The sequence below is a fragment of the Acinetobacter sp. BIGb0196 genome, assembly GCF_011759595.1.
GTDB classification, from domain to species: Bacteria; Pseudomonadota; Gammaproteobacteria; order Pseudomonadales; family Moraxellaceae; genus Acinetobacter; species Acinetobacter guillouiae.
The window spans coordinates 807,399-922,741 of record NZ_JAAOZA010000002.1; the positions used below are offsets into that span (position 1 = coordinate 807,399).

Genomic DNA, 115,343 nt, shown 5'->3' on the forward strand with positions numbered 1-115,343 from the left:
AACTTACAGCAATTGTAGATGGAACCACAATTAAACAGACTTATACACTGAATATTAAAAAAACAAGTACAATTCAAAGTGAATATAACCTTAAAATCCAACAGGGAGTTGTGCTTAATCTACCAAAAGGCACAGCTTCTATAACTGCTCAAGTGACTGATAAAAATGGTGGCGTAAAGCAGAATCAAACAGTCTCTTTAGCCTTACCTGCTGAAATGCAAGGTAAATTCTCTATTTCAACAGGTTCAAGTTTAATTACTGATAGTTCTGGTAATGCTACTTTTACAATTGTTGCAAATAGCGATTTAACAGCAGATGATATTGCTAAATTGGCTTCAACTTCTGCAAATTTAGATTTTAAATTAGTAGATGAGTTTAAAGCTGAAAGCAAAGCTAACGCATCAATTACATTTAAAGATGTTACTCAAATTGTTCAAAAATTAGAAATAGTTACTGAAGATAACCCTATTGTTGCTCAAGGTGGAACAACGAAAGTAATCGTTGTTGCAAAGAATAGTGATGGAAAGCTTCTCACTAGTAGAAAAGTAAAATTATCTTTTACTGATAAGAGTGAGGCATATGGTGTAACGATTGATCAACCAGAAGTGATGACGGACGCCAAAGGTTACGCGACATTTACACTTAAATCTGCATCGTCTTATCCAATCGCATTATCTCAACAAGGTATTAATTTAAAAGCAGCATATAGTGAATCTGCTGATATCTTTGCGACATCAACGGTTAAAGTAACGACTGCAGATACTGGTGCATCCAACCAGCTTGGACTTCAACGTCTTGAAATCGATTCCTCATATCAAATTAATGCAAAAAACGATTCGGTTACGATTAGAGTTAAAGGAATTAATAATAAAGGTGAAGCAGCAACTCAAGGTAAAGTAAAGCTGGGTTTAAATTCAGAGGCTAATTCCAATGGTGTTTCGTTTATTGCAGGAGATGGTACGGCAAATGCAGAGCAAACATTTGATGCTAATGGTTATGTCCGATTCACTATAAAAACAAATGCGATGACTTCAGAAGCGATTGAAGCTTTAGTAAAGTCAGGAATTACAGCAACATTTACGGCGGATAATAGTGTAACGAACAGTATTAAAATAGCCGTAAAAGATGGAGCAAAGTCTGAGGAAGCGTTAAGTTATCTTTCAATAGATCCAATTAATGCAGCTTATGATTACACGAAGGATCAGACTATTGTTGTTAAAGTTAAAGCTATAGGTATAAAAGGTAGCCCATTAAAAGGAGAGACTATTAATCTAGGCTTTAGTAAAGCTTATTCAGTTCCAGAACTACAAAACTTAGGCTTGACCTTAACCAGCCCTGCAGAAGCACTTACAGATGGAACAGGCTATGCTACATTTACCTATCAATATAAAGCAGATATCGATAATCTAACTCAGCCAGAATTGGTGAAAAATGGGGTAGGACTAATTGCGAAATCAGTCAATGGTACTGCTGCAGCAAGTACAGTGAATCTCAATTTTAAACCGCCAGTAATACAAGGTGAAGTTGATTTAGATTATTTGAAAGTTGGTGTGCCTACAGGTAGTTTGGTTTTAGATACAAATCAAGAAAAACCTATTACTGTAACAGTAGATGCGATGGGTACCAATGGTGAAATTTTACCGAATCAAAAAGTGTCAATAGGACTTAATGAGGCCTCGATCAATAATGGTGTTAGTTTTGATACAAATACCACAACGACAATGGTGACTAATGCTCAAGGCAAAGTAACATTTAATCTAAAGGTAAAAGCGAGTAATAGTACAGAGTTAACAAATTTAATTGCAAATGGTATTACTGTTGCGATTAAGGGGCTACGTAAAGATGGTTCGGTTTATACAGTGACACGTAAGATTGAAATTGCTAAACCTGCGGTTTCAATTCCAAATTTAGATGCATTAAATCTCAGCTATGATGTCCAAACCGTTTCGGTCTTAGGCGGTGAAGTACGCGTTAAAGTAATTGCCAAAGATGAGAATGGAACAATTATTCCGAATACTCCAGTTGCGATTGCTTTATCAAGTCTAGCAGGTTCAAGAGTGTCTTTGTCAGATGCTACTGTTACGACGAATAGTAAAGGGGAAGCAGAGTTTACGATTAAAGTTTCAGAAGGTTTATATGATGCAAACTTAATTAAGAATGGTATTACTTTTGCTGTAGTTGGAACCAACCTTAACAATGGTGATCGTATCCAGCAGACGGGTACTATTCAAGTTGCTATTCCTCAAGATTCTGTAAACCTTCGTTTAACTGCTGATAAAAAAGAATTAGAATTTGGTAAGAGTTATCAAGTTCAAGTTGCAGTAAAAGATGAATTAGGTGCGAATACAGGCTATCCAGTTAACTTAGCTTTAAATAAAGAAGCTTATGATGCTGGAATTCGATTAAGTAATGATTCATTAGTAACTGCTGCAAATGGTCAGACGCCAATAACAATTGTGATTCCAAAAGACATTCCAAGTGCTGCTAAGCAAGCATTAATTGATTTGGGTTCTAAGGCAATTCAAATCAAAGGTACGATAAAAAATCCAAAAGGTGTTGATGTTGTATCTACGTTAGAGTTCAGTGTTTTTGAAGCTGTTAATCCAAATCATTTAACTATAGGCTCTTCTAAATCCAGTTTAAGTGTTTCTGGTGATAAAACAATTGTTACAGTGCAATTGCTGGATAATAATGGTTTGCCTGTTAAAGATGAAGAGGTAACTTTAGCTGCGAATAATTCTGCAACATTAATTATTGGTACACCTGGTGATGGACATCCAACAAATACAAGTAAACCACAGACAGTAAAAACAGATTCAACAGGAAATGCTTTCTTCTCTGTAGAAGTCGATGGTAATACTGCGGATGCAGATTTATTGTTGGCAAGTGGTATTGAACTCACAGCAAGTAATACCAATACAAATGGCGCCTTAACAACACAGATTTATCGTTTAACTGCATTTAAACCTTCACCAACAGCACCTCAACCTGCGCGTTATAACTTACGAATCGAATCAAATAAAGCTACTCTAAATGTACGCAATGATTTGGCTGATGTGAAAGTAACATTAGTAGATCAAAGTGGTGGTGGTGTTGCAAATAAATATGTAAACCTGAGCATTAATGATTTTCTTCAAAATGGTACAATTATTGTTGGTGCATCTGGACTTACTACAGACCAAAATGGACAAGCCATATTTAAAGTTAAGATTGATGAGAATGCTCGTAATGCGGCATATACTGCTGCGGCATTTGATAGTGACGATTTAAATTTAACAGCAACATTCAGTGAAGCTGGGTATTTAGACGCAACTCAAATCTCACGTATTGATGTTATACAATCAGCAGTACAGAATCCTATTGCATCTATTGTCATCGGTGTTAATCCTACAGAAACAGGTACTTCGACTGATGGTGTGTACTATACAAGAAACCTTTCGGTTAGCGTTGTGGACTTCGATGGTAAGCCATTAGCCAATCAAAAAGTGGAAATGGATATAAATCCAACAAGCTATTTAAAAGGTCGCTTTATCTGGGCCTTAGCACCTATTGCTGGATCTAATCCAAAAGCAAAATGGGTTGGACCTGGTGATAATTATTATTTAGATAATCCAAATAATTATATTGATTCCAATGGTGCAGTGATGAATAACAATGGAACGCCAGCAGATACAACAGATGATTATATTGTATCAACGATAGTGAATCCATTACGTGGATGTGCAGTAAGTTCACCATATAGCGCGATTACCAATAGTGAAGTCAACAATATCCCTGTTAAAGTACCAACATTCTTAGGTCAAGGGGCAACGGCAACATATACAACAGATGCTGAAGGGAAATTTGATTTTGTGATTCGTTATCCGAAGATTTATGCACAATGGCTTAACATTCAAATAGGTGCATCTTCACAAGTTGCAACCCTACCATTTAGAACGACGTATAATTTAGGATTATCTTCAGTAACTACTGATTACAGTACTGATGGGACATACGGACCAAATTTAAACAGTCCTTATGGTATTAATACGATTACATGCCCATAATTTTTATTGATCAAAAAACAGCGCTTCGGCGCTGTTTTTTTATTTAACAGATGTTCCCATACTTACCCCAACCGTAGGTCTTACATTCATTGAACTACATGCAGATAAAAGTAGACATGAGATCAAGATAAGGCCAATAACTTTCATAGAAATATCCAAACTTTAAGTTGTTGTTATTCTAATCCCATTGATAAGACGGCGTGTGTAGTAAAATTATTGTCTTTCATTGATTGAGTTAAAAATTTTTATTCGATTTCACTGTTGGTATTGGATTTTATAATTGGAGGGGTTTAAAAGCCTAAAATTTTAAGCTTTTAAACAGGAGTATACAAATAAGTGATTCGGTGATGTTATGGCGTTGTAAATTGCAAAACACGATTGCCATATTGATCTACTAACTTTAACGTTTTGTCATAGACTTGATAACCTTTCACCTTATTAAGTGCTTCAGTATAGTCAGCCGCAAGTTTCATAGTGTCCTGACAATACATACGAGTAGAGCCGAGTTGTCCTAAGGTTAAGTGTTGTCCTTTGATCGCATAGGCACCCATAATGCGATTACAACCATCTGCACCACTTACCCGTAAATCTGAACCAAATTGAATACTTGGTACGTTGTGAGCATTTGACGTTGCTTTATATTCTGTTGCACCAATATGCGTAAGTGTCCAATTTTTGTTTTGCAACAAACTTAAATTTTGGCTTTGTTGATCGGCACTTGGTGTAGATGCACATCCAGAAAACAAGAGCGTTGCTGTGATGAATGTGGTTGCGATTATGGATTTAAACATGCGTATTCTCCTAATTTTAATCATTATATAAACAAAATTGAGTTAAACCATAAAGACGGGCTGACTAAAGTTATACATTATTGAGTATGGTCTTCAGGTAAACCAAAACGAATCACTTTAGAAAAGTTATCGCTATTTTGATATTTAAACTGAGCATATTCAGCCGTTCTTGGATTGATATGTGCTTTTTTATACCATTCTTTGATTGACCATTGATGATTTAATGCACCCAAATCATAAAGATAATTGGGTAAATAACCTGAAGCCAATAAGCGATAATCTGTTGGTAATTTTTCAGGGGAAATCGCCTGAACCATATCAAAAACCAAAGTTGTACAGTTACTGGTTAGGGTGTTGTACCACTTTGGATGTTCTGCTAAAGCGGAAGATTTCAAAAGATATTCTTCAAATAATGCTTTGGTCTCTGCTTTCGGTAATTGAATCGGGAAAAAATAAACCTGTTCACCTCGAATATTACTTCGTGTATAAACAATATCTTTTTCATCTGCAGCGATTAGGCTTAGCTCAAACTGTCTAAAAAAACCACCAATTGCAGAAAAGTTTTCATTTTTTTCTTTCCGGATTTCGATGGAAAAAACAAGTGGACGTTGATTTAAAAAATCAAAGCTGACCAAGGTATGGGCAATCTGTGGTCCCATCCAATAAGAGGTGATGATATTGACGCCTGTAATCTCATCTAAGTTGTAGCTTCTGGTTTCCCAGCGTTCGTCATATTGATCAGGGGAGTGCCAATTAAAGTTGCGGACATTATGAATCGTGACAAGATTACCTTGTTGCTCGTAAGTAAAAATTCTGGAAACTTCTGGACTCCATTGACGATCTTGCTGCGCAGGAATATTAAAGTACCAAATTAAGCTGATAATAAAGGCGATGATATAGATCAGACTGTCAGTTTTTCGGCTAAATATATTTTTAGTAAAATAGATTCCAAGAATACTCAGTGCAAAAATAATCCAAATAGGGATGATGATATAACTAAAAACTTTTCCTAAGGGGTGTTGAATCCAAATCGCGAAACAAAACCACAGGCTGCTCAATATGACAAATAAGCTAAACAAGGAATGGATTATCCCCATTCCAAGTGTATGCAGTATTGATCTTGTTTTTAAGCTATCCATAAGCCACTATTTTTGTTCATAAAGTTCAGTGCTATTTTCGGTATGTTGCAAACTCAAAAGCAATAGCTGTTTTGTCATCAACATGTGACTCGCTCGCAACTTTTTTAAATTCCGTTGGAATTTCTGGATAATACGCATCACCTTGTACATCGAGCTCAATGTGGGTGAGCTCTAAACGATCGGCAATGTGCATGGTTTGTTTAAAAATTTCACCACCACCAATGATAAAGATACTGGCAGGTTTTTCTGATGCCAATACATCAGGAATCGCTTGCTCCAAAGCAGCATCTATACTATGGGCCGTTTTAACCCCAGCAAAGCTCCAATCCTGATCACGGGTAATTACCCAATTGACACGTTTAGGTAATGCACGTCCCATCGATTCAAGCGTTTTTCGTCCCATCACCACAACACCACCTTGGGTGATTTCTTTGAAGTGCTTAAGGTCTGCTGAAATATGCCATGGAAGATCGTTCGCTTTACCAATGCAGCGTTGTTGATCCATTGCAACGACATGCACAATTTCAAAGTTTTTAAATGTCATAATGAATTCGCTTATTATCCATTGGAAAATTTTCCCTCCTATTGCAAGGAGGGAATAAGGAAAGACTGAATTAAAATATTTAAACAGCTACAGGTGCTTTAATTGCAGGATGTGACTCATAACCTGTAATTTCAATATCTTCAAATTTAAAGTCAAAAATATCCTTAATTTGAGGATTTAACTTGAGTTGACACAATGGTAAGGGGTCACGTGTTAACTGAAGTTTTGCTTGTTCAAAATGGTTAACATATAAATGTGTATCACCGCCAGTCCAGACAAAATCACCTACGCCTAAACCACAAACTTGAGCAATCATATGAGTCAGTAGAGCATAGCTGGCAATATTAAATGGCACCCCTAGAAAAACATCTGCGCTACGTTGATAAAGTTGGCAAGACAACTTTCCATCCTGAACAAAAAATTGGAATAAAGTGTGGCATGGCGGTAAGGCAACTTTACCGGCTTCATTTGGATTCCAGCCAGACACAATCAAACGACGTGAGTTTGGATTGGTCTTGATTTCATTGACCAACCAACTGATTTGGTCAAAACCATCATTTTCAAACAAACCATTGTCTTTTTGCGTTGCGCCAAAGTTACGCCATTGATGACCATAGACTGGGCCCAATTCACCCTCAGGACGTCCAAAACGGGCAGTCTGCTCAGCGGTAGACCATTCGTCCCAGATTGAAACTTTATTGTCTTTTAAATATTGAACATTGGTGTCGCCTTTTAGGAACCACAGCAGTTCAATCACAATTGAGCGGAAATGAACTTTTTTAGTGGTCAGTAGAGGAAACCCTTTTGACAAGTCAAAACGCATTTGATGACCAAATACAGAACGAGTACCTGTACCAGTACGATCACCTTTGTCACCGCCATCGTCTAGGATATGTTGTAGAAGGTCTAAATACGCTTTCATATAGTTTCCAATTTGGGGAGTTTATACGACACAAATGACAGATTATGTCGCATGATTACCCATTCGTAATGTTTCTGAATAGCTTCAGAGTTTATACTAATCTCACTTTCTTTTTAAGCTAGATTATTTTCTGTTTTGCATCCATCTAACATCTAAAACTAAGAGTATTTGAAAATGAGTATAAATTTGAATGAGCTCCCAGCATGTTTACAGCCTTATAAAACGCAAATTATTGCGACAAAAAAAGACAGTATAGAAATATCATTATTGCCCGCTGAAGATTTACAGATTTGGCAAAGTAAAGTGGGTGGAAATCCTTATTTACCTGTAGGAAAGCAATATCCACAGAGCGCGGAGGGGGATGACTTACAATTATTGGCGCAGATCAATTTTGCAGAAGTGCCAGAAAATCAACATTATCCAAAGTCTGGAATTTTACAGTTTTTTATCAATCCGCATGATGATTTATATGGTCTCAATTTTGATGATCAAAAAAAGCAAGATGGCTTTCGCGTGGTTTTCTATGACAAGATTGAGCAAGATCTTGCACTTTTACAAAGCGATTTTCCAAGTTTTGCTGAGGACGATATTTATAGTCCTATCGCAGGGCAATCTGCGATTCAGTTTGAGAAGGCTGAAAGCTATATTGATATGAACAATTTTGATTTTGCCCAAAAAGTCACAGACCCTTATGAAAGAGACGATGAAGAAGAGTTTTGTGATGAATACAGTGAAGTTTTTTCAGCAAGCGGACATCGTTTAGGGGGATATCCATTTTTTACTCAATCTGATCCGCGTGAATACAATGAATCTATTCAAGATTATATTTTGCTGTTGCAGATTGATACAGGTGAAGCCGAAGGTATTGAGATCATGTGGGGCGACTCAGGTGTAGGGAACTTCTTTATTCATCCTGATGATCTTGAAAAAAGAGATTTCTCTAAAGTGGTGTATAACTGGGATTGTTATTAAGCACCGACGGCATAATTTCTAAAAAGCTGATGTTGATAACGTCAGCTTTTTATTGAAAAAATCTTTCTTTAGCATACGATTTTGCTGCATTTATAAAACAAAAGTGTGACTGAATTGACAGTTTAATGTGTTGATTAAATTAAGAAAATATTTTAATGATACGGCCGAGTAAACTTTTATTGATTAAATTTTAAACAAACAAACCTAAATGATGAATTGTGTAATGTCAGCAGTTTCAGTAGCTTGAGGCGTTACAAATGAGATTTATTAACACTTACATATTTTTTTACATGTTTTAAGTCTACATTTTAAGAATTGCTGATTACTATTCATGGCTTGTGAAAAGTTGTTATTGGTTTAAACAAGGTGGTTTGAATCAATTCAAAAGGGCAGTTTGAGGACAATGCATGATTTACGACCACAATGTTAATATGAATGAATACGTGAATCCCACGGTTCATATTCAGATTCGATCGGAAAATCAAAATAATAATTTTCGACCAGATGAATACTTAAAAAATAAAGCATTTGAAACTTTTAAAAATCAAACTGAAGCATTTAAGAAAGAAAGCTTAATCGATATTAGTAAATTTACTGAAAAACTTGTCAGTATGTCACGTAGTACTACTGCACATCGTTGTGCAAGATATGTGCGTATAGCGCTTGAATCAGCTGGTGCACGTTTTTCTGATCATCCTGTTGCGGCTTCAGATTGGGGTTCGACTTTAACTGAGATTGGTTATAAGCAAATCCGTCCTGACTTTGATAATCCTCAAGAAGGTGATATTTATATCATCAACAGTACCAGTCGCCATCGTTATGGCCATATTGCCGGATTTACAGGTTCTCAATGGGTTTCTGATTTTAGACAACGTAGTTACGATGTGTATAAAGACCCAAATGTAACCTATGAATATTATCGTCTAGCTGCTTAGTTTCACAGTCAAAAGCATTTAATCTATTACGGATTAAAAGATAAAAAAGGAAGCTTTTGGAATGAAAGGCTTCCTTTTTTATTACTATGCTTTTTTACTACAACACCTTTAGTCAAAACGTTTTGCGCGATTTTGATAAATTGACATGATAAATAGACCCAATGCAGCAAAGCCAACCGCTTGAATCGAGGTCAATATTTTATGTTGTGCGGGTAAAAAAGCCATTAAAAGCATAAGTGCAAGCAATGGGTAGATTGAAAATAAACTTTTAAAACCTTGAGCATAGACATTATGTTGAGCAATTTTTAGCCCCAGCATTCTTAACAAATGTGTAGAGATTCCAATTGCTAAACATGTCACGGTAAACGTTGGACTTAACTTCTCAATCGTGGCGCAATAATAAATTATCACACAGGTTAAGATTGAGATGATCACTTTCATTTCACGGCTACAGCGCGCTGAATACCAAAAATCTAACATTATTTAGATACTTGTTCAGATGAGTTTTTATTGAGTAGCGAGAGTGGTGAAAAAATACAAACCGCTAGGGCCATAAAGCCAATACCTTGAGCGCCTGGGATTAAAATTTCACCATTGTTCATGTTTTTAAAAACCAATGCCAAAACTAAAGCCAGTGGAATCCAGGTCAATAAACGATAAAGAAATCCTGTTGGACGTTGAGCTGCAAAATGAACCTTACAGTATCGACAAATCAGAAAAATAATACCTGTACCTGCAAAAAGTAAAATATTATCAGGGGTTAGAGGCTGGTACCAATATAGTCCAATACTGACTAGTGCCAATAAAATAAGAAAAATGAGCTTCTTTGCAACCGAGACTTTAGGATCAAACCAAAATTCAAGCATAGTGATTTCGTTTAAATTGGATAATGATAATTTAGCATAAAAAAGGTGAAGCTTAGCTTCACCTTTTTAAACTTAGCCCATAAGGCTTAAGTATTTTTTTGTGGACCCCAGTCAAAAATTTTCTTTTGGTAAGCGTACCAAATCAACCACAATCCAATCAGAATCATTGGGAATGAAAGGATTTGACCTTTGGTCATCCAGCCAAACAGGATATAACCTTGATCCGCATCAGGTTCACGGAAGAATTCCATAAAGAATCGAGCACAGCCATAACCCATTAGAAAGATTGCAGATACGGCATAACGTGGGCGTGGTTTAGCACTATAGAACCATAGAATAAGGAACAGCAGCAGTCCTTCACACAGCGCTTGATAGAGCTGAGATGGATGACGAACCAAATGTAGTGGATCAGTCGGGAAGATCATACCTAGCGCAAAGTTAGGGTCAGAAACTTGACGACCATATAATTCACCACCGATGAAGTTACCAATTCGACCAAACATCAAGCCCGTTGGTACACAGGGCGCAATGAAGTCCAGGGTTTCAAACCAAGTTTTCTTATATTTATGACACCACAAAAGCATGGCAATCATTACACCAAGGAAGCCCCCGTGGAAACTCATACCACCAGTCCAGACTTTAAATAGCCAGATAGGATCTGCTAAAAATTTGCCAAACTCGTAAAATAAGACATAGCCTACACGACCACCGAGCACAACTCCAAGTGCGCCAAAGAACACCAGATCTGAAACCATTTCAGAGTTCCAGTCAGCACGTTGTTTAGCGCGATAAGTAGCAAGTCCCCAAGCACATAAAAATGCCAAGAGATACATCAGTCCATACCAATGGACGTTGAGTGGACCCAGTGATATCGCAATTGGGTCAATATTCGGGTAGGTGAGCATTCCTAATCCTTGATTTTCTATTTTGCACAGATTTTAGCTGAAACATATTAAAAATGTTGTACATTCAATGTGTAAACTTCATGGAATGTATTTTATGTGTATTGTGGCATTGGCTTGGCAAGTTTTGGATGATTTACCTGTTTGTTTAATTTCAAATCGTGACGAATTCTACCATCGTCCAAGCACTCAATTACAGTCATGGTCGAACAGTCCGATTATTGCAGGGCAAGATTTGCAATCCGGCGGGACATGGATGGGGGTCACACCACAGGGACGTTGGGCAGTGATTACCAATTATCGTGATGGTGCTGATAAACAAACTTATCCGACTACACGAGGCTATTTGATTCAAGCTTTTTTAGAGTCAGATCAAACACCGATTCGTTTTGCACAAACACTGGAAAAGCGGCAAAGAGATTATGCAGGTTTTAACTTATTTGTGGGTGATCAACAGCAAGCCGTTTATATGAGTAATCGTGGTGAAGCCCCTCAAGTATTATCCCAAGGTGTATTTGTCGTTTCAAATGGCTTGATGTCAGACGATTGGGAAAAAACCAAGCATTTACGTAAACGCTTTACCCAAGAATTTTTACCCATGCTGCAAGTTCCTTCTATCTCTGAACAAGATCTACAATTCGCTGTTTGGGATATTTTAGAAGATGAACGTAAAATTATTCCTGATTTACTGCCCAATACTGGAATTAATCCTGAGATGGAAGCTTTGTTGTCTTCAACATTTATTCAAAGTCCAATTTATGGGACACGCTGTTCCAACTTCTTAACCATGAGTCACACTCAGATTGATTGGGTCGAAAAAACGCAACAAGGTGAACATATGGGCGAGTTAGTAGAGATTAAGCGCGCTATTGAAAAATAAAAAGCCATAGCAACTTTCATCACTATGGCTTTAAAACAATAAATTTAGTTGATTAGCCAGCAATTACACCGCCATCTTTACGAGTAATGACGACAGTTGCAGAGCGCGGGCGAGCGGTCTTATTGCTTGGATCTTTTTGTGAGGCAGGCCAGTTACTTGATGGCTTATCAAAGCTAGGTGAGTCTTCACCAGGATGCTGAACATTGATAAAAATGGCTTTGTAGTCGGGTGTCATGGTGACACCCGTGATTTCACATTGTTTTGGGCCTGTTAGGAAGCGACGCAGGTTTTCATCAGTGACTTGTTTACCCACGATCGTTTCTTGCCCAGCAGATGATATTGCTTTTGCGCCATCACCGACTTTACCAGGGAGTGCAGCAAGCATCATACAATTGGTGGTATCTGTATAAGCACCATCATCCGTTTGAATCCAAAGTACACCACGTGGATCGAACCACATACCATCTGGTGAAGATAAATCATTGTTATCATTTAACCCAGATAAGTTGATGTTACTGGCCATTTTTGCTTCAGCACCAAAGAGATAGATGTCCCAAGTAAAACTTTCAGCAGTGGTTTTATTATCTTTTTCATGGAAGCGGATAATGTGACCATTTACATTGCCTTTACCGCCTTCTGGGTCGCTATAGTTTCGTGGATTTGCAGCATCTAATGCATGTGCTGTACCACGGTTCGAGTTATTTGTCAGGGTGACATAGACTTCACCATTCTCTGGGTTCACCGCAACCCATTCTGGACGATCCATTTTGGTGGCTTTGACCGAATCACCGGCTAAACGTGCAAAAGTAGTGACATCGGCTTGAGATCTAAAAGGATAGACTGTATTGCTATCATTTAAACCATTTTTACCGTATGCCAATTCAATCCATTTACCTGTACCATCATTATTGAACTGCGCAACATATAACTTGCCACTGTTCATATATTTATCGCCAGCGCGATAGCCACCATTCACATCTTTTGCATCCCACTTCGCATCAGATACAAATTTGTAGATATATTCGCCACGTGAGTCATCGCCCATATAGAAGGCCAGATTTTCCCCTTCGATTAAGCGACTTGAACGACAGTCTTCATGTGCAAAGCGACCTAAAGATGTACGTTTAACGGGGTTTGAACGACTATCGAACGGATCGATTTCAACAATCCAACCAAAGGTATTTGCGCCGTTGCGATAATCTTTGTCTGCTGAGTCAGCGGTAATTGAAGAGTTCCAACGGTCATATAAGTCTTGGCTCTCGATTGCCCCAATCGCAGTTTCCCAGCCATAACGTGAGCTGGCACCATCTTTTAAACCATAGCGATTCAGTGCGATGATTTCAGCCGCACTACGTTTTGCATCGTCACCTTTATTACGCACAAAGTATCCAATAAAGTTTTCTTCTGTGGTGAGGTAAGTTCCCCAAGGCGTATAACCATTACCACAGTTATTATGTGTGCCACGTGTTTGCTTTGCTGAGCTTGAGTATTTGGTTTTTACCAAATCGGAACCTGCAACTGTGCCTGCAAAGTCCATGACCGTTGACGCTGTAATACGGCGATTAAATGGAGAGCTTTTTACAATCTCTACTTTTTGTGTGGTTGCATCTTTTTTTAATTCAATGACGGAGACACCATGTGCATTAACTTCACGAATCACTTCATCTTCTGGGCGACGGCCATTTACTTTTGTTGCACCTTTAGGATGTAAGAAGGTTTGATTAATGTATTCATGGTTCATGACCAATAAGCCACGGTTTGAGGCTTTCGCATCATATTTAGAGCTATTGGAATTTAAGCCAAAATAGCTCATACCATCATGACAATCGCCTGAACGTGCTGTAAAGCTGACCCCTGAAGGAACATTGTTATCATCCCAGTCAGGGATCGTTTGCGTTAATGGATCACCTAAAGCATAAAGCACATTTGCTTCATAACCAGCAGGAACAGTGACGATGTCATTGAGGTTTTTTGCAACAGGGTTAAAGGTGAATTTTTCTGGTTTTTTAACGGTCGTGGTTGGTGTTGAATTATTGTCATCGTCGTCATTACAGCCGACTAGGCTCGATGCTAAAGCGAGAGCAGCTGCACCACTTGCTGTTTTTGTAATTAAACTACGACGAGAAATCCGTTGTTCTAAAATGTCACGGAAATGTGTGTTATTCGAAGTATTGTTATCTAACTCTTGATTTTCATGATATGGCGTGAGGTCTGTCATACGATTCCCTTTGGCTTTAAGTCTTGATTAAATGTGATTTTGATTCAGCTTAAAAACATACAGAACAAATGTGTAAGATCTCTTACTCTTATATTTAATATTGGTTAAATTTAATCTTATTTTAAGAAAGTAATAGGATTGTCATATTTGTATTTAGATAATTACTGTGCTGTTCAATTTCTATAAACATTGAGATATGACTGATTTGAGCATGATATGTGCTTGGTGAATTGAATCAACAGGATTAACTTGTAGTTGTTTTTTAATAGAGATGTTTCATAAAGAGATTTTAATAATAGGCTTCTTTTCTAAGCGCTTATTAAAAGCATAGATCAACATAAAATCCCCTTCATCCTAACCTTCTCCCGAGGGGAGAAGGGACTTTTAATCACAATATAATTCACTCAACCTGATCACTTTCGACTTGTGAAATAGATCTAATGTATTTGAATAAAAGGGTAGAAGATTAAGCGATAGACTTGTTTTTATAATTGTTTTTAAAAAGAATTTAACATTCTTAAAATAAAAAATGACCTCAAAAGAAGTCATTTAAATATTAAAAAGCTTTTTTATTTTGATACTTAAGCATCTACAGTTTTACGTTTTTCAATTACTTTACCCAGCAATAAACCCAGCTCAAATAGCATCCACATTGGAATTGCGAGCATGATCATTGAAATTGCATCTGGTGGGGTAATAAACATAGATACGAAGAAACATCCCACCACGATAAAGCGGCGCTTTTCAGCCAATGTTTTAGTGGTGACGAAACCAACTAAAATTAACACTAAAGTAATGATCGGGATTTCAAAGGTTACGCCAAAGACCAAGAATAATTTTAGGCAGAAGCTTAAATAACTATTGATGTCCGTCATTGGCGCGACGGTTTCTGGTGAAACACTGATAAAGAAATGCAGGATGGATGGCAATGCAATAAAGTAAGCAAAAGCGATCCCTGAATAAAACAGCACAATACTGCCAAACAGCAACGGAAATGCTAGATTTTTTTCTTTTTCGTATAATGCAGGTTTAATAAAAGCCCAAAGTTGATAGATGATAAAGGGCATCGCCAACATCAGCGCAATAAAGAAGTTTAACTTAAACGGTGCCATGAATGTTGCTGTAACATCAGTTGCAATCATGGTTGAGGTTGCAGGTAATTGTTTTCTGAGTGGTTCTGATAATGCAATATAGGTCTTATTGGCAAATGGCAATAAACAAAAAAATATAACGATGAGTGCGCCAACAATTTTAAATAAATGCTTACGTAATACCATCAGGTGTTGAGTAATCGGCATTGCATCTAAAGCCGGCATCTCGGTAGACGAGGCATCATGTACTTGTGGTGCTAATGAGTCGCTCATACAGCCACCTTCAATTGCGGTACTTCTTTAACAAGAACAATTTGTGGTCGAGTTACAGTACAGTTTTGTTTATCTAACCAAGTCTTTGACATATAAATAGCGGGAACCGTAATATCGAGTTTATGATAAGTGGTGTGAGTTTTTTTATTGTCTGTTATTGCGAGATGACTTTCTTGTTCTACAGCAATTTTTTGTTGTTGTAACTCTTGCATTTGAGCCTGCATTTTTTGTTCAAGTTCTTGAATTTTTTGCATCTCTTGTTGCATTTGTTCTCTAAATTCAGAAAGACGTAATTCACGGTCGATGTCATTTTGGACACTACTAATTGCACGTTTAAATTTGCTATACCATTTGGCAGCAAAACGCGCAGCTTCAGGAAGTTTATCTGGTCCCAATACCAAGAGCGCAATGATCCCAAACACTAACAGTTCTGAAAATCCAACATCTAACATGATCTACGCCTCACCGATTAGTGTTTTACTGTAGAGTTCACATCAGTATTGCTAGTTTGATGTTCTAGTGTACGCGTTTCAGTCAGTGAAGCAGTTGTTGCCTCTTCTTCTTTAATTGATTTCTTAAAATCTTTTACGGCACCACCAACATCTTTACCTAAGTTTTTTAGCTTTGATGTACCAAATAGTAGAATCACAACGATTGCAAAAATAAGTACATGCCAAATCGATAATCCAGCCATAGTTTTAACTCCTATTTATTAACAGCTATAACAACAGTTATCCATGACAAAAAAGTGACACTAATATTTCAATTTAAAGACAGACAATATTTATAAATTATTTTGATATGTTAAACGTCATCTATATTTGGAAAATGCTAGTATGTTCATGATTTGAGAATAAGGTGTTGTATTGTGGCTTTGTTATTTCCAGTTTTATCATTTATCTGTGGGCTGATACTGGCAAATAGCAAATTTTCAGTAAACTTAAAATCATTCATGTCTTTGCTGCTGGCTCGCTTATTTATCCCGATTGTGATTATTTACAATATGGTATTTTATAAATCGGGCAGTATTGCTTTAATCTTATTTGCTTTTTTCTCGTGCTTTACGCTTTTCTTTATTTATCTCACGCTGTCTAAAGATCGTTTAGCTTCATTGTGTTTTAGCTATACCAATATGGCATGGCTCGGCTTTCCGATTGCCTTGGCTATATTTGGTCCAGACAATAGTATGCTGATGATACCGCTCTATATCGGGGTTTCAATTTTTGGAAACTCTTGGGCTGTGACTTCGGTAAGTTCAGCCCCGCAATCCAAACAATTGCTTATCAAAAAAGTACTGCAATCGCCACCTGTGATTGCCTTGATCATTGCAGGGCTTTTACGTTGTTTTGATGTGCAACAGTTTCAGACAAATGATTGGATTAATTGGATTTATACTCTGGCTAAATGGAGTATGAGTTTTACCGGTATGTGTGTATTGGGGATGTGGTTAAGAAAAACCAAAGTCCATATCGAGGATTTACTGTCCAGTACTAAGCTTGCAATATTAAAGTTAGTTTGTGGTGTTGTATTGTGCAGTCTGGCTTATTTCTTTTTACCTGTTCCACAGATCCATCAATATATTGGGGTGATGTTTTTACTGTTTTGTTTACCGCCAGCTGCCAATATTGTCGCATTGGAAACCCACTATCAAGGCACTGGGGTTTCAGCAAAATATATTGCTTCGGGAACGATAGTCAGTTGTGTGGTATGCGTCCTATATGGTGTGTTGATTCATTTTTTATAGTTTTATCGGTTTATTTTGCTTCGTTTTAGATAAGCTTTAGCGATATCCATCATATTCCTCCTTTGCTCAAAGGCGAGGAGGAATCTAACAAAATCGTATGATTTTAAACGGCTGGTTTTAACTGCTTATTTCAAGCTTGCTTTAAACAATTGCATCGCCTGGCCACGATGGCTAATTTTGTTCTTTTCTGCTTTACTCATTTCTGCGCTTGAAATATTTAGCTCAGGTAACCAGAACAGTGGGTCATAACCGAAGCCATTTTCACCTCGAGCTTGCTCTAGTACTTCACCTTGCCAGATCCCTTGGAAGATTTGTGGTAAAGGGTCATCTGCATGTTCAACCAATGCCAATACACATACGAACATTGCTTCAATCGCTTGATCGTCTTGGCGTAAAGGCTTAAGGTTTTCCAGCAATTTTGCATTATTGGCTGCATCATCGCCATGCTCACCTGCATAACGTGCAGAGTAAATTCCAGGTGCTCCATCTAATACGGGAACGCAAATCCCAGAATCATCTGCAATCGCAGGTTTACCTGAAATACGGCTCGCATGACGTGCTTTGATAATTGCATTTTCAATAAAGCTTAAGCCATCTTCAATCGCGTCTTCGATATTCAGTTGACCTTGAGGAATCACTTCAACGGGTAAAGTCAATTCAGCAAACAATTTTTCAAATTCAGCAATTTTGCCTTTGTTATTGCTTGCGAGTACCAGTGTTCCTTGTGATAACCAATCTTTTGATGACATGATGCAGACTCAAAATTTAAAATTGAGTTATTTTAACTTAATCTGTGTCATAAAATGCGGCTAAATTCTCTCGTCCTTTACGCTTTACTGGATATGTTTTGCTTTTGCGCTAATGCGTTTGTCTAACTGTTGTTTTAAATCGAGAACATCCTCATTTTTCATAAAACCTAGTCCAACATTGAGTTTCTGTTTGCTGTTATCTTTCATGATAAAAAGTAAATAGTATTGTCGATCAAGTAAGGTTTTTTTGAGCTCAACTTCATAGATCTCTGGTATTTTAATGTGTTTTTTAATTATCACTCTACCTTTAAAATCAATGCTTCTAATCATGTCTTGGGAGAGGGTTAAAATAGGACGTTGATTGCTAAACATCTGAATAGCTTTATTACTGAAAAAATAAGCAATGAGACCCAATGGCGTAACAAGAAATAGCGAAAAGAGACTTTTTAAGCCATTCTTCCATTCAGACATTTCCAAGATTAAAAGCACGGTCGCAGCCCAAAAGGGGCAGGCCAAAATTCCAGCAAAAATCGCCAAAGGAATCATTTGTTTGCGTGAAGCATAATATTTTTTCTTTTGCATATTTTTCCATACATAGAAGAACTCGATTTACTTCTCAAATGCACAAGTGGTGCCTTGATGGAAAATCATTTGCCATATACCGTGATCATTCATAACCCAAATTGAACTGCGTAAAGCCACATTGTATTGAGCTTGAGTTGCCACATTGATTTGATGGCTTTGATAGGTCAGTAAAACGCTATGATCAGATAACGACTGAACTTGAAAATCCTGTGCTTGAATGATGTCGGTATCTGTATCGTTTAAAAGTGCTTCAATCATTTGGGCTTTATGCACAACCCACCCTGATTTGGTAATTTCTTTAAAATCTGGATGTAACCGTTGATCAAGTATTTGAAAGTTTTGACGATCACGATGATGCAACCCGCATTCATATTGAATTAATTGTTTGAATAGGTCTTGCATTGTCAACAATCCCAGTTGAAATACTTAAATGGATAGCAGTAAAAAAAGCACCCGAAGGTGCTTTTATGATCGATGAAAATCAAATTATTGAGCTTGAATCCATTGATCTGCACGTTGTGTCGCAGTACGAATTTGGTCTTGAGTTAAGTTAGCAGCCAAAGCAGTTTTTTTGGTTTGCGACATGTTAATCACTTTATTGTCTAACATACCATCACGTGTAGAAAGCTCATACCACTGATAAGCGCCCATGTAGTTTTTCTTTTGCTCTTCCATCACCGCAAGATTAAAGCTTGCACGGTTATCGCCGTGGCTCGCTGCTTTTTCAAAGTATTGACGCGCAGATGTTTCGCTTTTAGAAACGCCTAAACCATCAGCATACATACGACCAACATTCAACTGAGCCGCAGAAATACCTTGGTCAGCCGCAGCTTTAAACCATGTAAATGCTTGTTTAAGGTCTTTAGATACACCGCCAGTACCAGCCTGGAAATGTGTTGCTAAATAAAATTGTGCAGCAGGTTGGCCAGCTTTCGCTGCTTTTTGCAAATCTGTCACATTCATATGTGCATATTGTGCTGCCATTGCTGATACAGATTGTTGTTGCTGCGGTACATAGTCCGCATGGGCTTGAATACTCACTAGCCCAAAAAATAACGTACTGCCTAATAATAATTTCTTCATAGAGCGCTCACTCGATAAATAGCGACTTCGCCGAACAAATTCGGTATGGCTTTACTTAAAAAGCTACCTTGTTGGTTCCCATTTACAGCGAGTCGATCAATAATTTGAATCTGATTTTCAGCACATAATGCTTCAAAATCACGAAAGGTGCATAAGTGGATATTAGGTGTATTGTACCACATATACGGTAAGGCATCAGAAACAGGCATCTTGCCTTTCAGTGCAAGGAAAGACCGTGTTTTCCAATACGCAAAGTTAGGAAACGTAATAATTGCTTGTTTCCCCACACGCACCATATCGCGCAGAAGCACATCAGGTGCATCTACAGCTTGCAAAGCTTGTGCCATAACCACATAGTCAAAAGACTGGTCGGCAAAGCGTCCCAAACCGAGGTTTAAGTCTTGTTGTATAATATTTAACCCTTTGCTGACGGCAATTGCAATCTTTTCTTGATCGATTTCTAGCCCGTAAGCATGAATTTGCTGTTTTTTGCTCATTTGTGACAATAATTCGCCATCACCACAACCTAAATCGAGCACACTTGCACCAGCATTGATCCATTTTTCTGCAAGCTGTTGGTCAATACGCATTACAAAGCCTCCTTAGGTGTTGAATTAAGGTGTTCAATACCACCTAAAAATGCACGTAAGGATTTGACGTACAAGGGGATAGGGAATAGGAATGAGTCATGGCCCTGCTCAGCATCAATATCCAAATAACTCACAGGTTTTTGATTGGTAATCAAGGCGTTGACAATCTCTTGCGAACGTTCTGGGCTAAAACGCCAGTCTGTTGTAAATGACACCACTAGAAAGCGGCATTTGGTATTAGATAATGCTTTAGTCAGTGACTGTTCATATTCACGTGATGGATCGAAATAATCCAAAGCTTTGGTCATGATCAGATAAGTATTGGCATCAAAGTTACGACTGAATTGTTCACCTTGATAACGCAGATAGCTTTCAACTTGGAACTCAACATCGAAACCATACATAAACTTGCCTGATTTTAAATCACGGCCAAATTTTTGTTTCATGGCTTCTTCAGAAAGGTAGGTAATATGACCCACCATACGTGCCAAAATTAAGCCACGTTTTGGATAACTATCGAGTTCTAAATAGCGGCCATTGTGAAAATCTGGATCAGACAAAATGGACTGACGTGCCACTTCGTTAAATGCAATATTTTGTGCGGAAAGCTTTGGTGCGCTGGCAATGATGACACATTTTTGTAAACGGTCAGGATAGTCCACAGACCATTGTAAAGCCTGCATGCCACCTAAAGAACCACCAATGATTGAATACCAAACATCTATCCCTAAGCGGTCAGAGAGGAGGGCTTGAGTTTTAACCCAATCACGTACAGTCACTAATGGAAAGTCGGGACCGTATGGGCGATTTTCATTTTCAGGGTTAGGTGAAGTGGGTCCTGTTGAGCCACTACACCCCCCGATATTGTTGAGTGCGACCACAAAAAACTTCGAGGTATCAATGGCTTTACCTGGCCCAATACATGCATCCCACCAGCCGGTTTTTTTATCGTCTTCATGGTGATAGCCAGCCGCATGATGATGTCCTGAAAGTGCATGGCAAATCAAAATTCCATTTGATTTATCTGCATTGAGCTCACCATAGGTTTCCACCATGATTTCATAGCGTGGCAATACTCGACCACACTCAAGCTCTAACGGTTCTTCAAATTCAAACTTTTGTGGAGTAACGAGCCCCACTGAATCAGCTGGAAAAGACACTGGAAATGTTCACCTTAAAATTTTAGAAGGTCGATAAATTACGGATATTAGAGATATCTAAGTCATCTGTATGGCTAATAAATTAATGATATTCCATGGTTTTCACAATAGCTTTTATCATTAAAGTTCACTTCAGGATGAGTGATGATGTCGAGTAGAGTCACAATGAATGTTTTGACTTTGCTGAGGCTCAACGTATTCTTCTTTCGAAAAAATGAAAAGCTAAGCTTTATCAGAGAGCGATCTTGTCAAACTTTGCTTCTCATCGCCAAACGTGTTCACTACTCGCCAACACCAGTCTGATCTCAAACAATCATGGATGAAATTTCCATGTATCTTTTTATCTTTAAATTATTTTTAAAAGATATAAAGCTGTTCGAAGAGATTGCTTGATAACATCAATAAATAAAAGAAAGGATACCACTAGGGGGCATCCTTTCTAAAGTCTTTTAACTGATATCGCTTATACAGCAGCAGCGATGACTTGTTCAGTACTTAAAACACCTTGGTCAATCAAACGATTGGTTGCCGCTATAATTGCTTCAATTGAAGAGGTAACAATATTGTCATGCACACCAGCACCGAATGCAGATTTACCTGTACCTTGGACTTGAAGTTCGATCAATGCCAATGCTTTTGCATGTGCACCAGAACTGATACTGCGTTCTTCGTAGTTTAAGACATCAATTGGTAATTGAAGTGCATTTAAAATCGCAGAAATTGGACCATTCCCTTCACCACGTAAGCGCTGAGTTTCACCATTGATGACCACATCAAGCTCAATCACTTGGCTACCATTTTCATCTGACAATCTATAATTTTTCGCTGAATAGTGTGCATCTTTTGCAGCAACATAGGTGTCTTTAAACAAGGTCCAAATTTGTTGAGCTGAAACTTCAACACCTTCTTCATCTGCAACTTGCTGAACAATTTGTGAGAATTCAATCTGTAAGCGACGAGGTAAAACCACGTTATAGTTAGACTCTAATAAGTACGCAATACCGCCTTTACCTGACTGTGAGTTGACACGGATCACAGCATCATAATCACGACCTAAATCTTTAGGGTCGATTGGTAAGTAAGGCATATCCCAAATTTCTTCGTCTTTTTGGAACTCAAAGCCTTTTTTAATTGCATCTTGGTGAGAACCAGAGAAAGCAGTAAAGACCAAATCACCAGCATATGGGTGACGTGGGTGTACAGGCAAGCCAGTACATTCTTCTATTGTGGCAATAATCTCATTAATGTTTGAGAAATCTAACTCACATGCCACACCTTGTGTGTACATGTTTAATGCAATTGCAGCAACGTCAACGTTACCAGTACGTTCACCATTCCCAAATACGCAACCTTCAACACGATCAGCACCAGCCATGATCGCTAACTCAGATGCTGCAATACCACAACCACGGTCATTGTGACAATGTACTGAAATAATCACACCATCACGACGTTGCAAATTACGATGCATCCATTCGATTTGGTCAGCATAGACATGCGGGCCAGATACCTCAACAGTTGCAGGTAAATTTAAAATAACTTTATTGTCAGGCGATGCTTCCCAAATTTCAGTTACTGCATCGCAAACATCTTTAGCAACTTCTAATTCTGTTGCTGTAAAACATTCTGGACTGTATTGAAAAATAAATTCAGTTTCAGGCTGTTTGGCTGCATATTCTTTTACTTTGCTTGCCGCATTCATTGCCAATTGTTTTGCACCATTGGCATCAACATTCAATACTTTTTTACGGAAAGTGGGTGAATTTGAGTTATAGATATGCACAATGGCACGTTTTGCACCTTGTAAAGCCTCAAAAGTACGTGCAATTAAATGATCACGCGCTTGCACCAAGACTTCGATATAAACGTCATCTGGAATATGACCTTCTTCAATCAACTTACGGGTGAAATCAAAATCAACTTGTGATGCTGAAGGAAAGCCAATTTCAATATGCTTAAAGCCAATTTTGACCAACATTTCGAACATTTTGAATTTTTGTTCGATGTTCATTGGCTCGAAAATCGCTTGGTTACCATCACGAAGGTCGGTACTCATCCAAATTGGCGCTTTATTGATTTCGTTATTTGGCCATTGACGGTCAGGCAAGTCTACACGTTGGTACATGCGACGATATTTTTTACTTGGATCAGCCAACATCATGAGGTAACTCCTTGTGTAGTTGTTGTTGCTCGTCTCTTGGGTAAAGGCAACTTACTACAAATATAGATTGTGTCTATCTGTTCAATTTACAAGTGTTTTTAAGATGAAAACACAGTAAATTTTCATAAATTTATACGTGGGTAACACGAGATAAATCTAAACACTGATAACTTACAAATGGTTTAACTTGAGATTAATTCTAAAACAATTATCTTGGAAATAATTTCCTTAATTTGCATAAAAAATATCAGTTGAGAGAAAAATTTTCTTTGAATGACTTAATCTTGAAAAATATATTCTTGATTGATTTCTTTTACGGTAGCAGTTCCCATTAATGCCATGGTAATTTCAAATTCTTCCTTTAAAATTTTAATCACATGGGCCACACCTAAAGCACCAGCAACAGTGAGCCCGTAGATCGCAGGACGGCCAATCAGCACTGCAGATGCGCCTAAAGCCAATGCTTTAAATATATCTGTACCACGACGGATTCCACCATCCAAAAGTAAAGGAAAATCATGAGGAACAACGGCCTTAATTTTTGCTAAGGCGGTCAGTGGGGAAATACTGCTATTGAGTACTCGCCCACCATGATTAGAAACGATTAAGCCTTTTACGCCGATTTCGACTGCTTTTTTTGCATCGAGTGGATGTAGCACACCCTTTAAAATTACAGGCAAATGGCTATGGGCAATTATAAATTCGATATCTGCCCATTTGGGTGCAATTTGCATTAAACCGTTGAATACAGGATGTTGATGCTCAGAAATTTCGGGCAGGGGAATGTGGGTAGGTGTATGGGGGTGTTGCATGCCTTCTGGCAATTGAAAATTCACCCGACGTTCACGATCACGAATCCCTGTATGCGGTGAATCTACTGTAATCACAAGCGCTTTAAAATTTTGTTGTTCTGCGAGTCGAACTAAGGCCAATGATTTTTCACGATCACCTTGCCAATACAGTTGGAACCATTTTAGCGGGTTTTCTTGTTTTAAACTTCGCATATCGGTATTGGTGAAAGTACTCAGTACGATATTACTTCCTAAAACTTCGGCTGCCAGTGCAGCCGCAGCTTCGCCCTCTGGGTGGAACAATTGTTGATGTCCAATCGGTGCAAGAAAAATTGGATGAGGAAATTTTTGCCCTAAAATTTCACACTCTGTCGAGCCTTGAGTTAAGTCATTGAGCAGTCTTGGAATCAGTTGAATATTTTTAAATTGTTGTAAGTTTTCTTGAACACTTTGCTCATCCATCGCCCCACCTTGCAAGTAGTGCCAAGTGTTTTCAGGCAGATGCTGTTCTGCTTGTTTCTCGTAATCCGCAATTGTCTGTAAATATGCTGGAATTTGAGTGAGTGGAGTAATAGGAGTATTTGCTGTTGTCGAAATCATAAATTGCCCCATTGACGAAGTAAGTTATGATAATGACTGGTTAAACTAACCACTTCTTCATTATCACCCAATTGCTGACGTAGTTTGATAATGGTGATATCTAAATTAAATAACATACTACGTTGCCAATCATCTTTAACCATGCTTTGCATCCATGTAAAAGCGGCAATTCGTTGTCCAGACGTTACTGGTTCGACACGGTGTAGGCTCGTAGCTGGATAGAGAATTGCATCGCCTGCATCAAGTTTCACTTCATGACTACCGTAGTTGTCTTCAACAATCAGTTCACCACCTTCATATTCATCTGGTTCGGATAAGAATATTGTCATCGAAACATCTGTACGGATCATTTGTCCTGTCAGTGACGAATATTGCACTGCATTATCAACATGGTTGCCGTAGTTTCCTGAATCCTGATAGCAATTTAGCATAGGCTGTAAAATATGTTTTGGTAATCCTGCAGATTGAACTAAAAGGTTTTGTTTTAGGATTTTTAAAATCTGTGTGGAAATCATTTGATAGACTTCATGTTGCACATCAACTTGTAAATTATTTTTAATTTGTTGTGCCTGAGCGCCTGCACTGTTTCTACCATTCACCCAAAGTTTTTCATCTTCCAATAATTTTCTAAACTCAGAAACTTGTTGTTTGCTTAAGACTTCGGGGATATGTAGCATCATTGAATTTAATCACTCCTTGAAACAATATTTTGTGCAAATAAAAAAGTAGTATATTCACAGAGAATGTACTACTTTTTGACATTCAACTAAATGTAAATTTAATTGAATTTTAGAATTTATAGTTCAGCGTTAATGCTGCTGAACGAAGTTGTCCAAGCACCACACGTCCACCACCATTATTTAATGTACTGATATAGTCTTTATCTGCAAGGTTGTAGACATTTAAATTTACAGATGTATTTTTATTGAATGTATAACCGACTAAAGCATCGAATACTACATAGCTTGGAATAGAAGGCATTGCAGCAAGTGAAGTACTGTCAGTGATGACACGTTTTTGATCATCTACATAACGTGCACCAACACCAACTTTAAAGCCTTTAATATCATAAGTTGACCATAAGCTTGCAGTCCATTCTGGCGACCAGCGGACATTATTCGTTTTGGTAATTGCACCAGTTGTTGCATTAATACTGAGTTGATTTTCTTGCTCAGTTTTCATGTGAGCAACACCAGCAGAAATATTCCATGCATCTGTAATTTTACCAACTGCACCGAGTTCTATACCTTTGACTATCGTTTTGCCTTCTTGAATGGATTCTTTAGTAATCACATCTTGAGTAAATTGGTTTTCATTTTCAGTATAATAAGCAGCAGCTGTTACAGCCAATTGGTCATTAAGCAAATCCCACTTTGTGCCTATTTCATAATTATTAGTTTCTTGTGGTTTAGCCGCAGCACTGTTAATCCCTTCTGCAGAAAGACTAAAGTTAGCACTTCCTGGAGGCGTTAACGATTTTGCATAAGCGGCATAAACACTACTTTTGCTTGTAGGCTTAAATAAGCCACCTAGTTTCCAGCTGACCAAAGTATCGTTTGCTGTTAAATTTGTTGGTGTTTTGGTGATAGCTAAAGTTGTTGCATTTGTAGCAACTGATAAACCTTTGAAATCAGTTTCATAATAATCAACACGGATACCACCACTGAGTTGGAAACGTTCTCCAAATTTCAATGTATCGAATGCATATAAAGCTGCTGTATCAGTCGTACCATTTGAATAGCCACCTGTATCAACTAAGTTTGGTAAAACTTGATATCGATCGGGGTGATATAAATTTGCATTTGGTGTGGTTGGTGCTTTAGTACCTGGTGTCTGCGTTGATAAGCTTTTTGTGTATTGTTGTTCTTTTAATAATTCTAGACCTAAAACAACATCATGTTCGATAGTGCCTGTTTTAACTCCCCAATTAATTGTACTTTGGTTTGCAATAATTTTATTCTCTTGGTCTACACCTTGGCGAGAGCGGGTTATGGTCCATTGCGATGGATCCGTGGAATTATTTCTGCTTAGTGTATTGATCCCTGTTAAAACACGATCCATTTCGGTTTTGCCAAAACGAGAGATATTTGTAAATTTTAAATTCTCAGTAAGGTCTGTCTCAACTTTTGCAGTTACTATATCTGCATCGACATCTTCATGGTCATCGATATGACCGTAATAGTTTTCGCGATCAACTTTAGGTGCTTTGGCTAAATCTGAATCTGTATTCCAAAAGCCTTTTAGACCAATGGTAGGAATACCTCCATCTGGAATATTACGCTGACGAACATGTTGTGAATATAAATAGAAACGAGTATCTGTATCTAAACCGAAAGCAATTGCAGGAGCAACGGCATAGCTGTTGTTTTCAATATAGTCACGGCCCTCGATACCACCATTTTGTCCCATAACATTTAAGCGAACAGCAGTGTTGTTATTGAGCGCTTGATTAATATCAGCAGACAGACGAGCATGTTCAGCAGTGTTATAGGTTGCTGAAATAGAACGACTATTTTGTAGATAAGGTAATTTACTTACAAGGTTAATATAGCCTGCCGCAGCTCCACGTCCTGCTTCTGAGCCAGAAGGTCCTTTGACGACTTCAATTTGCTCTAAGTTAAATACATCACGGCTTATAGCGCCTAGATCACGAATACCATCTACATAAGTTGATGTTTGGGTTGAAAAACCTCGCATTTGAAAGGCATCACCAGCACTGGTATTACCATTTTCACCAAGTTGTAATGTGATTCCTGGTGTATTACGCAAAGCCTCAACTAAAGATGTTGCCCCTTGTTCTTGTAATAATTCCTTTTTTATTACGGAAATTGTTTGAGGTGTATCAAGTAATGGTTGAGTATATTTTGGAGAGCTAATCTGATCTGCCTTATATGTCGTATTTTCCACTTCAGATTTTACAGTAATCAATGGAAGTTTTACTGGTTCACTCTCAGTCGTTGCAGCATGTGCAATAAAAGGAAGGGTAGCAGCTAAAGCAACAAGTGATTTCGCTTTGTTATGTTTACGGCTTTTGATATTGGCCATTGTAGGTATCCCTAAGAGTAACTTTAGAATTTCCATAACTGCACATTCATTTATGAGTGTGAGGAACGTACAGTAAATATGGAGGAAATGTTAAATCATGTAACAGAATTCTTTAGATGCGAATTCTAATGATAATTATTTTCATTAACAATGACTGTAAGTGATTATTCATACGGAAAAACTGTTTAATTTATTAAAGATAATTAAAGAAAACTATAGGGGATATGATTGATTGATTTTGATCATATTGCTGAAATTTAAAGTGTTTTTAATGAATGGTAAAAAATAACTATTGGAAATTATAGAGTTATTTTCTATATTTTTAAGTGAGAGTTAATAACGGTGAGATTTTCTTCAATCAAAGATTCAACGAACTAAATTATCAGTAAAAAATGGCCCCTATGAATAGGAGCCATTTCACTTTAATTTTTAAAGTATTAATTATTAATATTTAAAGTTAATTGATAAGACAGCATTACGACCTTCAGCTTCTGTTGCATAGTGAGATGCATAGGCTTTAGTAAAATAACGCTTGTCTGAAAGGTTGTTTACATTAAGCTGTAAATCAACATTTTTGTTGACGTTGTAACGAGCCATTGCATCATAACGTACATAGCCAGATACATACTTAGTATTGGCAGCATCACCATAAACTTTGTCCATGGCAATTGCACCAACACCTAAATTCAACTGAGGAAGCACTTGGTAAGTCGTCCAAAGTGTTGCGGAGTTTTTAGCAACGTTTTGAACTTGATTACCATTTGTTGAGCTAGGAGAGTAACTTCCATCACTGTTTTTTGTAAAACCAGCATCTACGATTTCACTATCTAGATAGGTATAGCCAGCACTGATTGCCCATTTGTTGGTAATATTACCATTAGCACCTAATTCTATACCATCAACACGAGTTTCACCGATATTGCGCGTAAAACCGTCTGTGTCTAAAGCACGTGTATTTTCTTTTTCAGTACGGAAAATAGCAGCAGTTAAGTTTAACTTATTACCCAAAAGATCCCATTTTGTTCCAATTTCATAGGTTTTAACTTCTTCTGGCTTTAAGTTATTAATTGCACGTGATTGTTCATCCGACGTATTACGACCAGGAACACTGATTCCTTCAGAACCATCACCTGCATCTACACCAACAGGATTCGCAGAAGTCGCATAGCTTAAGTAAATAGAACCATTATCAGCTGGCTTAAATGTCACACCCAATTGATAGTTAAAGAAATCATTGTCAGAGTTATAATGTGTACCAGCTTTAATTGCTGTAGCACCTGAACCTGAATCTTGATTATATTTCATGTCCGTTTCGAATTTATCCCAACGGATACCAAGATCAAGTAACCACTGAGGCGTGATTTCAATATTGTCTAAAGCATAGATTGATTGTGTTTTAGAGGTAATATTGGTGACATTCGGATTGGCTTTTACATTGCCTAACCATGCATCATGAGAATTAGGATTATTTAAGTCAGTACACCAGCCATTCGAATTTGTGAGTGAACATGCGTTATTTGCATTGTTATTACTTGAACTACCACCAATTTTTGATGTATTTGGATCAGTAACAATATTTGTTCCACGATCAGAATCTTGTTTAGAGTATTCTGCACCCACATTAAATTTATGTTTGAAAGCACCCGTATTCAATTTACCTGTTAAAGCCAATTGATCAGTAAAACTGTCTGTGCTGGTAAGATTGGTGTTTACACGGCGCCAAACCTTTCCATTGACAATATTTCCTTGGCTGTCATCAGGTTGAGTCCATAAATAATTATTTTTTGATTTACTATAAACGGCCGTATTACTTAAAGTGAGGCTATCAGTAAGGTCATGTTCTAACTTTAATGTACCGTTTTGATTTTCTTGTTTTTGGAAATCACGATCTAACCAACCATAATAAATACCTTGCTTAACATCTACAGGCTTACCTACGGTTGCTTTTTTAGTTGTATCATATTGATATGGAACACCCGAATCTGGTGTATCGTCTGACTTTAAATAGTAGTAACTTAACGTTGCACGAGTCGCAGTGTCTAAGCCAAAAGTAATACTTGGTGCAATACCTGCACGTTTATATTCAGTGCCATCGTCTTGACCAGCCTTTTCATTATGATGACCCATCACAGCGACACGAGCAGCAATCCCATTGCCAAAGTCTTTATTACCATCTAGGGTAATACGTTGGTAATCATCTGTACCACCAGCAACAGAACCTTCTAAAAAGTCTCCTTTTTTAGCGACTTTAGAAATCATATTGATGCTACCACCAGAAGTTCCAGCACCACCCATTGCTGAAGCAGAACCTTTAGTGACTTCTACTTGCTCGATAGCAAACATTTCACGGTTTTGAGAAGTTGAGTTACGAACCCCATCAATATACATCGAACTTTCAGAGTTATAACCACGAATAAATGGACGGTCGCCATTTGGGTTACCACCTTCACCAGCGCCAAGGGTAATTCCTGGAACTGTACGAAGTGCATCTGCAAGTGTTGTTACTTGAGTATCTTGAATCAGCTGTTTTGAAATAACAGATACAGATTTAGGTGTATCCAAAAGTGGCGCAACAAATTTTGTATTGGCAGACTGATCTACTTTTAAACCTTGTTCAGTCGTTGCTTGTGCTTTAATTGTTGGAAGCTTTGCAATTTCGTCTTGAGCGATGGCTGACGTTGCAATAACTGAAAGAGATGAAGCGATTGCTGTAGTAACAATCTTTTTGCGTGATTTGATAAAAGACATACTTAAACTCACTAAGAGTAGTGCAAATTTGTATGCGAATAATAATGATTCTTATTGTTTATTTCATCTGTTTGAAATTGAATTTGTCGATAGTTTTAAAAGTTTATGATGAGAAAATGAATTGAAAATATGTTGAATTTTCACTTAACTTTTTGAATTTTATTTATTTAGTTTTATTTCTAGATATTTCAAAATGTAAATAAATTTATTCTATTGTCACTAAAGCATTTGAATTTGGTAAATTTCTCAAAATATGCGGATTTCTGGCTTTTGATTACAAAGAAGGGGATTGGTTTAAAAAAGCGGCATAATGGGGAAATCCGTGACCGAAATAAAATGATTTACACAGGTGTTTTGTATATATTCAAATGTTGTCATATAATGTGGCACTTTTTGAAAAACTGTAATTATTAAATTCTATCGAGGAAGCCATGCAAGTAACTTCTGAAGCGGTTTCGGGCGTTGCCCGTCGTTTAAATGTATCTGTACCGACGAGCCGTATTAACGAGCAGTTTGAAGCTCGCTTGAAACGCACTGCCAAAACTGTGAAGATCAACGGCTTCCGTCAAGGTAAAGTGCCAGTAAACGTTGTACGTCGTGAATACGGCGCTGGTATTTACCAAGAAGTTGTAAACGACATCATTCGTGACACAGTATTTGAAGCAATTCAACAAGAAAAAATCAACGCTGTTGGTATGCCAAACATCGACAAAGTTGAAAACAAAGATGATGCTTTAGTTTATCAAGCTACAGTTGAAGTTTATCCTGAAGTTGAAGCTAAATTTGAAGGTCTTGAAGTATCACGTAAATCATCTGAAGTAACAGATAAAGACGTTGATGCAATGCTTGAAAACCTTCAAAAGCAACGCGCTGAATGGACTGAAACTAAAGGCATGGCTAAAAAAGACATGCAAGTAACTTTCGATTTTGAAGGTACTGTTGATGGTGAGAAGTTTGAAGGCGGTGCTGCTGAAGACTTTAAACTTGTTTTAGGTTCTGGTCGTATGATCCCTGGCTTCGAAGACGGTATCGTTGGTATGAAGAAAGGCGAAGAGAAAGTGATTGATGTAACTTTCCCTGAAGACTATCAAGCTGAAAACTTAGCAGGTAAAGCAGCTCAATTCAAAATCACAGTTAAACTTGTTGAAAAACAAAAACTTCCTGAAATTGATGCTGAATTCCTTAAAATCTTCGGTTTAACTGAAGAAGAAGGCGTAGAGAAATTAAAAGCTGACGTTCGCAAAAACATGGAACGTGAAGTTAAAAATGGCCTACGTAACCAAGTGAAAGGTGCAACTTTTGATGCACTTGTTGCTGCAAATGACGTAGAAGTTCCTGAATCTATGTTGGCTCAAGAAATTGACCGTCAACGTCAACAAATGATTCAACAATTTACTCAGCAGTTTGGTGCTCAAGGTGCTAAAGCATTTGACAGCAGCATGCTTCCTGATGAATTGTTCAAAGAACAAGCTGAAAAAGCAGTTAAACTTGGTGTATTGGTAAGCAAAGTATTGGCTGATGCTAAACTTGAAGTAGATCAATCACGTGTTGATGCTTATATCGAAGATATGGCTTCTTCTTATGAAGATCCGACTGAAGTGATTGAATATTTCAAAACTGATAAGCAACAACGTGCTCAAATCGAAGGCGTAGTGTTAGAAGATCAAGTTGTTGATCATATCTTAGCTGCTGCTAAAGTAACTGATGAAGTTGTTAGCTACCAAGATTTGTTAAAAGAGCAACAAGCGCGCCAACAAGGCTAAGTTGTTTGATCTAAAAAAAGGCGCTTTGGCGCCTTTTTTTATGAGCTTAAACATGGATTTAATCATTCCATTCACAATACTTATGCAAAAAATATCTGATATTAAGTTGGGAATATTTTGCATTTTCAGCAATTATCCCTCATATTGTGAACATGAGTGAAGTAACAAGAATTCAGGAATAAATAACGTATGTATGTTCCATCAATTGAAAGCGCTTTGGTGCCAGTAGTCGTAGAACAATCTTCACGTGGTGAGCGTTCTTTCGATATTTTTTCACGTCTTTTACGTGAACGTGTGATTTTTTTAACTGGTGAAGTTGAAGACAACATGGCGAATCTTATTGTCGCGCAAATGCTGTTTTTAGAAGCTGAAAATCCAGATAAAGATATCCATTTATATATCAATTCACCTGGTGGTTCAGTGACTGCGGGTATGGCAATTTACGATACTATGCAATTTATTAAGCCTGATGTAGTGACCTATTGTATGGGTCAAGCTGCATCTATGGGGGCTTTCTTATTAAATGCTGGTGCAAAAGGTAAGCGTTATTGCTTGGAAAATGCGCGTGTGATGATTCACCAACCATTGGGTGGTTTCCGTGGTCAAGCATCGGATATTGAAATTCACGCACGTGAAATTTTATTCATCAAAGAACGTTTAAATCGTTTAATGGCTGAACATAGTGGTCAAGATTACGAAACTGTCGCTAAAGATACAGATCGTGATAATTTTATGACTGCACAGCAAGCAAAAGAATATGGTTTAGTGGATCAGGTATTAAGTAAACGACCTCAAGACTAAACATTTATAGATAAGATTTAAGAATTTGGAGTGAAAATGTCCGATCTTCCTCAAGGACAAAAGCATTGTTCATTTTGCGGTAAAACGCAGTCTGAAGTCGGTAAGCTGATTGCAGGCGAGGACGCATATATTTGTAATGAATGCGTGGATGTGTGCTTAGACTTAGTGCAAACGAGTCAACAGGTGGAAACAGGCGATTGGGCAACACGTCCATTGCCAAAACCACATGAAATTCGTGCGGCTTTGGACCAATATGTAATTGGTCAAGACACTGCAAAGAAAACACTTTCAGTAGCAGTGTATAACCATTACAAACGTTTAAAAGTATCTCAAACAGGTCACAAGCCCAAAGATGCGGTTGAAATTGCTAAAAGTAATATTTTGCTGATTGGACCGACAGGTTCAGGTAAAACATTGCTTGCACAGACACTTGCGCGTTTGCTTGATGTACCTTTTGCAATGGCTGATGCAACAACATTGACTGAAGCTGGCTATGTTGGTGAAGATGTTGAAAACATTATTCAGAAACTTTTGCAAAAAGCGGATTACGATGTAGAAAAAGCACAAAAGGGCATTATCTATATTGATGAAATTGACAAGATTACCCGTAAATCTGAAAACCCTTCGATTACACGTGATGTGTCTGGTGAGGGCGTGCAACAAGCATTGTTGAAAATGATTGAAGGTACTGTTGCGTCAATTCCGCCTCAAGGTGGACGTAAACATCCACAGCAAGAGTTTATTCAAGTCGATACTGCAAATATCTTGTTTATCTGTGGTGGTGCGTTCTCTGGTCTTGAAAAAGTTGTGCAACAACGTCAAGAAAAAGGTGGCATTGGTTTCACCGCAGACGTAAAGAATAAAGACGATAGTAAGAAAGTATCTGAATTATTCCGTCAAGTTGAAGCCGCAGATTTGGTGAAATTTGGTTTAATTCCAGAGTTCATTGGTCGTTTACCTGTGATTGCAACCCTTGAAGAGCTTGATCAAGAAGCCTTGATGCAGATTTTAACTGAACCAAAAAATGCATTAACTCGTCAGTATCAATATCTCTTTGAGATGGAAAATGTAGACCTTCTTTTTGAAGACTCTGCTTTACGTGCGATCGCGAAAAAAGCGTTAGAGCGTAATACAGGTGCGCGTGGTCTGCGTTCTATTTTAGAAAATGTATTGCTTGAAACCATGTATGACTTACCAAGTCGTTCAGACATTGGTACTGTGATTATCAATGAAGCGGTGATTAATGATAAAGCTGCACCAGAGTTCAAGTCTGAACGTCAACCAAAGCATGAAAATACTGAAGTTGAAAAAGTAGATTTGAAGGTATTAGATTCAAAATCAGCTTAAAAGTCTGATTCTGATTCATCCTCAGTGCAATTCATCTGAAACGTGCAAGTAGCTTGACTATTTGCACGTTTTTTATTTTTAAATGGTCATTGAAATGTTAAGCTGGCTGTAGACAATAGGGTTTATTAAAAACGAAAATAAAAATACGCGGTGAGGGAAAATCATGCGTTACATCGGTCTAGTCGTTTTGATCAGTTGTGGGTTGGCAGCTTGTCAAAGTCATCAATCTGTTGAACAGCAACCTGCAAAAGTTGTTTCAACTTTAGATCCAATCGATTTCAAAAAAGAAGATTCGTTGGTTCATGAAAAGCTTGAACAATATAAAGTTGCATCCTTCTCTACGGGGTCTTGGGTCAATCAAAAACCGGGGCAATACTTTAAGCTGGTTAAACCACAGAATCCTCAAGCTGCAATTGTGTATTTTTATCGACCAGACAGTCGTTGGAATAGACAAGAAATTATTCCAAACAATTTTTTTCTGAATGGTAAGAAAATTCCAAGCTTGATCAGTAATCATTATTACTGGATTGAACTGGCTGAAGGTGACTATAAATTAAGTCTCAGTCGGCCATTAACGGTTTTTCATTTCCAGAAACCCAAAGTTGCTTACTTCTCAGTAGAAGCTGGCGGGCAATATTTTGTCAAATATGAAGAAGAAAAATTTCGCGGTGGGCCAAATGGTGAAGCTGGGTTATTACGTGTAGGGCCTTTAATGCAAATGCCTACCCGACAAGGCTTAAAAGAAATTGCAATGACTCAGCTAAAGACTCCTGGTCTTAATTTCGTGGCTGAAGTGACGGCGGATGGACGAGTGATCAAACCTAAAGAAAAAATCAAAGGTGAGCCGTACAAAGTGAGTGATGATGTGCACTTGGGGCAGCAGTTTAAACTTTGGAACCCAATGACTTGGTAATCTATCGCTAGATGATGTTTGATATAGAAAAGAGAGCGAGGCTCTCTTTTCTTATTTGTTTTATTGAGTATTTGCAGCCTTTTTTAAAGCATCTAATTTTTTAGTCACTTCTTTAAAGTCTTCAGATGCAGTTTGTACACTTTTTATCAGTTGGCTATTCATGACTTTCATGGTTTCTTGGGCAACTTGAGGTGTTTTTTTCAAAATCGACTGTCCAATTGCACTTGAATAAAAATCAATTTGAGCTTGAACTTCTTCAGCACTGTATATGTCTTTATAAATCTTAAGATAAATTGGTTTGATTTGATCCCACGCAACAGTTTTTTTACTTTGCTCATACATTTTGTCAGCAAGCTCATTGGCGACAATTTGTTCTTGTGGGTTGAGCTGATCTTTTTTTACTGTCATTTGAATGATCTGGTAAGCTTGTTGATCCAGCTGAGGACGAATCTGTTGTATGGTTTCTTGTAGCAGTTCATCAATATTCATAACTTTCAATAATTGTTGAACTTGTTGATCTGAAGCGGGTGCTGCAAAAGCAAAATTTGTGCTGATACATGCGCTTGCAAATAGTAAGTGTTGGAGTAATTTCATAAAATACCTATATAAGTTCTGGTTGTAATTCACATCATAAAATGGTTGAGTAAAAGCTTATTCAACTTGAAGAATTGGCTTTAAAATCGTTTCCATTTTTTCTTTCAGGGCTTTTTGATTTTCTACTTTTAGCATTTTTTCTTGAGAAAACTTTGCGGTTTCTTGCATGACTTCTGTCATAAGCGTGTTCATCTTTTGATTGATGGATTGTCCAATCGGTGTACTTAAAAAAGCGATATTGGCTTGAACTTCTTCTTCAGTAAAGGTCTTTTTAAATAATGATTTAAACATGTTGAGATATTCTGGGTCAGTCACCAGCTGCTGTTGAATATCACTATACAGCGCACTAATTTGTAGTGCTGCATTTTGCTGATCGATATTCAATGTTTGAGTACCCGTCACTTGGCGGACAAGTGCTTCTGCTTGATCGTCAAAGTAGGGTTGCATATCACGAGTACTTTGTTTGAATATCTCTGAGATATTGGAGAGTTGCATCAATTTGTCGACACTTTTATCTGTTGCTGGAGATGCAAAACTTGACACTGCGATACAGCATAAACTTAAACTTAAAACGAACTGCATAATTTTCATAGGTTTTCCTTTATTTATTTTCATCTAAATGATGCAATTGCTGAATAATTTCTCCAATTTTATTGCGATATTGTTGGATAAATTGAGGGTCATTGATTGCCTTATGAATAGCAGCATTGCTTTCTAGGAATATTTCTGTGTCAATATTGGCAAGTTTTGTGTACAGCTCTTGGCTTGACGTTGTGTCACGCTGAGAGAGCATTTCAATTTCTTGAGAACTTAACGATTCTAAAAGAATTTGTTTGGTTTGGGCGATAAATTGTGGATCTCGGAGAATATTTTCTGGTATTGCTTGATAAATCTCTACAATTTGAGGGATGATTTGTTTTTCTTTATCAGTGAGTTCTATTGTACTTAATCCGTTTTTGATTAAATTTTCTGCTTGATTTTGATAAATCCTTTTTGCACTTTCATTGTATTGTAGGCGCCATATTTGATTGGTAATGATACCTTGTGCTAGTCGGTCAACGGCATCACTATCAGTGTTTGAAGCAAAACTTTGAATAGAGATCAAGTATACAAATAACCCCGGAAAAATAATATATTTTATAAAGTTCATGATCTGACCCAAAATAAAAAGCACTCTAATCATAGAGTGCTTTTTAAGTGATGCTCAAGCTTAATCTAAGCTTTAGATCAGATTATTGCGCAACAGCATCAACCACTGGGATTTTACCAATTTTGGCTTGCCAGATTTTAGGTGCAGTCGCATGAATAGAAGTACCATTGACATCAACTGCAACAGATACAGGCATATCTTGTACTTTAAATTTATAAATAGCTTCCATACCTAAGTCAGCAAATGCAACAACTTCTGCTTCACGAATGGCTTTAGATACTAAATAAGCAGCACCACCAACAGCCATTAAATAAGTCGCTTTATTGTCTTTGATTGCTTCAACAGCAGCAGGGCCACGATCCGCTTTACCGATCATACCGAACAAGCCAGTCGCTTCAAGGACTTGACGTGTGAACTTATCCATACGCGTTGCTGTTGTTGGGCCAGCAGGGCCTACAACTTCATCGCCTACAGGATCTACAGGTCCCACGTAGTAAATGAATTTACCTTTGAGATCTACAGGTAACTGTTCGCCTTTATTTAACATGTCAACCATGCGTTTATGCGCAGCATCACGACCTGTATAAATGGTACCGTTCAATAATAATGTATCACCCGGTTGCCATGAGTTCATTTCTTCCTGTGTGATATTGTCTAAGTCAACACGTTTAGATGTTGACGTATCCCAAGTCACTTCAGGGTAATCTGAAAGTAAAGGCGCTTGAATATGCGCAATACCTGAACCGTCTAACTGGAAATGAGCGTGACGAGTTGCAGCGCAGTTTGGAATCATACCGACTGGTTTACCAGCAGCATGACAAGGGTAGTCTTTGATCTTAATATCAAGTACTGTGGTTAAACCACCAAGGCCTTGTGCACCGATACCCAATGCATTTACTTTTTCAAAGATTTCAATACGCAATTCTTCGATTTGGTTCTGTGGACCACGGCGAAGTAATTCGTCCATATTGATTTCTTCCATGAGTGATTCTTTTGCAAGCATCATGGCTTTTTCAGCAGTACCACCAATACCAATACCGAGCATACCAGGAGGGCACCAACCTGCACCCATCGTTGGTACAGTTTTAAGTACCCAATCTACGATCGAGTCAGAAGGGTTAAGCATAGCCAGTTTAGATTTATTCTCTGAACCACCACCTTTCGCTGCAACAGTAATATCGACTTTATTGCCTGGAACGAGTTTGTAGTGAATTACAGCAGGTGTATTGTCTTTGGTATTTTTACGACCAAAAGCAGGATCTGCTAAAACTGAAGCGCGGAGTACGTTGCTGTTTTCTAAATAACCTTGGCGTACACCTTCATTGATCGCATCATCTAAGCTCATGGTTAAATCAAATTTAACATCTAAGCCCACGTCAACAAATACGTTAACAATACCAGTATCTTGACAGATTGGACGATGACCTTCTGCACACATACGTGAATTAATTAAGATTTGTGCAATTGCATCCTTTGCAGCTTGGTTCTCTTCACGATCATAAGCACGGCTCATCGCTTGGATAAAGTCTTGTGGATGATAGTACGAAATGAACTGAAGCGCGTCCTTGACCGATGTGATCAAGTCATCTTGTTTGATAATAGTTGTCATATCAAAAATCTCTTGAGCGGGCTGTTAGCTAGCGGGCTAAATTATACGTGATATTGCTTGTTTTGTGGTGGCTTAGATCTAATTTCAGCCTAAAGTTTTATGATTTTATTTGAGAAACTCAGCTTATATTTTGGTTGATCAAGTCAACTTTTCTACTTTTTATATAAATGATGATAAAGCAGTATTGAAATAAATTTTCAGATTTTACAGGGTGAAAAGCTCTATACTCTGTTGAGTCAAAAGTTTGGGCTGAATAACAACAACATGGAAAACTATACGCGTCTTGCGGAAAATATTATTGAAATTTATAAAAAGCATGCTCGTGCATGGACTGAATTACGCGGGAAGTTTCTTTATGAAAAAGCGTGGTTGGATCGCTTTTTAACTTTAATTCCAGCTCACTCCCATATTCTGGATTTGGGCTGTGGCTCTGCAAAACCAATTGCTGCTTATTTGATTGAGCAAGCGAATACTGTGACAGGTGTTGATAGTTCTGATGTGATGATTGAAATGGCAAAACAGAATTTTCCTGAGTACACTTGGATTTTAGCTGATATGCGAACAGTAAATTTAGATCGCAAGTTTGATGCAATACTCGCTTGGGATAGCTTTTTTCATCTTACGCAACAAGATCAGCGAGATATGTTTGAAATTTTTAATCAATATACAAAAGCTGGCGCTGCTTTAATGTTTACCAGTGGACCATCACAGGGTGAAGTGGTTGGAGAGATGTTTGGCGATGCTTTATATCATGCCAGCTTATCATCCGCTGAATATCATGAATTATTGAAAAAGTATAATTTTGAAGTGATAGAGATGATTGCTGAAGATCGTGATTGTACAGGGCATACTGTTTGGTTAGCCAAGCGAATATAAAATATCTAGATGAATGTAAATTAAGCAACAAATAAAACGATATCTAAAAATTTTAAGATTCTCAAAATGAGAGACTCATATATTTAAATTATGAGTATTAAAGTTATTTTTTAGTTTGATTTCTAAATAAGAAAAAATAACCCTATCCATTTTAATGTACTTTTCACGGTTATTTTTTAAACCATTATCATTTTGTAGTTAAATTAGCATGTTATTGTAATTTTTGGTGAGAAATTGTATTATAGTGATAATTATTCTCATTATGTTTTCGGTGCAATCATGCCTTTTGTTAAAAAAAGCTTAACTTTAATGATGCTGTCGACGGGAGGGCTTTTCGTTTCCTCTCTAACATTTGCAAATACAGATAGCAGTGAAGAACAGAAAAAAAGTATGGCAACGCTTCCCACGATTGTAATTGAGGCAATGGCTGATGGGGATCCAATAAAAACATACGTAGACTATAAACAAGCTAATGTTACGAGAAATGGTTTAGATAAAAAAGATATACCTCAAACTGTTGATACAATTGATGTTTCGAAATATAAGCTGTATGGCGCAAATGATCTAAGTGTTATGTTACAAGGCACGCCAGGCGTTTCAACCAGTTATGATACAAGAAATGACGGGATCTCTATTCGTGGGTTTAATGCTGATACTAATGATATCTATCGTGACGGTATCCGCGAAAGCGGACAATTCCGACGCAGTACCGCCAATGTTGAACGGATTGAAATTTTAAAAGGACCAGCGTCAGTATTATATGGACGAAGTTCGGGTGGTGGAGTCATCAATATGGTGACTAAGGTTGCTAATTTTGATTCAAAAAGTTCAGTTGGAGCTTATGTTGGCTCTTATGATAATGTTGGTGGAATCATTGATATTAATAAGGCACTCAATGATAACTGGGCTGTCCGTTTGGTTGGAGAAAAGTCAGATACCAATAGTTTTCGTTCAGCGATTGGCTTTAATCAGGAGATGTTGTCACCAAGTATCACTTATCGTAGCGACGATGAAAAACTACTTTGGACGACGGAATTTACTTACGACAATTTAAATAGAACGCCTGACCGTGGTCCAGTCTACAATGAACTGCCTACTGGGGTTTCCCTTAAAACAGGTTTTGCGGGAAGTAATGATAATATTGTTGATGAAACGAAATCATTTAGAACTGATCTGAAATATGAATTTGCACCGAATTGGAAATTCCATTGGGCATTGAGTCATCGTGAGTCTTTTCAGGATTTTGATAACTTCTTTGGTGGCACATGGTGTTCTGCAGCTGGGTTACAAAACGATGGCAAAAAATGTGATTGGCAAGGAAAAATACGTCAAAACTATGCTTGGCAGCAAACCACCAATAAAACATTAATGAATACCTTTGATATTACGGGGCAATTCAAAACTGGTGTTTTAGATCATAAAGTTATGTTTGGTAGTGATTGGTCAATTGAAAAAAGAGAGCCAATTCTTGGGAATTATTCAAGTGGCGACAAGGCTGGTCTTTATTATCGCTATGTCAATCCATTTAATACTTCAGATAGTTCTTTATCTTCTGGTTGGTCTACACTCAATGGTTCACGCCCAGCAGAGACTTCACATAGTGAAACTGATGCAACTTCATTAAGCTTCTTCCTACAAGATCTAATCTCATTCAATGAAAAATATAAAATGATGTTAGGTCTTCGTTATGACAGCTATGATTTTGCAACTAATGATATTCGTAATCAAAGTAAACGATCATATCGAGATGATAGTGTAAGTCCAAATATCGGTTTTATTTGGCAACCTGTTGTAAGCCAAAGTTTCTATACCTCTTATAGTAAAAGCTTTTCACCTTATGGTGGTCGAGGATTGTTAGGGGTGAGTACTACAATAAATCCAAGCTTATATGATGCTGAGCCCCAATATAATGAACAATATGAAATTGGAGTGAAAAGTGATTGGTTGGATGGTCGTTTAAGCACTCAGCTTTCTATATTTGATATTACTAAAAATAATATACGCTACCAGCCAGACTCTATTAACAGACCAAATGATTGGGAAGTGGGGCAGAAGCAACAATCACAAGGCGTAGAGTTTAGCTTTATCGGTCAAGTCTTAGATAATCTCTATGTGCGAGGTGGTTATGGCTATACCGACGCGAAATGGAAAAATGATAGCCGCACTACTGTAAAAGATGAAGATCGTCTAAAAGATAAAAAATTATCTGGAATATCCGAAAATACAGGTAACTTATTTGTTCGTTATTTACCAACAGAGAAATGGTACGGCGAAGTGGGTGCGACTTATGTTGGTTCTTATTATACTACGGATAAAAATTTGATCAAAATGCCTGACTGGACTCGTGTAGATGCTGCGATTGGTTATAAAGACGATAAATGGGGAGCGACATTTGCTGTGAATAATTTAACAGATAAAGAATACTGGCGTTCAAGTTCTATGCCGGGTACTCCGCGTAATTATTTATTCCGCGTGAACTATTTCTTCTAAGCTTTAATTTCATTGAAAATAAAGCGGTCTGATTGCCATAATAGCAATTGATTCGATGGGGATATCAGTATAACTTTTAGTCAGCATATTATAAAAAACCACCCAATTGATTTGGGTGGTTTTTTTATGTCTAGTAGATCAGCATTAATGTGCAGCTTGTTGTTCTGACTGAATCGCCGTCAATGCAATGGTAAAGACAATATCATCTACCAATGCACCACGAGACAAGTCATTTACAGGTTTATTTAAACCTTGCAGCATAGGACCAACACTGACGACATTGGCAGAGCGCTGAACTGCTTTATAGGTGGTATTGCCTGTATTGAGGTCTGGGAAGATAAACACATTGGCACGCCCAGCCACTTGAGAGTCTGGTGCTTTAGAGCGGCCAACACTTTCAACAGATGCAGCATCATATTGTAAAGGACCATCAATCAGTAAATCTGGACGACGTTTTTTGGCAATTTCCGTGGCTTTTGCAACTTTTTCAACTTCCGCACCTGCACCTGAAGTGCCGGTTGAATAAGAAATCATGGCAATACGTGGATCAATACCAAATGCTTTTGCCGAATCTGCAGATTGAATTGCAATCTCCGCCAATTGCTCAGCATCAGGATCTGGATTGATTGCGCAATCACCATATACATAAACTTCATCTGGCAACAGCATAAAGAAGATAGAAGAGACCAATGAGTATTCTGGTGCAGTTTTGATCAACTGGAATGCAGGGCGCACCGTATTAGCAGTGGTATGTACAGCACCAGAAACCAGTCCATCGACTTGATCAAGTGCCAGCATCATCGTACCGAGTACCACAGTATCTTGCAGTTGCTCACGTGCTTGTAATTCGTTGAGTTTACCTTTGCGTAATTCAACCATGTGCATCACGTAGTTTTCACGGATCAGATCTGGATCAATAATTTCTAAATCCACAGGGAGTTCAATATTACGTGCTTTAGCGACTTCAAGCACCGCTTCAGGTTTTGCTAACAATACACATTGCGCAATACCACGAGATTGACAAATTGCTGCGGCTTGAATGGTACGCGGTTCATCGCCTTCAGGCAGTACAATACGTTTTTTTGCAGCAATAGATTTTTGTACCAATTCATGACGGAATGCAGAAGGGGATAAACGCGGTTTATAGTCACCATTCAACATCTGGGTTAACCATTCTGGATCAATATGGCTTGAAACGAAGCGGGTCACTTGGTCGGCACGTTCAGTATCATCCACAGGAATTTCATTGCTTAAATTGGCAAGTTGCTGTGCGGTTTCAAAGGTACTGAGTGGTGTATGTAAAATCGGTAGACCATTTTTGATTGCAGACTGGCAGAACTCTAAAACCAATGGATTTGGCTCATGGTGTTCAGTTAAAACTAAACCTGCGAGTGGAATGCCATTGCTGGTGGCTAAACTACTGGCCAATAACACATCAATACGATCAGAAGCACTGATAATCAGTTCGCCTGCAACGAATTTTTGTAGTTCATGTTCAATATTTGACGCAATTAAGCTGCTGTGCAATACACGGCGTGTGTTGGCTTTGCCCTGATTAATCCATGTGGCTTGAATTTGTTTTGCTAGGTCTGAGATGCGTGGCACACTCAAGGTGTCACTGAATGGAACTAAGCCAATAATTGGAAACGCTGCTGAACCAATGTGTGCATGAGTTTTTTGAATTTCGGTTTTAAATTTTTCAGTATCTGCAACTAAACGTAAGCTTGGATCAATGGTCACCGGAATTTGTGCAGATTCAGCAGGTAGACCACGGGTACGCATAAACAATACGCCTGCGTTACGCGATGATGATGCACCGCCAAAATTACGTACTTGTGCTTCAACTTTTTCAGCAGTTTGCTCTGGTTTTTCGATATTGGCATTGCTGACAAAGATAACTTTGGCATCTAAAGCTTGCGCCAAAGAGGCATTTAAATCACTGGCAAAAGCATCACGTGCAGTAGGGACTAAGCCTTCTACAATCACAATGTCATGGGACTTTGCAATTTGGCGTTGTAAGCTGACTGCTTCTTCAAGGAGCTCATCAGTTTCACCATCATTGAGCTGTTGCGTGATTTTTGTATAAGCTATCGGTTCAACCGTATCTAATTTTGAGATATGACGGTAAAGCGCAGTGGTACGGTCTGGTTCAGCAACTAATTCTTGTGAAAATGGTTTTACAAAGCCTGCTTTAACGCCTTGGCATTCCAATGCATAGACTAAACCTAAACACGCAGACGTTAAGCCTACGCCTTCCCCAGTTGGAACCAATAAAATTGTTTTCATAGACGATTCTTTAATCAGTAAAAATATGTGAATTTATGGGTAAATTGAAGATGAATATCTCCAATCATCTGTTTCACTCAACATCTTTTTAGTGGTGTATACAGTGATCGCAAAAGGATATTCATCTACAAGACTGGTTTATATATTTATGCCAGCTTAAACGATTACAAAACAGCTTTATATCAAAAATCTGCTCAAGATCATTTTTAATAACGAGCTTGAGTATGCTGCTATTTCAACATGTATACCCAAAGCTCGTACAAGACTTACGACAGCTTAAGCTGTCGCAATATCAGATTCAGGCTTTTTTGCGGCCTGTTGTACCTCGTGTTCTACAACATGAACAGTTTCTTTAGCAATACGACCTTCTTCATCAGTTGGTATTACCCAAATTTGAGGACCTGTTCCAGCATCAATTCGACCTTCTGTACCACGTTTTAAACCGTCATTCTGTTCTTTGCTGAGGTTGAAACCGAAGTGTGGTAAGTAAGCAATCGTTTTTTCACGAATATAGGCAGAATTTTCACCAATACCGCCTGTAAAGAATAAACCATCGATACGCGGTAAACCGCAGCTTAATCCCGCAAGTGATTTGGCTAGACGATAACAGAATACTTCAATCGCCAAAGTCGCATCTTCATTGCCTTGTTCTGAAGCTTCAATCAAGGTACGCATATCATTTGAAAGATCTGATAAGCCCAGTAAGCCTGATTCACTGTTCAGCATTTTATCAATTTTATAGATGTCCCAGCCTAGATTTGAAGCAAGGAAGCTATGAATACTTGGATCAACATCACCACTACGGGTACCCATGACCACGCCTTCAAGCGGAGTGAGACCCATGGATGTATCGACACTTTGACCATTCCAGATAGCACAAGTTGAGCTACCATTGCCTAAGTGTGCTGTTAACCAACCGCCATGTTTGTAGCTACCCGCAAGTTCAGAACCACGTTCAGAAACATAGGCATGACTGGTGCCATGGAAACCATAACGACGAACATTATGTTGTGTATACAGGAACTTTGGTAAAGCATAACGATATGCATGTGCAGGCATGGTTTGATGGAATGCTGTATCAAATACTGCAACTTGCGGTAATTCAGGGAATAGACGCATTGTCGCATCGATACCGACTAAATGAGCTGGGTTATGCAGCGGTGCAAGTGGTGTTGCTTCACGAATTTTTTCTACAATTTCAGGCGTCAATAACTCAGCTTTGGTTAAGGTACCGCCATGAACAACACGGTGTCCAATGGCTTGAGGTTTATACTGTGATAAACGACCTAAGATGGTTTCTAAAGCTTTTTCATGGTCTGCATAGGGAATTGAAAGCTCAAGCGGTTGATTGCCCGCCGTGATTCCTTTAATACGTGCATCAGCAGAGCCCAGGTTTTCTGCTAAACCAAAGATTCGATCTTCACGACGTTCAGAAACAAGCGCATATTTGATTGATGAAGATCCGCAGTTAATTACTAATACTGATGTAGACACGTTTGAATACCCGAAATTATAATTTAAAAAAGTCATCCTGATTGATCTGATTATGCTTGTTTATAAAGGGCAAATTAGATCAGCAGTCATGTTGTACCATGTGTAGTTTTTTTGTCCTAGATAGACTTTAGGTGATTAGACTTTTGGACTATCGACCTGATATTGATTAATAATTAATATTTATCAATTGATTGTTAAAAATTATCACTCATTGTTGTTTTAATCTATCAGCATTCTATAGTTTCTTGTAAATAATCTTGTCCTATCCAAAGGCAATCTTTGCGTCTTTCTAAAAGACAAGCACATATTTTTTATCAAAATTTTAAATTGATTGATGTTTTTAACTGTGTATTAAAAATAAAAAACTCAGCATTTATGTTTAGGATAAATGCTGAGTCGAGTTATTCAAGCTTGGAATCAATGACGAATTTGGCCATCACCTAAAACAATCCATTTTTGCGAGGTTAAACCTTCAAGACCGACTGGGCCACGGGCATGAATTTTATCCGTAGAAATACCAATTTCAGCACCTAAACCATATTCGAAACCATCAGCAAAACGCGTTGAAGCATTGACCATGACTGAACTTGAATCTACACGGGTCAAGAATTGACGCGCTAAGCTAAAGTTTTCAGTGATGATCGCATCGGTATGATGTGAGCCATATTTGTTAATATGTTGAATGGCTTCTTCAATCCCCGTTACAATTTTCACTGCCAAGATTGGACCTAGATATTCTTCATACCAATCTTCTTCACTGGCTGGTTTTACAGCATTGCCTAAGATTTTTTGAACATTGATACAGCCACGTAATTCAACGTTTTTTTCTGCATAAAGCTCAGCGATACGGGGTAAAAACTCTTCCGCAATTTTTTCATCAACCAACAATGTTTCCATTGCATTACACACACCATAACGATGTGTTTTTGAGTTTAATGCGATAGGAAGTGCTTTATGTAGATCCGCCTGAGCCTCAACAAAAACATGGCAGTTTCCATCAAGATGTTTAATCACAGGAATAGTTGCTTCATTGGTAATGCGTTCAATCAAGCCTTTACCGCCACGAGGTACGATGACATCGACATACTCAGACATGGTAATCAATTGACCCACGGCAGCACGGTCAGTGGTGTTAATCACTTGTACACAAGTTTCAGGTAAGCCCGCTGCTTTTAAACCATGTTGAATGGCTTCAGCAATTGCTTGATTTGAATTTAATGCTTCAGAACCACCACGTAAAATGATGGCATTGCCAGATTTTAACGCAAGTGAGGCGGCTTCAAGGGTAACGTTTGGGCGTGATTCATAAATCATACCGACCACACCTAAAGGCACGCGCATTTTACCAATCTGAATACCTGTTGGACGGAAAGTAAGATCCGTGATTTCACCAATCGGATCGACAAGGCTGATGACATCTTTTAAGCCTTGTAACATCCCTTTAAAGCGTGTGGGGTTGAGTTCTAAACGATCAAGTAAAGCACTATCCAATTGATTGTCACGACCTTTGCTCATGTCAATTTGGTTGGCGGCCAAGATTTGCGGTTGACTATTTTCCAAAGCAGTATAAATCGCAGATAAGGCATTATTTTTTGCAAGTGTAGTTGCGCCTGCCAAAACACTAGCGGCTTGGCGTGCTTGCTTCCCTACAGTTTGCATATACTGTTCAATTGAGTCTTGCATAGCAGTTTATTTGATCATTAAAAATTTCCCTTTGATAGTAGCAGTCTAAGTAAAGCCAAGGAAGTATTTCACTGAAATAAACTTATTTTGCAGCGTTGAAGCGTTAAATATCTTGCAAAATCTTTTGCCATTTAAACTGGATAAACGGTCAATTTAGCGATTGCGTATAAATCACACATCTGTAAGAATGAAACAATAAGGACATTGATGTGATACAGAATTCATGCGTATCACGAATTTGAAAGAATAATGCGGGTCAAAATCTTGCATATTAAAAGAATAAAGCAAGGATGGAGGAAGGATATGAATTCCATTATCCAAATGGACACAGAATCACACCAATCTTTATCAAGCTTTGGTTTTTTCGACATATACCACAAAAACAGTTTTAAGCAGGAGCCAAGAACAACTTGGATTGATGGCTGGAAAATTGAGTATATGGCGATCGCAGATCCACGAACAATTCACAATACACCGATTGTGATTGTGGGCGGAGCGTTCCAAAACTTTAACTCATATAAGTATTGTGTTGAGCAGTTCTTTGAAAGTGGCCCAGTCATTTTGATTGATTTGCCCTCTATGGGCGCCAATCAACAAATCACCAATATCGACTCTGGTTTATCTGCGGGAACATTAGAATTACCTGATCTTTCTCGTATGTTGGGACAGTGGCTTGATATTGTCGCGATTGAAAAGGTTGCCGTGGTGGGGATTTCTTTAGGTTCTGTGATTGCTTCATTTTTTGTTGATCAACGCCCTGAACTGGTCGAAAAAATGATCTTGATGGGGGTGATGCAAGAAACTCGTAAAAGCTGGCGCATGTTGTTAGAAGAATCATTGATGTTGATGAAAGAGCAACGTATGGGCGAGTTTGGTCAGGCCGTGATTTTGTATTTAGTCAATCATGCCAAGCTTGATAAAACACGCATGTCGCCCACAGCCAAAAGATTGTTCTTTAAGCAAATGGCTGAGTTTTCAAATACTGAACAAGAACGTTATGAAATCAATTGTAATCGTCTATTGCGGTTAAGCCATGTACCGGTTCCTCAAGTGAATACACTGGTGGCATGTGGTCAATACGACAGTTTTACCTTACCTCATGAAAATGCAAACTTTGCTTTGCAATGCCCAGATATGCAGTTTGCAATGATTGCCAATGCCGATCATGTTCCACAATTACAACGTCGTAAAGAAACCATGACTTTATTCACCACTTACTTAAAGGGTGGGTCGATCCAAGGACTGGATGGTATTGTCAATTTCACACGGGAACAAATGCAGCATATCGAGCGTCGTGGTGAAAATCGTATTCAAGTGCTTGATCCACATCGTCAGTTGACACATCGCCATTCAAATAAAGTGATTCAGGTTGACGTGGTTGATTTAAATTACTTTGGTTTATTGATGCGTTTTGATCATCAACAAGATTTAGCTTTTGTAAATCAACATACCCGTGATTTGGCTTTAAATTTAAGTGATGATGAAGGTGAGTTTGCGATTGAATGTTTGATTTTTGAAACCTCTGCAGCTGGTGTTCGCGCACTATTTAAGCATGGTAGCTTTGAAAATGCAGATCGCTTATTACGGTTTATTGCACGCCAGACTCAAGCAGTGCAGTTATGTATAGCGCAAGAAGGCGCGGTGGCTTAAGCTTTTGATATATTGATCTGTTAAAAAACCAGTTTTTTTGGACTGGTTTTTTTATTTCTAAGAATTGAAGTATTTAAATCTCGAAGTGTTAATGTTTCGAAGGATTTAAGTCTCCAAATTTCAATAAATGATTACTTTAGCGTTGTGCATCAATCATCCACACCAAATCACCTAGATGTTCTTCAGTATTGTATTCAGTTGAATCTGTATTGAAATAGACACGGGGCTGAATCACTTCAACTTTTTGAAAACCAGCTTGGTAGATAAAATTTCTGACTTGTTCTGGTGTGACAAAGTGAAAAGTAAAAGCACTTCGTGACATGACTTTTAACAGCTTGCTGCTGTTCCAAATCACTTTTGCCAATTTATTTTTTACCGGTTCAGGGTAAAGGTCGGTGAGATAATGCAGGCTCTTAAAGTCTTGCCCATAATGGGCAATCGATTGAATCAATTGTTGTAACAGTTCTTTGGTGAAGTAGTTAATTAAACCTTCACTGATCACGACAAGTGGTCGTTGTGGATCAAATACTTCAAAGGCTTTTTTAAAATCCTCTGTAAATAAGTCAACAGACAACACATCTGGGCTATTGTGATCAATTTGCTTAAGCGCCGTTTGCTTGGTTTTTGCCATATCGGGTAAATCTAATTCACGATAATCAATCAAGGGATAATGTTGCCTAAACCACCAGCCTCTTGGTGACAGTCCAGCGGCTATTTCCAATACTTGTAAGTCTGGAGACTGTTCAATCAGTTCAGCTAAACGCTCATCCAACATGGTATGACGTTGTTTGAGTGTGGTACGCATACTGCCACCGACATATTTTTCTCCCCAACTTTCTATTGGGTGGGCAATCATAGCCAAAGTTTTACCTTTGGATGTGGCAAATAAGGGATGAGAAATGCCCATTTGATACCAAATATAGCCTGTGTAATGGGCTGTAAATGAAATATGGCGGTGCTTAGAAAGTTGCTGGTCTGACATAGTTATCCTTAACTTTTATTTTTTCTAATGGGGCATGATGAAAAGCAATTAAAACACGACTAAAAATTTAATTTTGCTTCGTCGTCTTTTTTGATCCTTTGCTATCCTCCCTTTGAAAGGAGGATAGCTTAAATCTCTTTAATCATTAAAGGCTTATTAATCATTAAAGGCTTGAAATTTGCCCCCGCTTGTCATCAAGAGGGGCAAGGAAATTAAGTCATTTAGCGCAATATCCTAAGGATATCTCTCTATTGGTTTTAAAGTGAATTTTTAAATCCTTCAATGACTTTTTTGACAGCTTGCCATTCATGTCCAAGATCAAATGTTTCACCAATGCTGATCTGTGGAATTTTGCCACGCATACGTTCTAAACGTGCTTGATTTGGCAAAGGTAGGTTTTCTATCCCAGCCAATGCGATACATGCCGATTCACGGTTATTGCACACCAAGCCCATATCACAACCTGCGTCGAGGGCAGCACGGATACGTGCATCTGCTCCACCTGCAACACAAGCTGCTTGCATGCTTAAATCATCCGAGAATAACACACCATCAAATTGAAGTTCTTGGCGTAAAATCGTTTGAATCCAGTAAGGTGAAAAACCAGCAGGATTTGGATCTACTTTTTCATATATGACATGTGCAGGCATAAGTGCATCCAGCTGGGTTTGTAGCTGAATAAAACTTTGCATATCATTGTTATAAATGTCTTGGTATTCACGTGGATCAATTGCTGCAGCAACATGAGAATCTGCTTTCACAGAACCATGCCCAGGAAAGTGTTTTCCTGTGGTTGCCATACCCGCACGTTGCATTCCTTTCATAAATGCGCTGGCAAGTGGCACAATATCTTGTACATTTTTTGCAAAGGCACGATCGCCAATCACATCACTAATGTCATTCAGATCTAAAACAGGTGCAAAACTAAAATCAATCCCCACTGCAAGCACTTCAATTGCCATGAGCCAACCACATTGTTCAGCCAGGGTTAAGGCTTTTTCAGGTTGAGTTAAGTAAAGCTCACCAAAATGCCCCATGGCTGGTAGTAGGGTAAAACCTTGTTTTAGGCGTTGTACTCGTCCACCTTCTTGATCAACGGCAATAAGAATGTCGGGGCGAATTTGGCGCATATGATCGGTTAAAGCGCGAACTTGAGCGGGTGATTCTATATTTCTTGAAAATAAAATCATGCCACCGACTTGCGGAGTTTGTAATAGTTCAATATCTTCTTGAGTAAGTTCTGTGCCTGCAATATCAAGCATCAATGCGCCGATCATAGGAATCCACGGTTGTATTTATATAAACTGGGAAACAATACCCGATTTCTGCAATGATTTGCTACACTTACTCAGTACAGATTATGCTAAAACTACACAACATAAACAGATAAAGTCGTTTAAGATATTGAAACTGTTGAGTTCAGATTGAAAAACGATATAGAAATTGGAAAACCCAAGGAAGTATTAAGAATTTATGAAAATTCAAACTCTCGCTTGCGCTATAGCACTTGCAACAGGTGGTTTATTCTTTACTCATACCATCAATCAGGCAATGGCGGAAACCAATGCTACAAACGTGTCTCAATCGATTCATCCTTCACAAGATCAAGCCTTAGTGACACGTCAACTTGCAACATTGATTGACCGTCAGCATTATTTGAATATGCGTTTAGATGCAAATACATCAAATCGTATTCTAGACATGTATATTGATAGCCTTGATCCAGAGCACACCTTATTTTTAGCTTCAGAAATTGAACAATATAAAAAACAATATGGTGCAACACTCGGCGCAAAATTAAAAGCAGGCGATTTGTCTGGCCCATTTGCGATTCATGCGCATTATCGTGCACGTTTAAAAGAATTTTATGAATTTGAATTGGCTGAACTTAAAAAGACACAGAACTTAAATCAGCCAAATGAATTTATTGATGCAGATCGTGAGAAAGCTGAGTTCTTTGCCAGCAAAGCCGAGTTGCAAAACTATTGGCGTAAGATGCTGGTGTCGCAATTAATCAATCTCACTATTGCTAAGCAAGAAGATCAAGCCAAACAAAAAGCATTAAAAGATGATCCAACATTGGCTAATGGTCAAGATTTGGCAGCGTCAGAAGATCTTACACCTGTTCAAACACTTACCAAGCGTTATACCCGCCAACTAGAGCGTATCGGTAGAACCAAGAGTGATGACGTACTGGAACGTATCCTCAATGCAATGACCTTGACCTACGATCCACACAGCAATTATTTCCCACCTGTTGATGCTATGGAGTTGAATCGTCAAACCACCTTACAACTTGAAGGTATCGGTGTTTCTATTCGCCCTGAGCGTGGTAATGAAGACTATACCAAGATTGAAACCATTGTAGATGGTGGGCCTGCAAGTAAGACCGGACAGGTCAAATCTGGTGATCGCATTATTGGCGTTGCACAAGATGGCAATAAAATGGTCGACGTGATTGGTTGGCCAAGTTCTGAAATTGTTGGCTTGATTCGTGGTAAACGTGGCACCAAGGTGTCAGTGAAATTGTTGGCTGCGGGCGCTTCTATGAGCCAAGCACGAGTTGTGACCATTACTCGTGATGTGATTCAAGAAGAAGATGCCGGTGTGCGTTCACGTACTGTAGAGCTAACACGTGATGGTAAAAAACATAAGTTTGGTGTTTTAGAAATCCCATCTTTCTATCTGAACTATCGCGCACGTCGTGCAGGGACTGAATACCGTTCTGTTTCAGAAGATACCAATAAAGCATTGAAGTCACTTGCAGCACAAAATGTTGAAGGGATTATTATTGATTTGCGTAATAACCCCGGTGGTTCTTTAGAAGAAGTTGCCAAAATGATTGGGCAAGTGATTAAAGAAGGCCCAGTGGTTCAAATCCGTGATGGTAACGGCAATGTGAGTGTGTTTGAAGACACTGATGGTGGTGCGCAAACTTATTCAGGTCCTTTGGCTGTTTTGGTTAACTTAGCATCTGCTTCTGCCAGTGAAATTTACTCTGCTGCCTTACAAGATTACGATCGTGCTGTAATTTTAGGAAGTACGACCACGGGTAAAGGGACTGCGCAAGTTCAATTGGATAGTCTTGCCTATGGTCAAGCAACCTTAACGCAACGTAAATTCTACCGTGTGACTGGTGGTAGCACCCAAAACAAAGGTGTGATTCCAGATATCAAACTGGTGGATATTTATGATGAAGAGTTTGGTGAGCGTAAAGCTAAAAATGCTTTGAAATGGGATACGATTCCAACTGCACCGTTTAAACGTGAAGGTTCAATTCAACCGTATGTGGCACAGCTTGGTGAAAAATCAAAAGTTCGTGCGGCAGGTGATCCACAGTTCCAATATTTAGAGACGCGTAAAGCGATTGCTCAAGAAACTAAAGATCAGAAACGAATCTCTTTAGATATCGATAAACGTAAAGCAGATTTGGTGGCGCTTGAAGCAAGAACATTGGCTGCGGAGAACAAGCGTCGTACTGAAACAGGATTAAAGCCATATTCAAATTGGGAAAGTTACCAAGCAAGTTTGGATGCATTGGCTGAATCGAGAGCAAAAATGAAGGTAAACCAACGTCCGTCATTGCCTGAGGAAGAGACCTTTGTGAATGAGGCTGCCAATGTTCTGTTAGATTTGGCACATCTAACAAGTAAATAACTAAAAATTCTATTTAGGTAAAATAAAAAAGCATATCTCGGATATGCTTTTTTTATTTCGATTCAAAAAATAACTTGACGTTCAATAGGATAGTGATATTTTAAGTAAAACGAACGTTCTTTAAAAAAGGTGAACCTTCTCGCAATTTTGCGTTGTATATATAGAGGTTGCTTATAACAAAAATAGGTTCATTACTGGAAGTAAATTTTTATGAGTTATATGAGTTATGATAGTAATCTCGTAATAGGTTCTGCATGTATTGCAGTTATCATCTGTTACGTAGCTATTTCATTAGAACAACTCATATTTACCCAACATACCCCCCGCCTACAGAAAATTATCTTGTGCTTAAGTGGCATGGTTTTTGGCTTCGCGATTTGGGCAATGCACTTTGTCGGAATGTTGGCTTGTGATCTACCACAAGGTTATTCCTTTGATCTAACATTAACCGTGATTTCCTATATTATTGCCGCATTGGCTTCGACTTTTGCGATATGGTTGACCACTCAAGAAACCTTGCCGATTGTACGGTTGATTTTAGGTGGGTTGTTGATGGGACTGGGAATTTCAGGGATGCATTATATTGGCATGCTGGGATTAACTATTCCAAATCAACAAGTTGATTATGATGCTATTTTGGTGATGCTCTCTGTCATCATTGCAATTAGTGGTTCTGGCTTGTCTTTCTGGCTCGCATTTAAATATAAGAATTCTTTTAACCATAAGATGCTTTATAAAATTGCTGTATCGATCATGATCGCTCTCAGTATTGTGGGAATGCATTATATCGGTATGGCAGCAGCAACGATCTCATCGGTGCATGACCATCATTTTGGAAGTCAATTACACGAAGGGCAAGGTATTTTATTGTTTACCATTATTTTTGTAGCGAGTTTAATACTTGTTTCTGCTTTTTGTGTGGCGATTTTAGAACGAAGATTAGAAGAACGTAGTTTACAGTTATTACAAGCCAATAAAGAGCTTGAAGACTTAGCACTTCAAGACAATTTGACTAAACTTCCAAACCGATTATTCCTTGTTGAATATACTGATGCTTTATTTTTAGATTATAAGGATATACCGTCTAAAATTGCTTTTATTTATATTGATCTAGACCGCTTTAAATCAGTTAACGATGCATTTGGTCATCATATCGGTGATGAGCTTCTGGTTAAACTCGCCCAGCGTTTATACCCTTTACTTAAGGATGGGCAAAGGCTCACTCGTATTGGTGGAGATGAGTTTATTCTGATTCTTGAAGACTCTAATCGTAATGAAGCTGAAGCGATTGCCGAATTATTCTTACAAAAAATACAAGATGGTTTTCAAATCTCAGGTAAAGAAATCAATATTTCTGCCAGTATTGGCATCGTATTTTTCCCTGACCATGGGCAGAACTTACAAGACTTATTGATCAATGCTGACTCCGCCATGATGCAATCTAAAGAGCAGGGGCGTAATACTTTTAGTGTTTATAGCAGTTCATTAGACCAACAACATCAAAGCCGAAGTCAATCTAAACTCATTAACGATTTATATAAAGCAGTAGAAGAACAACAATTTATTCTATTTTATCAACCTAAATTCACAGCCGACTACCAAATTTGTGGGGTAGAGGCTTTAATCCGTTGGAAGCATCCAACCCTAGGTTTATTAGCCCCGAGTATGTTTATTGATGGCGCTGAGCAAACCGGTCTGATTATTCGTATGGGCTATTGGGCCTTAGAGAAGGCATGTAAGCAAATTCAAGAATGGGAAGATAAAAAATATGCTTTTGGTCCCATCGCCGTAAATCTTTCAGCTGTACAATTTGAACATAAGCATTTGATTGAAACTTTAGAAAAATTAATTCAAAAATACCATGTCAAAAATGGTAATTTAATTATTGAGATTACTGAATCTACAGCGATGCATCATATTGATGACAGTATTCAAACCTTTGAGAAATTAAGAAATTTAGGTATTCGACTGGCAATTGATGATTTTGGAACGGGGCATTCGAGTTTCTTGTATTTAAAAGATTTACCGGTAGACGAATTAAAAATCGATCGAGAATTTATCCGTAATTTGTGTGAAGGTTCAAAAGAACAAATCATTTTAGAAAGTATTATTCATTTGGCGATTCGTTTGGGTCTGGTGGTGACGGCAGAAGGCGTTGAAACTGAACAGCAGGCGCAGATTCTTAAACGTTTAGGTTGTCAGCAATTACAAGGTTATTTGTTAGGAATGCCGCTACCTGTAGACCGTTTGGAAACCAATTATAGTATGGTTAAAGCCATACCTTAAATATAAAAATATTCAGCAAGCTAAAGACTTACTACTATCATTCAAAAGAGGTTTAAGCTGAGCTTAATCGCGTTTTACTTAACCATCATCACTGTATATTGAGATCTACGTTGATCTTTAAAACGATTTGCTTATCGTCCGTATCGCTCATCCTCTTTCTAGAGTTTTTGCTATATCTGCGAGATCAAAGTGCTTAATGATATATAGCAACAATCGTTAAAAACGACGCTAAATCTGATACAATATCGCCAATTTTTGAATTCCCATTTTCCAGTTCAAGTACATATTTATAAATGTGTACATAACTGTGTACATATTGTAGATTTTTTATGTTTAAAGATGAATTAGCGGCGCAAGTCGCTCAGCGACGTACCTTCGCTATTATTTCCCACCCCGATGCTGGTAAAACCACAATGACAGAAAAACTGTTGTTGTGGGGTAAAGCAATCCAAGTTGCAGGTATGGTTAAAAGTCGAAAGTCTGACCGTTCTGCGACATCTGACTGGATGGAAATGGAAAAAGAGCGTGGTATTTCGATTACTACCTCGGTCATGCAGTTCCCTTATAAAAATCATGTCATCAATTTACTGGATACACCGGGACATGAAGACTTCTCTGAAGATACCTATCGTACTTTAACTGCCGTTGACTCAGCGTTGATGGTGATTGATGGTGCAAAAGGGGTCGAGGAACGGACCATCAAATTGATGGAAGTGTGTCGTATGCGCGATACCCCGATCATTTCTTTTGTCAACAAAATGGACCGTGAAATCCGTGAGCCATTAGAATTGCTTGATGAAATTGAAAACGTGCTTAAAATCCGTTGTGTGCCGATTACTTGGCCATTGGGTATGGGGCGTGACTTCGCTGGCGTATATAACATCATTGAAAATAAGCTTTATGTATATAAAGCGGGTTTTGGTTCGACCATTACAGATATTGAAATTCGTGATGGATATGACTATCCAGACATTCGTGAAAAAGTAGGCGATTTGGCCTTTGCTTCATTTGAAGAATCTTTAGAATTGGTGCAAATGGCGAATGATCCGCTAGATCCAGCGGAGTTTTTAGCAGGTCGTCAAACACCAGTGTTGTTTGGTACAGCGTTGGGTAACTTTGCGGTTGACCATGTATTAAATGCATTTATTCAGTGGGCACCACAACCAAAAGCACATCCAACACATGAACGTACTGTTGAAGCAACGGAAGAAGGCTTCAGTGGATTTGTATTTAAAATCCAAGCCAATATGGACCCAAAACACCGTGACCGTATTGCCTTCATGCGTATCTGTTCAGGTAAGTATGAGAAAGGTTTAAAGATGAATCATGTGCGCATTGGTAAAGATGTACGTATCAGTGATGCATTGACATTCCTTGCGGGTGAACGTGAGCAACTTGAAGAAGCTTGGCCTGGCGATATCATTGGTTTACATAACCACGGTACGATCCAGATTGGTGATACATTCACTTCTGGTGAAAAGCTCCATTTTACGGGGATTCCACACTTTGCACCTGAAATGTTCCGCCGGGTACGCTTAAAAGATCCATTGAAATCTAAACAATTGCAAAAGGGTTTAAAAGAGCTTTCAGAAGAAGGTGCAACGCAGGTGTTTATGCCGCAAATCAACAATGACTTGATTGTTGGGGCTGTAGGTGTACTTCAGTTTGATGTGGTGGCGTATCGTTTGAAAGAAGAATACAAAGTAGATTGTATTTATGAGCCAGTGAACATCAACACAGTGCGTTGGGTTTCTTGTGATGATGAAAAGAAATTTAATGAATTTAAGAAAAAGGCACATGACCAACTTTCTGTCGATGGTGGTGGGCATTTAACTTATCTCGCACCAAGCCGAGTAAATCTACAATTAATGCAAGAGCGTTATCCGGATATTCAATTCCGTTCTACACGTGAGCATTAAGTTCAGCTAACTTATTGCAAAATGTAAAAACAGCTTCCTTGTGAAGCTGTTTTTGTATCAAAATACAATGCTTTTTGTCCAAAGGGATTTATGCAGTGCAATTTTCAAAAAAAATAATTTCAGTGCTTTGCTTAAGTACAATGGTTTTGGTTGCATGTGATTCTAAAAAAGATCAGGACAAAGATGGTTCTGTATTACAACCTAAACAAGAAGCCGCTGAGGTTTTACCTTATTTAAATATTCAAGAAACCAAAGCTGATTATGCTTTACCGTTTTGTGAAAAGAACAATTGTATTGAAATTGATATTCAAACCATTAAAACCCAAGACAATTGGTTAAATCAGTGGATTGCAAATAGTCAGTCCAAGGTGATTCAGGCACAGATTGATTTAAAACAGAACATGACCTTACAACAGGCCATTAATGCTTTTGTCAAAAAGTCAGATACTTGGCAAGAAGAATTCCCGAAAAATAAAGCGTTTGAACTGCATATGCAAACGCGTATGGCTTCACAACGCAATCAGTATGTTTTGTTGCAAGTTTCAGTCAATAGTTTACAAGCGGACGTCAGTATCAAAGAACGACAGTACTTTTTTGTTGCTGACCGGAAATTGAAGAAAAGCTTAAGTATTTTAGATGTGATTGATGCCAAACATCAGAACCAATTGAATACTTGGGTCCAAGAAAAATATGCAGAATGGTTGGAAAAGCAAAATAGCGATGTGAAAAAGAATGCGCCTAAAAAGTTATATTGGGGGCAAGCCGATTGGTTCTTTGATGGTGAAGGTGTTGGCTTACATTATCGCGCCAATGAAATTGTCGAAGATGGTACCCAGTTGGATATTTATTTGAGTAAAGAACAGACGCAAAAAATACTCAAGCCTGAAGTGTATCAACGTATGTTCTAAGGTGTATCCTGATCATTCTGCCATTTTAGCTGGATTCTAAAGCGTAACGGTTAAGATCAGTTGGTCCTCGTTGAATTGACTCAGCGATTAATAAACTTGAGCCACGTATTGCAATAACGCTTCAATTTTCATACAAATTTTGATTGAGGATTTGTATAGAGAAGAATAGGCTAATGAATATAGAGATTAAAAAATCTTGGCTTGATTCGTTGGATAGGTTTGTGAAATGTTAAATCAAAAAAGTACTTTAGCGCTTTCAATTCTGGTGATCACTTTAGGGTTAACTGCATGTCAAAAATCTGACTCGAAAAAAGCAGAACCAGCAGTTGATCAAAGTGCTGCATCTCAAGTGCCTGATACATCAATGTTATTACAGGGCGATACAGAAAAAGTAAAATTGACACTGCCTGAGTGTAATGGCAATACATGCCCTGAGTTTTCTATAGAACGACTAAAAAGCAATCAGGCTTTTGTTGATGAAACGATTGATCAAGCGATTCTTGATAATCTCGATAAAATGCTGGATATCGCGCAATTGAGTAAAGCAAAAAAAGATGCAGATCAGCAACAAACGGCTTCACAAGCTTCAGCAAGTGAGGTGCAAGCCAATAAAACCCCTGTTCAGCAATTGCAAGAGCGTGTGCAACCTTATGCAAATTCATTCCTTGAGATGGATAAAGAGCTTAAAACATTAGGGGCGAGTGGCCAGATCACGATTAGTTTAAGTCCTAAAATTTTAAACTCAGATAAACCTTTAGCGACGGTGGTATTAAATACCAGTAGTTATTTAGGCGGTGCACATGGGGCATCTGCGCAAACCTATTTTAACTTTGATTTGGTGAGTAAAAAACAAGTTGGCTTGGATCAAATCATTGAAGCCAATCAAAAAGCTAAATTTGAAAAATTGGCACATGATGCATTTAAAACTTGGGTTATCGATTCAAAACTTGCTGAAAGCGTCAATGAATATGAACAGGCGTGGAAGTTTACATTATCAGACAATTTCTATTTGGGTAAACAAGGTCTGATTTTACAATATGGTGAATATGATATAGGACCTTATGTTGTTGGCTTACCGCGTTTGATGATTCCTTACGATCAGTTAAAAGGCGTGTTGAAAAGTCAATATTTCCCAGCGGAGATGCAAGTTGATCAGCCAAGCAGTTCTGCACCTGTTGCAAGTGGGAAAGCGAAATCCTAATGCCTTGGCCTTTGTTTGATACACATACGCATTTTGATGTTGCTGATTTTGATCTGGATCGGGAACAATTGGCGTATCAAGCAAAAAAGGTGGGTGTAGAACATTTGATTTTGATTGGGTTTCTATATGAACGCTTTCAAGATTTGATAGACACTCAGCAATTTTTAAATCAGCTAAATAATGCGCCCCGTAGCCATCTTGCGCCGGGGTTGCATCCCTTTTATATCGAACAACACCGTCTAGAGCATTTAAATGCTTTGGAAAATATACTGAGAACTGAAGTTTGTATTGCGGTAGGTGAAATTGGCTTAGACACGTTTCTTAAACAGCATAAACAAGCTGAGATTTTTCAAAAACAACAAGATTTTTTTTCAGCCCAAATTGAACTTGCCCAACAATACGATAAACCCATTCTTCTACATATTCGTAAGTCACATGCTGACGTGCTTGCAATGTTGAAACAGAACCAGTTTAAACATGGTGGTATTGCACATGCTTTTAGTGGGGGAATAGAAGAGGCAAAAGCCTTTATTAAATTAGGCTTTAAACTAGGTGTCACAGGACAAATTACCAATCCAAATGCCAAAAAACTGCATGCAGTTGTACAAGCGGTTGGTGCGCAACATTTAGTGCTAGAAACCGATTGCCCAGATATGACACCACTGTGTTGCCAGACATCTGACCAACAGCATACCCGTAATACACCAGTGAACTTGCCTTTTGTCTTGGCGGGTTTAGCTGAAAGTTTGGCAATGGATCAAGCAACATTGGCAGGTGTGTTGTGGAAAAACTCACATGAATGCTTACATTTACCGATGTAAATTTGAATAAAAATAACCAATCAACAACACCTAAAATAAATATTTGTCTTAGATTTAAAGAAGTACTCCAAGTAGCCAATAAGAAAGTTAACGCCAAGCTGGAGGTTCAACCAATGGCAAAATATGGTCATATCAATCGTTTAAATTCTCTACAAGACCTAACTGTAGGGGATACAAGATATAAAATTTTTAATTTAAAACAGGTTCAAGCGAGTTTAGGTGATATTTCAAAATTGCCTAAATCACTCAAAGTATTATTGGAAAATTTACTTAGATTTGAAGATGATCAAACCGTGAGGCAAAGCGATATTCAGGCGATTGTCGATTGGCAAAAAAATAAGACTTCAGATCAAGAAATCCAATATCGCCCTGCACGGGTCTTGATGCAAGATTTTACCGGTGTACCTGCTGTGGTAGATTTGGCTGCGATGCGTGCAGCTGTACAGAAAGCCAATAAAGATCCCAATTTAATTAACCCTTTATCTCCAGTAGATTTGGTCATTGACCACTCTGTGATGGTGGATCACTTTGGGACAGATCATGCCTTCGATGAGAACGTCGAAATTGAGATGCAACGTAATGGAGAACGTTATCAATTCCTCCGTTGGGGACAGTCTTCTTTTGATAATTTTAGTGTGGTACCGCCCGGAACAGGGATTTGCCATCAAGTCAATTTAGAATACCTAGCTCAAGCAGTGTGGCTGGGTGAAAGTGATGGTGAGGTATTTGCATTTCCAGATACCTTAGTCGGTACAGATTCACACACCACAATGATCAATGGTTTAGGTGTATTGGGTTGGGGCGTGGGGGGAATTGAAGCCGAAGCGGCCATGCTTGGACAGCCTATTTCAATGCTGATTCCAGAAGTGATTGGTTTTAAATTGACAGGGAAATTGCGTGAAGGGATTACCGCAACGGATTTGGTTTTAACCATTACTCAGATGCTACGTAAAAAAGGCGTGGTGGGTAAATTTGTTGAATTTTATGGTGATGGGTTGGCATTTTTGCCTCTTGCAGACCGAGCAACCATTGCCAATATGGCACCCGAATATGGTGCAACATGTGGCTTTTTCCCGATTGATGAAATCACTCTAGGCTATATGCGTTTAACGGGTCGTAAAGAAGACCGTATTGCATTGGTTGAGGCTTATTGTAAAGAACAAGGTTTATGGCGTCATACCGGAGATGAACCTGTATTTACCGATGTGCTTGCTTTGGATATGGGAACCGTTGAAGCCAGTGTTGCTGGCCCGAAACGCCCGCAAGATCGAGTGGCATTGCCTGATATCCCACAAACTTTTAGTGCCTTAATGGCGCTGGATCTTAAGCCAGCTAAAGGTGAAGAAAAGGAACGTTTAGCCAATGAAGGTGGTGCGGGTACTGCAATTGATTCAAAACAGTCTGCTTTACAAAATGAAGAACCGCATTGTGTGATTGACGGTAAGCGCTATCCATTGACGGATGGTGATGTGGTGATTTCTGCGATTACTTCATGTACCAATACATCTAATCCAAGTGTGATGTTGGCTGCGGGTTTGTTGGCAAAGAAAGCCATCGAAAAAGGCATTCAACGTAAGCCATGGGTGAAAAGCTCTCTTGCACCAGGCTCTAAAGTGGTAACCGATTATTTAGAAGCGGCAGGGTTAATGTCTTATTTAGACCAGTTGGGCTATAACCTCGTTGGTTATGGTTGTACCACATGTATTGGTAATTCAGGACCTTTACCTAAACCGATTGAAGACGCTATTCAGTGCCATGACCTGAATGTTGCGTCGGTACTTTCAGGCAACCGAAACTTTGAAGGGCGGGTACATCCACTGGTAAAAACCAATTGGCTTGCATCACCGCCTTTGGTGGTTGCGTTTGGTTTATTGGGTACTATTCGTAGTGACATTACCAGCACAGCATTAGGGCACGATCAACAAGGTCAACCAGTATATCTCAAAGACATTTGGCCGAGTCAAATCGAGATTGATGAGGTGCTGCAAAAAGTTAATACAGCGATGTTCCATAAAGAATATGCGGCAGTTTTTGATGGTGATGAAAAATGGCAAGCAATTCAAATCCCAGACTCTGAAACCTATGAATGGGATGAAAACTCAACGTATATTCGTCATCCTCCGTTCTTTGAAGGTATTGATCAACCCGCGAAACCAATTAAAGATATTCTTAATGCAAATATCTTGGCCGTTCTTGGCGACTCAGTCACAACAGATCATATTTCTCCTGCGGGGAATATTAAGAAAGACAGTCCAGCAGGTCGTTATCTAGAAGCGCAAGGTGTCGATCAAAAGGACTTTAACTCTTATGGATCTCGTCGTGGTAATCATGAAGTGATGATGCGAGGAACCTTTGCCAATATTCGTATTAAGAATGAAATGCTCAATGGCGAAGAGGGTGGTAATACCCTCTATATCCCGACAGATGAGAAGTTAGCCATTTACGATGCTGCGATGAAGTATCAGCAAGATGGAACGCCGTTGGTCATCATTGCAGGTAAGGAATATGGTACAGGCTCATCACGTGACTGGGCGGCGAAAGGCACCAACCTTTTAGGAGTAAAAGCGGTGATTACTGAAAGTTTTGAACGAATCCATCGTTCAAATCTGGTTGGTATGGGGGTTTTACCGTTGCAATTTGTGGATGGTCAAACTCGTCAATCACTCAACTTAACTGGGCATGAGCAACTGTCGATTTATGGACTTTCTGATGACATACAACCACATGAAACTTTAGATGTGGAGGTTAAACGTGTCGATGGTTCAATAGATCGTTTCAAGGTGTTATGCCGTATTGATACTTTGAATGAAGTGGAATATTTTAAAGCAGGTGGTATCTTGCATTATGTACTGCGTAATTTAATCGCTTCATAGTCTAATCAATAAATCACAATATATTTCAGTTCTCCAAGCCCTGTATAGAATGCAGGGCTTTTTTTATTCGTTTAAAAGAGAACTTGATGTTGCTTTTTAAGGAAGTGGCGAATTTAATTGCCATATACCGAAAGAGTTAAAATAAAGTGAATCTGCTTCAAAAAACTCAGATGAGGAGCGTTTAGAAAGGTTGAATTTTTCCATATCCTCTTCAGCCCTGAATGTATCACCTTTTTTAAAATCAGGATCTTCGGCTAAAATATAAAGTAGAAATTGATTTAAGGTGAAACTGGCTTCATTGACACTAGATGAAATACAGCCATCCGGTTTTCCAAACTGATGCATGCCGCACGAATAAAGATATTCTTGATCAGAAACAACTGGTATAAATGCTTTAAAAATATCCAATAAATTCGTTGCAGAAAATTCGAGCCATTGTTCTTTGCTATGTGTAAGCCCTGCTGTTTCTATTTTTATACCTAATCCACCTGCCTTTAATAACGCTTGTCCAAGCTTAAGGGCATTTTGTACACTTTGAAAATAACCACCTTTGCATATGAGGTAGAGCACCATATTGTGCTGATCGATTTGATCGAGCTCATGGTCTGAAAAGCGTTGCATACTGAATAATCTGAATATACGACTTACTTCAGGATCATGATTATGTTCTTCAACTTCAACAAAATGATCAGAATGCAGTGATGTCATGATCATCCCCGCATAAATATACCCAGTGTCGCATTCAAGCATGGCATGAACTAATTCCTGATGATTTTTCCATACCCCAGGAATGCATAAAATAATCTGTTGTGAATTTTGCATTGTTCGAACTTTTATATTTGTAAAGTTTGATCTTAGCATTGCAAATTTAATTTTTCATTTTCACTGCTTATCTTTGATAAAATGAGCTTGATTTTTTGAGCCTAGATTTGAACCATGACTGAACTTTTCCAAAATGATGAATATGAGCGCCGTTTTGCAGGCGTAGCCAAAATTTATGGAGAAGAGACATTCAATCACTATGAAAAAAGTCATGTCATGGTAATTGGTATTGGTGGAGTCGGCTCATGGGCGGTCGAAGCCTTAGCACGTACAGGGATTGGTGAGTTAACACTGGTCGATATGGATTCAGTGGCTGCTTCAAATATCAACCGACAATTGCCTGCAATGACCTCTACTTTAGGTCATGAGAAAATTGAAGTCATGGCGGAACGTTGCCGTTCAATTAATCCTCGGATCAAGATCAATTTGATTGATGATTATCTCAGCCCTGACAATGTGAAAGAAATTTTAGAAAATGTTCCCGATATTATTCTAGATTGCATCGATGACGTTAAAGCAAAATTTGCACTTATGTTACATTGTCGTTTTAATAAAATTCCTTTGATTGTTTCGGGTGGGGCAGGTGGTAAGCTTGATCCTCTAAAAATTCGTGTTGCTGATTTATCTAAAACAGAACAAGATCCGATGCTTGCAAAATTGCGGAGTCAGTTGCGCGCCAAAGGCATTTGTAAGAAACCAAAAGAAAAATTTGGCATTACTTGTGTGTATTCAATTGATAATCCTTTTTCCAGCGCTGATGTATGTGCGAGTGCAGGCTTGCGCTGTGGTGGATATGGCTCGGCTGTGGTGGTGACTTCTAGTTTTGCGATGGTCGCCGTTGCAGAAGTGTTGAAAAAGTTAGATCGGATCAAATAAGCGCTTGGTATTTTTAAGTAAAAGTTTAGATGCATTTAAAAATCATAAAAATTCAGTTAAATTAATCTGAAATAAACGCAATAACAGAGAACAATCAAAATGAGTTTTTTCAAAAAGTTATTTGGAAAGAAAGAACAACAAATACAAATCAATCGAAACCGCTATGCTGAATTTTGGCAATGGTTTGAGCAGCATCAACAGGATTTCCATCGTATTGTGGATGAGTTAAATCAAGATACGATTCAGGCAGATTTCTTTGATAAATTATCGCCTGAATTGGCCAAAGTTCATGGTGGAATTTTTTTCCTTACCGGGATGCTTGACCCACAAACAGCTGAATTGATTTTAACGCCAGATGGTGTTGTGGCGAACATTGTGTTTGTCGAGGAATTGGTGGCAGCAGCCCCTGAAATTCCCGGCTGGAAATTTACCGCACTTAAACCCGCAAGTGATATTCAGCAAACCAGTATTGGTATGCATGGTCATGAATTTAGTCAAAAAACGCTATCGTTTTATTTAAAAGACCATGAGGATTATCCAGATGAAACTGATCTGGTGGTTGTACATGATCAATATAATGAAGCTCAAAAAGCTGAATTCTTACAAGCGGTTTATATCTTTTTGGATAATTATTTGGGTGAATATGATTCGATCACAAAGCTAGATCAAGTTTCGCTACAATTCAGACAAGATGCTGAAAAAGAATTAATGCCTATCGATCGTTTAAAGAATATTTTAATTTTAAAGAACAGTGAAATTTCTCGCTTAGACAAAATAACCCGTTCAAGCACTGATGAAGATGAATATATCAGTTTGGAGGGGGAGACCAATGAAGGTTTGCCTTTGGTGGCGATCTTAAACAGTACCCTTTTAACATGGGATCAAAAGGCTTCTCATCCGTGGATGCTGCTGGTAGAAATACCTTATGCTGGTCAGAACTCAAGTGGTATGCCGTCTGCAACAGATTATGAGTTGCTTAACGCGATTGAAGAAGAATTATTAAATGAGCTAAAGGATTTTGAAGGGTATTTAAATATTGGACGAGAAACCGGTAATAACTTAAGAACCATGTATTTTGCTTGTAAAGAGTTTAGAAAACCTGCCAAAGTTATAGATCAGGTTGTTGAAAAATATCAGAACAACTTTGAAATCGATGTCAGCCTATTTAAAGATAAATATTGGCGTTGTTTAAATAAGTTTGGTCGTTAACTATGCTGAAAAGTCGCTTGAAATGCTGTATAGCATTCAGACCATAGACATGGACAGCTTAGAGAATGAAGCGGCTTTTTAATCGACCTATCCCCGATCTTAAAATAACCCTATTGGCGATCCTGTTGATTGGCGGAATTGGATATTATCTTTATTCAACGGTTCGTCATTTTCAGGCGGTCAACCAATTGGATGAAGCTAAAACGACAATGCGTGATATACAGAACTTGTTGGGATGGTCAATCCTTCAACCTCAAGCAAATGCAATTCAAGTCTGTAATTTGCAAAATATCCAACAGATCAGCAAACAAGAAGAGATTCAAAAGATCAAGCAACTGTTGGGCTGGGAGGTCAATATTCAACAACACAGCAAATATGTTGAAAGTATAAACGTGTTCCAGCACCTGATTTACACGGCTGTATTATACGTGCTCATTTTCGAAAAGACGCTTTTGTGAGTGATGATCTTGCTGGCAAGTATATTACTTACCAATATGATTTTAAAAAAAGAACAACAACATGCGTCACCAATATAAAAAAGTATGCTTTAGTGAAATCTTGCACGCGTTTGTAAAAAACATACTTTATCTGTTCCGCTGAATCAGTCCTGTAAATAAATAAACTCAGGCTGTCGGGGCGATTTGCCTGTTTGTTTTGCGATAAAACCATCATAAAGATTGAGTAAAACAACAGCGCAAATAATACAAATAAAAACCAGTAATTGTTTGGATATGCTCATACTATTTCTCTCTGATCTAAGTCGCTTTAAGTAAAGTCTAGTGAAATCAAACAATCTAATCTAATATAGAAAGAAGCATGATTGATCTAATTTTGAGATGGATATGGCGACATTCAAACAATTTAATTATTTGATTAGAATTGTGGAAGAAGGTGGTTTTATTGCAGCTTCTGAAAAGTTGTTTATTGCCCAATCTGCTTTAAGTCGCCAGATTAAGCTTTTGGAGGACGAAGTAGGATTTGAAATTTTTGACCGCAGTGATAAAAAAATAAAACTCACCCGAGCAGGGCAGTTCTTTTATGCTCAAATTAAAAATAATTTGCTTAACTTAGATCATATTATTGAAAATGCTAAAGATATTGCAGATGGACAAAATCGGCTCATCAAAATTGCACACTCAAGCACTATTACCATGAGCTTAGAAAAAGTTAAAGTATTTGATCAAACCTCAAAGTATCTCAATGTTAATTTCGAGATCAACACCTTGTCATCTGAAGACCAAATTCTTGCACTGATGAAAGGAAATATTGATGTTGGTTTTATTCGCCCACCTGTCTTAAATCGCTTAGATGAGTTATATGCAACCACGCTCTACCCTGAGCCCTTATACGTTGCACTTCATCAAAATCATATTTTAGTTTCAGAACGCAGTATTAAAATCCAACAGTTAAAGCATGAAAATTTTGTTTCTACACCACATGCAGAACGGGGCGGTTTAAGTTATTTGGTTGCAAACCTATGCTTAAGTGCTGGTTTTTCTCCAAAGAAAGCGGCGGTTCAGTCCCGTAAAATTTCACAATTGCAATTGGTGGCTGCTGAAATTGGAATTTGTATTGTTCCTGAAGAATTTAGACATATTCTGCCTAAACAGGTAAGACTGATTGCTTTGGATGCAGAAAATGCATGGTCTGATGTTGTGATGGTCTGGAGTAAAAATGCAGATGGTGTCATTCAGCGATGTACTGAATACATGATCAAACAGTTTCAACGATGATCTTTAAAGACCATCGTTTGATTGAAAAGATAGCTGTGGATTAAGATTGTATTGAATCGTAGAAATTTTCAGTCGTGATCAGACAGACTGTTCTCGAATATAATCCTCTGTACGCTTCATTGCTTCTTTAATATTGATAATGGCATTTTCAACATCTGCAAATGTTTTGGCATTACCGCCACTTAAAGCCTGGCGCCATTTACGCGCACCGGGAAGATTTTGGAATAAGCCTAAAATATGGCGCGTAATAATCGATAGAGGTGCGCCTTCTTGCATACGTTTGGCAATATAAGGCAGCATTTGATCGATAATATCAAAGCGATCAGGTAAGTCTAAGTTCCAGAGTTGACCTAATTCTGCCAACAGGTAAGGGTTGTGATAAGCCTCACGACCAATCATGACCCCATCAACATGCTTTAAATGTGTTTGCGTTTCAGCGAAAGTTTTAACCCCACCATTGATCTGGATCAGCAAATCAGGACGCTCTTGTTTTAAACGATACACATCTTCATAACGTAGAGGTGGAACATCGCGGTTTTCTTTTGGTGATAACCCTTGAAGCAGAGCAATACGGGCATGTACGATAAAATTATCACATCCAGTTTTCGCAACGGTATCGACAAAATGTAGCATCTCTTCATAAGATTGCATGTCATCAATACCGATGCGGTGTTTTACAGTAACTGGAATATCAACTGCATTACGCATTTCAGCAATACATTCTGCAACCAAATCAGGCTCTGCCATTAAGCAGGCACCAATCTTATTGTTTTGCACACGGTCACTTGGACAGCCCACATTTAAATTGATTTCGTCATAACCCCAGTCTTGAGCCATTTTGCTACAAGTTGCAAGATCTTTCGGATTTGAACCACCGAGCTGTAGAACAATCGGATGTTCTTCATGGTTATAATCCAAATGACGATTTGCTCCACCATAGATGATGGCACCTGTGGTGACCATTTCTGTATAGAGGATAATATTGGGGTTAAACAAACGTGCAAAGAAACGATAGTCACGAGTTGTCCAATCCATCATCGGAGCGACCGAAATACGAGGTGTTAAAGATTGGAGCTCAGACATACAGTCAACCTGAAAAAGATAGAAAAAAAGCAAGTGCGGATTATACGTGCTTTATTTTAAAATCAATAGCCATACTCAAAAGATAGAATTTGTAAAATTAATAAATATTAATTTTTTGTATTTGCTTAGAACTCCGATATGGCAGAGTTATATGAAATTTGCATAACTCCACCAATATGTTAAAGCTGTGCGAGTTAAAACTACAACATCATACTACCAGAGGCTTCTATTCGCTGACCTGTGATCCAGTTAAATCCTTCACTAAAAATCGCAGCGATTGCTTTTCCAACATCATCAGCTTCACCAACACGGCCTAATGCCGTGATAGATGCGATCATCCCCTGAACTTGTTCACTATTGCGGACGGCACCGTCTCTAAAATCAGTCGCAATAGCTCCGGGCGCTATCGTGTTGACACGAATCCCTTTGCAGGCGAATTCTTTTGCCATATAACGTGTCATGACTTCCACAGCGCCTTTTGCCATTGCGTATGCAGCTGACCCAGGCATAGAAAAGCGTGTTAGACCAGAGGATATATTCACAATATGACCGCCATTTTCAATGAGTGGTAGCAATTTTTGAGTGAGAAAAAATGGGCCTTTTACATGGATATTGAGCATATCATCTAGATCATCAATACTAGTTTCTTCAATACTTGTATGTAAACCTGTCCCCGCATTATTGAGTAGGTAGTCAAAACTTTCACGACCGAATTGCTCTTTTAATACGAAACTCAAGCTTTTTACCAAATCATCAAATAATGTGATATCTCGAATATCAGATTGAATGGCAAATGCGTTTTGACCTTTTTCTTTAATCTTCTCAACCACGTCTAGAGCGGCTTTTTCATTGCGATGATAAGTCAAAATGATGTCAATATTTTGCTCAGCGAGTTTAAGTGCTGCATCTCGACCTATTCCACGACTCCCTCCGGTGATGAATGCGATTTTATTCATGTACTGACCTCATATTATGCTGATTAACTGTCGATAAAATTAAAGTACAGGAATTAATTGTCTTGATAAATAAGAGTAATCAGATAAGACTGTTCATAAATAATGAACAATTAGAGGTAGTGTATGGATAAGATTGAGACGATGAAACGTTTTATCGCTGTTGTACAAAATGGTAGCTTTACCCGTGCTTCAGAACAGTTAAAGATTCCTAAGTCAGCAATCTCTATGTCAATCACTAAGCTTGAAGATCATTTAAAAACTCGCTTACTTTATCGGAACACAAGACACGTTTCTCTTTCAGAAGCAGGTCAGCGCTATTATGTCGAATGCTTAAGATTATTGGATGAGTTAGAAGGCTTAGATAACCAATTTCAACAACAAAGTGAAGAACTCAGTGGTGTGATTAACATCGATATGCCTAGTCGGTTTTTTCTAGCGTGGTGGCTCCCCATCTACCTGCATGGTTTCAACAATATCCTAAAACACAGATTAAGCTGCTTGGGGTTGATTATCGTATTGATCCTATCAAGGAACAAGTAGATTGCGTAATCTGTGGTGGTCAGCTTGAAAGCAGTAATTTAATAGGACGCCATTTGGGTATTATGGAAATGGTTAATTGTATTAGTCCCAACTATGCGGAACATTATGGTAGACCAACATCATTAGATGACCTCAAAAATCATTATATTGTTGATTATTCGCATGCGGACACCCAGTCGCAAAATGCTTTTGAATACAATCAAAATAATCAAACCTACCTTGTACCAACTCCGAGTCTAATCAGTGTCGGCACAACGGATGCCTATTTAGCTGCAGGTTTAAATGGACTAGGGATTATTCAAATTCCGAGAATTGGTGTTAGACAACAATTGGCAAAGGGTGACCTTATTGAAGTATTAACAGCGTTTACCTGTGCACCGATGTCTTTGTCAGTTTTATATGAATCGCGAAACAATCAACCCAGAAGACTAAGTGAATTTATTAATTGGTTGATTCTTTTATTCAAAGAAATGAATCACAATACACTCTAGTTTCACTAAATGAACCCGATGTCGCTTATACGCAATGTGTAGTCATTGCTCGATTTTGTTTAGGTTTAATATAGCCAAAGGCAGCTTTTTTGAGCTCCCTATTATTTCATACAAAATACTGACGGAATAAGGCTGCTGCTAATATTCCTGCTGCAATCGCCAACAGTGGTTTTTTAAGCAGTAGCATAACGATCAATGTCGTCAGTAATGCTAAACGAGCGCCATGATCACCTTCAACCGCAATAGGGGCCAAAAGTGCAACCAGTACAGATCCCGACATTGCATTAATGAATCGTTGCACACGATCGCTAATAGGTACATAAGACATAATTAAAACACCACCCCAGCGAGTGGCTAATGTCACAATGGCCATAATAAAAATAATAATTAATGGATAAGTGGTGCTAATTTCTAGGTTCATAGCTGTTTCTCTTTCCAGAAAATTCCGACAATTCCGCCAAATAAGGCACCCACAACGACATGACTATTTTCTGGTAAGTACCAATAAGCCAATAATGAGCTACAGGCTGCGATTGTCCAGATGATGAGTATTCTGAGATTTTTTTGCCCGCCCACAACCATCGCCAGTAGAAAACAAGCCATGACCATATCTAATCCCAGCAATGCAGGATGATGAATAACATTACCAAAATAGAACCCCAGTCCTGTGCCTAAAACCCACGCGAGCCAAAGCGCAAGGCCCCCTCCAAACAATAAGCCCATCCCTGATTCACCACGATTAAATGCTTGTAGTGAGAGTGCCCAATTGGCATCAGAAATAACCAACAAGATACTGTATCGTTTGATGGGAGGCAGGTGGCGTAACCAAGGATAAAGAGATGCGCCCATTAAAAGATGCCGAGCATTGATAAAGAAAACTGTGACTATTAAGGGAATCAGTGATATTTGCGCGCCCCATAGTTCTAAAGTCGCAAATTGAGATGCTCCTGCAAAAACAAAGCTACTCATTAACATGATAGAGCTATTGTCTAGTCCTGTTTGCGTTGCAGCTAAGCCGAAAGCAGCCCCAAAAATCACCACGAAAGATGAAATTGGAAGAAGGCTTTTAAAGCCTGACCAAACTTGGGAATAACTTAAACTGTAAATATCTGGGTCAACATTCGACAAAATAATTTCCTTATCTTTTTAAATTTTCTAGTGAGCTATATACCTAATGATCGCTGATGAAAATTAGGGGAAATTTCCTTCTTTTCTTAATAAATTATGGACTTAGAAAGTTAGAATGAAAAGCGCATAATTCTTGCATATACTATTCGTAAATCGAATAATTTGGGATGATCATGAATCTACAAAATCTACAGATTGATTGGTTAAAATGTTTTGTCGCAGTTGTTGATACAGGTTCTCTTTCAAATGCAGCACCTGAGCTATACCGTTCACAGTCCGCTGTCAGTATGCAGTTAAAAAAATTGGAAGGCGCTTTAAAATGCCAACTTTTAATTCGAACGCATAGACAAATTCAACTTACTTCTGAAGGGCAACTTCTTTTAGGTTATGCAAGACGGATACTTGATCTACATCATGAAACACAAATGGCTTTTAATGGAGAAGAGTTAACCGGTCGGATTAGACTTGGCGTACCCGATGATTATGCTGCTAAATATTTAACGCCAGTGCTTAAGCGTTTTGCACCACGTTATAGCGGCGTTGAAATAGAATTTATTTGTGAACAATCGACTTCATTGATCCCACGTATAGAAAATGGCGAGATTGATTTAGCCTTGATTTCAAGGGATAACCCCCGTCAAGGCACTTTATTGTTTCATGAGCCAATGGTGTGGGTAGGTTCTCCCCAATTTGAATTATGGCGTGAAGATCCGATACCGATTGCTGTTTATGAAAGTACCAGTTTAGCCAAAAAAAGTGCGATTAATTCGCTCGCATTGCAAGGTCGTCGTTATCGTGTAGTTTATAATAGTTCTAGTTTAATCGGGCAAATTGCAGCAGTTGAAAGTGGTTTGGCCGTCGCAGTTTTTACACAATGTAGCGCGCCTCCGCATTTAGAAATTTTAGGAGCGGAGCATGGACTAGGCCCATTAGTACCGATGGAAGCATCTGTATATAGAAGTAGAGCCTCGCTTAATTCAAAAGCGGTCGATCATTTATATGAGCTGTTAATTAAGACATTAAGGCAATCCATTGCCTATTAAGAAGGTTTTTATTCGGTACCTCATCTTCTTATGTATCAATATGATGTCTGAGAATGAGATGAGTTGTGCTTTCTAGTCAGACTTTGTTAAAGACAGCATTGTTAATAATTAAAATTTATAAATGACATACATTCGTTAATGATCGATATATTTCAGTTATTCAACTAAATAATCTAAGGTACTATTTCTTTTGATTAATTTTGGGACTAACTTTATAGAGTCTACTTGTTCCTTATTTATTTTTTTTAATAATAATTCCATCGCGGTGAATCCCATTTCGGACATTGGCGAAGCTATGGTTGTAAGTGGAATAGGAAGTTGAGCGGTTAAAGAGATGTTGTTGAACCCAATGACTGCAATATCTTTTCCGGGAATATAGCCTTTGTCCTTGATTGCGCCCATTACACCAATCGCAATAAAATCATTCACAGTGAAAATTGCTGTGGGCAGTTCATTTTTGGATAGAATTTCAAGTCCAGCTTGATAGCCAGAGTCAACATCAAAACCACAATTGATAATGTAGTCATCTGGGATCATTATATTTTTACTGGCGCTATAGTCTTTAAATCCTTTGGTTCGTAATAGACCTGTACTGGCAAAAGCTTCACCCGAAATGATCGCAATTCGACGATGACCCTCAGCGATTAAATGTTCTGCTGCTAAGCTTCCACCAAGATAATCATCACAAGTAACAGAGGTGAAATTTTCTAAACTACGACTTACAAGTACAAATGGGATGTCTCGTGCTATTAATTCATTAAAAAACTGATGTGAATTTTCAGTTCCTGTATGCGCATCAGCAATGATTAAACCATCTACTTTTCTAGAAAGGGCCATTTCACCCAATTTTTTTTGGTTGGTAGGCAGATCATTGGTATTGGAAACGAATGTAAAATAATTATTTTGGGTTGCAGCGGCATCAATGCCTTCATAAATATTTGCCAATACAAGATCTGATAATTTTGGAACTAAAACCCCAATTACATTGGTTTTCTGGCTCTGTAAACTTTTTGCTAAAGTATTTGGTCGGTAGTTTAAATCAGCTGCTAATTTTTTTACTTTTTCTATGGTTTCTGGGGCTGCTGCGGAACTGGCATCATCCATAGAGCCGTTCAGTATTCTTGAGACTGTAGAAACATGTAAGCCGAGTTCTTTTGAAAGAAATTTTAAAGTTACATTTTTATTTGATCGATTCATATGAAACCACAATAGCCAGAAGCAACATTTTAGCATTTTCCCCCTTGAAAGTTAGAGAAATTATTGGATTGTTGTTTAAAATTTGACAAGGACAAACGTTTGGGTTAGATTTTTAACACAACCCAAACGTTTGGGTTGATTTGAATAATCAATGAGGTAAGAACATGGAAGAAACTTCAGTTAGCCCAGTAAAAGTGGCCGTTATACAATTTGATCCACAAGTGGGTATGGAAAATCGAGAAAGGAATTTACGCCATGGGTTAGATTTGGCGCTTCAAGCTGTTAACAATGGTGCAAATCTTATCGTAATGCCTGAGTTAGCAAATACAGGCTATTTATTCACAAATAGAAAAGAGGCATTTGATCACGCAGAAGAAATCCCAAATGGACCAAGTGTTCAAGTCTGGCAAGATTTTGCGCGGAAACATTCAATTTATTTAGTTTCAGGAATCGCAGAGAGAGGGTGTTCGTCTTTTTGATACTTCAGTTTTAATCGGACCCGACGGGCTTATTGGGAAATATCGTAAGGCACATTTATGGAATCTTGAAAAACTTTGGTTTACGCCTGGTGATACAGGCTTCCCAGTATTTGAAACACCGATCGGAAGAATTGGGATGTTAATTTGTTGGGATATTTGGTTTCCAGAAGTTCCAAGAATATTAACCCAACAAGGTGCGGATATTATTTGTAGTGTAAATAATTGGGTTTGGACACCACCGCCATTATTTGATGAAAGTGGTAAGTGTATGGCTTCATATCTCACCATGACTGCTGCACATGTCAATAACGTCTATATCGCTGCTGCAAATCGAGTTGGAGCTGATAGAGGTGAACGTTTTCTTGGATGCTCATTAATTGCAGGCACCAATGGTTGGCCAATCGCGGGTGTTGCAGATGCAGAAAAAGAAATGATTCTGTATGCGGATATTGATTTGGTTGCTGCACGTGGTGCGCCGATTTGGAACAAGCATAATGATTTAATCCGAGATAGACGAACTGACATGTATGACACGATGTTAGGCTATAAATCTCACAATATTTTCCCTCGCTAATCCATGTGAGGGATATATGAAAAAGAATTATCGGATTGAAATGATTGATATTGTCATCGCAGCATTGGTCATGCTGTCTACAATTATCATCGTGGGAGTAGTTGAAAAGTACTCCCTCCAAATTTGGGATAATTACGCAACAATGCAACCACCAACATCCACCTTAACTTGGTTAAGGTGGGGGCTGGGTGATGTAAGTGAGGCTCAATTTTATAAAAGTGAATTGGCATCACTTGGTTTATTAGTGGGTGCAGGCATTGCTTATTATTTTTCAAAAATGCGTTCGAAATGGCAAGGGTTTCAACTAAGTTATGGGACCGGTTTATTTCCATGGATTTTATTGAGTTCAAGTTTAAGTTTGATTCTGAGTAATATCATTTGGGGATGGACGCTTATTGAAAGTAACTCGTGGCAACCCACATTTGTGACGTTTGTGTCATTACCAGCTGCAACAGTACTTATGTATGGGCGTGGCTTTAAAATAGCAATAATTGGTGCAGTTGCAGGGGCACTATTTGTAACGCCTTCTTCGTTGATCATCGTCAACTATGTATGTGTTCCCTTAAATTTGCCAAGTATTATTGGTAATGTCTTAGGTATGGCAATTGGTAGCTTAATCGCATTTCTTATTTTTAAAAAATTTAATTTAAGTTGTTTGGTCAAACAAACAGAAACAAAAAAGCAAGAGCCAATTGAAGAAGAAAAAGAGATCGAACCAAAGGCTACACATTCATTTTGGGTTGTAAGACGAGCGCTTGCAGACTTCTCTGAATCTCAATTTATTGCAAATGAATGGGCTGGATTAGGCTTAATCATTGGCGCTTTGTTGGCAATTTATCTGAACCCTTTAAGTATTTCATATGGAAGTGGGCTGATTGGAAACATATTAATTAGTCAAATGTTAGCAGCCTTGACGGCAGTCATTCTATGGAAAAGTAAATGGGAAAAATATGGGTGGTATCCGACATATATTCCGATTTCTTCAGTTGCACCAGTCTCTGTTTTAGTCTTCGGTGGAAGTCTAAGCTCCATTATTTTAGGTGCATTTATTGGTGCATGTGTTGCTCCACCTTTAGCCGCTTTTATTTCAAACAAGCTTCCTAAATACCAACATCCATATATAGGCAATGTGGTTTCCATGGCAATTACATCGCTATTGGCTTTGGGCACAATTCATCTGGTTTCCTGAATCTATATTTTTATATACAAGGAGTTGTAATGTTAACGTGTCCAGTAAAAGGCTATTTTTCTGAACTTGATGTTGAGCAAATTGCGAAAATGCTTAGGTCAAAAGAAATTACTGCCAAAGCACTTACACAGCAGAGTTTAAATTCAATCAATCAGCATAAAGTGTTAAATGCATTTTGTTATATCGATGATGAATATGCGATACAACAAGCAGAATATGCAGATGAACTTTTTAATCAAGGAATAGATCTTAGCCCGTTACAGGGTATACCGATTGCGATAAAGGATAATATTGAGACTGCGCAACTTATAACCTCTATGGGGTCCAATTTTTTCAAAGACTATTTACCTGAAGTCGATGCTGAATGCGTACAAAAACTTAAAGCTTTAGGCGCGGTGATTATTGGAAAAACCAACACACATGAGTTTGCCTATGGGCCAACAGGGGATATTTCTGCACATGGTGCGACAAAAAACCCATGGGACCTTGCAAAAATTTCAGGTGGATCGAGTTGTGGTAGTGCTGTAGCGGTTGCTGCTGGACTTGTACCTATTGCAATTGGGACTGATACAGGTGGCTCGATTCGTATACCTGCAAGCTTAACAGGAGTTGTGGGTTTTAAACCGACCTATCAGCAGTTTTCAATGAAAGGTGTTTTCCCTTTGTCTAAGAGCTTAGATCATTTAGGCATATTAGCAAAAAGTGCTCAAGATATTGATTTGGTTATTTCTTTATTAAAACAAGGAGATTATGAACAAAGTCATCAAGTTGTCTCCAATACGTTAGCAGCGAGATCACCGAAATTAGGTTGGGTATCTGTTGATAATTTTATTGAAAACTATGATTACCCTTTATACCAGAAATTAAAGCAGCACGTTTTTTCACTTTGGAATAATCAAATTGATGAAGTATCGAGTGCTTTAACGACTTTTAAAGATATCCATCGCTATTTTTACGCTATTCAAAATAGTGAGGCGTATACCGTCCATCATCATCAAGTACAGCATTCTCCAACGTTATTTCAGAAAGATGTGTTGGAGAGACTACTACAAGCCCAAGAAACCAAAGGCTGGGAATATGTGAACGCATTAGATTTTCAAAAAAAGTACCAAGAAGACCTTGCTAAACTTTTTGATCAGTACGATTACCTCATCATGCCGACATTGCCGATACAAGCCACTGATCTGTATCAAAAAGGTTTGTATTTAAATGGCGCTTTTATAAATATTAAATCAGCTTTGCTCAGCCTGACCAATGTATGGAATTTTTTGGGAAATCCTGTACTCAATGTTCCGCTTTGTCATGAAAATAAAATGCCGATTGGTATTCAGATCATTGGTGCAAAGAAAAGCGATCGTCATCTTTTGGCCTTTGCAGTGAATAATGGTTTTTAGTTTTTTTATTTTTTCAATATTTAAGGTCTATTGACCTGTTAATAAAATGATAATCAAGGATGATTTTATGAAACATGATTTGTTTAAATATACAATATTCATACTACTTTTAAATGTGTCCTTCGTTGCAAATGCTGCGATTGAATTTGAGGGGAAGGATAAAGATTCTAAGTTAACTATTTCTGGTGAACTACGAGCAAGTTATCAAGAAAATAACTTTGAGAATAAGGCTTCTGATCAAAAAATAAAATTTAATACAGCTATTTTAAATATTGGGTATAGCTCTCCCAACATATTTGGGAATTTTCAATATCGTTGTTATCAATTTGATACCTTATGTGATTTTTCCACATTGGTACAAGCCAATGCTGGCTATCATTTAAACTCAACAGACAATGTTAAAGTTGGTTTACAGCCGATTCCTTTTGGGCCAGGGCAATTTTGGGACAGTAGTTTCTATGAAGGAATCAATACAACGATGGGACTTCAGGATACGATGAATTTAGGTGTTAACTACCATTTTGAGTTGCCCTCATCCACCAAAGTTGATTTGGCCTATTTTGTCGCTGATGGCGGAAATTATTATGGAAAAAGTAAGGATGCCGCCCGTTATACTGCAAATATGGTGAAATCAGCTGATTTGATGAAGACAGATCTGAATGAGAAAAATATGTGGATCGCACGAGTGGATCAAGACCTTAAGTTTTTAGCGACTGAGGATCTTAATGTATCTGTGAGTGGAAGTTATTGGTATTCTGAAATTGAAAATAAGAAAAATGCTGATGATGGTGCAAGAAACTCTTGGGCACTCTTTAATCGTATTCACTATAAGAATTTAAATGTCATGCTCACAGGCGGTAAGCAATCAATTCGCAATAAAGATCGTTTCAGTCCTTATAGTTCAACTTTTGGTTCATATGATGGTGAATATGACATTGCAAACAAAGGCTTCTTTTATACGGTTAACACCAGCTATGCTTTTAAAAATGTATGGGACTCATTCAATATAACGCCATATATGGTATTCAGTGGATTTAATAAGAAAGAAAAAGGCTTTGATGATTCTCAGCGTAATATTATGGGGGTGGCATGGGACTATAAAAAGATTACTTTATATACCGAATATATGATGAGCAAAAATGATCCGTTTATTGGTGGAACCGCCAGCTCACTTGCAGCTGGTGATGGTGGCAAGTGGAAAAATCTACTCAATATGATGTTTATTTATAAATTTTAAAGGCCCTTGAAACGCAATAAAAGAGATATGTTTTTGTTAAAAACCTCTCCTATTACAACCAAGCCCATGGCTAGAGCATGGGCTTTTTTGTCTATTTAATTTATAGAAAAATATAGCTTGTTTGATTATTGGTACGTAGAGGTATTCGAGTAGTCAATGGGGGAAACTGGTCAGTGACTTTGCAACTAACATATAGAAAAATACTCATTCCTATCACCTGATTTTTGCTCATTGGTGCAAGGAGGCAACTTTAAGTCTTTTGGATTTTGCACGTCAATTTAGATGATTCGGATGAATTGGGCACATTTATTTTTAGAACCACGGGTTTTAATAGTATTTGTACATTGGCTGCACGACTGAGTTATTAACATGCAGCATCCAATGGCTTACTTTCATGTCTACCGCTGTAACTAACTTTAAGAGGATAGTCAACCACACAAAGCTATCGACACCTGTGTATTATGTGGATTTAACTTTAAGAGAAGAGGGTGTGGATTTGCAGTCTGCAATTCACACAGCACGTGAGATTGATCAGCAAAGTAAGTAGGTAGGATCTAATTAGGAGGCACTCGATCAAATGGCAAGACAGGGTTTTGCCAATGCGAAGTTTGAAATGGATATAGAGGAGGGGGATGTAGTAGAGGAGTTTTAGGTGAATAATCAGGATATTCTTATTTCCAAGAGCATGGATTTGAAAAACAGTATATCAGATGAATTAATGGTAGCTTTTTCTATAGTAGTCTGATAATTAATTATTGAAAATATTAAGGAACTGTATTTTTACATAAAACTAAACTTCATGATTCCCTAGTTTTCTTAATATGTTTTTAATGAAAGTTCGGTAAATTAGGGGGGAAATTTATGCTTGCCTAATTGTAGTCTAATGATAAGATTTACCACTTCGATATACATATTGTAAAAATGACTTTATAGCCATTTTAAAAAGTTATAGGGCGGTTTTTTTTCAATTTATTAGGATTTGTAGTGTTAAATCATGAATGAAAGATTAGGTTTTCTGATCAAAGTTGAACAGTTATTAGAGCCTTTAGCGGTGTGGCATGTACCTCATGATTCAAGTGTCAAGTCTGTAATTGATCAATGGATAAATGCTATAGCTACTAAGAGTCAATTTTTTTGTAATCCTCTTATTGATAATGCGAGTCTTTTAGAAAAAAAAGTTATTAATTTACTGAAAAAAGAAAATCTATGGCATGGGCAAATAGATTTCTTTGATAAAGTTTTTGGTAACCTTAGCTTAGCCCCAAATCCTCAACATGACTTTAAGTTTATAGATTTGTTTGCGGGGATAGGTGGAATAAGATTAGCCGCTCAACGAAATGGGGGCGTGTGCGTTTTTTCATCTGAATTTGATAGTTATGCACAAAAAACTTATAAATTAAATCATGGGGATCTCCCATTTGGAGATATTACTAAAATTGATGAGAAATCTATTCCTGAGCATGATTTATTGCTAGCAGGTTTTCCTTGTCAACCTTTCAGTTATGCAGGTAAATGTGAGGGGTTTGAGGATCAAACTAGAGGCACATTATTTTTTGATGTACTGAGGATATTGGAAGCAAAAAAACCAAAATTCGCACTTTTAGAAAACGTTAAGGGTTTTAAATCGCATGATAATGGCAAGACCATGAGTATTGCGTTAAAGGCATTAGAAGAAGCTGGTTATAAACCTTTTTGGACCATTTTAAATAGCTATGATTTTGGAGTGCCTCAGTACCGTGAGAGATGGTATTGTGTAGCCATAAGAAAAGATATTGATTCTTCTGAATTCAAATTTCCTGAAAATAAAGATAGAACTACAACTTTAAGAGAGATAGTTGACATAGGTGTAGATGATAAAGCATTAAGTCTTAGTACATTTGAGTTGGAACGTATTAATTATCATTTTGAATATAATCACATTAATGAAAGAGTTGAACATGATAGCTCGATGTATGCTGGCAATACTAAAAAAGGCAAACATGGTGTTTTCTCTTATTTAAAGCCAGATGGCTCTTTACGTTTTCATGTTGGTGATGTGGCTAAAACACAGATTCAGGAAGCTTTTTATGCTTGTTTAGATACATATGCCCCAACTATTATCGCCAATCGGGTTCCTAAGTTGTGGGATATCAAAAGAAAATTATCAGTAAGGGAAGCGGGGCGGCTTCAAGGATTCCCTGATACTTTTAAATTCGATGTATCTCATTCGCAAGCCTATAAGCAACTAGGAAATTCGGTTACTGTTACCGTGCTATTTGAAATTATTAATGAAATTAAGAAATTGCAGGAACGCTAAAAAATGTCATGTATCTCTATAGAAAGACTCATTAATGCTAGGGATTATATTAATGAAAATGTGAACAAGCCTGAAACTTTTTCAGGTCTAATTTTCTTTCTATTGAGTGTTAAAAATAGGGAACTTGATGGGCGCTATTTAGAAGCGGACATGGCAAAGTTTTGTGATTTTGCTGATAAAGCATTTTATCTAAAAGATATACCACAGAACTATCCAACTAAGAGTTGGTATGCATTTTTAAGTCAAGATTGGAAGGAGCAAATCTTAGATGAATATTTAAGAGGGGAGAAAATACTCGTAAATGATTTAGTTATTAGTCTTTTTTGGTATAGGAAAGATGAATTACTAAGTCAACTGATAGAAGAATTAAAAGTAGGAATAGGAGAGGAGATTTTTAAATATTTATTTATAGAAACAAAAGAAGAAGATCAATATGTAATAGATATTATAAATAGAGATGTATTGTACAAGCAATATAAAGGCGCTGATACAAACTCAAACTACACATTAAAATTTAATGGAGATTTTATAAAATATAAAGCAAGTGCTTTAAGTTCAGCTACATTTGGACAGACATTATATGCGTCATTAGAAATAAAAAAGGTTATGCAAGTCGCTGATTTTGATTTCAAGGAAGCATATAGTCTCAACAATGGAACTAAAAAAAATAATCTTCTTTCTTTTAACAATCTTAGGCTTTATAAACCATTTTTACTCCTTGCTGGTATTTCTGGTACAGGGAAAACCCGATTCATACGTGAACAAGCTAAATCTTCAGGCAGCCTTTCTGAGACTTATTGTTTAATATCAGTCAGACCTGACTGGCATGAGCCAAGTGATCTGTTAGGTTATGTTTCTAGATTAACTGGGAAAGCTGAATATATTACATCAGATGTTCTGATCTTCATTGTTAAAGCATGGAAAGCAATTATTGATGCAGGAGTTGAGTTGAAGGTAAGTGATGTAGAAGGTTGTGGTGAACGTCTAGCTGTGAAGGGTAATATTTCCAATTTAGATAAAATTCTTCCTTATTGGTTATGCTTAGATGAAATGAATCTAGCACCTATTGAACAATATTTTGCTGACTATTTATCTGTACTGGAAACGAGGGAGTGGAATTGGATAGGTGAATCATTTAGCTATTATACAGATCCATTGCTGAAGCCAAATGTATTTAATGAGCTAGAGGATACTAATAGCTTCCGAACGAAGTTAGGTTTAGATAAGGCCAAATACAATGGTGTTTGGGATGGTTTTTGTACATATGGATTAGGAATTCCATTTAACTTGCTAGTAGCAGGTACTGTAAATATGGATGAAACTACACATGGATTTTCTAGAAAAGTAATTGATAGAGCACTGAGTTTTGATTTTGGCGATTTTTTCCCGAATGATTTTAATGCTTATTTTGAGCCTAAAACGCAGAATAAAACACTATATTATCCAATTTTATCTTCATCAAATTTATGCAACTTTCCTGAAATAGATCCTAACGGTGAGAAAACTATTAGTTTTCTTAAAGAAGTTAATAAAGTATTAGATCAAACGCCATTTAAGCTGGCTTATCGTGCATTAAATGAATTGTTACTTGCTGTTGTTGCTCAAAATCCCCAGACAAAATTTGAACTATTGGCGGTATGGGATGATTTTCTCATGTGTAAGGTTTTACCGCGTATAGAAGGTGATAGTGATAAATTGGCAAATTCACTTTCATCGGACTCGTTGTTATCGCAACTGAATAAATCAATTCGGGTTGAGTTTGCAAATCTAGTGGAGATAGAATTTTTGCAGGTAGAGGAATTAAAGCGTCCAGATTTGTATCGAGAGTTTACCAATGAAGAAAATAATTATGTGGAATGTAGAAGCCTAAAAAAAATAAGCTGGATGCAGTTACGATTAGAACGCTCAGGGTTTACCAGTTTCTGGCCGTAAACTAAATAATGTGGATGGGCACTTATGCCAGAATTACTTCGTATAGAAACTTCTGATTTTGAGTTTTCTATTTGGTCAAATGACATTACAACGCGTCAGAAGGCTTATACAGAGGCTCTCAATAAACGAGGTTGTAGTAGTAAGGCTTTACTTGATGGAAATGCTGTTTTGGGGCATAGGCGTCCGTTTATTTATTTTTCGCCTGCATTAAAGATCCAAGACTTAAAATTTGAACAGGTAACTCTCGAACAAAATCAGAATGATGAAATATCTAAAATTGAATTACTCTCATATCTGTTCTTCGAAAATGTACAATATCAATTTGAATGGGTTTTCCTTAATAAGGTTCATTCAGCTCAAATAGCACACAAGAACCAGTTGCTGAATGAGGGTTTCCGATTTATAGAAGCTCATCTAAGAATGCCTGCACGTATTATAGGTACAGTCAATACGGGTAATCATGTTGGTTGGATGCGGCTACCTCTCGAATATCGAATTGATGATCAAGTATTCAAACATGAATTATCTTTTGAGGTTCTTCCTACAAAAATGGATTTACATGCAGATTTACCTGCAATGTACCAGGAGATAGATCAAGTATTTCCATTATGGCGTTTCAGCTTGGTTGAAAAAACAGAACAAAATTCAGGTAAGAGTCAGCACCGAGGGCAGTTCCCTTTAATGTGGTTGGCGAATTTCGCACAATTAAGAGAGCGATTTGAACAGGGTTTGAAAGTTGTTATACAGGCCCCTCATAGCAGATTACAAATACAACACTCATTTATCAAAGCGGATCGACTTAAAGGACGGATAACACATCGGACTGGTTTGAAAATTAAGGAAGATGGTTTGAATGGTTGTTTTGATAAACGCTATAAAATTGAGACAAAAAAATTAAGTGTAGATATTCCTGAAAATAGATTTATCAAATCAGTTGTCACAACTTGCAAAAAAAAACTAGGTTCATTTGAAAAGGCTATAAGAGCAAGTAATCAAGAATTGGATAAACAGCGCCTCTCTGATACTTTTTTAGATGAGTTACATCAATGGCAACGCCCTTTGCAAAAAATATTGGAGCAAAATTTTTTTAATGATGTTGGACGCTATGCTGGTTTAAGTAAAGAGTCATTGGTACTACAGCAAAAAACAGGTTATAGCACTGTTTATCGAGTGTGGCAGGATTTAAAGTTCTATCTAGATATATTTGGGAATGTGTCAAATATCTCACTGAAGTCTGTGGCGGAGATATATGAAATTTGGTGCTTTTTAACACTTAAGAATATTTTGCGGGATGAGTTAGGATTTGAGGAAATCAGTGCGGCTAAGAATAAGTTAGTGTTAAATGAATTTTTTGAGTATCAGTTAAAAGATGGTTTTGTGGGAGCGTTTGAGTTTAAGCGGTCGGATGGGGTTAAAGCTCGATTGGTACATGAACCAAAATTTACTAAAAATGGGCGGGAAATTCGTTCATATTTAGTCAGTCAGGAACCTGATATTGTTTTAGAAATTGAATTATCGAATGGAAAACGATTCATCTGGTTATTTGATGCGAAATACAGAATCAAAACTGAGCAAGATCGTTTTGGTGCTGAGAATGTGAATAACACGGATTACGTGCCAGATGATGCGATTAATCAAATGCATCATTATCGTGATGCATTGATAAGGGTTACCACTGAGACTGAGGTCACAAGTAACAGACATTCAAAAAGTCGACCTGTATTCGGTGCTTTTGCTTTATATCCAGGTTATTTCGATCAGCAGCATATAAAGAATCCTTATCAATATGCAATAGATGAAATTGGCATTGGCGCATTTGCCTTATTGCCTAACGTTCCTGAGAGTGACAAAAACGGGCATTATTGGTTGTTGGAATATTTAACTGCTAAAATAGGGAATGCTGATATTGGCGGAAGGGGTTTAAATACATTGGATGAAAGTCTATATATGCAGGAACCTGCTCGTATTCCTTATCATGGCATGCAGCAAGTTTTACACACTGATTTGATAATGACGGTGTCATTGGCTGAGCAAACGGGACGAGATCAAACTTACTTTAATGCATTTAATGATGGTACAGCCCAATGGTTTCATTTACCTCAAGATACATTAGTTAGTAGATATGGTATTCATATTTCAAAAGAAATTAGATATTTGGCTATAGCAATGCCATCAAGTGAGCATCCAGAGACACAGCAAATTGAAAAAATTTGGCCTATTAAAAATGTAAGTTTAATACCTAGAAATAAAATTACCAAGGAGCAAGCAGGTAAGAATAGTGGTTTAACCCAAATCAATTATCTGTTTGAATTGGGGCAACCTTTATTGCTGATGAATAAAATTTTACGTGTTCCGCATAGTCCGATTAGAAATTCCATAAAGTTAACAACATTAGAATGTTTAACTACTGTTAATGAATTTACAGATTTAGAAAGTGTTTACATCAGCGCAATCAATTATCGGTAATTGTCAGATCAGGTTTGAGCTACTACACATTAAATAATACTAAACATTGAAATTTAAAGTTAACACTATGAACTGCCTCGAACAAGTTACTGGGTTTGATTCAGTAACATTTTTAATGCAAATGATCAGGGGCAGGAACCCCTGACCAATAACTCAGGACAGAAGTTCAGAGCTGCTTTCAGCATGTTTTGACAATGAGCGTAAATCTGAACCAGAAGGAGCCTGATAAATCTTTAGTCCAAATTCAGGAATAATTGCCATCAGATGGTCAAATATATCAGACTGGATTGCCTCATAATCATTCCATACCGTTGTATTGGCAAATGCATAGATTTCCAGCGGTAATCCCTCACTCGTTGGTTGTAACTGACGGATAATTAGGGATTGGTTTTTAGCAATACCAGCGTGTTGTTTTAAGTAGAACTCGACATAAGCCCGAAATGTTCCAATATTGGTTAGGCGGCGCTGGTTATAGACTGACTGATCTTCAAATTGTTGATTAAAGCTGTCCAATTCAGATTGTTTATTATCCAGATATTGATCCAGTAACAGGAAAGCTTTTAATTTCTGTTGTTCTTCATGGGTAATAAAATGAATACTGGTTTGATCAATAAAGATTGAGCGCTTGATTCGTCTCGCCCCCAACAATTTCATCCCACGCCAGTTTTTAAAGGTGTCCGTCACCAACTTATTGGTGGGAATTGTGGTAAAGGTTTTATCAAAATTCTGTACGGTAATGGTATGTAAGGACATATCAATAACATCACCATCTGCATTTAATGTTGGCATTTCAATCCAGTCACCGATACGAACCATATCGTAGGAAGAGATTTGCACCGATGCCACCAAGGACAGAATCGTATTTTGAAAAACCAGTAACAATACTGCTGCCATCGCACCAAAACCAGCAAGCAGGGTAAAAACATCTTTCTTTAAGAAGGTACCCAAGATCAGCAGACCACAAACGATAAACAGAATCAGCTTGATCAGTTGCAGATAGCCTTTGATGGGCTTATTCAGTGATTTGGGATTACGTTGATAAAGCAGATTAAAGACATTTAAAAGTTCACTGATGGCCAGTGCAATGGTCAGGAAGATAAAAGCCTGTGCAGCCATTTGTATCAGGCCAACCGCTTTTAAGGACAAATGTGGAACTGTGGTAATACCATTTAAAATAACAATGGCAGGAACAATATTCGCCACTCTGCGGATAACACTATGCTGGGAAAAAATTTCACTGTGTGCAAACTTCATTTTTGAAATAAGTTTACGTATTCCACGAACAACAACTTGTTTTGCAATATAATTTGCGACAAAGGCGAAAAAAATTAGAATTGATAATGATGTTAGCATCTCTAGCCATGGATACTGATCAGACCATTCCTGAATATTCTTTAAGAAGGCAAATTTATCCAAAAGTACAACCTCAAAATAGCAGATACGCTATTGTATTGATTGTGAATGACAATAATTTATAAAAATACTTTTTAGCTACATTCGGGCATCAATTACTTACTCAACAAGATTGACAGACTCTCAGAAAGTCCAAGTGAGTATATGAGGATGAGTATGCAATCGTTGGGCATAGATAAGCCCAGTTTCACGGATCACAATATGCCAATCAACATTACTTTGTTTAATGCTATGGGATGCTAAGTTTTAATTTTTAAGACTCAATAGTGGCTGAGTTTATCCGCAAGATTTGCAATACGGTTCAGACGACAAGACTGTGCATCTAACATTTGTCCCTGTCCTTCGGTTTTAGGATCCCAATTACAATACTTGTCGGTGTTTTCCCACCATGCTGCGATCTCATCCATCTGCCGGTCTTTTTTCACACTGTCTGGACGACTGATGATTTTGGCAAAGGCCTGTTGAACGCGGTTCTTATGTTGAGCATATTCTTGGTCCATACAGCTTTGCATTTCAAATGTTACTGCACCACTTTGCTTGATACATTGGCCATAACTGCTGCTTAATTTGGCATGAATATAAGAATCATCTGGAAGGGGACGAGGCATTTCATCATCGGCAAAAGCTGCAAAAGGAAGAAGAGAGATGAACAACAATGTAGTAGTTTTAAATTTTTTCATATATTTGACCTTTAGTTTTATCTTGATCTCGGTATGTGTTCTTGAATATCTTTATGCTTTGATTCGCATTATTGAAGTAAATTCAGATAGCGTTGCAATTGTGCAGTACGGCCTGCGATACGCTGTATATCATTAAGTTCAGTTTGCAAGTTGTCTGGCTGTGATTGACCATACAGTGTTGTTTCCAGTTCAGCATCACTTTGACGTGATTGTAGCCAAATGCGTTGTGATGCAACCAGTTTCGTTTTTTGGGTAGCACTCAAATGCGATTGTAATTTTTTATAGGTACTATTCAATCGCGCATCTTGACGTTCCGCCTCATCTTTTAGACAAGTTGCCTGTTCAATAATACCTTGGGCACTGTTGTCACAGTTTATAAAAGCTTGGCTTAATAAGTTTTCATTTCCTATTGGTGCAGCGAAGACCAAGCTTGAAAAAGTACATAAAAAACTGATCGGTAAGCATGCTAATCGTATTTTTTTCATAAGGGATAAACTCTTGATTGATCTATCAGGATGAATGTTGACTGTTGTGTGAGCTGAGTAAAACCTTGCTTGAGTATCGTCAATCACGCTTTAGCAAAGACAAACAGGGGTATCATTTTGACCAAAGTGTATCAATTTTAAACTTGAATAATCATGGATATTTGGATGTTTTTTCCAAAAACATAGATTGCTCTGTAAAAAATTCTTTAAAGGTCAGAGGTTTATCTTTTGTATAATCCTGCTCATCAACTGTTTATTCATATAGCTTCAAGATAGTAACCCGTATATCCATTTAAATTGAAATTGTATACATCGCATTTTTGGAATTATATCGCAGACTATTGATGTGAATATATTATGATCGGTTTTTTCAGACAATGGTTACAGTGAATATTATTCAAATAGAATGATTTGGGTGTCCGTATTTTTATTAAAATAATCAGTCTCTTAAAAAATCAAAATCCCTCAAATTTTGAAGGATTTTGATTTTAGAATGCTTTAAATAGTCTGTGCTCTATTAAGATATAGACGATCTAGCAGAGAAAATAGTGCAGAACCCATAACCAAACATACACCGACAAGACAAGTCATGGTCCAACCTCCATGATGCCATGCATAAACCCCTAAAGCAGAACCACATGCACCACCTGTGAAATAGGCTGTCATATAGATAGAGTTAATCCGAGATTTCGCATCTGGGCGTAAACGGAAAATGATATTTTGATTGCTGGTATGAACCACAGCGAGTCCAAAGCTAATCAGGCCATACCCTAAAATATAACTGGTGAGGTACTTTCCACCGAAATAAAGCAGCGCCCAACTGACGATCATCAACGCTACCCCAATCCATGTCAGGATACTGGTATGTCCACGGTCTGCAATTTTACCAATTTTTGCAGTGGCTAAAGCACCAAATACCCCAATGATCGTTGCAACACCAACCAAAACATCAGGTAATTTAAACGGTTCAGAGGTCAGTAAAACAGCAATCGTTGAAAATAAAATACTCATGGCTGCAAATGCAAAGCCACCAATAATTGCACGATAGACTAAACGACGTTCTTCTTTTAACAACACACCCATCGAGTAGAAAATTTTGCCATAACTCATTTTAAACACAGGTACATGTGGCAGACGTTTTTTCAATAAATAGGCAAGAATCAACATTAATACCGCACTGACAAAGTAAATCAGTTTCCAGTTAAACAGGTTAGACAACAAACCTGCAAGGCTGGTGGAAAGCAATAACCCGACTAAAAGCCCACTCATTAAAAAGCCAACAACTTCACCTGTTTTTTCAGGTTTAACTGCCATTGTTGCAAGTGGGATTAAAACCTGAGCCGCAACTGAAAATAGACCTGTAATAATTGTGCCAACCCAAAGCATGGGTAAATTGACAGCAAAAGCACACATCAATAGACCAATCGCGGCACAAAACATTAACCAAGGAATAAATTTGATTTTATTGACAATATCACCCATGGGCACAATGAATAAAAGACCAAGCGCATAAGACACTTGGGCAAAAGTCACTGTAAGTGCCACTTGTGATTCTGGCATATTGAAATAGAGTTGAATCGAGTGAATCAGCGGCTGACTATAATAGTTTGCTCCTGCGCATAAACCGCAGGCAATCGCCATCAGCCAAAGTAATGCTTTATTTTGGCTAATATCGAGTTGAGCATTCATAAAAATATCCTAGTTCTTGGAGTTACATACAATAGGCAGTTGCTTCAATTTCAATGAGCATTCCTTGTAAAGCAAGACACGGGACAGGAATCAGTGTACACGCAGGGAAAGGTTGATCTTTCCAAAGTTGTTGCATTTCCTGAATTAAAAACTGATGTTTTTTGGTACTGTGATCGACCACAAGCACTCTTAAAACAGCAATATCCAATAATGATGCATCAGCCGCTTGTAGGGCATGTTGCAGATTGACAAAAGCTTGATGAACTTGTTGTGCAAAATCTTGGGATAATTGTCCTTGTTGGTTTTCACCACCTTGTCCAGATATATGCAAAATACGCAAATAATGGCGTACTTCAGCCACATGACTATACGCAAATGCTGTTGGATTATAAAGTGTATTTGGGTTAATCATTTGGAACGATTTGATCTGAGCGGATTCTGATCTGGAATTCATGGATGACTCTTTTGATTGACTGGAAATTTCCGTCAGTATCAAAGCTCAAGTTAACTTAAGGTCAAGTGGAAATGCCAAGAAAAAACCGAAGCAACTGATCGTATTTATGAATGAACAATCAAGGGGCTGTTAAACAAGAAAACCGTCATATAGAAAAGTGATTAGAAGAAGCACTATGCAAGTGAAGTATGGCTCAGTATTAAAAGTATATAGTTTGTTTATCTTTGCTTTGATGCTCTTAGGAAATCCCAGTAAGCACTGACTAGGATTTCGTAGAGGCCTATCTTAAGCAAGGTATTGGCTATTTTTATATTCAATGAGCTGAAATAACCCTGTACTAAAATAAGCCAGTCATTAAATAACCTAGCCGTAAATAATCAGTTGTGAATCTACAATTTTGCCCGTTTTCCCTAACCAAAATGGACGGTTGACTTCACCATGACCAAACCAGTCACATTGGTAAAGTGGGATGTGCAGTGGATTGAGATGTTCTTTCACAATCTCAACAATACTTTGCGGGACATTTTTTTGTGGGCATTGATAAAAATCACCCAAAACCAAAGCCTTTAAGTTTGAGGTATCAATACTTTGTAGGAGCTGAGTCAATGAACGTTCAATTCGATAATAGGGTTCGCCTACATCTTCAATCAGTAAAACACTCGGCTGATTCAGTTTTAAGGCAGACGGTGTGCCTTGTAAAGTACACAGTACAGTAAGATTTCCGCCTAAGATTTTAACATCTTCAATGTGCTGATCTTGAGCAAAACCATTTGCACTGGATAAGGGATAATGACCGTGTTGGTTTATATCCGCGGATAACAGGCTGATGGTTTTTAAAGCATCATACGACAGAGGACTATTGTCTAAATTTTTAACGGCAATTTCCTGAAATACAGGCGCATGTAAAGATTGCCCATGATGCATCGCAATATAGTTTAATAACACGGTGGTATCTGAATAGCCAATAATGGGTTTATTCAAAATCCACTCATCTAAAAATGGCAATAACATTGCAGCGCCAGTACCACCACGACCACACCAAATTGCATCAATGTTTGGATCTAAGCATGCTTGTTTTAAATCTTGAATACGTTGTTCAACTGTACCTGCCAAATAGCGATGTTGTGAAAATACATGTTCACCCAAACTGACTGTATGACCTAACTGTTCCAAATGCGACTGTGCCAACTGGATATTTTCAACATCTACACAGGCACTCGGCGATACAATTTTAAAATGCATATTCCTTCCAAGTTTCTGCACAATTTAGTGTGCAAGTTTCTTTTTAGACAAAGTAATCATCATGACACCGATGATATTCAGTAAACAACCAAACCATTGTATCGCATTCATATGCTCACCGAGCAAAGCCACAGCCAAAATAATGGTTAGGATCGGGCCAATCGAACCAATCATAGCTGCTTGTGCAGCACCTAAACGAGAAATACTTTGCGCGACCAAAATCGTCGGTAAAACCGTCACCAATAAGCCTAAGGCGATACCATACCAAATGACTTGTATCGGAAGTTGAGTAAGCAGTTGAATTGGCTGGGGTGTTGCAATGATAAAATGGGTTAGCGTACCAAAACATGCAATGCTTAATGCCAAACCAGTGTAATTCCATGAACCAAATTTTTGAATTAAACGTGGGGTCATGAGTAAGTACGTCGCAAAACAAACCGCACTGGCAAAGACTAAACTCACGCCTAGCCAGAAATTTCCTTCATGCGGTACTGTGCTTTGCTCTTGTAGCATCACAATCACTGTACCACCATAGCTTAATGCAATCGCTAGTATGGTTCTAAAGTTGAGTTTTTGCTTATAAATAAAGCTTGTGGCAATGACTGTCAGTGTTGGATAGAGAAATAAAATAATACGTTCCAACGATGCACTGATATACATCAGACCAGCGAAGTCGAGCCAACTTGAAAGGTAATAGCCCATCAAACCTGCAGCAACCAATAAGGCCCAATCTTTTCCTGTCATATTTTTATTATGATGGCGATTGAACCAACACAGTAAAAGGAAAAAAGGCAGGGCACTTGCCATTCTCAATGCCATAAGCACGGTGCTGTCGACTAATGGCGATAATGCGTAAGCCTGTTTAATAAAAATAGCTTTGGTACTAAATAAGAAAGCCGCACCAAGTGCGAAAATCGAACCGAGTTGGGTATTGGATAAAGAAAGTTTCATGAATTTGACTGCATTGACGATGTCGCTATACGACATGTAAATTTGAACAAGCAGTATAAATGTTGTTTTCAATCAGTGGAAATACAAAAAAAGAATGAATTGGCGCAATAAAAGGAATATAAAACACACTTGCTTACTTCTTTTTGTGTGGATTTAAGTAGCATTTAAATAGATTGAAATAAAAATTGTATAAAAATCAACCTTGAAATCCTTGTTTATAAACTGCTCAAATTCAATATGCTATTTTTTGCACAAAAAAGGTGCAACATCGTAATGGTTGGTTCAAGCTGTTCGAGTATTATTAACTGACAAAATGGCAAATAAAAAAAAACTAAAATTTTTTGTAATTGCTTTAGACTCAGTTCTAGGGTAATTCTAATGGTTATTCCAAGTACTTTTTTTTATTAATGAAATTAAAAAATGTAATAAAAACCGACTTACATTTTTGACGGAAAAAATGATAGAAAAGGCCAATATAAGCTGATAAAAAAACCATGTAATTTGTCAGAAAGGTCAATAGGGATGTTAGTTTTTGTGCTAAATCTATTGTTTTATGGAGTATTTAAACAGCAAGCTGGAATGCTTAAAAGTGAATCATACTGCTGTAAATGCCAATCAGTAGGGTAGGGTAAGCAGCTTAAAATATCCAAATAAGCTTAAAAAAACATCATTTTTAAAAATTGGAGACAGGATATGTCAAAAAAACTGAGCAGGATAATACGAGAAAAATACAATAAATTGAATATAGGGTATGTCGCACAATTATATTTATGAATCATCAGTTCAAAATATGGGTATTTATTAAATAAATATTGGGTGGTATTTTAAAAAAGTTCAATTAGAATCCAAAAATTCATAACAACGCATCTGGGGGAAACATCGGGTTATTTACGATGTTTACTTGAAGAAAAATTAGCTTGAGGAACGCTCATGCAGATTGGAATCCCAAAAGAATCTGTCGTCGGTGAAAACCGCGTAGCCGCTACGCCAGAGACAGTAAAAAAGTTGATTAGTGCTGGTCATAGTATTGTCATTGAACGAGGCGCTGGTAAAAAAGCGGCTTATATTGACAGTGCTTATGAACAAGTCGGCGCTAAAATTACAGATGATGCCTATACAGGTAGTCAAATTATTTTGAAAGTCCGTGCACCACAAGGTGAGGAAATTCAAAAGCTTGCCGCAGGAACAGCTGTGGTAGCTATGTTTGACCCATACCGTAATACTGAACTTGACCAATTTGCGTCACAACAAGTGTCTGCATTTGCGTTAGAGCTTTTGCCACGAACACTGTCTCGTGCGCAAAATATGGATGTGTTGTCTTCTCAAGCCAACCTAGCAGGTTATAAGTCGGTGTTATTGGCCGCTGCGGAATATCAACGTATGTTCCCAATGCTGATGACCGCTGCAGGTACTGTGAAACCCGCTCGTATCGTGATTATGGGTGTGGGTGTCGCAGGTCTTCAAGCCATTGCAACTGCAAAACGCTTAGGCGCAGTTGTTGAAGCAACAGATTTACGTCCAACTGCACGTGACCAAGTCGAATCGCTTGGTGGTAAGTGGTTAGATGTACCGATGTCTGATGAAGAAAAACAAAAAGCTGCCGATGCCGCTAAAAATGGTTATGGCTGGATGCCAGGTGAGCAATATATTCAAGACCAAGCCATCATCGTAGATAAAGCCGTGTCAAATGCAGACATCGTGATTACTACTGCGTTGTTGCCAGGTCGTGATGCGCCTCGCTTAATCAAAGCTGAAACTGTTGGCAAAATGAAACCAGGTTCAATCATCCTAGATATGGCAGTTGAATCAGGCGGCAACGTTGAAGGTTCTAAAAATGGTGAAAATGTTGTCACTGACAATGGCGTGACGATTTTAGGTATTCCAAATATTCCTTCTACAGTATCGACAGAAGCTTCGGCACTGTATGCACGTAATGTTTTCAATTTCGTAGAAACTTTGTTTGATCAAGAGAAAAACTTTGCCATCAATCAACAAGACGAAATTCAAAAAGCACTTCTAGTAACTCATGGCGGTCAAGTACTGCTGAAGCGTGGTTAAGGAGAGTCATCATGGTTGAAACTATTACTATTTTCGTCTTAGCCATCTTTGTTGGTTACTACGTGGTTTGGGGTGTAACACCTGCATTGCATACGCCGTTAATGGCAGTAACCAATGCATTGTCCTCAATTATCGTTGTAGGTGCGATGATACAAACTGTTGGAATTCCTGGTGTTGTAGACGCAAGTGTACAATTCCAGTCCGTGAATGTTGTTAGTGTACTTGGTGCAATTGCAGTGTTCTTGGCAAGTATTAACATTTTTGGTGGCTTCGCAGTGACTGCACGTATGCTTGAAATGTTTAAGCCAAAACAAAAGAAAAAAGAGGGCTAATCTATGGAAATCATTCGAGAATATGCAGATTGGTTCTACCTTGTCGGTGCTGTCCTTTTTATCTTAACGTTACGTGGTCTTTCAGGTCCTAAAACTGCGATTGCTGGTAACCGTTACGGTATGATTGCCATGGCGATTGCGGTAATCACCACATTCTTTGTTGCAGATCATCCTGTTGTATGGATGATTGGTGGTGCAATGGTGTTGGGTGCAATTGTCGGTATTGCGCGTGCACGTACAGTTCCAATGACACAAATGCCAGAAACAGTAGCATTGATGCACTCACTTGTAGGTTTGGCTGCGGTATTAATTGCAATTGCTGCAATTTTACATAATAACCAACTTACAGCTTTGTTTGCGCAAAACGAATCTGCTTTAACCGCTGCTGGTGTACAGCATGCGCATATGAGTAAAGTTCATTTATTTGAATTATTCGTCGGTTGTTTCGTTGGTGCGATTACCTTTACTGCATCTGTATTTGCTTATGGTAAGTTAGCTGCAAAGAAATGGGCAAAAACCATTTCAGGTGCTTGGGTTAAACCCGTTCAAGCGATCATTTTCCTGGCTATGCTGGCGTGTGGTGTGTACTTCTTTACCACAGGCAATATGCAAGCATTCTGGGCAATGACTGCACTGGCATTGGCATTTGGTTGGGTTTGGATTGCACCAGTCGGTGGCGGTGATATGCCAGTGGTGGTTTCACTACTGAACTCCTTCTCAGGTTGGGCTGCGGCAGGTATTGGTTTCACACTTGAAAACAACATGCTGATTGTTGCTGGTTCGCTGGTGGGTTCATCAGGTGCGATTCTGTCTTACATCATGTGTAAAGCAATGAACCGTTCAATCATCAATGTATTGTTTGGTGGTGCGATGGGTGGTACGGCTGTAGCATCAGTTGATAAAGGTGAGCAAGTTCAACGTAATTACCGTTCTGGTTCTGCGGATGATGCGGGCTTCTTGATGTCAAATGCTGACAGTGTTGTGATTGTACCAGGTTATGGTATGGCGCAAGGTCGTGCACAAAATGCAGTGAAAGAATTGTGTGAAATCTTGAAAGAGCAAGGTGTAACGGTTCGTTTTGCAATCCATCCAGTTGCGGGTCGTATGCCTGGTCATATGAATGTATTGTTGGCTGAAGCTGATGTTGCATATGAAGACATCTTGGAAATGGACGAGATCAACTCTGATTTCCCTGCGACTGATGTTGTACTGGTGATTGGTGCAAATGACGTTGTTAACCCTGCGGCTAAAGATGATCCAACTTCACCAATTTATGGTATGCCGATTCTTGAAGCACATAAAGCACGTACCATTATGGTGATCAAGCGCTCTATGGCAACAGGTTATGCAGGTTTAGACAATGACTTATTCTACAATGACAAAACCATGATGATCTTTGGTGATGCTAAGAAAGTTGTTGAAGAGATGACAAAAGCAATCAATGGTGGTGGGCACTAAGCCATTATCGGATTAAATCCACCCCAACCCTCCTTTGATAAAGGAGGGAGCCTTACCGCCTTCGGGCGGTTTTTTTATTTAAGCAATTTTAATGCTATGATTTTGATAAAAACTGACTGAATAAAAAATGATGAATCAACCATTTAAAATAATCTGTAACAGCTTAGGCATCTATCTGGCATTTTCCTTGTCTATAACGCATGCACAAATTTTTCAAATTCAAGATGGCTCGAAACACTATGATGCCGTAATTGATATTGCATGTGAAAAAGATGAATGTGGAGCTAAGGCCGAAGTAAAGCTATTTAAAAAGGGCAGTAAAGCGGTATTTCAAGCATTTCACTCTGATGACCTGACTATGTATTTGGATGAAAAGTTTAAACCGAGTGTTAATGTTATACAGCTTTATGACGAACAAAGCCCTTTGATTTTTGATGATTTTAACTTCGATGGAACAGAAGACCTCGCGATTAGAAATGGTAACTATGGTTCTTATGGCGGTCCTGTGTATGACATTTATGTGTTTAATCAAAGCAAGAATAAATTTGTTTTGAGTCAGGAACTGTCTGCACTCACTCAAGAAAATTTAGGCATGTTCGAGCTAGACAAAAAGCGCAAACGCATCATCGCCTTTAATAAAAGTGGCTGTTGCTACCATATTCGTTCTGAGTATCAAGTTGTACCTAGAAAAGGTTTATTGCTGGTTCGAGAGTTTATTGAGGATGCTACTTCACCAAGAGGTGATCAAGTTGAAGTCACAGATCGCAATCTGGTCAATGGAAAATGGAAGGAAAAGACCAAGTATTATCCAACTGCAAAATATTATGCTCAGTAGTCACAATTTACCTCGTATATCTATTCTGTATTGACATCGCTATATGATGTAAATCAACAGATGCTGAATAGTGGGGCAGAGTAAGGTCTTATGAATAGAACAACTTCTTTGCGTTGTGATGTTAAATTTTAAGCATAAAAAAGCCCATCCAAAGATGAGCTTTTTCAATTAAAACTGAAACTTAGTGAGGAATATGCTCTTCATCTTCGAATTCAGGTTTAACTTGTACGATAAAGTCTTGACGGTTAAGACCACGCCACAATGCAAATGCAGTACCGATATAGATTGAAGAATATGTACCCACAAATACACCAATAAACATAGCAACTGAGAACCAGTGTAAGCCATCACCACCCAAGAACATCATTGCAAGTACAACCAGCAATAATGTCATCGAGGTATGAATGGTACGTTTTAAGGTTTCAGTTAAGGCAATATTCACAATTTCTAATGGTGTCGCGCCACGAATCTTACGGAAGTTTTCACGAATACGATCCGATACAACAATGTTATCGTTTAACGAGAAGCCGATTAAGGCAAGAATAGCCGCTAAAACAGTAAGGTCAAATGGCCATTGCATCATTGCAAAAATACCAATCGTTACGATCACATCGTGCAGTAATGAAAGCACTGCACCAACTGCAAGTTTAAACTCGAAGCGAATGGTCACGTAGATCAGCATAAGCAGCATTGCAAGCGCTACAGCACCTGCAGAGCGTAAATATAGCTCATTACCGACTTGACCACCGACAGAGTCAACTTTGTGAACAACAGCAGTGTTATTCGGCAGTTGAACCGCTTTGGTGATGGTATTGCTTAAGTCTTCAACTTTAAGGTCTTGCGCAGGCATACGTACAATTAAGTCTTTGTTTGAACCTAAGGTTTGTACAACTGCATCTTTAAAGCCAGCTTTATCCAAATTAGAAATCACGTCTGCTGGTTTTGCCGCATATTGATAGTTCAATTCTGCAGAAACACCACCAGTAAAATCTAAACCAAGATTTAAGCCTTTGGTTGCAATAAAGAAGATACTTGCAATGGTCAAAAGGATTGAGATGATTGCCGCTGGTTTGGCAATCTTCATGAAATTAATTACATGCTCATCATCAGGGCGACCATATTTCTTTTTCGGTTGAGTCACATCAGTCATCTTCGATCTCCTATATGCTCAACTTATTCAAGTTACGTTTTCTGCCATACACCAATTGAACAATTGCACGTGTTACTGTAATTGCAGTAAACATTGAGCAAATAATACCAATCATCAGCGTTACAGCGAAGCCTTTGATCGGACCTGTACCAATAGCAAACAGAATAAATGCAACCAAGAATGTGGTTAAGTTTGAGTCGAGAATGGTGTTATATGCTCGATCATAACCGGCAATAATGGCCTGTTTGGGCGAGGCCCCCCAGCGCATTTCTTCTCGTATTCGCTCACAGATCAGTACGTTGGCATCGACCGCCATACCAATGGTGATTACGATACCGGCAATACCTGGCAAGGTCAGTGAAGCCCCGATCCAAGACATGATGGTGAGAAGCATTGCCAAGTTAATCACCAATGCTACATCAGCAATTAAACCAAATAGACGGAAGAACACGATCATCCAGATTGCAACAAGCAGGAAACCAACTTGAGTTGATAATACGCCTTTGTCGATGTTCTCTTGCCCCAAACTTGGACCAACAACACGTTCTTCTACAAAGTACATTGGTGCAGCTAAAGCACCTGCACGTAGCATCAATGCAAGTTCAGCCGCTTCTTGAGGAGAATCTAAACCGGTAATACGGAAAGATGAACCTAAAACAGCTTGAATATTTGCAGCATTGATCACCACAGATTCAGTATATGGGGTACGAACTTCTGTCATCGCACCTGTAACTGGATCAGCAACAGAGGTGATTTTTTGTTTATTTTCAATAAACAAAACCGCCATACGTTTGCCAACAGCAGTACGGGTTGCGTCTGACATCAACTTACCACCAGCAGTATCTAAAGTAATATTTACTTCAGCGCCACCACTATCTTGGCTAAAACCACTTGATGCATTTTGTACACGTTCACCCGTAAGGATACGGCTGCGATTTAATAATAGTTCACGACCACTGTCCAAAGATTCGTAAGCAAAAACTTCAGTACCTGGCGGTAAAGGTTGACCATTATATTTACCTGTGAAACGGTCAATATATTGATCATTTAAATCAGACACTAAACGGAATTCAAGGTTTGCAGTTCGCCCCAAGACACGTTTAGCTTCGGCAGTATCTTGTACACCAGGCAATTCAACCACAATACGGTTGCTACCTTGGCTTTGTACCAATGCTTCAGCCACACCTAACTCATTAATACGGTTACGTAAAGTCGTTAAGTTTTGGTTAAGTGCATAAGATTGAATATCTTGCTTGGTCGCATCGTTATAAGTCAACTTAAGCGTAGAACCTGTATCCGTTGCTAAAGCTTGTTGATTGAACTTATTCCCATCACGACGTAAAAAGTCCATTACCGCTGCACGGTCATCATTATTTGCAAACTGAATCGTAATGGTATTGTTGTTCAATGAAAGACTATTAAATTTAATCTTATTGTCACGGAACTCACGACGTAAGTCTGTTGCTGAGGTTTCCATACGTTGTGCAATAGCTTTGTCCATATCTACTTCAAGTAAGAAATGAACACCACCACGTAAGTCCAAACCAAGCTTCATTGGCTTAGCGCCAATTTTTTGCAACCACTCAGGTGTGGTTGGTGCAAGGTTTAATGCAACGGTATAGTTCTCACCCAAACCTTTGCTGAGGACATCTTTTGCTTTTAACTGTGCTTCAGACGTATTTAAACGCAGAAGGGCAGCATTGTTGGTGAAGGTATTATCATGACTGCTAATATTTTCACTTTTTAAAATTTGCTCTGCTTTTTGTATGACAGACTGATCAATTGTGGTACCAGCCTTGGCACCAGAAATTTGAACAGCAGGTTCGTCAGGATACAAACTCGGCAGCGCATATAATGTACTGATCACTAGTACCACTAGAATCAATATATATTTCCATGCAGGGTAACGCATTCGCTTTCTTCTTAAAATGAAAAAGTCGTGCTAAGTGCACGACCGTTTTATGATTAAAGGTTATTTAATGTGCCTTCAGGGAGTACTGAAATAACACTTGCACGTTGAACTTTGACTTCATTTCCTTTGCTTAATTCAACCACTGCAAAGTCGCCATCAATTTTTAGGATACGACCCATTAAGCCGCCTGCAAAGACAATTTCACTGCCAACACCTAAGCTTTCGATTAAAGTACGGTGTTCTTTTGCACGTTTTGCTTGAGGACGCCAGATGAGAAAATAAAAGATTGCAACAAATACTACAATCATCAATATGTTTGCCATCATGCCTGGGCCTTGTGCAGGCGCTGCTGCAGCGTGAGCAGAAGAAATAAATAAGCTCATTCTAATTTCCTAATGTTAAAAATTATCTGCCATTTTCATGGCTTTTAAATTGACTTGTTCAGCAATTTACCTTGTCTTGGGTTTCAGCGCAAATACTGTTGAATTAATCTTCAATTCAACTTTATATTGGGGCATTAGTCAGCAGGACAAGGAGGAACTTCTAAACCGCGACGTTGATAGAAATCAGTCACGTATTCATCAAAAGTTCCCTGATCTAAAGCATCACGAATATCTTGGGTAAAACGTTGGTAATAACGTAAATTGTGGATCGTGCCCAACATTGAACCGAGCATTTCACCACATTTTTCTAAATGGAATAAATAAGCACGGGTGAAGTTGGTACAGGTGTAACAGTCGCAATGTGGATCCAGTGGGCTTTGATCATGACGATATTGGCTGTTACGAATTCGAACTAGACCATCGGTAACAAAATAATGACCATTACGTGCATTTCGGGTTGGCATGACACAGTCGAACATATCGACACCACGACGAATTGCTTCAACGATATCTTCTGGTTTACCCACACCCATCAAATAACGTGGTTTATCTTCTGGCATTTTTGCAGGCAGATAATCCAAAACTTTGATCATTTCTTCTTTGGGTTCACCCACAGATAAACCACCAATCGCAAAGCCATCAAAATCAATTTCTTTAAGACCGTTTAAAGACTCTTCACGAAGGTCTTCATACATACCGCCTTGAATGATTCCAAACAATGCGTTTCTATTTTTTAAAACATCGTGATGTTGTGTTTTACAACGCTTCGCCCAACGTAATGACAGTTGAAGCGATTTTTGTGCTTCTTCATGGGTTGCTGGGTATGGCGTACATTCATCAAAAATCATCACAATATCTGAGTTCAATGTATGTTGAATATCCATTGAAATTTCAGGAGATAAAAAGACTTTTGAACCATCGATAGGTGAGCGGAAAGTAACCCCTTCTTCTTTGATTTTACGCATAGCACCTAGACTGAATACCTGGAAGCCGCCTGAATCAGTAAGAATCGGTTTGCCCCATTTCATAAACTCATGCAAACCGCCGTGTTCACGGATAACATCTAGTCCAGGACGTAAGTAAAGGTGGAAGGTATTGCCTAAAATAATTTGTGCTTTGATATCTTCGATATCGCGTGGCAACATGCCTTTAACTGTGCCATAAGTTCCCACAGGCATGAACACAGGCGTTTCAATCACACCATGTTCTAAAGTTAAACGACCACGACGAGCACGCCCCGACTGACCTAATTTTTCAAACTTCATAAATAACCTAAATCTGGCGAAAAAACAGTTCGCTGATTGATAATTGCAAAAGGGGGCTATTTTCCCTGATTTTATGGTCGAATACCAGTCATGTTGTTTTTCATAATGTTAAATTTAAAATTATTGATTTAGCGGCTTGAATATCAATAGATTGATGTGAGAATCATTTTTTATCGTTGAATAATTATTGTTTGAATATCAAGGTATTATTTTTATGTAGCTCAAAAGCGAATAGTGGTTCGCTTTTGAGCTTAGATTTGGACAAGATAAAAAATTAGTCTTTTGCCTTACGACCGATAATGATCAAGGCGATAACTCCCAGAATCATGATGAATATTCCATAATGATTCCAAAAATTACGCTGCATTTTATTTTCTTGGTATTCAGGATTTTTACTTAAGGTTGAAATGACATCATCAGGTAATTCATAAAAAGTATCTGGTTCTGCATCGGTCATGCCGACTAAGGTGCAGTCCCATGTTTTGACATCTGCCCATAAGATTCCAAAGTGACTACATTTATACCCTGCATTTAAACTTTTAAGATCTTCATATTGACTTAACACTTCTTGTGGAAATGGGCCAACTTTAAACATTTCATCGCCTGTATTAAAAACTAACAGGCCTTTCGCTTGAGCAGGGGCTTGCCAGAGAAAACACAGACATAACATCATGAATAATTTTTTTAACATTTGATTTACTCCAATCTTTAGATTGTCTTTTTATTAAGTTGATCATTTTTAGTTGATCGTTTTGTTCTAAAAATAGTCATTTTTTAGCGGTTTGAAAATATCAGAAAATGATCGAAATGTCATTTTTTATGTTGAAAATAAACAGGATTATGGCTGAATTTTTATTCAAATTTCCACATGGTGATTTAGGCGATATGTTTCGAGTCAAATATACTCAATCGCCATAATCGATTCCTGATCATGGCTTTAAAGCTGATCCAAAAAAATTATTGAATTTATCAAACTGATTTAATACTTGTTCAACCTTGGCAATCCGTTGTTCTAAACTTCCTGTTAAAGCGATGTATGGAATCCGACGTTGTTTGAGATCCGCAATAATTTGCTGATGAAAAATAGCTCTTTTTTGGGGGCCGCTACGATCCCAAGTGTCGTCATAAGCAATATCATCTTCACACAAGAAAAATAAGTCATAGCGCTGTGCATTTTCGAGTGCAAGTTGTTTGAGGTGCTCAGGTAGTCGTCCATGATAATCCATACAAAACATCGCTGTGGTTATCGCGTTGGTATCTACAAATAAATAACGGTTTGCATCTAAAGTGACCTGATCTTCATAGGCGATATGACGATCTGCAATAATATTGAAATCTTCAAAACCGATACGACGATCAACTTGGTGAGTTTCCCAATATTCACGCCCATATTCTGGGGCAAAAGTTGTTGCATACTTTTTCGCAAGCGCTTCAACCAGAGTCGACTTGCCTGTAGACATTGCACCGACAAAGACGACTTTGCTAATCAAATCTGCATAGACACAGTTGGGGATAAATTTCCGATTTTGAAAGGCATTTGCTCGAATCATTGTAGCGGAGATCGGCACCTGTAGACGTGATTCATCCACTCTACGGTCAATTGCATTGAGCGCTGTGCTGACATGCTCACCATAAAATTCACTACTATAAAAATGCGAAATTTTCACGCCATTGAGCTTTTGAATGATGTAATTTTCTTGTTCTATTTCAAACGCCCGATCATTGGAATATCCCTTAGGCCCATCCCATGCTTCAATTACATGAATTTGAGGAAATAAATCTCGGATCCATTGGGCGCGAATGTTTAAAGGGATGCTTGTAATTGAACTTTGATAGATCAAAACATACAGCTCATCCACTTCTTGTAATGCTGTTTCAAATACATGCATATGACCTGCATGTAAGGGTGCATATTTACCGAGTGTCAGTCCGATTTTTTTCATAGTTTTTAAATTCAATAGGATGGGTTTGAGTGGTTTTGTGCAAGTTTGTTCCAGTTATAGTAGCCATAGATGGCATTGATCAGAAAGGCTGACCACATCAATAACATCATTGCACCATCACCACTACCATCAAGGGTTCGGATCGCCCACATTAAAATACTGAAGATATTTAAAGTAATATAAAACCACCATTGCTCTTTAAAACGCAGCAGCATTAAAATCGTTGCTGTGATTGCAAGGATATTGGTGGTTGCATCTATATAAGGCGTATTTTGAGTGGGAATTTGGGCAAGCAGATAACCGAGTATCGCAATACAACCTATATTGCTCAGGATGATCAAAATCAAATAAGCCTGCCGAAGGGTATAGGCCTGTTGTAATTGTTTTTCTTTGGTATGTTTCTGCCAAAGTAGCATGCCGATCAAAGCGGTTGGGACAAAGAATAAGAGATTCAGTCCCATTTCGCCATAAAGCCCGTTGTTATAGCAAATCCATGCATAAGCGCAGCTATTAAACAAACCAAAACTATAGTTAAGAATATTGCCTTTTGCTGCTAATACTACACAGAGAATTCCGCTGAGTAATACCACGAAATTAAACCATGTATCCTGTTGAACTAAGGTAATGATACAGCCGATGAAAATAAAACTAAAAAGCCAAATAATCTCAAATACATTCCAGTTTTTGAAAAGAAGGTGAAAGAGGGAGGGGGAAAAGAGTTTCAACATAGGGTTGGTAATTCTAAGTAATGCTGTTGGTGTTATTTGCTGGTAATTTATACCCGATTTAAATCCTACAGGCGATTTGAAATTTTAGTTTAATCGCATGCAAGGACTGGATTGTTGACCATTGTTTTTTACCAAGCTTGTTGATAAATCCATTGTCATTATTTGTTTTTTACGTATTTATTCAAGTGATGTTTGATTAAAGAACCTTCCCAATATTTCTTTGGGAAGGATGGGTTTTTCCAACAATATAGAGTAAAGCTTAGTTAAAATTAGGCTTGTAATCAAAATTCTGAGTGACCACATTGTCTGAAAATGGACGAATTGTTTTCTTTGCCAAAGTAATGGTATTGATCATATTGTTTGGAAAAATTTCGATGGTGTTATTAAATTCTTCAACATTACGGTTAAATATGGTGATTGCTGCACCGACATTTTCATTTTGTTCTTGAATATCATCCATCATTTTTGCATACAAAGTATCCGCTTTGAGTTCAGGATAATTTTCAACCACCACATTTAAACTTTTCATTAAATCTTGATTGAGTTTTTCAACATGTTGTAATTGAGAAACATCGGTATTGTTTAGATTTAGATTTAAAATTTGCTGACGTAACTCGGTCACTTTTTCCAAAGTTGATTTTTCAAACTGTGTATATTGCGCCAAAGTTTGCTCTAAAGTTTCCAGTGTTTTTACTTTCTGGCGTTCAAAATTGGCAACTTCAGCCCATGCTCGTTGTGTCGCATTGAAATAACGCACAATGTTATTTCTGACCAGAATACCCCAAACGATCAGAACAATAAAAATCCCAATAAATATGATTAAACCCATTTTGATTATTCCTTTTGATTTATGAAATCAAGTTTAGCATGCACTGTTTAAATTTTTCATATTCAGGCATGGTTAATGTTCTTAAATGTCCACGAAGTGCTGAAATATCCTGAAGCTTTTGTTTTTTACGACGAATGCGAAAGAGATCTTGATTTCCCATATAGCACAGCATATTTTCTTCAAAATGATAAACAATATCACCTGAATAGTGTTGAAAAAAATCACTTAATTTTAAGGTGATACTTGGACTAATGGTACGGGCAAGTTGATGTTGATCATAGCCAAAAATATATAAATTTTGACTGACCAGAATATCCGCAGTCTTCCATATTTGGGTATAGGGCGGAATAAATTCATGATGTTTATTACTGGCGGCAAAGCCGAGGGCGGGTAATTGAAAAATAAAAGCGCCCCATTGGTTTTTATGAGTTTCCTTAATTTTCTGTTTTTCACCCTGAGTATTGGGCAGTGAAAACTCATCGATATAATGATACTGAAATAACATCACATGATGTTCTTGTTCACCATCAAACCATTTGGTGGATGCAAATTGTTCAATCTCATTCAACACATTGCCTTGCGAAAACAATGGAAAACTTTGTTTTAACTTGCTTATGACCAAAAAGGTATTGCTTGTTGTGGAGATATGACTTGGGGTTTTATTAAAATCTAACTCGTAGCGGAGAAACATCATACGCTGTTCTAAAAAATTGATCACTTCATCAATTGGATCGCTTTGCTCATAAATTAAATAAGCAGCAAAACAGCATAACAAGGCTGCTAATAGACTCAGTGGGTAGGGAATATAGTGATGAATCAGCCAACCAAAAATTGCAGTCAGTACCCCAATCATAAACAGCAGTCTGGGGATGAGGTTATGAAAAAATAATTCTCTACATTCTCCCCACGGATGTAAGCCATCTAAAATATCTTGTGCAGATTGAGCCTGTTGTCCAATTTCCCAAAGCCGAGCGATATTGCGCATCACATGTTTATTTTTTCTTGTGCGTAGGTGAAGTAATCGCTCAACGGTTTCTATAGGCATAGCAAATAATCATGATTGAAGGATATTAAAGTTCGAATTCCAGATTGATAAGTATGCGATAAATTATTGTATCGACAAAGTAAATTGTTTATTTTTCAACTTTATTTGTCCCATAATGAGGCTGGACTTCTTGTAAAATCGTGATCAGTGAATCTTTAAGCTGTTCATAATCAGGCATGTTCATACTTTCAAGTTGTGCAGCCAAATCATAGACAGTTTGAACTTTATCAACTTGCATTTGCGCTTTGATAATATCTGTTTTAAACAGCCAGCACAAAGAAGGGCGCTGGGCTTGAACATAAAAATCACCTTTAAAATAAGCCATGGCTTGATCAAGCATTAATACATGATTTGGTGTGAAAAATTTGGCAAGTTGCATTTCATTTGTACCACTTAATTGGTACTGATTGTCGAAACGAATATCCCCACTCGACCATTTTACCCCAAGACGGCAGGCTCGATTTTGTTTAGATGAAATACTGATACCTTGAGCAGGGAAGTTTTCTAGGATGATCCCCCATAAATCATAATGGCGATATTCGGTCTTTTTCTTGCCTTCTGAATCACGAGTTTCGACTTCATCCACATAATGATAATTAAACAGCATATATGGATAGTTGATACCGTTGACCTGCCAAGCGCCATAAATGCAATGACCAATGGTATTTTCATGATCCCCTAAACTAAATAACGGGAAATTATAGGGAGACTCAATATTTTCATCGAAGGCATTGGGATAGAAGCGGATTTGATATTTTGCTTCTAGGTTCTTTTGATGAGTATCTTCAACCAGTTGATTGAGGGCTTTTGTTGAAGTGCGTTTATAGAAAGCAAAAGCCACACTCGCACCCGCAACCAGTAAGAGTATCGGGTGGGTAAAAATAGCCAGTACAAATAAGCCAATTGCAATCGCGATAAAAAGCCAAAACGTATAATTTTGAATAGACAGACTCGGATCATCTTGCCAATTCTTTAAGCTTGCAATGATCTGTTCAAAATCTTGATTTGAAGAGAGTAACTGATTGATCGCATGGATATTGTGCTGAGTCTTGCCATTGTTGGCGTGTTGTTGACTAAAGGCATTTTGAATTTTTGTCAGTAAATCATTCATCTTTATTCATTATTGTGACAAGTGCTTAGATGCCTGATTGTAACGAAAAAATGATTTTGAATGCAAAGTGTCGTGTTTAAACCACACTTTGCATATTGGTAGTCTGACTAAGCAATAACTTTTAAAGAGATTACGCTTCGTTAGACCTTAGCCATTTGCGTTTTCAATCAACATTGCATCACCATAACTAAAGAAACGATATTTGCTTGCAACAGCATGTTGATATGCGTTCATAATATTGTCACGGTTGGATAATGCGGACACCAACATTAACAAGGTAGATTCTGGTAAATGAAAGTTGGTGATCAAGCGATCAACCACACAGAACTGATACCCTGGATAGATAAAGATTTGTGTATCGCCTGTCCATGCGGCAATTTTTCCACCAGACGCTTGCGCTGCACTTTCTAAGGCACGTGTTGCTGTCGTTCCGACGGCAATTACTTTATTGCCACGTGCTTTGGTTTCTTGAATCAATTTTGCGGTTGTTTCAGGCACATCACACCATTCACTGTGCATGATGTGATTTTCGATCTGATCTGTGCGTACTGGTAAAAATGTTCCAGCACCCACATGCAAGGTTACAAACGCTTTATTTACGCCTTTTTGCTCTAATTTTTCTAATAGGGCTTGGTCAAAGTGCAAACTTGCTGTCGGTGCTGCTACGCTTGCTAATTTGGTTGGATCGTTAAACACGGTTTGATAGCGTTCTGTGTCAATGGCTTCTGCTTCACGGTTAAAGTAAGGCGGAATAGGCAATTGTCCGTATAAATCTAAAACTTGCAAAATAGGCTGAGAAAATTCCACCACAAATAAGTTTTCATGACGCCCTGTTACCGTCACTTTAACTTCATCTTTGCCAATAAATAACTCAGCACCTGCTTTAGGCGAATTACTGGCCTTGATATGACAATGTGCAATGGTCTGATCAAAAATACGTTCAACCAAAACTTCAATAGCACCACCAGAGGCGCGTTTACCTTTTAAACGTGCTTTCATCACTTTGGTATCATTGAGTACCAATAAATCACCTTCATTGAATAAATCAAAAACATCGGTGAAGTGAAGATCTTGGTATGAACCATCTGCATTGAGATATAAAAGGCGAGAAGCGCTACGTGTTTCAAGTGGGTAGCGCGCAATGAGTTCGTCGGGAAGTTCGAAATTAAAATCGGAGAGTTGCATCATGAGGAAGAAAAACTGACATTTGGGATTTAAAAACTGCCGCTAGTATAGTCGTTTTTCAAATTAATGGCTGAAATTGATGTTTTATAATCCAAAAAAACCAGATATGCCTTAAAATTAAACAAATGTGAAAACTTGTCGTTGACAAGAAAATGAAACGCGCTATTATACGCACACAACCTCTCCCGAGGTGGTGAAATTGGTAGACGCGGTGGACTCAAAATCCACTGTCAGCGATGACGTGTCGGTTCGAGTCCGACCCTCGGGACCATATATTATGGAAAGCCTTCAAGCATATTTAGACTTGAGGGCTTTTTTTATTGTCTGAAATTAGTGCTATCAAAAACTAAGAAACCCAATAACAACGCGAATGCTTTAAAAAAGAAAAAACTGATTTTGATCAGTATGACGCAATTAATAGATTGGCATTTAAATGATGGTTTCGATGCTTAATTAAAATTACGTAATTTCTAGTGTTCCTTCGATCCCTCTTTAATGACGCATTTTTATAATAAATATCAGTATGCGATAAATAGCACCTGATCACTTAACAACGACAGTTAATATTTTTAATTTCAATCATTTAAAACTTAACCAAAGGTGTACATATTTCTAGCCTATAGGAAAATTAATTAGTTATAGTTAAAAGTATTTTAAATAATTTGAAAATATTTTATTTTTCCCGCTATTTTGAAAAATAATTAAATGATCTCAGTGCGGCTTATCTAGTAAAGAAGATTAGTTTTATTTAAGGAAAATCAAGGACACACCATGAGGATACAGAAATCATAATCGGAGTAAAATTATAATGAATCTAAGTATTATGATCATCATTGGTTTAATCGTGTATTCGATAGCAGCCATGACTTATGTATACCGTTGGCGAGGAAAAGCACGTTATGAGTCACTCTCACAATATTTAAGAAAAAGTTGGCCTATATTTGCACCATTTAATTGTGTTCTGTATATGACGACACGCAGCTTTGCAAAAAAGCCAATATTAGATGCTGACTTTTTAGAAAATATTGAAGTACTTAGAGCCAATTGGACAACGATTAGAGATGAGGCAATAGCATTAGAGTCATCGGGTGTGTTTGAAGTGATCAAGACACCTGGAGCAGACGGTTATTATGATGTTGGTTTTCGCACTTTTTACAAACGTGGTTGGAGTAAATTTTACTTAAAATGGTACGGAACAACGCATGTTTCCGCGCAAAGGTTATGTCCCAAGACTTTGACATTACTTAATCAAGTCCCTGCTATTCGAGGTGCCATGTTTTCACTGTTACCAGCAGGTTCTGAACTGAGTTTACACGCTGATCCTATTGGTAGTAGTTTTAGGTATCATCTCGGTTTGCTGACACCTAACTCTGAAAATTGCCAAATTAATATTGATGGGCAAACCCGTACTTGGTTTGATGGTAAAGATTTTGTCTTTGATGAAACCTATCCACATTTTGCATATAACACAGCTAATTCAGCGCGTTTAATTCTGATGTGTGATGTTGATCGTCCAATGAACCTATTTGGACGAATTTTTAACAGTGCTTATCGTATCCTTGTTAAAGGTACCGTTGTTCCAAACACGCCTGAAGATAAAAGAGGGCTGTATAGTGCGATTTTTAAATTTTTTGCGCCATTTAGACAGTATTCAATACAATTTCGTGAAAAGCATTTCAAGACGTATAAAATACTCAAATTCATTTTAAATTTAACTCTGCTATCTCTGATTTTTATGATCTTGTATGGTGTGGTTTATTTATTTGAAATACTCTTTTTAATGAATTAAAAATAACGTATTTCCTGACTCATTCAAGGTATATCCTTGCTCTGGTTGATGCCGAATTTTACTATTTTGTCTTTTTACAGCGACTTCTGCATCCCTAAACTTGGCTATAGATGCCAATAGGTTGATATCTGATTTATTAATTTGATCACCATGTTTTAAACCATTGGCTTTTATAAAATACCTAGTTTTTTTATTCAAATCATAAAAATATATAAGGCTCTAACTGATTGCTCATATTGAAAAAAATGTGAAATTTATCGAAATTTTCACCCCATTGTTTTTATTTGATTGTATTGCTGTTATATTGTTTTATGTGAACATTTGTAAGTGCTCTTCCAAAGCTGTGTTTTGCAATCTGTCTTAAGTTTTGATGTGTTTGGAAGCAATTGATATTTAAAAGTGGGCGATTTAAATAGCTAATGTGTTAACTGAAAGTGCAAATGAGGTAAACATGAAATTAGAATTCTTAGAAGCTCATCAAACCGAACAGCTCAGTGCTTGTCGACTATCGCTGATTTTAGGGGTCTATACCTCAAATAATAAAATTGAACGCTATTTACGTGTAGCGCGTGCCGTTCTCAATGTGGAAAATGCTTTTTTTACTTTTCATAACGAGCCTTATATTTGGGTTGCAAATGAAGGCGGTGATTTCAAAGCTGCGTCAGTTCCGCATAAATTGAGTTTATCGCCGTATTTTGGCAATCAGCTCATCGTTTCAGAAGCCCATAAAAATTATGAAAAATTCTCGCAATACATGGCTGAAATTGGAATCAAACACCAACGCTTATTGTGCTATGACTTTAAGTTAGAAGATGATGATTCTATTGCACATGTTTATTTTTATGATGATAAAGATACAAGATTTACAAGCAAACAGCAGGCTTTATTAGAAGAGCTTAGCTCAGGTTTGGTGACGATTTTAGCGCGTAAATCTGAATCTCAAGATTATTATGAGTTATATGAACAAGAACGCGCTTTAAATTTTAGTAAGACCAAGTTTTTCCAAGTCATTGCACATGATTTACGTGCGCCGTTTCATGGGTTAATTGGCTTTTCGGATGTTTTAGCAAACGAGCGAGAAACATTAACTGATGATGGTATACAGGATATTGCAGATTATCTGCATGATACCTTGCAATCAACTTATTCCCTACTTGAAAACTTGCTCAATTGGGCGATGGCAGAAGGTGGGCGCTTTGTTTATCATCCGATTAATTTTAAATTAAAACAGACCACAAAGATCGTTTACGATGTGCTTAAGCCTTTGGCAGTAAATAAAAATATACAACTGATTGAAAATGTTGCTGAGGATTTAAGCGTTTTTGCAGATATGAATATGGTGACCTCGGTGATTCAAAACCTGGTTTCTAATGCCTTAAAATTTACCCGTACTGATGGTTCTGGAAAAGTTTCCATTGTTGCGCACCCAGTAGGGAAAAATATAGAAATTATTATTCATGATACTGGTTTAGGAATGACGCAGTCGCAAATTGAGCAACTGTTTGAACCACAGATCAAAGCCAGTATAAAAGGTACCATTGGAGAACGAGGAACAGGATTAGGACTGGTTCTATGTAAACGGTTTGTGGATCTCAATCATGGGAAAATTTCTGTAAGCTCTAAAACAGGAGAGGGAACGACTTTTATTGTTGCGTTACCCGCTGCAAAAAACACCCATCAAACTTTGGTTTGTCCTGAAATCAAGCAAGATAAAATAAAAATTTCATAATTCTATATCTGAACAATTTAGATTGATTGTAAGTGGTGGTTTTTTGAGCTTTGTTTTTAAGAAAAGTACAAAAACCTCCCTAAATGTAAAGCAAACTGCTATAAATAAGTTGATAAAACATAAGTACAGGTTTTTCAATGAACATTGAGCAATTGCAAAAAACATTACATGCAAGTCAGTATGCAGAACAAGTATTAAGTCTACATCAAGCCACTTTAGAACATGATTATGCAATTGATCAATTTCAACAATCGCTCAGTACTGCACAAATTCAACAACTCGTTTACGATCATTTAGTCAATATTCAAGATGAAAATACGTGGATGAAAGTCTTACGTATTCTTCGTGCACGCTTAATGTTTCGCTGGATTTGGCAAGATGCCAACCAACTGACCAATGTGGTGAAGTTAACACAAGAACTGTCTGATTTTGCAGATGCCTGTATCGTTGCAGCAAAAGATTTTGCCCGAATTCCTTTGCTGGCAAAACATGGCGAACCGATGGGGTATAACGGTAAGATTCAAGATTTGATCGTCATTGGGATGGGCAAGCTTGGCGCACAAGAGCTGAACTTATCTAGTGATATTGACCTGATTTTTGCCTTTGATGAACAAGGTGAAAGCAATGGGCGTAAGTGTATTGATGTACAGCAATTTTGCATTTTGTGGGGGCAAAAACTGATCTATTTATTGGATCATATTACCGCAGATGGTTTTGTATTTCGTGTGGATATGCGTTTACGTCCTTGGGGGGATGGTTCAGCTTTGGCAATAAGTCATGTGGCTTTAGAAAAATATTTAAGCCAGCATGGGCGCGAGTGGGAACGTTATGCATGGATTAAGGCGCGTATTATCACAGGTGGGCAAGACGGTGATAGTTTATTAGACATGACCCGCCCCTTCGTTTTTCGTAAATATGTAGATTACACCGCTTTTGAAGCCATGCGTGAAATGAAAGCCATGATTGAACGAGAGGTGGCTCGGCGTAATATTGCAGACGATATTAAGCTGGGCGCTGGTGGTATTCGTGAAGTTGAATTTATTGTGCAGGTTTTTCAGCTGATTTATGGCGGAGCAAAATTAGAATTACAAGACCGCCAATGCCTTGTTAGCCTAAAACATTTGGGTGAGGCAGGCTTACTCGATCATCAATCCGTTGAGGATCTTGAAGATGCTTATTTATTCTTACGACGCGTAGAGCATGCTATTCAAGCCTTGAATGACCAGCAAACACAATCTTTACCAACCGAGCCTGAACTTCGTCAGCGAATAATTGATACCTTGGGTTTTGATGATTGGGATGCTTTTATTGATTTTCTCAACCAAAAGCGCAGTAAAGTGACTTTTCAATTTGAGCATTTGATTAAAGAAAAAGGGCTAGATTCTCCGATTGAAAGTTTTAGTCAGCTGGAAAGCCAACTCAATGAGATCTTAGACAGTAATGCACAAAATCTGATTCATGAGTTTTGGTATGGTCATGCAATCAAGAAACTGCCTGCTAAAGCTGTACAGCGTTTAAAAGAATTTTGGCCGCATTTGGTTGAGGCAGTTTTACAGTCGAATAGCCCGCAAGTGGCTTTAATGCGATTGATGCCGCTGGTCGAATCTGTAATGCGCCGTACTGTGTATTTGGTGATGCTGATTGAAAGCAAAGGGGCGCTGCAACGTTTGGTCAAAATGGCGACAGTCAGTCCATGGATTTGTGAGGAATTGACACATTATCCAGTTCTGCTGGATGAGTTTTTATCCATGGATTTTGAACTGCCTCGACGAGATTATTTGGAAGACTCACTACGCCAACAATTACTGCGTATTGAAATCGATCAAGTTGAAGATCAAATGCGAGTATTGCGCTTATTTAAAAAATCTAATGTGCTGACCGTTGCCGCAAGCGA

Annotated in this window: 93 protein-coding genes, 1 tRNA gene and 4 pseudogenes (2 of these 98 cut by a window edge); 43 read left to right on the plus strand and 55 right to left on the minus strand. The window is 38.0% G+C overall.

Translation table 11 applies throughout. The annotated features are described in order from the left end of the window. Window positions 1-4,046, plus strand: partial view of a hypothetical protein gene (locus FHR28_RS16615; protein WP_166783091.1) — the 3' portion only. Its footprint begins 442 nt before the window's first position; the window shows 4,046 of its 4,488 coding nt (coding positions 443-4,488); the start codon falls outside the window, past its left edge; its stop codon occupies window positions 4,044-4,046. 350 nt (window positions 4,047-4,396) lie between these two features. On the opposite strand, the gene FHR28_RS16620 is transcribed toward FHR28_RS16615, so the two are convergent. The 4 genes from FHR28_RS16620 to thyA all read right to left on the minus strand — a co-directional run bounded on the left by FHR28_RS16620 (window position 4,397) and on the right by thyA (window position 7,442). Further along, the gene (locus FHR28_RS16620) at window positions 4,397-4,837 is read right to left on the minus strand and encodes an META domain-containing protein (protein ID WP_105713387.1); all 441 of its coding nucleotides are present in this window, start codon (window positions 4,835-4,837) and stop codon (window positions 4,397-4,399) included. 77 nt (window positions 4,838-4,914) lie between these two features. Beyond that, window positions 4,915-5,976 carry a DUF4105 domain-containing protein gene (locus tag FHR28_RS16625; protein ID WP_166783092.1) on the minus strand — a complete coding sequence of 354 codons (1,062 nt, stop codon included), beginning with the start codon at window positions 5,974-5,976 and terminating at the stop codon, window positions 4,915-4,917. Window positions 5,977-6,007: 31 nt separating this feature from the next. Further along, window positions 6,008-6,520: a dihydrofolate reductase gene (locus tag FHR28_RS16630; protein WP_105713385.1), complete on the minus strand. Its 513-nt coding sequence runs from the start codon at window positions 6,518-6,520 to the stop codon at window positions 6,008-6,010. Between the two features lie 79 nt (window positions 6,521-6,599). After that, entirely contained in the window at window positions 6,600-7,442 is an 843-nt protein-coding gene (gene thyA / locus FHR28_RS16635; protein ID WP_166783093.1) for a thymidylate synthase, read from the minus strand. A 174-nt stretch (window positions 7,443-7,616) separates the two neighbouring features. Here thyA and FHR28_RS16640 point away from each other — a divergent pair, with 174 nt between their 5' ends. Together FHR28_RS16640 and FHR28_RS16645 are read left to right on the plus strand one after the other, a co-directional pair. Beyond that, window positions 7,617-8,414 carry a YwqG family protein gene (locus FHR28_RS16640; protein WP_166783094.1) on the plus strand — a complete coding sequence of 266 codons (798 nt, stop codon included), beginning with the start codon at window positions 7,617-7,619 and terminating at the stop codon, window positions 8,412-8,414. 407 nt (window positions 8,415-8,821) lie between these two features. Continuing rightward, the gene (locus FHR28_RS16645) at window positions 8,822-9,349 is read left to right on the plus strand and encodes a hypothetical protein (RefSeq protein ID WP_004726489.1); all 528 of its coding nucleotides are present in this window, start codon (window positions 8,822-8,824) and stop codon (window positions 9,347-9,349) included. A gap of 108 nt (window positions 9,350-9,457) precedes the next feature. Here FHR28_RS16645 and FHR28_RS16650 read toward each other — a convergent pair whose 3' ends face one another. The 3 genes from FHR28_RS16650 to lgt all read right to left on the minus strand — a co-directional run bounded on the left by FHR28_RS16650 (window position 9,458) and on the right by lgt (window position 11,120). After that, the gene (locus tag FHR28_RS16650) at window positions 9,458-9,829 is read right to left on the minus strand and encodes a hypothetical protein (RefSeq protein WP_166783095.1); all 372 of its coding nucleotides are present in this window, start codon (window positions 9,827-9,829) and stop codon (window positions 9,458-9,460) included. Further along, the gene (locus tag FHR28_RS16655; RefSeq protein ID WP_166783096.1) at window positions 9,829-10,215 is read right to left on the minus strand and encodes a hypothetical protein; all 387 of its coding nucleotides are present in this window, start codon (window positions 10,213-10,215) and stop codon (window positions 9,829-9,831) included. Before FHR28_RS16655 ends, FHR28_RS16650 begins: the two co-directional genes overlap by 1 nt. An 86-nt stretch (window positions 10,216-10,301) precedes the next feature. Continuing rightward, the gene (gene lgt / locus FHR28_RS16660) at window positions 10,302-11,120 is read right to left on the minus strand and encodes a prolipoprotein diacylglyceryl transferase (protein WP_004726496.1); all 819 of its coding nucleotides are present in this window, start codon (window positions 11,118-11,120) and stop codon (window positions 10,302-10,304) included. 94 nt (window positions 11,121-11,214) lie between these two features. On the opposite strand from lgt, the gene FHR28_RS16665 reads away from it, so the two are divergent. Further along, window positions 11,215-11,997 (plus strand): NRDE family protein, encoded by a 783-nt coding sequence (locus FHR28_RS16665; protein ID WP_166783097.1) that lies wholly within the window; start codon window positions 11,215-11,217, stop codon window positions 11,995-11,997. A 52-nt stretch (window positions 11,998-12,049) separates the two neighbouring features. Here the strand turns inward: FHR28_RS16665 and FHR28_RS16670 are convergent, their stop codons facing one another. From FHR28_RS16670 to tatA, 4 genes are all read right to left on the minus strand, one after another. Then, window positions 12,050-14,215 carry a PhoX family protein gene (locus FHR28_RS16670; RefSeq protein WP_105713378.1) on the minus strand — a complete coding sequence of 722 codons (2,166 nt, stop codon included), beginning with the start codon at window positions 14,213-14,215 and terminating at the stop codon, window positions 12,050-12,052. Between the two features lie 581 nt (window positions 14,216-14,796). Then, window positions 14,797-15,531 (minus strand): twin-arginine translocase subunit TatC, encoded by a 735-nt coding sequence (gene tatC, locus FHR28_RS16675; protein ID WP_374759598.1) that lies wholly within the window; start codon window positions 15,529-15,531, stop codon window positions 14,797-14,799. Window positions 15,532-15,575: 44 nt separating this feature from the next. Beyond that, entirely contained in the window at window positions 15,576-16,031 is a 456-nt protein-coding gene (gene tatB / locus FHR28_RS16680) for a Sec-independent protein translocase protein TatB (protein WP_105713376.1), read from the minus strand. 17 nt (window positions 16,032-16,048) lie between these two features. Beyond that, the gene (tatA, locus tag FHR28_RS16685) at window positions 16,049-16,273 is read right to left on the minus strand and encodes a Sec-independent protein translocase subunit TatA (RefSeq protein WP_004726505.1); all 225 of its coding nucleotides are present in this window, start codon (window positions 16,271-16,273) and stop codon (window positions 16,049-16,051) included. A gap of 174 nt (window positions 16,274-16,447) precedes the next feature. Between tatA and FHR28_RS16690 the strand changes: the two genes are divergently transcribed. Next, window positions 16,448-17,323: a permease gene (locus FHR28_RS16690; protein WP_105713375.1), complete on the plus strand. Its 876-nt coding sequence runs from the start codon at window positions 16,448-16,450 to the stop codon at window positions 17,321-17,323. 125 nt (window positions 17,324-17,448) lie between these two features. Here the strand turns inward: FHR28_RS16690 and rdgB are convergent, their stop codons facing one another. The 11 genes from rdgB to FHR28_RS16745 form a co-directional block, all read right to left on the minus strand. After that, window positions 17,449-18,072 (minus strand): RdgB/HAM1 family non-canonical purine NTP pyrophosphatase, encoded by a 624-nt coding sequence (gene rdgB, locus FHR28_RS16695; RefSeq protein ID WP_105713374.1) that lies wholly within the window; start codon window positions 18,070-18,072, stop codon window positions 17,449-17,451. An 84-nt stretch (window positions 18,073-18,156) separates the two neighbouring features. Continuing rightward, on the minus strand, window positions 18,157-18,654 hold the full coding sequence (locus FHR28_RS16700) for a hypothetical protein (RefSeq protein ID WP_105713373.1): 498 nt from the start codon (window positions 18,652-18,654) through the stop codon (window positions 18,157-18,159). A gap of 27 nt (window positions 18,655-18,681) precedes the next feature. Further along, window positions 18,682-19,059: a DUF4440 domain-containing protein gene (locus FHR28_RS16705; protein ID WP_105713372.1), complete on the minus strand. Its 378-nt coding sequence runs from the start codon at window positions 19,057-19,059 to the stop codon at window positions 18,682-18,684. An 84-nt stretch (window positions 19,060-19,143) separates the two neighbouring features. Then, window positions 19,144-19,740 (minus strand): tetratricopeptide repeat protein, encoded by a 597-nt coding sequence (locus tag FHR28_RS16710; RefSeq protein ID WP_004726515.1) that lies wholly within the window; start codon window positions 19,738-19,740, stop codon window positions 19,144-19,146. Then, complete coding sequence (metW, locus tag FHR28_RS16715) at window positions 19,737-20,330, minus strand: methionine biosynthesis protein MetW (protein WP_004726517.1); 594 nt, start codon at window positions 20,328-20,330, stop codon at window positions 19,737-19,739. Before metW ends, FHR28_RS16710 begins: the two co-directional genes overlap by 4 nt. Next, the gene (metX, locus tag FHR28_RS16720; RefSeq protein ID WP_004726519.1) at window positions 20,330-21,490 is read right to left on the minus strand and encodes a homoserine O-succinyltransferase MetX; all 1,161 of its coding nucleotides are present in this window, start codon (window positions 21,488-21,490) and stop codon (window positions 20,330-20,332) included. Before metX ends, metW begins: the two co-directional genes overlap by 1 nt. Before the next feature lie 463 nt (window positions 21,491-21,953). Next, window positions 21,954-23,651 carry a 2-isopropylmalate synthase gene (leuA, locus tag FHR28_RS16725; protein WP_004726520.1) on the minus strand — a complete coding sequence of 566 codons (1,698 nt, stop codon included), beginning with the start codon at window positions 23,649-23,651 and terminating at the stop codon, window positions 21,954-21,956. A gap of 278 nt (window positions 23,652-23,929) precedes the next feature. Continuing rightward, the gene (locus FHR28_RS16730) at window positions 23,930-25,042 is read right to left on the minus strand and encodes an alpha-hydroxy acid oxidase (protein ID WP_166783098.1); all 1,113 of its coding nucleotides are present in this window, start codon (window positions 25,040-25,042) and stop codon (window positions 23,930-23,932) included. Beyond that, window positions 25,039-25,722, minus strand: coding sequence for a Fe2+-dependent dioxygenase (locus FHR28_RS16735; protein ID WP_056514087.1), 684 nt, complete (start codon window positions 25,720-25,722; stop codon window positions 25,039-25,041). The genes FHR28_RS16730 and FHR28_RS16735 overlap by 4 nt, the downstream gene beginning before the upstream one ends. A gap of 109 nt (window positions 25,723-25,831) precedes the next feature. Then, window positions 25,832-28,087 (minus strand): catecholate siderophore receptor Fiu, encoded by a 2,256-nt coding sequence (locus FHR28_RS16740; protein WP_105713370.1) that lies wholly within the window; start codon window positions 28,085-28,087, stop codon window positions 25,832-25,834. Between the two features lie 444 nt (window positions 28,088-28,531). Continuing rightward, window positions 28,532-30,835 carry a TonB-dependent receptor gene (locus tag FHR28_RS16745; RefSeq protein WP_166783099.1) on the minus strand — a complete coding sequence of 768 codons (2,304 nt, stop codon included), beginning with the start codon at window positions 30,833-30,835 and terminating at the stop codon, window positions 28,532-28,534. Between the two features lie 431 nt (window positions 30,836-31,266). On the opposite strand from FHR28_RS16745, the gene tig reads away from it, so the two are divergent. The 4 genes from tig (at window position 31,267) to FHR28_RS16765 (ending at window position 35,659) form a co-directional block, all read left to right on the plus strand. Further along, the gene (tig, locus tag FHR28_RS16750) at window positions 31,267-32,598 is read left to right on the plus strand and encodes a trigger factor (RefSeq protein WP_004726530.1); all 1,332 of its coding nucleotides are present in this window, start codon (window positions 31,267-31,269) and stop codon (window positions 32,596-32,598) included. Window positions 32,599-32,787: 189 nt separating this feature from the next. Then, window positions 32,788-33,399 carry an ATP-dependent Clp endopeptidase proteolytic subunit ClpP gene (gene clpP / locus FHR28_RS16755; RefSeq protein ID WP_004726532.1) on the plus strand — a complete coding sequence of 204 codons (612 nt, stop codon included), beginning with the start codon at window positions 32,788-32,790 and terminating at the stop codon, window positions 33,397-33,399. 36 nt (window positions 33,400-33,435) lie between these two features. Beyond that, complete coding sequence (clpX, locus tag FHR28_RS16760) at window positions 33,436-34,746, plus strand: ATP-dependent Clp protease ATP-binding subunit ClpX (RefSeq protein ID WP_004726534.1); 1,311 nt, start codon at window positions 33,436-33,438, stop codon at window positions 34,744-34,746. Between the two features lie 163 nt (window positions 34,747-34,909). Beyond that, window positions 34,910-35,659, plus strand: a complete 750-nt coding sequence (locus tag FHR28_RS16765) for a DUF2846 domain-containing protein (RefSeq protein WP_004726536.1) — start codon at window positions 34,910-34,912, stop codon at window positions 35,657-35,659. Window positions 35,660-35,719: 60 nt separating this feature from the next. Here FHR28_RS16765 and FHR28_RS16770 read toward each other — a convergent pair whose 3' ends face one another. The 4 genes from FHR28_RS16770 to FHR28_RS16785 all read right to left on the minus strand — a co-directional run bounded on the left by FHR28_RS16770 (window position 35,720) and on the right by FHR28_RS16785 (window position 39,012). Next, entirely contained in the window at window positions 35,720-36,253 is a 534-nt protein-coding gene (locus tag FHR28_RS16770) for a DUF2059 domain-containing protein (RefSeq protein WP_004726537.1), read from the minus strand. 57 nt (window positions 36,254-36,310) lie between these two features. After that, window positions 36,311-36,844: a DUF2059 domain-containing protein gene (locus FHR28_RS16775; RefSeq protein ID WP_166783100.1), complete on the minus strand. Its 534-nt coding sequence runs from the start codon at window positions 36,842-36,844 to the stop codon at window positions 36,311-36,313. A gap of 10 nt (window positions 36,845-36,854) precedes the next feature. Continuing rightward, entirely contained in the window at window positions 36,855-37,403 is a 549-nt protein-coding gene (locus FHR28_RS16780; RefSeq protein WP_166783101.1) for a hypothetical protein, read from the minus strand. 82 nt (window positions 37,404-37,485) lie between these two features. After that, window positions 37,486-39,012: a fumarate hydratase gene (locus tag FHR28_RS16785; protein WP_004726542.1), complete on the minus strand. Its 1,527-nt coding sequence runs from the start codon at window positions 39,010-39,012 to the stop codon at window positions 37,486-37,488. Between the two features lie 264 nt (window positions 39,013-39,276). Here FHR28_RS16785 and FHR28_RS16790 point away from each other — a divergent pair, with 264 nt between their 5' ends. Together FHR28_RS16790 and FHR28_RS16795 are read left to right on the plus strand one after the other, a co-directional pair. Then, window positions 39,277-39,888 carry a class I SAM-dependent methyltransferase gene (locus FHR28_RS16790; protein WP_166783102.1) on the plus strand — a complete coding sequence of 204 codons (612 nt, stop codon included), beginning with the start codon at window positions 39,277-39,279 and terminating at the stop codon, window positions 39,886-39,888. Window positions 39,889-40,167: 279 nt separating this feature from the next. Next, on the plus strand, window positions 40,168-42,378 hold the full coding sequence (locus FHR28_RS16795; protein WP_166783103.1) for a TonB-dependent receptor: 2,211 nt from the start codon (window positions 40,168-40,170) through the stop codon (window positions 42,376-42,378). A gap of 144 nt (window positions 42,379-42,522) precedes the next feature. On the opposite strand, the gene pta is transcribed toward FHR28_RS16795, so the two are convergent. From pta to FHR28_RS16810, 3 genes are all read right to left on the minus strand, one after another. Then, entirely contained in the window at window positions 42,523-44,664 is a 2,142-nt protein-coding gene (gene pta, locus FHR28_RS16800) for a phosphate acetyltransferase (RefSeq protein ID WP_166783104.1), read from the minus strand. A gap of 276 nt (window positions 44,665-44,940) precedes the next feature. Continuing rightward, window positions 44,941-46,158 (minus strand): acetate/propionate family kinase, encoded by a 1,218-nt coding sequence (locus FHR28_RS16805; RefSeq protein WP_166783105.1) that lies wholly within the window; start codon window positions 46,156-46,158, stop codon window positions 44,941-44,943. A gap of 417 nt (window positions 46,159-46,575) precedes the next feature. Next, on the minus strand, window positions 46,576-47,841 hold the full coding sequence (locus tag FHR28_RS16810; RefSeq protein ID WP_166783106.1) for a glutamate-5-semialdehyde dehydrogenase: 1,266 nt from the start codon (window positions 47,839-47,841) through the stop codon (window positions 46,576-46,578). Window positions 47,842-48,144: 303 nt separating this feature from the next. Between FHR28_RS16810 and FHR28_RS16815 the strand changes: the two are divergent. Both FHR28_RS16815 and FHR28_RS22170 read left to right on the plus strand, forming a co-directional pair. After that, window positions 48,145-49,192 (plus strand): annotated as a pseudogene (locus tag FHR28_RS16815) (alpha/beta fold hydrolase); the annotation flags it as partial. Window positions 49,193-49,269: 77 nt separating this feature from the next. Next, window positions 49,270-49,491 (plus strand): annotated as a pseudogene (locus FHR28_RS22170) (alpha/beta hydrolase); the annotation flags it as partial. A 136-nt stretch (window positions 49,492-49,627) separates the two neighbouring features. On the opposite strand, the gene FHR28_RS16820 reads toward FHR28_RS22170, so the two are convergent. Together FHR28_RS16820 and nagZ are read right to left on the minus strand one after the other, a co-directional pair. Next, window positions 49,628-50,473 (minus strand): class I SAM-dependent methyltransferase, encoded by an 846-nt coding sequence (locus tag FHR28_RS16820; protein ID WP_151956614.1) that lies wholly within the window; start codon window positions 50,471-50,473, stop codon window positions 49,628-49,630. A 257-nt stretch (window positions 50,474-50,730) separates the two neighbouring features. Next, a complete protein-coding gene (nagZ, locus tag FHR28_RS16825; protein WP_166783107.1) occupies window positions 50,731-51,750 on the minus strand; it encodes a beta-N-acetylhexosaminidase in 1,020 nt (339 codons plus the stop codon). Between the two features lie 196 nt (window positions 51,751-51,946). On the opposite strand from nagZ, the gene FHR28_RS16830 reads away from it, so the two are divergent. From FHR28_RS16830 to acnA, 7 genes are all read left to right on the plus strand, one after another. Continuing rightward, the gene (locus FHR28_RS16830; protein ID WP_004726561.1) at window positions 51,947-54,130 is read left to right on the plus strand and encodes a carboxy terminal-processing peptidase; all 2,184 of its coding nucleotides are present in this window, start codon (window positions 51,947-51,949) and stop codon (window positions 54,128-54,130) included. Between the two features lie 210 nt (window positions 54,131-54,340). Then, the gene (locus FHR28_RS16835; protein ID WP_105713361.1) at window positions 54,341-56,416 is read left to right on the plus strand and encodes a putative bifunctional diguanylate cyclase/phosphodiesterase; all 2,076 of its coding nucleotides are present in this window, start codon (window positions 54,341-54,343) and stop codon (window positions 56,414-56,416) included. A 329-nt stretch (window positions 56,417-56,745) separates the two neighbouring features. Continuing rightward, a complete protein-coding gene (locus FHR28_RS16840; RefSeq protein ID WP_004723253.1) occupies window positions 56,746-58,335 on the plus strand; it encodes a peptide chain release factor 3 in 1,590 nt (529 codons plus the stop codon). A gap of 140 nt (window positions 58,336-58,475) precedes the next feature. Further along, window positions 58,476-59,243 carry a hypothetical protein gene (locus tag FHR28_RS16845; RefSeq protein WP_154130108.1) on the plus strand — a complete coding sequence of 256 codons (768 nt, stop codon included), beginning with the start codon at window positions 58,476-58,478 and terminating at the stop codon, window positions 59,241-59,243. A gap of 226 nt (window positions 59,244-59,469) precedes the next feature. After that, window positions 59,470-60,444: an RsiV family protein gene (locus tag FHR28_RS16850; protein WP_166783108.1), complete on the plus strand. Its 975-nt coding sequence runs from the start codon at window positions 59,470-59,472 to the stop codon at window positions 60,442-60,444. Continuing rightward, window positions 60,444-61,265 carry a TatD family hydrolase gene (locus FHR28_RS16855; RefSeq protein WP_166783109.1) on the plus strand — a complete coding sequence of 274 codons (822 nt, stop codon included), beginning with the start codon at window positions 60,444-60,446 and terminating at the stop codon, window positions 61,263-61,265. Before FHR28_RS16850 ends, FHR28_RS16855 begins: the two co-directional genes overlap by 1 nt. A gap of 113 nt (window positions 61,266-61,378) precedes the next feature. Next, window positions 61,379-64,138, plus strand: coding sequence for an aconitate hydratase AcnA (gene acnA, locus FHR28_RS16860; RefSeq protein ID WP_154130085.1), 2,760 nt, complete (start codon window positions 61,379-61,381; stop codon window positions 64,136-64,138). Window positions 64,139-64,234: 96 nt separating this feature from the next. Here the strand turns inward: acnA and FHR28_RS16865 are convergent, their stop codons facing one another. Next, window positions 64,235-64,960, minus strand: coding sequence for a DUF4261 domain-containing protein (locus tag FHR28_RS16865; protein ID WP_166783110.1), 726 nt, complete (start codon window positions 64,958-64,960; stop codon window positions 64,235-64,237). 114 nt (window positions 64,961-65,074) lie between these two features. Here FHR28_RS16865 and FHR28_RS16870 point away from each other — a divergent pair, with 114 nt between their 5' ends. From FHR28_RS16870 to FHR28_RS16885, 4 genes are all read left to right on the plus strand, one after another. Further along, entirely contained in the window at window positions 65,075-65,836 is a 762-nt protein-coding gene (locus FHR28_RS16870; protein WP_034609779.1) for a ThiF family adenylyltransferase, read from the plus strand. 99 nt (window positions 65,837-65,935) lie between these two features. Next, complete coding sequence (locus FHR28_RS16875) at window positions 65,936-67,045, plus strand: DUF695 domain-containing protein (protein ID WP_166783111.1); 1,110 nt, start codon at window positions 65,936-65,938, stop codon at window positions 67,043-67,045. 65 nt (window positions 67,046-67,110) lie between these two features. Then, the gene (locus tag FHR28_RS16880) at window positions 67,111-67,503 is read left to right on the plus strand and encodes a hypothetical protein (RefSeq protein ID WP_228722094.1); all 393 of its coding nucleotides are present in this window, start codon (window positions 67,111-67,113) and stop codon (window positions 67,501-67,503) included. Between the two features lie 384 nt (window positions 67,504-67,887). Beyond that, window positions 67,888-68,778, plus strand: a complete 891-nt coding sequence (locus FHR28_RS16885) for a LysR family transcriptional regulator (protein ID WP_166783112.1) — start codon at window positions 67,888-67,890, stop codon at window positions 68,776-68,778. A 78-nt stretch (window positions 68,779-68,856) separates the two neighbouring features. On the opposite strand, the gene dusA is transcribed toward FHR28_RS16885, so the two are convergent. Next, complete coding sequence (gene dusA / locus FHR28_RS16890; protein ID WP_166783113.1) at window positions 68,857-69,861, minus strand: tRNA dihydrouridine(20/20a) synthase DusA; 1,005 nt, start codon at window positions 69,859-69,861, stop codon at window positions 68,857-68,859. Window positions 69,862-70,061: 200 nt separating this feature from the next. Continuing rightward, window positions 70,062-70,817, minus strand: a complete 756-nt coding sequence (locus FHR28_RS16895; protein ID WP_166783114.1) for an SDR family NAD(P)-dependent oxidoreductase — start codon at window positions 70,815-70,817, stop codon at window positions 70,062-70,064. A gap of 123 nt (window positions 70,818-70,940) precedes the next feature. On the opposite strand from FHR28_RS16895, the gene FHR28_RS21960 reads away from it, so the two are divergent. Next, window positions 70,941-71,357, plus strand: coding sequence for a LysR family transcriptional regulator (locus FHR28_RS21960; protein ID WP_228722095.1), 417 nt, complete (start codon window positions 70,941-70,943; stop codon window positions 71,355-71,357). Next, the gene (locus FHR28_RS21965; protein WP_323848037.1) at window positions 71,258-71,848 is read left to right on the plus strand and encodes a LysR substrate-binding domain-containing protein; all 591 of its coding nucleotides are present in this window, start codon (window positions 71,258-71,260) and stop codon (window positions 71,846-71,848) included. Before FHR28_RS21960 ends, FHR28_RS21965 begins: the two co-directional genes overlap by 100 nt. Before the next feature lie 106 nt (window positions 71,849-71,954). On the opposite strand, the gene FHR28_RS16905 is transcribed toward FHR28_RS21965, so the two are convergent. Together FHR28_RS16905 and FHR28_RS16910 are read right to left on the minus strand one after the other, a co-directional pair. Next, a complete protein-coding gene (locus FHR28_RS16905) occupies window positions 71,955-72,269 on the minus strand; it encodes an AzlD family protein (protein WP_004723188.1) in 315 nt (104 codons plus the stop codon). Further along, complete coding sequence (locus FHR28_RS16910) at window positions 72,266-72,976, minus strand: AzlC family ABC transporter permease (RefSeq protein WP_004818982.1); 711 nt, start codon at window positions 72,974-72,976, stop codon at window positions 72,266-72,268. Before FHR28_RS16910 ends, FHR28_RS16905 begins: the two co-directional genes overlap by 4 nt. A 173-nt stretch (window positions 72,977-73,149) precedes the next feature. Between FHR28_RS16910 and FHR28_RS16915 the strand changes: the two genes are divergently transcribed. Then, the gene (locus tag FHR28_RS16915) at window positions 73,150-74,019 is read left to right on the plus strand and encodes a LysR family transcriptional regulator (protein ID WP_166783115.1); all 870 of its coding nucleotides are present in this window, start codon (window positions 73,150-73,152) and stop codon (window positions 74,017-74,019) included. Window positions 74,020-74,175: 156 nt separating this feature from the next. Here FHR28_RS16915 and FHR28_RS16920 read toward each other — a convergent pair whose 3' ends face one another. After that, on the minus strand, window positions 74,176-75,216 hold the full coding sequence (locus tag FHR28_RS16920) for a LacI family DNA-binding transcriptional regulator (protein ID WP_166783116.1): 1,041 nt from the start codon (window positions 75,214-75,216) through the stop codon (window positions 74,176-74,178). Window positions 75,217-75,443: 227 nt separating this feature from the next. Here FHR28_RS16920 and FHR28_RS16925 point away from each other — a divergent pair. The 8 genes and pseudogenes from FHR28_RS16925 (at window position 75,444) to FHR28_RS16960 (ending at window position 86,783) form a co-directional block, all read left to right on the plus strand. Next, window positions 75,444-76,269: pseudogene (locus tag FHR28_RS16925) on the plus strand (nitrilase family protein). Window positions 76,270-76,285: 16 nt separating this feature from the next. Further along, the gene (locus FHR28_RS16930) at window positions 76,286-77,458 is read left to right on the plus strand and encodes a hypothetical protein (protein ID WP_166783117.1); all 1,173 of its coding nucleotides are present in this window, start codon (window positions 76,286-76,288) and stop codon (window positions 77,456-77,458) included. Between the two features lie 29 nt (window positions 77,459-77,487). Continuing rightward, window positions 77,488-78,852, plus strand: coding sequence for an amidase (locus FHR28_RS16935; RefSeq protein WP_166783118.1), 1,365 nt, complete (start codon window positions 77,488-77,490; stop codon window positions 78,850-78,852). 67 nt (window positions 78,853-78,919) lie between these two features. After that, the gene (locus FHR28_RS16940) at window positions 78,920-80,089 is read left to right on the plus strand and encodes a hypothetical protein (protein WP_166783119.1); all 1,170 of its coding nucleotides are present in this window, start codon (window positions 78,920-78,922) and stop codon (window positions 80,087-80,089) included. A gap of 210 nt (window positions 80,090-80,299) precedes the next feature. Further along, window positions 80,300-80,738, plus strand: a pseudogene (locus FHR28_RS16945) (hydrolase or metal-binding protein); the annotation flags it as partial. Window positions 80,739-81,083: 345 nt separating this feature from the next. Continuing rightward, entirely contained in the window at window positions 81,084-82,385 is a 1,302-nt protein-coding gene (locus FHR28_RS16950; protein WP_166783120.1) for a DNA cytosine methyltransferase, read from the plus strand. Between the two features lie 3 nt (window positions 82,386-82,388). Further along, complete coding sequence (locus FHR28_RS16955) at window positions 82,389-84,317, plus strand: McrB family protein (protein ID WP_166783121.1); 1,929 nt, start codon at window positions 82,389-82,391, stop codon at window positions 84,315-84,317. A gap of 24 nt (window positions 84,318-84,341) precedes the next feature. Beyond that, a complete protein-coding gene (locus FHR28_RS16960; RefSeq protein WP_166783122.1) occupies window positions 84,342-86,783 on the plus strand; it encodes a restriction endonuclease-like protein in 2,442 nt (813 codons plus the stop codon). A 153-nt stretch (window positions 86,784-86,936) separates the two neighbouring features. Here FHR28_RS16960 and FHR28_RS16965 read toward each other — a convergent pair whose 3' ends face one another. The 7 genes from FHR28_RS16965 to FHR28_RS16995 form a co-directional block, all read right to left on the minus strand. After that, window positions 86,937-88,199, minus strand: a complete 1,263-nt coding sequence (locus FHR28_RS16965) for a mechanosensitive ion channel family protein (protein WP_004819007.1) — start codon at window positions 88,197-88,199, stop codon at window positions 86,937-86,939. 257 nt (window positions 88,200-88,456) lie between these two features. Beyond that, window positions 88,457-88,852, minus strand: a complete 396-nt coding sequence (locus tag FHR28_RS16970; RefSeq protein WP_228722096.1) for a lysozyme inhibitor LprI family protein — start codon at window positions 88,850-88,852, stop codon at window positions 88,457-88,459. A 92-nt stretch (window positions 88,853-88,944) separates the two neighbouring features. Next, window positions 88,945-89,361, minus strand: a complete 417-nt coding sequence (locus FHR28_RS16975; protein WP_166783124.1) for a lysozyme inhibitor LprI family protein — start codon at window positions 89,359-89,361, stop codon at window positions 88,945-88,947. Window positions 89,362-89,859: 498 nt separating this feature from the next. Continuing rightward, window positions 89,860-91,050, minus strand: a complete 1,191-nt coding sequence (locus FHR28_RS16980; protein ID WP_004723176.1) for an MFS transporter — start codon at window positions 91,048-91,050, stop codon at window positions 89,860-89,862. Window positions 91,051-91,072: 22 nt separating this feature from the next. Further along, the gene (locus tag FHR28_RS16985; protein WP_004723174.1) at window positions 91,073-91,504 is read right to left on the minus strand and encodes a RidA family protein; all 432 of its coding nucleotides are present in this window, start codon (window positions 91,502-91,504) and stop codon (window positions 91,073-91,075) included. Between the two features lie 363 nt (window positions 91,505-91,867). After that, window positions 91,868-92,746, minus strand: coding sequence for a S66 peptidase family protein (locus FHR28_RS16990; protein ID WP_166783125.1), 879 nt, complete (start codon window positions 92,744-92,746; stop codon window positions 91,868-91,870). Window positions 92,747-92,770: 24 nt separating this feature from the next. Then, window positions 92,771-93,697 (minus strand): DMT family transporter, encoded by a 927-nt coding sequence (locus FHR28_RS16995; RefSeq protein ID WP_171287900.1) that lies wholly within the window; start codon window positions 93,695-93,697, stop codon window positions 92,771-92,773. 930 nt (window positions 93,698-94,627) lie between these two features. Here FHR28_RS16995 and FHR28_RS17000 point away from each other — a divergent pair. The 4 genes from FHR28_RS17000 to FHR28_RS17015 all read left to right on the plus strand — a co-directional run bounded on the left by FHR28_RS17000 (window position 94,628) and on the right by FHR28_RS17015 (window position 98,380). Beyond that, window positions 94,628-95,755, plus strand: coding sequence for a Re/Si-specific NAD(P)(+) transhydrogenase subunit alpha (locus FHR28_RS17000; RefSeq protein ID WP_166783126.1), 1,128 nt, complete (start codon window positions 94,628-94,630; stop codon window positions 95,753-95,755). 11 nt (window positions 95,756-95,766) lie between these two features. After that, on the plus strand, window positions 95,767-96,087 hold the full coding sequence (locus tag FHR28_RS17005; protein ID WP_004723166.1) for a proton-translocating transhydrogenase family protein: 321 nt from the start codon (window positions 95,767-95,769) through the stop codon (window positions 96,085-96,087). A 3-nt stretch (window positions 96,088-96,090) separates the two neighbouring features. After that, the gene (locus tag FHR28_RS17010; RefSeq protein WP_004819021.1) at window positions 96,091-97,545 is read left to right on the plus strand and encodes an NAD(P)(+) transhydrogenase (Re/Si-specific) subunit beta; all 1,455 of its coding nucleotides are present in this window, start codon (window positions 96,091-96,093) and stop codon (window positions 97,543-97,545) included. 127 nt (window positions 97,546-97,672) lie between these two features. Then, the gene (locus tag FHR28_RS17015) at window positions 97,673-98,380 is read left to right on the plus strand and encodes an XAC2610-related protein (RefSeq protein WP_166783127.1); all 708 of its coding nucleotides are present in this window, start codon (window positions 97,673-97,675) and stop codon (window positions 98,378-98,380) included. Window positions 98,381-98,561: 181 nt separating this feature from the next. On the opposite strand, the gene secF is transcribed toward FHR28_RS17015, so the two are convergent. The 11 genes from secF to queA form a co-directional block, all read right to left on the minus strand. After that, window positions 98,562-99,530, minus strand: a complete 969-nt coding sequence (secF, locus tag FHR28_RS17020) for a protein translocase subunit SecF (RefSeq protein ID WP_004723159.1) — start codon at window positions 99,528-99,530, stop codon at window positions 98,562-98,564. A 10-nt stretch (window positions 99,531-99,540) separates the two neighbouring features. Then, window positions 99,541-101,442, minus strand: coding sequence for a protein translocase subunit SecD (gene secD / locus FHR28_RS17025; RefSeq protein WP_004723158.1), 1,902 nt, complete (start codon window positions 101,440-101,442; stop codon window positions 99,541-99,543). 53 nt (window positions 101,443-101,495) lie between these two features. Beyond that, a complete protein-coding gene (gene yajC, locus FHR28_RS17030) occupies window positions 101,496-101,825 on the minus strand; it encodes a preprotein translocase subunit YajC (RefSeq protein ID WP_004723156.1) in 330 nt (109 codons plus the stop codon). 134 nt (window positions 101,826-101,959) lie between these two features. Next, window positions 101,960-103,090 carry a tRNA guanosine(34) transglycosylase Tgt gene (gene tgt / locus FHR28_RS17035; RefSeq protein WP_004723155.1) on the minus strand — a complete coding sequence of 377 codons (1,131 nt, stop codon included), beginning with the start codon at window positions 103,088-103,090 and terminating at the stop codon, window positions 101,960-101,962. A 274-nt stretch (window positions 103,091-103,364) separates the two neighbouring features. Then, the gene (locus tag FHR28_RS17040; protein ID WP_056514982.1) at window positions 103,365-103,781 is read right to left on the minus strand and encodes a hypothetical protein; all 417 of its coding nucleotides are present in this window, start codon (window positions 103,779-103,781) and stop codon (window positions 103,365-103,367) included. A 238-nt stretch (window positions 103,782-104,019) separates the two neighbouring features. Beyond that, window positions 104,020-105,033 carry an AAA family ATPase gene (locus FHR28_RS17045; protein WP_166783128.1) on the minus strand — a complete coding sequence of 338 codons (1,014 nt, stop codon included), beginning with the start codon at window positions 105,031-105,033 and terminating at the stop codon, window positions 104,020-104,022. Window positions 105,034-105,044: 11 nt separating this feature from the next. Further along, window positions 105,045-105,761 carry a nicotinamide riboside transporter PnuC gene (pnuC, locus tag FHR28_RS17050; RefSeq protein WP_004723150.1) on the minus strand — a complete coding sequence of 239 codons (717 nt, stop codon included), beginning with the start codon at window positions 105,759-105,761 and terminating at the stop codon, window positions 105,045-105,047. Between the two features lie 259 nt (window positions 105,762-106,020). Further along, window positions 106,021-106,590: a LemA family protein gene (locus tag FHR28_RS17055; protein WP_004723147.1), complete on the minus strand. Its 570-nt coding sequence runs from the start codon at window positions 106,588-106,590 to the stop codon at window positions 106,021-106,023. A gap of 19 nt (window positions 106,591-106,609) precedes the next feature. Continuing rightward, window positions 106,610-107,635, minus strand: a complete 1,026-nt coding sequence (locus FHR28_RS17060; RefSeq protein WP_151957051.1) for a hypothetical protein — start codon at window positions 107,633-107,635, stop codon at window positions 106,610-106,612. A gap of 88 nt (window positions 107,636-107,723) precedes the next feature. Continuing rightward, the gene (locus tag FHR28_RS17065; protein ID WP_151957050.1) at window positions 107,724-108,746 is read right to left on the minus strand and encodes a hypothetical protein; all 1,023 of its coding nucleotides are present in this window, start codon (window positions 108,744-108,746) and stop codon (window positions 107,724-107,726) included. Window positions 108,747-108,893: 147 nt separating this feature from the next. After that, a complete protein-coding gene (gene queA, locus FHR28_RS17070; protein WP_151957058.1) occupies window positions 108,894-109,931 on the minus strand; it encodes a tRNA preQ1(34) S-adenosylmethionine ribosyltransferase-isomerase QueA in 1,038 nt (345 codons plus the stop codon). Window positions 109,932-110,115: 184 nt separating this feature from the next. Between queA and FHR28_RS17075 the strand changes: the two genes are divergently transcribed. The 4 genes from FHR28_RS17075 to glnE form a co-directional block, all read left to right on the plus strand. Then, window positions 110,116-110,202: transfer RNA gene (locus FHR28_RS17075), tRNA-Leu, on the plus strand. Window positions 110,203-110,739: 537 nt separating this feature from the next. Continuing rightward, window positions 110,740-111,720, plus strand: coding sequence for an aspartyl/asparaginyl beta-hydroxylase domain-containing protein (locus FHR28_RS17080; protein WP_151957049.1), 981 nt, complete (start codon window positions 110,740-110,742; stop codon window positions 111,718-111,720). Between the two features lie 451 nt (window positions 111,721-112,171). Next, the gene (locus FHR28_RS17085) at window positions 112,172-113,449 is read left to right on the plus strand and encodes a sensor histidine kinase (RefSeq protein ID WP_151957048.1); all 1,278 of its coding nucleotides are present in this window, start codon (window positions 112,172-112,174) and stop codon (window positions 113,447-113,449) included. A 137-nt stretch (window positions 113,450-113,586) separates the two neighbouring features. Beyond that, window positions 113,587-115,343: the 5' portion of a bifunctional [glutamate--ammonia ligase]-adenylyl-L-tyrosine phosphorylase/[glutamate--ammonia-ligase] adenylyltransferase gene (glnE, locus tag FHR28_RS17090; RefSeq protein ID WP_151957047.1), read on the plus strand. It continues 994 nt past the right edge of the window; 1,757 of the gene's 2,751 nt are visible here — the first part of the coding sequence; it begins with the start codon at window positions 113,587-113,589; the stop codon falls past the right edge of the window.

What these genes read in the sequence shown, in the direction of transcription:
- FHR28_RS16745 (WP_166783099.1), bottom strand. Translation starts at nt 30,835, where the DNA reads ATGTCTTTTATCAAATCACGCAAAAAGATTGTTACTACAGCAATCGCT.
- FHR28_RS16880 (WP_228722094.1), top strand. Translation starts at nt 67,111, where the DNA reads ATGAAGCGGCTTTTTAATCGACCTATCCCCGATCTTAAAATAACCCTA.
- FHR28_RS16790 (WP_166783102.1), top strand. Translation starts at nt 39,277, where the DNA reads ATGGAAAACTATACGCGTCTTGCGGAAAATATTATTGAAATTTATAAA.
- FHR28_RS17000 (WP_166783126.1), top strand. Translation starts at nt 94,628, where the DNA reads ATGCAGATTGGAATCCCAAAAGAATCTGTCGTCGGTGAAAACCGCGTA.
- FHR28_RS16920 (WP_166783116.1), bottom strand. Translation starts at nt 75,216, where the DNA reads ATGAATCGATCAAATAAAAATGTAACTTTAAAATTTCTTTCAAAAGAA.
- FHR28_RS16980 (WP_004723176.1), bottom strand. Translation starts at nt 91,050, where the DNA reads ATGAATGCTCAACTCGATATTAGCCAAAATAAAGCATTACTTTGGCTG.
- tatB (WP_105713376.1), bottom strand. Translation starts at nt 16,031, where the DNA reads ATGTTAGATGTTGGATTTTCAGAACTGTTAGTGTTTGGGATCATTGCG.
- FHR28_RS16705 (WP_105713372.1), bottom strand. Translation starts at nt 19,059, where the DNA reads ATGCAAGACCTATTCAAACAATTAATTCAATATGAATGCGGGTTGCAT.
- FHR28_RS16810 (WP_166783106.1), bottom strand. Translation starts at nt 47,841, where the DNA reads ATGCAAGACTCAATTGAACAGTATATGCAAACTGTAGGGAAGCAAGCA.
- FHR28_RS16975 (WP_166783124.1), bottom strand. Translation starts at nt 89,361, where the DNA reads ATGAAAAAAATACGATTAGCATGCTTACCGATCAGTTTTTTATGTACT.
- FHR28_RS16780 (WP_166783101.1), bottom strand. Translation starts at nt 37,403, where the DNA reads ATGAACTTTATAAAATATATTATTTTTCCGGGGTTATTTGTATACTTG.
- FHR28_RS16735 (WP_056514087.1), bottom strand. Translation starts at nt 25,722, where the DNA reads ATGATGCTACATATCCCCGAAGTCTTAAGCAAACAACAAGTTTCTGAG.
- FHR28_RS16915 (WP_166783115.1), top strand. Translation starts at nt 73,150, where the DNA reads ATGAATCTACAAAATCTACAGATTGATTGGTTAAAATGTTTTGTCGCA.
- rdgB (WP_105713374.1), bottom strand. Translation starts at nt 18,072, where the DNA reads ATGTCATCAAAAGATTGGTTATCACAAGGAACACTGGTACTCGCAAGC.
- FHR28_RS17085 (WP_151957048.1), top strand. Translation starts at nt 112,172, where the DNA reads ATGAAATTAGAATTCTTAGAAGCTCATCAAACCGAACAGCTCAGTGCT.
- clpX (WP_004726534.1), top strand. Translation starts at nt 33,436, where the DNA reads ATGTCCGATCTTCCTCAAGGACAAAAGCATTGTTCATTTTGCGGTAAA.
- FHR28_RS16785 (WP_004726542.1), bottom strand. Translation starts at nt 39,012, where the DNA reads ATGACAACTATTATCAAACAAGATGACTTGATCACATCGGTCAAGGAC.
- tig (WP_004726530.1), top strand. Translation starts at nt 31,267, where the DNA reads ATGCAAGTAACTTCTGAAGCGGTTTCGGGCGTTGCCCGTCGTTTAAAT.
- FHR28_RS16640 (WP_166783094.1), top strand. Translation starts at nt 7,617, where the DNA reads ATGAGTATAAATTTGAATGAGCTCCCAGCATGTTTACAGCCTTATAAA.
- secD (WP_004723158.1), bottom strand. Translation starts at nt 101,442, where the DNA reads ATGCGTTACCCTGCATGGAAATATATATTGATTCTAGTGGTACTAGTG.
- FHR28_RS17010 (WP_004819021.1), top strand. Translation starts at nt 96,091, where the DNA reads ATGGAAATCATTCGAGAATATGCAGATTGGTTCTACCTTGTCGGTGCT.
- FHR28_RS16995 (WP_171287900.1), bottom strand. Translation starts at nt 93,697, where the DNA reads ATGAAACTTTCTTTATCCAATACCCAACTCGGTTCGATTTTCGCACTT.
- FHR28_RS16935 (WP_166783118.1), top strand. Translation starts at nt 77,488, where the DNA reads ATGTTAACGTGTCCAGTAAAAGGCTATTTTTCTGAACTTGATGTTGAG.
- FHR28_RS16840 (WP_004723253.1), top strand. Translation starts at nt 56,746, where the DNA reads ATGTTTAAAGATGAATTAGCGGCGCAAGTCGCTCAGCGACGTACCTTC.
- FHR28_RS16990 (WP_166783125.1), bottom strand. Translation starts at nt 92,746, where the DNA reads ATGCATTTTAAAATTGTATCGCCGAGTGCCTGTGTAGATGTTGAAAAT.
- nagZ (WP_166783107.1), bottom strand. Translation starts at nt 51,750, where the DNA reads ATGATCGGCGCATTGATGCTTGATATTGCAGGCACAGAACTTACTCAA.
- FHR28_RS17015 (WP_166783127.1), top strand. Translation starts at nt 97,673, where the DNA reads ATGATGAATCAACCATTTAAAATAATCTGTAACAGCTTAGGCATCTAT.
- FHR28_RS17065 (WP_151957050.1), bottom strand. Translation starts at nt 108,746, where the DNA reads ATGAATGATTTACTGACAAAAATTCAAAATGCCTTTAGTCAACAACAC.
- FHR28_RS16730 (WP_166783098.1), bottom strand. Translation starts at nt 25,042, where the DNA reads ATGATTTCGACAACAGCAAATACTCCTATTACTCCACTCACTCAAATT.
- FHR28_RS16870 (WP_034609779.1), top strand. Translation starts at nt 65,075, where the DNA reads ATGACTGAACTTTTCCAAAATGATGAATATGAGCGCCGTTTTGCAGGC.
- FHR28_RS16835 (WP_105713361.1), top strand. Translation starts at nt 54,341, where the DNA reads ATGAGTTATATGAGTTATGATAGTAATCTCGTAATAGGTTCTGCATGT.
- thyA (WP_166783093.1), bottom strand. Translation starts at nt 7,442, where the DNA reads ATGAAAGCGTATTTAGACCTTCTACAACATATCCTAGACGATGGCGGT.
- FHR28_RS16830 (WP_004726561.1), top strand. Translation starts at nt 51,947, where the DNA reads ATGAAAATTCAAACTCTCGCTTGCGCTATAGCACTTGCAACAGGTGGT.
- FHR28_RS16765 (WP_004726536.1), top strand. Translation starts at nt 34,910, where the DNA reads ATGCGTTACATCGGTCTAGTCGTTTTGATCAGTTGTGGGTTGGCAGCT.
- clpP (WP_004726532.1), top strand. Translation starts at nt 32,788, where the DNA reads ATGTATGTTCCATCAATTGAAAGCGCTTTGGTGCCAGTAGTCGTAGAA.
- leuA (WP_004726520.1), bottom strand. Translation starts at nt 23,651, where the DNA reads ATGATGTTGGCTGATCCAAGTAAAAAATATCGTCGCATGTACCAACGT.
- FHR28_RS16620 (WP_105713387.1), bottom strand. Translation starts at nt 4,837, where the DNA reads ATGTTTAAATCCATAATCGCAACCACATTCATCACAGCAACGCTCTTG.
- FHR28_RS16895 (WP_166783114.1), bottom strand. Translation starts at nt 70,817, where the DNA reads ATGAATAAAATCGCATTCATCACCGGAGGGAGTCGTGGAATAGGTCGA.
- FHR28_RS16985 (WP_004723174.1), bottom strand. Translation starts at nt 91,504, where the DNA reads ATGAATTCCAGATCAGAATCCGCTCAGATCAAATCGTTCCAAATGATT.
- FHR28_RS16700 (WP_105713373.1), bottom strand. Translation starts at nt 18,654, where the DNA reads ATGCAAAAGAAAAAATATTATGCTTCACGCAAACAAATGATTCCTTTG.
- FHR28_RS16645 (WP_004726489.1), top strand. Translation starts at nt 8,822, where the DNA reads ATGATTTACGACCACAATGTTAATATGAATGAATACGTGAATCCCACG.
- yajC (WP_004723156.1), bottom strand. Translation starts at nt 101,825, where the DNA reads ATGAGCTTATTTATTTCTTCTGCTCACGCTGCAGCAGCGCCTGCACAA.
- metW (WP_004726517.1), bottom strand. Translation starts at nt 20,330, where the DNA reads ATGCGTATTGACCAACAGCTTGCAGAAAAATGGATCAATGCTGGTGCA.
- FHR28_RS16955 (WP_166783121.1), top strand. Translation starts at nt 82,389, where the DNA reads ATGTCATGTATCTCTATAGAAAGACTCATTAATGCTAGGGATTATATT.
- FHR28_RS16940 (WP_166783119.1), top strand. Translation starts at nt 78,920, where the DNA reads ATGAAACATGATTTGTTTAAATATACAATATTCATACTACTTTTAAAT.
- FHR28_RS16655 (WP_166783096.1), bottom strand. Translation starts at nt 10,215, where the DNA reads ATGCTTGAATTTTGGTTTGATCCTAAAGTCTCGGTTGCAAAGAAGCTC.
- FHR28_RS16625 (WP_166783092.1), bottom strand. Translation starts at nt 5,976, where the DNA reads ATGGATAGCTTAAAAACAAGATCAATACTGCATACACTTGGAATGGGG.
- FHR28_RS17040 (WP_056514982.1), bottom strand. Translation starts at nt 103,781, where the DNA reads ATGTTAAAAAAATTATTCATGATGTTATGTCTGTGTTTTCTCTGGCAA.
- secF (WP_004723159.1), bottom strand. Translation starts at nt 99,530, where the DNA reads ATGACTGATGTGACTCAACCGAAAAAGAAATATGGTCGCCCTGATGAT.
- FHR28_RS16775 (WP_166783100.1), bottom strand. Translation starts at nt 36,844, where the DNA reads ATGAAAATTATGCAGTTCGTTTTAAGTTTAAGTTTATGCTGTATCGCA.
- FHR28_RS16740 (WP_105713370.1), bottom strand. Translation starts at nt 28,087, where the DNA reads ATGGCCAATATCAAAAGCCGTAAACATAACAAAGCGAAATCACTTGTT.
- FHR28_RS16930 (WP_166783117.1), top strand. Translation starts at nt 76,286, where the DNA reads ATGAAAAAGAATTATCGGATTGAAATGATTGATATTGTCATCGCAGCA.
- FHR28_RS16905 (WP_004723188.1), bottom strand. Translation starts at nt 72,269, where the DNA reads ATGAACCTAGAAATTAGCACCACTTATCCATTAATTATTATTTTTATT.
- FHR28_RS16670 (WP_105713378.1), bottom strand. Translation starts at nt 14,215, where the DNA reads ATGACAGACCTCACGCCATATCATGAAAATCAAGAGTTAGATAACAAT.
- FHR28_RS16865 (WP_166783110.1), bottom strand. Translation starts at nt 64,960, where the DNA reads ATGCAAAATTCACAACAGATTATTTTATGCATTCCTGGGGTATGGAAA.
- dusA (WP_166783113.1), bottom strand. Translation starts at nt 69,861, where the DNA reads ATGTCTGAGCTCCAATCTTTAACACCTCGTATTTCGGTCGCTCCGATG.
- FHR28_RS16630 (WP_105713385.1), bottom strand. Translation starts at nt 6,520, where the DNA reads ATGACATTTAAAAACTTTGAAATTGTGCATGTCGTTGCAATGGATCAA.
- queA (WP_151957058.1), bottom strand. Translation starts at nt 109,931, where the DNA reads ATGCAACTCTCCGATTTTAATTTCGAACTTCCCGACGAACTCATTGCG.
- FHR28_RS16650 (WP_166783095.1), bottom strand. Translation starts at nt 9,829, where the DNA reads ATGTTAGATTTTTGGTATTCAGCGCGCTGTAGCCGTGAAATGAAAGTG.
- FHR28_RS16950 (WP_166783120.1), top strand. Translation starts at nt 81,084, where the DNA reads ATGAATGAAAGATTAGGTTTTCTGATCAAAGTTGAACAGTTATTAGAG.
- FHR28_RS17055 (WP_004723147.1), bottom strand. Translation starts at nt 106,590, where the DNA reads ATGGGTTTAATCATATTTATTGGGATTTTTATTGTTCTGATCGTTTGG.
- FHR28_RS16855 (WP_166783109.1), top strand. Translation starts at nt 60,444, where the DNA reads ATGCCTTGGCCTTTGTTTGATACACATACGCATTTTGATGTTGCTGAT.
- FHR28_RS16960 (WP_166783122.1), top strand. Translation starts at nt 84,342, where the DNA reads ATGCCAGAATTACTTCGTATAGAAACTTCTGATTTTGAGTTTTCTATT.
- tatC (WP_374759598.1), bottom strand. Translation starts at nt 15,531, where the DNA reads ATGCCGGCTTTAGATGCAATGCCGATTACTCAACACCTGATGGTATTA.
- FHR28_RS21960 (WP_228722095.1), top strand. Translation starts at nt 70,941, where the DNA reads ATGGATAAGATTGAGACGATGAAACGTTTTATCGCTGTTGTACAAAAT.
- tatA (WP_004726505.1), bottom strand. Translation starts at nt 16,273, where the DNA reads ATGGCTGGATTATCGATTTGGCATGTACTTATTTTTGCAATCGTTGTG.
- FHR28_RS17005 (WP_004723166.1), top strand. Translation starts at nt 95,767, where the DNA reads ATGGTTGAAACTATTACTATTTTCGTCTTAGCCATCTTTGTTGGTTAC.
- FHR28_RS16845 (WP_154130108.1), top strand. Translation starts at nt 58,476, where the DNA reads ATGGTTTTGGTTGCATGTGATTCTAAAAAAGATCAGGACAAAGATGGT.
- FHR28_RS16710 (WP_004726515.1), bottom strand. Translation starts at nt 19,740, where the DNA reads ATGAAGAAATTATTATTAGGCAGTACGTTATTTTTTGGGCTAGTGAGT.
- FHR28_RS16770 (WP_004726537.1), bottom strand. Translation starts at nt 36,253, where the DNA reads ATGAAATTACTCCAACACTTACTATTTGCAAGCGCATGTATCAGCACA.
- FHR28_RS16795 (WP_166783103.1), top strand. Translation starts at nt 40,168, where the DNA reads ATGCCTTTTGTTAAAAAAAGCTTAACTTTAATGATGCTGTCGACGGGA.
- FHR28_RS17045 (WP_166783128.1), bottom strand. Translation starts at nt 105,033, where the DNA reads ATGAAAAAAATCGGACTGACACTCGGTAAATATGCACCCTTACATGCA.
- FHR28_RS17060 (WP_151957051.1), bottom strand. Translation starts at nt 107,635, where the DNA reads ATGCCTATAGAAACCGTTGAGCGATTACTTCACCTACGCACAAGAAAA.
- FHR28_RS17080 (WP_151957049.1), top strand. Translation starts at nt 110,740, where the DNA reads ATGAATCTAAGTATTATGATCATCATTGGTTTAATCGTGTATTCGATA.
- FHR28_RS16885 (WP_166783112.1), top strand. Translation starts at nt 67,888, where the DNA reads ATGGCGACATTCAAACAATTTAATTATTTGATTAGAATTGTGGAAGAA.
- FHR28_RS16875 (WP_166783111.1), top strand. Translation starts at nt 65,936, where the DNA reads ATGAGTTTTTTCAAAAAGTTATTTGGAAAGAAAGAACAACAAATACAA.
- FHR28_RS16820 (WP_151956614.1), bottom strand. Translation starts at nt 50,473, where the DNA reads ATGTCAGACCAGCAACTTTCTAAGCACCGCCATATTTCATTTACAGCC.
- pnuC (WP_004723150.1), bottom strand. Translation starts at nt 105,761, where the DNA reads ATGTTGAAACTCTTTTCCCCCTCCCTCTTTCACCTTCTTTTCAAAAAC.
- FHR28_RS16665 (WP_166783097.1), top strand. Translation starts at nt 11,215, where the DNA reads ATGTGTATTGTGGCATTGGCTTGGCAAGTTTTGGATGATTTACCTGTT.
- FHR28_RS16850 (WP_166783108.1), top strand. Translation starts at nt 59,470, where the DNA reads ATGTTAAATCAAAAAAGTACTTTAGCGCTTTCAATTCTGGTGATCACT.
- tgt (WP_004723155.1), bottom strand. Translation starts at nt 103,090, where the DNA reads ATGAAGTTTGAAAAATTAGGTCAGTCGGGGCGTGCTCGTCGTGGTCGT.
- pta (WP_166783104.1), bottom strand. Translation starts at nt 44,664, where the DNA reads ATGAAAACAATTTTATTGGTTCCAACTGGGGAAGGCGTAGGCTTAACG.
- acnA (WP_154130085.1), top strand. Translation starts at nt 61,379, where the DNA reads ATGGCAAAATATGGTCATATCAATCGTTTAAATTCTCTACAAGACCTA.
- lgt (WP_004726496.1), bottom strand. Translation starts at nt 11,120, where the DNA reads ATGCTCACCTACCCGAATATTGACCCAATTGCGATATCACTGGGTCCA.